102 protein-coding genes and 3 tRNA genes (2 of these 105 running past the window's edge) are annotated in these 115,343 nt (G+C 35.3%); 62 read left to right on the top strand and 43 right to left on the bottom strand.

Annotated elements, in window-relative coordinates; all coding sequences use genetic code 11:
• The 9 genes from H033_RS0118320 to H033_RS0118280 all read right to left on the bottom strand — a co-directional run.
• A protein-coding gene (locus H033_RS0118320; RefSeq protein WP_026839599.1) for an AI-2E family transporter crosses the window boundary here: on the bottom strand, window positions 1-66 show its beginning. 954 nt of this gene lie to the left of the window's left edge; only the first 66 of its 1,020 coding nucleotides appear in the window; its start codon is at window positions 64-66; its stop codon lies beyond the left edge, outside the window.
• Window positions 67-75: 9 nt separating this feature from the next.
• Window positions 76-501 carry a VOC family protein gene (locus tag H033_RS0118315; protein ID WP_026839598.1) on the bottom strand — a complete coding sequence of 142 codons (426 nt, stop codon included), beginning with the start codon at window positions 499-501 and terminating at the stop codon, window positions 76-78.
• Between the two features lie 3 nt (window positions 502-504).
• Window positions 505-750 (bottom strand): Rho termination factor N-terminal domain-containing protein, encoded by a 246-nt coding sequence (locus tag H033_RS0118310; protein ID WP_026839597.1) that lies wholly within the window; start codon window positions 748-750, stop codon window positions 505-507.
• 61 nt (window positions 751-811) lie between these two features.
• Window positions 812-1,663, bottom strand: coding sequence for a 23S rRNA pseudouridine(2604) synthase RluF (rluF, locus tag H033_RS20680; RefSeq protein ID WP_034886454.1), 852 nt, complete (start codon window positions 1,661-1,663; stop codon window positions 812-814).
• Between the two features lie 93 nt (window positions 1,664-1,756).
• Window positions 1,757-1,963, bottom strand: a complete 207-nt coding sequence (locus H033_RS0118300) for a hypothetical protein (protein ID WP_026839596.1) — start codon at window positions 1,961-1,963, stop codon at window positions 1,757-1,759.
• A gap of 144 nt (window positions 1,964-2,107) precedes the next feature.
• Entirely contained in the window at window positions 2,108-2,662 is a 555-nt protein-coding gene (locus tag H033_RS0118295) for a hypothetical protein (RefSeq protein WP_026839595.1), read from the bottom strand.
• 14 nt (window positions 2,663-2,676) lie between these two features.
• Complete coding sequence (locus H033_RS0118290) at window positions 2,677-4,203, bottom strand: helicase HerA-like domain-containing protein (protein WP_026839594.1); 1,527 nt, start codon at window positions 4,201-4,203, stop codon at window positions 2,677-2,679.
• Between the two features lie 63 nt (window positions 4,204-4,266).
• Complete coding sequence (locus H033_RS0118285; protein WP_026839593.1) at window positions 4,267-5,328, bottom strand: LD-carboxypeptidase; 1,062 nt, start codon at window positions 5,326-5,328, stop codon at window positions 4,267-4,269.
• A gap of 73 nt (window positions 5,329-5,401) precedes the next feature.
• Window positions 5,402-6,712, bottom strand: coding sequence for a D-alanyl-D-alanine carboxypeptidase/D-alanyl-D-alanine-endopeptidase (locus H033_RS0118280; protein ID WP_026839592.1), 1,311 nt, complete (start codon window positions 6,710-6,712; stop codon window positions 5,402-5,404).
• A gap of 332 nt (window positions 6,713-7,044) precedes the next feature.
• On the opposite strand from H033_RS0118280, the gene H033_RS0118275 reads away from it, so the two are divergent.
• Complete coding sequence (locus H033_RS0118275) at window positions 7,045-7,677, top strand: 7-carboxy-7-deazaguanine synthase QueE (RefSeq protein ID WP_026839591.1); 633 nt, start codon at window positions 7,045-7,047, stop codon at window positions 7,675-7,677.
• Window positions 7,678-7,884: 207 nt separating this feature from the next.
• Here H033_RS0118275 and H033_RS0118270 read toward each other — a convergent pair whose 3' ends face one another.
• The gene (locus tag H033_RS0118270) at window positions 7,885-8,448 is read right to left on the bottom strand and encodes a DUF2911 domain-containing protein (RefSeq protein WP_026839590.1); all 564 of its coding nucleotides are present in this window, start codon (window positions 8,446-8,448) and stop codon (window positions 7,885-7,887) included.
• Window positions 8,449-8,694: 246 nt separating this feature from the next.
• On the opposite strand from H033_RS0118270, the gene asnB reads away from it, so the two are divergent.
• From asnB to secDF, 5 genes are all read left to right on the top strand, one after another.
• Complete coding sequence (gene asnB, locus H033_RS0118265) at window positions 8,695-10,305, top strand: asparagine synthase B (RefSeq protein WP_026839589.1); 1,611 nt, start codon at window positions 8,695-8,697, stop codon at window positions 10,303-10,305.
• Between the two features lie 143 nt (window positions 10,306-10,448).
• Window positions 10,449-12,389, top strand: a complete 1,941-nt coding sequence (gene gyrB / locus H033_RS0118260; RefSeq protein ID WP_026839588.1) for a DNA topoisomerase (ATP-hydrolyzing) subunit B — start codon at window positions 10,449-10,451, stop codon at window positions 12,387-12,389.
• A 105-nt stretch (window positions 12,390-12,494) separates the two neighbouring features.
• Complete coding sequence (locus H033_RS0118255) at window positions 12,495-13,466, top strand: DUF6588 family protein (protein ID WP_026839587.1); 972 nt, start codon at window positions 12,495-12,497, stop codon at window positions 13,464-13,466.
• Between the two features lie 86 nt (window positions 13,467-13,552).
• Window positions 13,553-14,479: a malate dehydrogenase gene (gene mdh / locus H033_RS0118250; protein ID WP_026839586.1), complete on the top strand. Its 927-nt coding sequence runs from the start codon at window positions 13,553-13,555 to the stop codon at window positions 14,477-14,479.
• Window positions 14,480-14,649: 170 nt separating this feature from the next.
• Window positions 14,650-17,634 carry a protein translocase subunit SecDF gene (gene secDF, locus H033_RS0118245; RefSeq protein WP_026839585.1) on the top strand — a complete coding sequence of 995 codons (2,985 nt, stop codon included), beginning with the start codon at window positions 14,650-14,652 and terminating at the stop codon, window positions 17,632-17,634.
• Between the two features lie 513 nt (window positions 17,635-18,147).
• Here secDF and H033_RS0118235 read toward each other — a convergent pair.
• The 5 genes from H033_RS0118235 to folE all read right to left on the bottom strand — a co-directional run bounded on the left by H033_RS0118235 (window position 18,148) and on the right by folE (window position 21,970).
• Window positions 18,148-18,633 carry a DUF192 domain-containing protein gene (locus tag H033_RS0118235; RefSeq protein WP_026839583.1) on the bottom strand — a complete coding sequence of 162 codons (486 nt, stop codon included), beginning with the start codon at window positions 18,631-18,633 and terminating at the stop codon, window positions 18,148-18,150.
• On the bottom strand, window positions 18,630-19,451 hold the full coding sequence (gene lgt, locus H033_RS0118230; protein WP_026839582.1) for a prolipoprotein diacylglyceryl transferase: 822 nt from the start codon (window positions 19,449-19,451) through the stop codon (window positions 18,630-18,632). The genes H033_RS0118235 and lgt overlap by 4 nt, the downstream gene beginning before the upstream one ends.
• 80 nt (window positions 19,452-19,531) lie before the next feature.
• Window positions 19,532-19,756 (bottom strand): membrane protein insertion efficiency factor YidD, encoded by a 225-nt coding sequence (gene yidD, locus H033_RS0118225; protein ID WP_034886453.1) that lies wholly within the window; start codon window positions 19,754-19,756, stop codon window positions 19,532-19,534.
• 11 nt (window positions 19,757-19,767) lie between these two features.
• Complete coding sequence (cysS, locus tag H033_RS0118220) at window positions 19,768-21,255, bottom strand: cysteine--tRNA ligase (RefSeq protein ID WP_026839580.1); 1,488 nt, start codon at window positions 21,253-21,255, stop codon at window positions 19,768-19,770.
• A gap of 37 nt (window positions 21,256-21,292) precedes the next feature.
• Window positions 21,293-21,970, bottom strand: coding sequence for a GTP cyclohydrolase I FolE (gene folE, locus H033_RS0118215; protein ID WP_026839579.1), 678 nt, complete (start codon window positions 21,968-21,970; stop codon window positions 21,293-21,295).
• 146 nt (window positions 21,971-22,116) lie between these two features.
• Here folE and H033_RS0118210 point away from each other — a divergent pair, with 146 nt between their 5' ends.
• Window positions 22,117-23,973 (top strand): T9SS type B sorting domain-containing protein, encoded by a 1,857-nt coding sequence (locus H033_RS0118210; RefSeq protein ID WP_034886452.1) that lies wholly within the window; start codon window positions 22,117-22,119, stop codon window positions 23,971-23,973.
• Window positions 23,974-24,102: 129 nt separating this feature from the next.
• On the opposite strand, the gene H033_RS0118205 is transcribed toward H033_RS0118210, so the two are convergent.
• Together H033_RS0118205 and H033_RS20675 are read right to left on the bottom strand one after the other, a co-directional pair.
• The gene (locus H033_RS0118205) at window positions 24,103-25,614 is read right to left on the bottom strand and encodes an OmpP1/FadL family transporter (protein WP_026839577.1); all 1,512 of its coding nucleotides are present in this window, start codon (window positions 25,612-25,614) and stop codon (window positions 24,103-24,105) included.
• 14 nt (window positions 25,615-25,628) lie between these two features.
• Window positions 25,629-26,723 (bottom strand): hypothetical protein, encoded by a 1,095-nt coding sequence (locus H033_RS20675; RefSeq protein WP_155827873.1) that lies wholly within the window; start codon window positions 26,721-26,723, stop codon window positions 25,629-25,631.
• Window positions 26,724-26,843: 120 nt separating this feature from the next.
• On the opposite strand from H033_RS20675, the gene proS reads away from it, so the two are divergent.
• From proS to rpsT, 4 genes are all read left to right on the top strand, one after another.
• Window positions 26,844-28,322 (top strand): proline--tRNA ligase, encoded by a 1,479-nt coding sequence (proS, locus tag H033_RS0118195; RefSeq protein WP_026839576.1) that lies wholly within the window; start codon window positions 26,844-26,846, stop codon window positions 28,320-28,322.
• A 248-nt stretch (window positions 28,323-28,570) separates the two neighbouring features.
• Window positions 28,571-28,642, top strand: a tRNA-Glu gene (locus tag H033_RS0118190).
• Between the two features lie 79 nt (window positions 28,643-28,721).
• A tRNA-Glu gene (locus tag H033_RS0118185) sits at window positions 28,722-28,793 on the top strand.
• 27 nt (window positions 28,794-28,820) lie between these two features.
• Window positions 28,821-29,069 carry a 30S ribosomal protein S20 gene (gene rpsT / locus H033_RS0118180; protein WP_026839575.1) on the top strand — a complete coding sequence of 83 codons (249 nt, stop codon included), beginning with the start codon at window positions 28,821-28,823 and terminating at the stop codon, window positions 29,067-29,069.
• 939 nt (window positions 29,070-30,008) lie between these two features.
• Here the strand turns inward: rpsT and yihA are convergent.
• On the bottom strand, window positions 30,009-30,614 hold the full coding sequence (gene yihA / locus H033_RS0118170) for a ribosome biogenesis GTP-binding protein YihA/YsxC (RefSeq protein ID WP_026839574.1): 606 nt from the start codon (window positions 30,612-30,614) through the stop codon (window positions 30,009-30,011).
• Between the two features lie 10 nt (window positions 30,615-30,624).
• Complete coding sequence (locus H033_RS0118165; protein WP_026839573.1) at window positions 30,625-31,389, bottom strand: alpha/beta fold hydrolase; 765 nt, start codon at window positions 31,387-31,389, stop codon at window positions 30,625-30,627.
• Window positions 31,390-31,680: 291 nt separating this feature from the next.
• Between H033_RS0118165 and mraZ the strand changes: the two genes are divergently transcribed.
• The 17 genes from mraZ (at window position 31,681) to H033_RS0118075 (ending at window position 49,362) form a co-directional block, all read left to right on the top strand.
• The gene (mraZ, locus tag H033_RS0118160) at window positions 31,681-32,148 is read left to right on the top strand and encodes a division/cell wall cluster transcriptional repressor MraZ (protein ID WP_026839572.1); all 468 of its coding nucleotides are present in this window, start codon (window positions 31,681-31,683) and stop codon (window positions 32,146-32,148) included.
• Window positions 32,135-33,031 (top strand): 16S rRNA (cytosine(1402)-N(4))-methyltransferase RsmH, encoded by an 897-nt coding sequence (gene rsmH / locus H033_RS0118155; protein WP_026839571.1) that lies wholly within the window; start codon window positions 32,135-32,137, stop codon window positions 33,029-33,031. Before mraZ ends, rsmH begins: the two co-directional genes overlap by 14 nt.
• Window positions 33,032-33,070: 39 nt before the next feature.
• Window positions 33,071-33,388: an FtsL-like putative cell division protein gene (locus H033_RS0118150; protein WP_026839570.1), complete on the top strand. Its 318-nt coding sequence runs from the start codon at window positions 33,071-33,073 to the stop codon at window positions 33,386-33,388.
• 8 nt (window positions 33,389-33,396) lie between these two features.
• A complete protein-coding gene (locus H033_RS0118145; RefSeq protein ID WP_026839569.1) occupies window positions 33,397-35,403 on the top strand; it encodes a penicillin-binding protein in 2,007 nt (668 codons plus the stop codon).
• Window positions 35,400-36,863, top strand: coding sequence for a UDP-N-acetylmuramoyl-L-alanyl-D-glutamate--2,6-diaminopimelate ligase (locus H033_RS0118140; protein ID WP_026839568.1), 1,464 nt, complete (start codon window positions 35,400-35,402; stop codon window positions 36,861-36,863). The genes H033_RS0118145 and H033_RS0118140 overlap by 4 nt, the downstream gene beginning before the upstream one ends.
• Before the next feature lie 38 nt (window positions 36,864-36,901).
• A complete protein-coding gene (mraY, locus tag H033_RS0118135) occupies window positions 36,902-38,137 on the top strand; it encodes a phospho-N-acetylmuramoyl-pentapeptide-transferase (RefSeq protein ID WP_026839567.1) in 1,236 nt (411 codons plus the stop codon).
• Between the two features lie 18 nt (window positions 38,138-38,155).
• Window positions 38,156-39,499, top strand: a complete 1,344-nt coding sequence (gene murD / locus H033_RS0118130; RefSeq protein ID WP_026839566.1) for a UDP-N-acetylmuramoyl-L-alanine--D-glutamate ligase — start codon at window positions 38,156-38,158, stop codon at window positions 39,497-39,499.
• Window positions 39,500-39,522: 23 nt separating this feature from the next.
• The gene (locus tag H033_RS0118125) at window positions 39,523-40,734 is read left to right on the top strand and encodes an FtsW/RodA/SpoVE family cell cycle protein (protein ID WP_026839565.1); all 1,212 of its coding nucleotides are present in this window, start codon (window positions 39,523-39,525) and stop codon (window positions 40,732-40,734) included.
• Window positions 40,731-41,825, top strand: coding sequence for an undecaprenyldiphospho-muramoylpentapeptide beta-N-acetylglucosaminyltransferase (gene murG / locus H033_RS0118120; protein WP_026839564.1), 1,095 nt, complete (start codon window positions 40,731-40,733; stop codon window positions 41,823-41,825). Before H033_RS0118125 ends, murG begins: the two co-directional genes overlap by 4 nt.
• 13 nt (window positions 41,826-41,838) lie before the next feature.
• Complete coding sequence (gene murC, locus H033_RS0118115) at window positions 41,839-43,194, top strand: UDP-N-acetylmuramate--L-alanine ligase (protein ID WP_026839563.1); 1,356 nt, start codon at window positions 41,839-41,841, stop codon at window positions 43,192-43,194.
• A complete protein-coding gene (locus H033_RS0118110) occupies window positions 43,184-43,900 on the top strand; it encodes a cell division protein FtsQ/DivIB (RefSeq protein ID WP_026839562.1) in 717 nt (238 codons plus the stop codon). Before murC ends, H033_RS0118110 begins: the two co-directional genes overlap by 11 nt.
• A gap of 3 nt (window positions 43,901-43,903) precedes the next feature.
• Window positions 43,904-45,247 (top strand): cell division protein FtsA, encoded by a 1,344-nt coding sequence (gene ftsA, locus H033_RS0118105; RefSeq protein ID WP_026839561.1) that lies wholly within the window; start codon window positions 43,904-43,906, stop codon window positions 45,245-45,247.
• Between the two features lie 27 nt (window positions 45,248-45,274).
• Complete coding sequence (ftsZ, locus tag H033_RS0118100; protein WP_026839560.1) at window positions 45,275-47,245, top strand: cell division protein FtsZ; 1,971 nt, start codon at window positions 45,275-45,277, stop codon at window positions 47,243-47,245.
• Window positions 47,246-47,335: 90 nt separating this feature from the next.
• Window positions 47,336-47,785, top strand: a complete 450-nt coding sequence (locus H033_RS0118095; protein ID WP_026839559.1) for a GatB/YqeY domain-containing protein — start codon at window positions 47,336-47,338, stop codon at window positions 47,783-47,785.
• Window positions 47,786-47,914: 129 nt separating this feature from the next.
• Window positions 47,915-48,463 carry a GIY-YIG nuclease family protein gene (locus H033_RS22230; protein WP_231367659.1) on the top strand — a complete coding sequence of 183 codons (549 nt, stop codon included), beginning with the start codon at window positions 47,915-47,917 and terminating at the stop codon, window positions 48,461-48,463.
• Window positions 48,441-48,514 (top strand) — tRNA-Arg (locus H033_RS0118080). The genes H033_RS22230 and H033_RS0118080 overlap by 23 nt, the downstream gene beginning before the upstream one ends.
• Before the next feature lie 170 nt (window positions 48,515-48,684).
• Complete coding sequence (locus H033_RS0118075) at window positions 48,685-49,362, top strand: class I SAM-dependent methyltransferase (RefSeq protein WP_026839558.1); 678 nt, start codon at window positions 48,685-48,687, stop codon at window positions 49,360-49,362.
• Between the two features lie 73 nt (window positions 49,363-49,435).
• Here the strand turns inward: H033_RS0118075 and H033_RS0118070 are convergent, their stop codons facing one another.
• The 3 genes from H033_RS0118070 to H033_RS0118060 form a co-directional block, all read right to left on the bottom strand.
• A complete protein-coding gene (locus tag H033_RS0118070; RefSeq protein WP_026839557.1) occupies window positions 49,436-50,638 on the bottom strand; it encodes a sensor histidine kinase in 1,203 nt (400 codons plus the stop codon).
• 162 nt (window positions 50,639-50,800) lie between these two features.
• A complete protein-coding gene (gene uvrA, locus H033_RS0118065; protein ID WP_026839556.1) occupies window positions 50,801-53,338 on the bottom strand; it encodes an excinuclease ABC subunit UvrA in 2,538 nt (845 codons plus the stop codon).
• Between the two features lie 534 nt (window positions 53,339-53,872).
• Window positions 53,873-54,091, bottom strand: a complete 219-nt coding sequence (locus H033_RS0118060) for a hypothetical protein (protein ID WP_026839555.1) — start codon at window positions 54,089-54,091, stop codon at window positions 53,873-53,875.
• 962 nt (window positions 54,092-55,053) lie between these two features.
• Between H033_RS0118060 and H033_RS0118055 the strand changes: the two genes are divergently transcribed.
• Window positions 55,054-56,457: an alanine/glycine:cation symporter family protein gene (locus H033_RS0118055; protein WP_026839554.1), complete on the top strand. Its 1,404-nt coding sequence runs from the start codon at window positions 55,054-55,056 to the stop codon at window positions 56,455-56,457.
• A gap of 744 nt (window positions 56,458-57,201) precedes the next feature.
• Here the strand turns inward: H033_RS0118055 and H033_RS0118050 are convergent.
• A complete protein-coding gene (locus H033_RS0118050) occupies window positions 57,202-59,592 on the bottom strand; it encodes a S9 family peptidase (RefSeq protein ID WP_034886451.1) in 2,391 nt (796 codons plus the stop codon).
• Between the two features lie 181 nt (window positions 59,593-59,773).
• On the opposite strand from H033_RS0118050, the gene H033_RS0118045 reads away from it, so the two are divergent.
• On the top strand, window positions 59,774-60,286 hold the full coding sequence (locus H033_RS0118045; protein WP_026839552.1) for an adenine phosphoribosyltransferase: 513 nt from the start codon (window positions 59,774-59,776) through the stop codon (window positions 60,284-60,286).
• Between the two features lie 107 nt (window positions 60,287-60,393).
• Here H033_RS0118045 and H033_RS0118040 read toward each other — a convergent pair whose 3' ends face one another.
• From H033_RS0118040 to H033_RS0118025, 4 genes are all read right to left on the bottom strand, one after another.
• Entirely contained in the window at window positions 60,394-60,546 is a 153-nt protein-coding gene (locus tag H033_RS0118040) for a hypothetical protein (RefSeq protein WP_026839551.1), read from the bottom strand.
• A 164-nt stretch (window positions 60,547-60,710) separates the two neighbouring features.
• Complete coding sequence (locus H033_RS0118035; RefSeq protein WP_026839550.1) at window positions 60,711-61,256, bottom strand: YfiT family bacillithiol transferase; 546 nt, start codon at window positions 61,254-61,256, stop codon at window positions 60,711-60,713.
• A 42-nt stretch (window positions 61,257-61,298) separates the two neighbouring features.
• Window positions 61,299-63,284: a M56 family metallopeptidase gene (locus tag H033_RS21090; RefSeq protein ID WP_051228080.1), complete on the bottom strand. Its 1,986-nt coding sequence runs from the start codon at window positions 63,282-63,284 to the stop codon at window positions 61,299-61,301.
• Window positions 63,284-63,646, bottom strand: a complete 363-nt coding sequence (locus H033_RS0118025; RefSeq protein WP_026839549.1) for a BlaI/MecI/CopY family transcriptional regulator — start codon at window positions 63,644-63,646, stop codon at window positions 63,284-63,286. Before H033_RS0118025 ends, H033_RS21090 begins: the two co-directional genes overlap by 1 nt.
• A gap of 138 nt (window positions 63,647-63,784) precedes the next feature.
• Here H033_RS0118025 and H033_RS0118020 point away from each other — a divergent pair, with 138 nt between their 5' ends.
• The 3 genes from H033_RS0118020 to H033_RS0118010 all read left to right on the top strand — a co-directional run bounded on the left by H033_RS0118020 (window position 63,785) and on the right by H033_RS0118010 (window position 68,362).
• Window positions 63,785-64,729 carry a calcium/sodium antiporter gene (locus tag H033_RS0118020; protein WP_026839548.1) on the top strand — a complete coding sequence of 315 codons (945 nt, stop codon included), beginning with the start codon at window positions 63,785-63,787 and terminating at the stop codon, window positions 64,727-64,729.
• Window positions 64,730-64,841: 112 nt separating this feature from the next.
• Entirely contained in the window at window positions 64,842-67,028 is a 2,187-nt protein-coding gene (locus H033_RS0118015; RefSeq protein ID WP_026839547.1) for a glutamine synthetase III, read from the top strand.
• A gap of 155 nt (window positions 67,029-67,183) precedes the next feature.
• Window positions 67,184-68,362: an AIR synthase related protein gene (locus H033_RS0118010; RefSeq protein ID WP_026839546.1), complete on the top strand. Its 1,179-nt coding sequence runs from the start codon at window positions 67,184-67,186 to the stop codon at window positions 68,360-68,362.
• 129 nt (window positions 68,363-68,491) lie between these two features.
• Here the strand turns inward: H033_RS0118010 and H033_RS21705 are convergent, their stop codons facing one another.
• Window positions 68,492-68,680 (bottom strand): hypothetical protein, encoded by a 189-nt coding sequence (locus tag H033_RS21705; RefSeq protein WP_155827872.1) that lies wholly within the window; start codon window positions 68,678-68,680, stop codon window positions 68,492-68,494.
• Between the two features lie 229 nt (window positions 68,681-68,909).
• On the opposite strand from H033_RS21705, the gene H033_RS20665 reads away from it, so the two are divergent.
• Complete coding sequence (locus H033_RS20665; protein WP_051228077.1) at window positions 68,910-69,917, top strand: IS30 family transposase; 1,008 nt, start codon at window positions 68,910-68,912, stop codon at window positions 69,915-69,917.
• A 101-nt stretch (window positions 69,918-70,018) separates the two neighbouring features.
• Here the strand turns inward: H033_RS20665 and H033_RS0117995 are convergent, their stop codons facing one another.
• A complete protein-coding gene (locus tag H033_RS0117995; RefSeq protein ID WP_155827871.1) occupies window positions 70,019-70,225 on the bottom strand; it encodes a hypothetical protein in 207 nt (68 codons plus the stop codon).
• 207 nt (window positions 70,226-70,432) lie between these two features.
• Here H033_RS0117995 and H033_RS0117990 point away from each other — a divergent pair, with 207 nt between their 5' ends.
• The 4 genes from H033_RS0117990 to H033_RS0117975 all read left to right on the top strand — a co-directional run bounded on the left by H033_RS0117990 (window position 70,433) and on the right by H033_RS0117975 (window position 74,052).
• Window positions 70,433-71,137 (top strand): hypothetical protein, encoded by a 705-nt coding sequence (locus H033_RS0117990; RefSeq protein WP_026839543.1) that lies wholly within the window; start codon window positions 70,433-70,435, stop codon window positions 71,135-71,137.
• A gap of 94 nt (window positions 71,138-71,231) precedes the next feature.
• Entirely contained in the window at window positions 71,232-72,308 is a 1,077-nt protein-coding gene (gene prfA, locus H033_RS0117985) for a peptide chain release factor 1 (protein WP_026839542.1), read from the top strand.
• Window positions 72,309-72,418: 110 nt separating this feature from the next.
• The gene (gene pyrF / locus H033_RS0117980) at window positions 72,419-73,243 is read left to right on the top strand and encodes an orotidine-5'-phosphate decarboxylase (protein WP_026839541.1); all 825 of its coding nucleotides are present in this window, start codon (window positions 72,419-72,421) and stop codon (window positions 73,241-73,243) included.
• Window positions 73,244-73,254: 11 nt separating this feature from the next.
• The gene (locus H033_RS0117975) at window positions 73,255-74,052 is read left to right on the top strand and encodes an ABC transporter substrate-binding protein (RefSeq protein ID WP_026839540.1); all 798 of its coding nucleotides are present in this window, start codon (window positions 73,255-73,257) and stop codon (window positions 74,050-74,052) included.
• On the opposite strand, the gene H033_RS0117970 is transcribed toward H033_RS0117975, so the two are convergent.
• Both H033_RS0117970 and H033_RS0117965 read right to left on the bottom strand, forming a co-directional pair.
• Complete coding sequence (locus tag H033_RS0117970; RefSeq protein WP_231367658.1) at window positions 74,031-74,216, bottom strand: Lacal_2735 family protein; 186 nt, start codon at window positions 74,214-74,216, stop codon at window positions 74,031-74,033. The genes H033_RS0117975 and H033_RS0117970 overlap by 22 nt on opposite strands.
• Before the next feature lie 96 nt (window positions 74,217-74,312).
• A complete protein-coding gene (locus H033_RS0117965; RefSeq protein WP_026839538.1) occupies window positions 74,313-75,017 on the bottom strand; it encodes a DUF4197 domain-containing protein in 705 nt (234 codons plus the stop codon).
• 157 nt (window positions 75,018-75,174) lie between these two features.
• On the opposite strand from H033_RS0117965, the gene H033_RS0117960 reads away from it, so the two are divergent.
• On the top strand, window positions 75,175-78,627 hold the full coding sequence (locus H033_RS0117960) for a methylmalonyl-CoA mutase family protein (RefSeq protein WP_026839537.1): 3,453 nt from the start codon (window positions 75,175-75,177) through the stop codon (window positions 78,625-78,627).
• A 317-nt stretch (window positions 78,628-78,944) separates the two neighbouring features.
• Here the strand turns inward: H033_RS0117960 and H033_RS0117955 are convergent, their stop codons facing one another.
• Window positions 78,945-79,340: a hypothetical protein gene (locus tag H033_RS0117955; protein ID WP_026839536.1), complete on the bottom strand. Its 396-nt coding sequence runs from the start codon at window positions 79,338-79,340 to the stop codon at window positions 78,945-78,947.
• Window positions 79,341-79,466: 126 nt separating this feature from the next.
• On the opposite strand from H033_RS0117955, the gene H033_RS0117950 reads away from it, so the two are divergent.
• Window positions 79,467-79,910 (top strand): Lrp/AsnC family transcriptional regulator, encoded by a 444-nt coding sequence (locus H033_RS0117950; RefSeq protein ID WP_026839535.1) that lies wholly within the window; start codon window positions 79,467-79,469, stop codon window positions 79,908-79,910.
• 5 nt (window positions 79,911-79,915) lie between these two features.
• Here H033_RS0117950 and H033_RS0117945 read toward each other — a convergent pair whose 3' ends face one another.
• Both H033_RS0117945 and H033_RS0117940 read right to left on the bottom strand, forming a co-directional pair.
• Window positions 79,916-80,827: a class I SAM-dependent methyltransferase gene (locus tag H033_RS0117945; RefSeq protein ID WP_231367657.1), complete on the bottom strand. Its 912-nt coding sequence runs from the start codon at window positions 80,825-80,827 to the stop codon at window positions 79,916-79,918.
• Entirely contained in the window at window positions 80,805-82,067 is a 1,263-nt protein-coding gene (locus tag H033_RS0117940; RefSeq protein ID WP_026839533.1) for a DEAD/DEAH box helicase, read from the bottom strand. The genes H033_RS0117945 and H033_RS0117940 overlap by 23 nt, the downstream gene beginning before the upstream one ends.
• A gap of 266 nt (window positions 82,068-82,333) precedes the next feature.
• On the opposite strand from H033_RS0117940, the gene H033_RS0117935 reads away from it, so the two are divergent.
• Window positions 82,334-82,531, top strand: coding sequence for a DUF1328 domain-containing protein (locus H033_RS0117935; RefSeq protein ID WP_026839532.1), 198 nt, complete (start codon window positions 82,334-82,336; stop codon window positions 82,529-82,531).
• 85 nt (window positions 82,532-82,616) lie between these two features.
• The gene (locus tag H033_RS0117930) at window positions 82,617-84,050 is read left to right on the top strand and encodes a hypothetical protein (RefSeq protein ID WP_026839531.1); all 1,434 of its coding nucleotides are present in this window, start codon (window positions 82,617-82,619) and stop codon (window positions 84,048-84,050) included.
• Here the strand turns inward: H033_RS0117930 and H033_RS0117925 are convergent.
• From H033_RS0117925 to H033_RS0117915, 3 genes are all read right to left on the bottom strand, one after another.
• Window positions 84,047-85,264, bottom strand: coding sequence for an MFS transporter (locus H033_RS0117925; RefSeq protein WP_026839530.1), 1,218 nt, complete (start codon window positions 85,262-85,264; stop codon window positions 84,047-84,049). The two genes, H033_RS0117930 and H033_RS0117925, sit on opposite strands and share 4 nt — an antisense overlap.
• Window positions 85,265-85,466: 202 nt before the next feature.
• Complete coding sequence (crcB, locus tag H033_RS0117920; RefSeq protein ID WP_026839529.1) at window positions 85,467-85,838, bottom strand: fluoride efflux transporter CrcB; 372 nt, start codon at window positions 85,836-85,838, stop codon at window positions 85,467-85,469.
• Between the two features lie 17 nt (window positions 85,839-85,855).
• Window positions 85,856-86,911 carry an SRPBCC family protein gene (locus H033_RS0117915; RefSeq protein ID WP_026839528.1) on the bottom strand — a complete coding sequence of 352 codons (1,056 nt, stop codon included), beginning with the start codon at window positions 86,909-86,911 and terminating at the stop codon, window positions 85,856-85,858.
• Between the two features lie 93 nt (window positions 86,912-87,004).
• Here H033_RS0117915 and H033_RS0117910 point away from each other — a divergent pair, with 93 nt between their 5' ends.
• Both H033_RS0117910 and H033_RS0117900 read left to right on the top strand, forming a co-directional pair.
• Entirely contained in the window at window positions 87,005-89,065 is a 2,061-nt protein-coding gene (locus H033_RS0117910; RefSeq protein WP_026839527.1) for a dipeptidyl-peptidase 3 family protein, read from the top strand.
• Between the two features lie 310 nt (window positions 89,066-89,375).
• The gene (locus H033_RS0117900; protein WP_026839525.1) at window positions 89,376-89,762 is read left to right on the top strand and encodes a nucleoside triphosphate pyrophosphohydrolase family protein; all 387 of its coding nucleotides are present in this window, start codon (window positions 89,376-89,378) and stop codon (window positions 89,760-89,762) included.
• 314 nt (window positions 89,763-90,076) lie between these two features.
• On the opposite strand, the gene H033_RS0117895 is transcribed toward H033_RS0117900, so the two are convergent.
• Window positions 90,077-91,147, bottom strand: a complete 1,071-nt coding sequence (locus tag H033_RS0117895) for a branched-chain amino acid aminotransferase (protein ID WP_026839524.1) — start codon at window positions 91,145-91,147, stop codon at window positions 90,077-90,079.
• A 326-nt stretch (window positions 91,148-91,473) separates the two neighbouring features.
• On the opposite strand from H033_RS0117895, the gene mnmD reads away from it, so the two are divergent.
• Both mnmD and H033_RS0117885 read left to right on the top strand, forming a co-directional pair.
• Window positions 91,474-92,157 (top strand): tRNA (5-methylaminomethyl-2-thiouridine)(34)-methyltransferase MnmD, encoded by a 684-nt coding sequence (mnmD, locus tag H033_RS0117890; protein ID WP_026839523.1) that lies wholly within the window; start codon window positions 91,474-91,476, stop codon window positions 92,155-92,157.
• A gap of 64 nt (window positions 92,158-92,221) precedes the next feature.
• Complete coding sequence (locus H033_RS0117885) at window positions 92,222-93,124, top strand: TIGR01777 family oxidoreductase (protein ID WP_026839522.1); 903 nt, start codon at window positions 92,222-92,224, stop codon at window positions 93,122-93,124.
• Between the two features lie 51 nt (window positions 93,125-93,175).
• Here H033_RS0117885 and H033_RS0117880 read toward each other — a convergent pair whose 3' ends face one another.
• Window positions 93,176-93,844, bottom strand: a complete 669-nt coding sequence (locus H033_RS0117880) for a YceI family protein (RefSeq protein ID WP_026839521.1) — start codon at window positions 93,842-93,844, stop codon at window positions 93,176-93,178.
• Between the two features lie 152 nt (window positions 93,845-93,996).
• Here H033_RS0117880 and H033_RS0117875 point away from each other — a divergent pair, with 152 nt between their 5' ends.
• The 6 genes from H033_RS0117875 (at window position 93,997) to H033_RS0117845 (ending at window position 101,529) form a co-directional block, all read left to right on the top strand.
• Window positions 93,997-94,572, top strand: coding sequence for a nucleotide exchange factor GrpE (locus H033_RS0117875; RefSeq protein ID WP_026839520.1), 576 nt, complete (start codon window positions 93,997-93,999; stop codon window positions 94,570-94,572).
• Between the two features lie 40 nt (window positions 94,573-94,612).
• Window positions 94,613-95,746, top strand: a complete 1,134-nt coding sequence (dnaJ, locus tag H033_RS0117870; protein WP_026839519.1) for a molecular chaperone DnaJ — start codon at window positions 94,613-94,615, stop codon at window positions 95,744-95,746.
• Between the two features lie 349 nt (window positions 95,747-96,095).
• Window positions 96,096-97,025 carry an ABC transporter ATP-binding protein gene (locus H033_RS0117865; protein WP_026839518.1) on the top strand — a complete coding sequence of 310 codons (930 nt, stop codon included), beginning with the start codon at window positions 96,096-96,098 and terminating at the stop codon, window positions 97,023-97,025.
• Window positions 97,018-98,313, top strand: a complete 1,296-nt coding sequence (locus H033_RS0117860) for an ABC transporter permease (protein WP_026839517.1) — start codon at window positions 97,018-97,020, stop codon at window positions 98,311-98,313. Before H033_RS0117865 ends, H033_RS0117860 begins: the two co-directional genes overlap by 8 nt.
• A gap of 3 nt (window positions 98,314-98,316) precedes the next feature.
• Window positions 98,317-99,252 carry a mechanosensitive ion channel family protein gene (locus tag H033_RS0117855; protein WP_026839516.1) on the top strand — a complete coding sequence of 312 codons (936 nt, stop codon included), beginning with the start codon at window positions 98,317-98,319 and terminating at the stop codon, window positions 99,250-99,252.
• A 1,110-nt stretch (window positions 99,253-100,362) separates the two neighbouring features.
• Window positions 100,363-101,529 (top strand): sigma-54-dependent transcriptional regulator, encoded by a 1,167-nt coding sequence (locus H033_RS0117845; RefSeq protein WP_026839515.1) that lies wholly within the window; start codon window positions 100,363-100,365, stop codon window positions 101,527-101,529.
• A 24-nt stretch (window positions 101,530-101,553) separates the two neighbouring features.
• Here H033_RS0117845 and H033_RS0117840 read toward each other — a convergent pair whose 3' ends face one another.
• Entirely contained in the window at window positions 101,554-102,141 is a 588-nt protein-coding gene (locus H033_RS0117840) for a hypothetical protein (RefSeq protein ID WP_034886538.1), read from the bottom strand.
• Window positions 102,142-102,218: 77 nt separating this feature from the next.
• Here H033_RS0117840 and H033_RS0117835 point away from each other — a divergent pair, with 77 nt between their 5' ends.
• From H033_RS0117835 to H033_RS0117815, 5 genes are all read left to right on the top strand, one after another.
• Window positions 102,219-103,103: a PPK2 family polyphosphate kinase gene (locus H033_RS0117835; RefSeq protein ID WP_026839513.1), complete on the top strand. Its 885-nt coding sequence runs from the start codon at window positions 102,219-102,221 to the stop codon at window positions 103,101-103,103.
• Between the two features lie 32 nt (window positions 103,104-103,135).
• The gene (locus H033_RS0117830; RefSeq protein WP_026839512.1) at window positions 103,136-104,551 is read left to right on the top strand and encodes a M20/M25/M40 family metallo-hydrolase; all 1,416 of its coding nucleotides are present in this window, start codon (window positions 103,136-103,138) and stop codon (window positions 104,549-104,551) included.
• Between the two features lie 133 nt (window positions 104,552-104,684).
• Window positions 104,685-106,034, top strand: a complete 1,350-nt coding sequence (locus H033_RS0117825) for an MATE family efflux transporter (protein WP_026839511.1) — start codon at window positions 104,685-104,687, stop codon at window positions 106,032-106,034.
• Window positions 106,035-106,322: 288 nt separating this feature from the next.
• A complete protein-coding gene (locus H033_RS0117820) occupies window positions 106,323-106,550 on the top strand; it encodes a hypothetical protein (RefSeq protein ID WP_026839510.1) in 228 nt (75 codons plus the stop codon).
• A 176-nt stretch (window positions 106,551-106,726) separates the two neighbouring features.
• The gene (locus H033_RS0117815) at window positions 106,727-107,299 is read left to right on the top strand and encodes a phosphatase PAP2 family protein (RefSeq protein ID WP_026839509.1); all 573 of its coding nucleotides are present in this window, start codon (window positions 106,727-106,729) and stop codon (window positions 107,297-107,299) included.
• On the opposite strand, the gene H033_RS0117810 is transcribed toward H033_RS0117815, so the two are convergent.
• Window positions 107,289-108,929 (bottom strand): ArnT family glycosyltransferase, encoded by a 1,641-nt coding sequence (locus H033_RS0117810; RefSeq protein ID WP_026839508.1) that lies wholly within the window; start codon window positions 108,927-108,929, stop codon window positions 107,289-107,291. The genes H033_RS0117815 and H033_RS0117810 overlap by 11 nt on opposite strands.
• A gap of 350 nt (window positions 108,930-109,279) precedes the next feature.
• Window positions 109,280-110,362 carry a methylmalonyl Co-A mutase-associated GTPase MeaB gene (gene meaB / locus H033_RS0117805; protein WP_026839507.1) on the bottom strand — a complete coding sequence of 361 codons (1,083 nt, stop codon included), beginning with the start codon at window positions 110,360-110,362 and terminating at the stop codon, window positions 109,280-109,282.
• A gap of 94 nt (window positions 110,363-110,456) precedes the next feature.
• On the opposite strand from meaB, the gene H033_RS0117800 reads away from it, so the two are divergent.
• A complete protein-coding gene (locus tag H033_RS0117800) occupies window positions 110,457-110,882 on the top strand; it encodes an organic hydroperoxide resistance protein (RefSeq protein WP_026839506.1) in 426 nt (141 codons plus the stop codon).
• Window positions 110,883-110,959: 77 nt separating this feature from the next.
• On the opposite strand, the gene H033_RS0117795 is transcribed toward H033_RS0117800, so the two are convergent.
• The gene (locus H033_RS0117795; protein WP_026839505.1) at window positions 110,960-111,517 is read right to left on the bottom strand and encodes a DUF2911 domain-containing protein; all 558 of its coding nucleotides are present in this window, start codon (window positions 111,515-111,517) and stop codon (window positions 110,960-110,962) included.
• A gap of 913 nt (window positions 111,518-112,430) precedes the next feature.
• Between H033_RS0117795 and H033_RS0117790 the strand changes: the two genes are divergently transcribed.
• The 4 genes in view from H033_RS0117790 to H033_RS0117775 are tightly spaced (at most 23 nt apart) and all read left to right on the top strand, a layout consistent with a single transcriptional unit that may run on beyond the window.
• The gene (locus H033_RS0117790) at window positions 112,431-112,982 is read left to right on the top strand and encodes an RNA polymerase sigma factor (RefSeq protein WP_026839504.1); all 552 of its coding nucleotides are present in this window, start codon (window positions 112,431-112,433) and stop codon (window positions 112,980-112,982) included.
• Window positions 112,966-113,568, top strand: a complete 603-nt coding sequence (locus H033_RS0117785) for a hypothetical protein (RefSeq protein WP_026839503.1) — start codon at window positions 112,966-112,968, stop codon at window positions 113,566-113,568. The genes H033_RS0117790 and H033_RS0117785 overlap by 17 nt, the downstream gene beginning before the upstream one ends.
• Complete coding sequence (locus H033_RS0117780) at window positions 113,549-114,949, top strand: hypothetical protein (RefSeq protein ID WP_026839502.1); 1,401 nt, start codon at window positions 113,549-113,551, stop codon at window positions 114,947-114,949. The genes H033_RS0117785 and H033_RS0117780 overlap by 20 nt, the downstream gene beginning before the upstream one ends.
• A 23-nt stretch (window positions 114,950-114,972) precedes the next feature.
• Window positions 114,973-115,343: the 5' portion of a peptidoglycan DD-metalloendopeptidase family protein gene (locus tag H033_RS0117775; protein WP_026839501.1), read on the top strand. Its footprint extends 322 nt past the window's final position; 371 of the gene's 693 nt are visible here — the first part of the coding sequence; its start codon is at window positions 114,973-114,975; its stop codon lies off the right edge, out of view.

Genomic DNA, 115,343 nt, shown 5'->3' with positions numbered 1-115,343 from the left:
TCCCAGAAAAACAATAAGTAAAAGAACAAAAACTTGCCTTACAAGGGAGGGACTTAAGTTTTTCATAAATGGTTTTTATTTAGCAAAAAGCTGATCTATATTTTTAAAGGCTTTAAATTCCAATGCGTTTCCTGAAGGGTCTTTAAAGAACATCGTTGCTTGTTCTCCTGTTTTGCCTTCAAATCTAATATAAGGTTCAATAACAAATTTAATCTTATTTCTTTTTAGTTTTTCAGAAAAATCTTGGAAAACATCCCATTCTAGTACTACACCAAAATGTGGGATTGGCACCTCTTTTCCATCTACAGGATTACCTTTTCCTATCGGTTTAGGTTGCGGTTCTTGCACATGGATCACTAATTGATGTCCAAAAAAATTGAAATCGACCCAGTGGTCACTGCTTCTGCCTTCTTCACAACCTAAAACTTCTCTATAAAAAACTCTGTTTTCTTCTAGAGTAGTAACTGGAATTGCTAAATGAAAAGGTTGAATTTTCCCCATAGTTTAATTATTTCTTAATGCGTTAATTAATTTAGATTTGGACATTTTAGATCTTCCAGGAATACCAACTTTTTTGGCTTGGCTATACAATTCAGATTTGGTTCGGTCTTCATAGTCTTTCGCTTTACCACCTTTTTCTCCAGCATCAGGGGTATTGGCGATTCGTGCAGACTTCTCCTCACTATATCCTTTCTCTCTCAAGGCTTCGTATTGAGCCTCATTTTTGATTCGACTGTTTGAAGTTCCCATTTTTATCCTAAAAATAGAAAGTTCTATTTAAACGATCAGCTTTCTTTCAGCTAATTATGTGTTAAGATTTATTCCTGCGAGATTTTGATTTACCAGAAAATGTAGGAGTTTCTTTAGGTTTAGTGTCCTTAGAATGAAATTTCTCTGCCTTCTCTTCGTCGTATTTCGGATTCCTTTTCTTTGGTTCTGGCGCCTTGTAAGTCTTTATAGAATTAGTTACCATTTCATTAATGGTATTTAATTCATTTTCAGTAATATCTCTCCATTCACCAACAGGAATGTCAAGTAAAACATTCATGATCCTTACACGTTTAAGACTTGTAACTTCGTAATCCAATGCTTCACACATTCTTCTAATTTGCCTGTTCAAGCCTTGTGTGAGAACAATTCTAAAATCATAATTTCCTAATCGCTCTACTTCACATTTTTTAGTAACAGTATCTAAAATGGAAATTCCCATTCCCATTCTATCTATAAAAGTTGAGGAGATCGGTTTGTTAACCGTAACCACATATTCTTTTTCGTGATTATTACTGGCTCGTAATATTTTATTCACAATATCCCCGTCATTGGTCAGAAAAATAAGTCCTTCACTGCCCTTATCTAACCTGCCAATTGGAAAAATACGTTTAGGATAATTTATGAAGTCTATAATATTGTCCTTCTCTACACCAGAATCGGTGGTGCAAACAATGCCTACAGGTTTATTAAAAGCAATATAAACGGGTTTTTCATCTTGATTGATAATAGTTTTCCCGTTTACACGAACAATATCGCCCGGAGCTACCTTTGTCCCCATTTCTGGAACTTTACTATTAATAGTGACTCTACCTTGATCAATTAATTTATCTGCTTCTCTGCGGGAACAAAACCCGGCTTCACTTAAATATTTATTGATTCGGGTAAGTTGCATAGTATAAAAAGGATTAGGGTAGCAAAGATAAAGATTCAGCAATTATTAAGTTGCTCAATTCAATATTAATCTGTGCTACCCTAAAATTATTTATTATGCTTTCCTATTTTCTACCGCAACTTCATCGGTGTCCTTGCGATATTTAAGCATTGAGATACCTGCAATAAAAAATACAAATCCTAATATTGCCAGTGCCCAAGGATCCATAAGTGGTGCAATGCTTCCAAATATTCCCAAAACTCCCATTACTAGGGAAATTGCGCCTCCAATTAACATAATTACGGCTATAATCTTGATCATAATAATAGATATTGGTTAAGCGGTAAAGGTACTTAAAGAATTGAAAAATGATATATTATTAACATATCCTAAAGATTTAAAGCCTATAAAAGGATAATTTTTTTCAAAAAATCCGCCTATAATCTTAATATTTTGAGTTGCTTTTTACCAACTTACCATTAAATATTTTATTTTGGCATCGTCTGGAATTTGCGAGGCAGAAATTCTGGAATCTGTATCGTAGCGAAGGCTGGATGGAAGATCCTTTTTGTCTATAGTCAGATATAAATTTAGTTCATCTATAAAAACCACAGCAGAATTCAAGGTGTTTTCAATTCTTGAGATCTCATAATTTTTAACGACATCTCCAAAAGTGCTTGCATTGTTAAGTCCTTTTGCAGTTTGAAATCTGGAATCCATGATCTGGATATAGCCAACGGTACTTGTAGAGTCAAATTGCTGAATTGGCTCTAGGATTAGCAGTGGTTTTCCTTCTTTGTCAAATATTTCTATTTCGCTGGTAGAATTAAAAAATTCACTTCCAGAATTTTTTCTAACAATGGAATCTTCACTGAAAACAGAATCTAATTGATTGATCTTAATTTCTTTTGTTAGTGAGCCTACTCTAGTAGTATCTATTAGAAATGGGTCGGAATCAGTACCACATGATATTAAACTAATTGTAATGCATGCTAATAAACTTAAACTTAATCTTCTCATATTCTTCTTGACTTTTATTTAAATGCTTTGTTCAAAATACTCATAACCCCTCTAATAAAAGTAGCACTTGTTAAAACTTTGACCACTGCACTTTGAGTTTTACTGGAACTTCTTGATGTTCTTGAACTTGTTCGAGAAATTTTCTTCCTTTCTTCTTTTGCCTTCTCTTTTGCTTCCTCTTGATCTGCCCGAACTATTTTTTCATTCAATAATTCATAGGCACTTTCTCTGTCTATCTCTTTATTATATTTAGAAATCAACTTAGAAGAACTTATCAAATCTTTTAATTCTTCTGAAGTTAAAACATCCATCCTGCTCATTGGAGCTCTCATCATTGTAGCCGCTAAAGGAGAAGGTCTCCCTTTTTCGTCTAATGAAGAAATAAATGCTTCTCCAATACCTAACGAGGTTAAAACTTCTTTGGTATCATAATATTCAGAAATGGGATAATTTTCAGCAGTTAATTTGATCGCTTTTCTATCATTAGCAGTAAATGCACGTAAGGAATGCTGAATCTTTAAACCTAACTGACTCAATATTTCTTTTGGTACATCTGTTGGATTTTGGGTTACAAAATAAATCCCAACTCCTTTAGATCGTATCAGTTTAATAATACTCTCAATTTGATCCAATAATGCATCAGATGCTTCTTTGAAAATTAAATGTGCCTCATCTATAAAAAGAACCAATTCTGGTCTATCGCTATCTCCTTTTTCTGGCAATGTAGAATATATTTCGGCTAGCAAGCTCAGCATAAACGTAGAGAACAATTTAGGTTTATCCTGGATGTCATCCAGCCGGATGATATTTATCATCCCGCGACCGTCGATATTTGTTCTCATAAGATCCTCTACCTCAAAAGAAGGCTCCCCGAAAAAGAGATCAGCATCTTGCTGCTCTAAAGCAACGATCTTTCTTAAAATAGATCCAGTTGAAGATTTAGACATTCTACCATAATCCTTTTCAAATTCCTCTTTTCCATCATCTGTTGCATAGTGAATGATCTTTTTAAGATCCTTTAGATCCAGAAGAGGTAATTGATTGTCGTCACAATATTTAAAAACAACGGCTAAAATCCCAGTCTGAGTATCAGAAAGGTCCAAAATACGCGATAAAAGAATAGGGCCAAATTCACTTACGGTCGCTTTTAAACGTACTCCGGGTTGTTCAGAAAGACTTAAAATTTCCACAGGAGAAGCTTGAGGTTTAAACTCAAAATTTAAAAGCTGATGGCGATCATCAATTTTTTCATGACCGGGAGATGGTTTTGCAATTCCGCTAAGATCTCCTTTAATATCCATCATTAGGACAGGAACCCCTTTTTCTGAAAGATTTTCTGCTAAAATCTGTAGCGTTTTGGTTTTCCCGGTTCCTGTTGCTCCGGCAATAAGTCCATGCCGATTCATAGTTTTTAAGGGGATCTTAATTTGCGCTTCCGGAATAGTTTTTCCGTCCAACATGGCAGCACCCATATATATAAAATCTCCTTTTGGAGCATATCCTTGCTGAATGTGCTCTATAAACTTGTTGGGATCTTTCATACTTCTAAGTTATTATAAAATTAAACAGTTTCCTGTTTAATGAAATTCTGAAAAATTTAATTTCTACGACACGGCAGGCGATAACATGCTTATTGTCCCTTTATCTGCATCAATTGATGCATTTATTCCATTTGGGATCGTAGAATTGTTATCTACATGACCAAACATTGCCCCAGAATAGGCAGGAATGCCCAAAGGTTTAATATAATGATCTATTACTTCTTCTAAAGTTAAAGAACCGTATCCGCTTCCTCCAGGATCACAATCGGTGCATTTTCCAAATACAAACCCGGAAATCTTATCTAAAACTCCAGCTAATTTAAGTTGGGACATCATCCTGTCTATCGCATAAATCTTTTCTCCAACTTCTTCTAGATACAAGATCTTATTTTCCCAATTTGGCAGGTAAGAAGATCCCATAATCCCAGTTAATACTGATAGATTTCCTCCAAGTAAAATCCCTTCCGCTTTTCCTGAAGTAATGGTCCGAATTCGGTTATTTACTTGAACCAGATTATCTCCTGAATCTTTTGTGTTTTCAAAAGTGAAAGCGTTCTTATTAAAAAGGATCTCATTAAATATATTATAACTGAAGCTATTCCATGTAGAAATCGCCATTGGCCCATGAAAAGTGACTAGTCCGGTTTTGGTATATATTGCCATATGGATAGCGGTAATGTCACTATATCCAATAAATATTTTTGGATTTTTCTTTATAGCATCGTAATCTATTTTATCCAAGATCCTCGCAGCACCAGATCCTCCTCGCAAAGCGATAATAGCATCTACTTCTGGATCTTTAAACATGTTGTTTAAATCTGCTGCCCGCTCCTCATCGGTACCTGCAAGATGCCCGTAATGTGAGTCAACATGCTCACCGAGTTTCACTTTTAAGCCCATAGCTTGAAAAGTCTCAACTGCTATTTCATAGGGTTCCGATTCAAATATATTAGAAGCCGGACTTATAATCCCGATAGTATCTCCTTCAGAAAGATGATCTGGGATTAATTCTTTTAGTGTTGTTGTATTTAATTCCGAAGAAAATGCAACAGGGGCAATAAATGAAGATAATCCTACTGCTAGACTACCTGTTCCTATATTCCTTAAAAAATTTCTTCTCTCCATTCTGGTGTTGTGCTAGATATAATTTCGCTCTAAAATAAATAATTATCGGTAGGTTCCTCTAGAATTATGATGTTTAATAGGAATTTCTAATTTCCAAAAACATTTTTTCCATTGCTTTTTTAATTTCTGAAGAAGAAGCCACATAATTGTTGTTCATAAAACTGAAGATCATCAATTTGCCAGATTTGGTTTTTAAATAACCACTTAAAGAGTAATTATTTCGTAATGAACCCGATTTCGCAAAGATATAAGGTATGTCTGAAGCGTACCAGTTTTTTAGAGTTCCTTCTTTTCCACCTGCAGGAAGTAGTTTAAAAAGTCCCTCTCTTGGTAGTTCCTTTAAGATCTTATCAAGAATAGTTACCAAAGTTCTTGGGGTTATTAAGTTATAGCGGGATAATCCCGAACCATCCACCCATTTAATTTGGTCTTGTAGATTATTAAAGTAAATAGATTGTATATGATCTATAGCAATATTTGTGCTTAAGCTGTCACTTATCTTTTCAGAAATAAGCAAAAGCAACTGTTCTGCTATAAAATTATCACTTTCTTGAAGCATTTCTTTATATAGACTGTCTGCTGCAATAGAATATATGGTTTGTATATTTTTATTCTGAATTTTCCAAGGTTTAGAAATAAGCGTCACAGGTTTATTTAATGTGTCACTAAGTAATTTAGCAGTCAATTCTGATGAGGTTTTAAAAGGGATGTTGGTTTCTAGGGCTTCAATTTTTGAAAGATTATATCTAAAAATATTAGCGTCTACATCTCTTCTAATAGAATTGGAAAGCTCCTGATCTTTGATTAAAAAATCAGAAAAATAAGAAGGAGAACTTAATGGAAGCGGCTCGTTGGATTTCCATTTAAAACTCACCAGATTCCCATAAATAGGGAATTGAGAGCGTTCTGCAGAATAGGCATCATTATAATCGTCCCAAGCCCAGCCTGAACCAAGGGGAGGATTAGTGATTGCTGAGCTTGCGAAATATAGGTCTTTAGAAGAGTTCTTTAAAAAGTTGAATACTTTAGATCCCTGTAAATTCGGATTTAAAAAACTTGGGTCGCCAGTGCCCCAAAAGACCAGAGAATCTGGAGTGGTGTAATATCTCATTCCAGAGATAGAATCTCCTAATTCTTTTAGTGAGGCATAAAATGTAAGCAACTTAATATTAGAGGCTGGAGTAAAGTACTTATTGGAATTATGCTCTATAACAAATTTCTTTTTGTCCAGATCATAAAGAGCGAAGCCAGTAAAACTTTGGTCAAAAACTTCAGAAGTAAGCTGTCTAGAGAGTTCTTTATTTAATTTACGAGAGCTAGAGCAAGAAAAAAGTAGTGAAGTTATTAGAAGTATGGAAAAGGAATGTAGAATTTTTGATCTCACTAAAAGTGTTTTAGGTGGTGAAAAATAGTAACCTTAAAAGGGGCAACTCTTTTGGAGCCAAACTAGGTGACGTCCTTCCTCGTCAATCTGTCCCGAACCATCGGGAGTTTCTGTGTCTCATTAGGTCTTACTAGGATGACGAAAAACCTAAATATATATGATTAAAAATTATTACAGGCAGACAAACGGATAATCCGTTAAATTATAACTTTTCCTTCTAAAAGTGCTCTTAATGCTTGAGGAATTTATTGATAAAATCACCTAGAACAAGGATTAATTCAATTTAAAACTAAGCTATGTTAGGTCTTAAAGAATAGTTATCTTTGCAGGCTATGATTACAGAAGATACAAAAGTGCTGGTGGACAAGGGTATAATGCTTCCGTTAATGGAAGAATTTTATACCATACAGGGTGAAGGATTTTATAAAGGAACGGCTGCTTATTTCATTAGAATAGGTGGTTGCGATGTTGGCTGTCACTGGTGTGATGTTAAAGAAAGTTGGGATGCCTCTTTGCATCCTCCAACTCATGTTGGGAAGATTGTGGAAAATGCCGTTTCTCATAGTGATACTGTTGTGATTACCGGGGGAGAACCTTTAACTTGGGACATGACGATTCTTACAGAGACTTTAAAAGCTCAGGGATGTAAGATTCATATAGAAACTTCCGGGGCTTATAAACTAACAGGGGTCTGGGACTGGATATGTTTATCTCCTAAAAAAATAAAGCTACCTACAGAAGAGATCTATGAAGTTGCTAACGAATTGAAAGTGATTGTTTATAATCTTCATGATTTGAAGTTTGCAGAAGAGCAAGCTGCATTGGTTAATAAGGATTGTATTCTATATCTCCAGCCAGAATGGAGTAAACGTGATTCTGTAATTCCTGTAATTGTAGATTATGTAATGAAAAACCCTAAATGGAAAGTATCATTGCAAACGCATAAATATTTAAATATCCCGTAATCCCTCCCTCATTAAGGGTTTGATTATTTATACCTGTCTGAAACATTCAAATGGGCTGGATTTGGTTTTCAAACTTATTTTACTTTCGAAATATCGGAACATATCCCGTGGTCTTGTCCAGTGGATCTATAATAAAAAAACGGTTTCAATTCTTGAGAATTGAAACCGTTTTAATTTTCAGCTTTTTCTTTAATTTGATTTTAAAGCTTATTGTATTGCTTTAAAAGGAACCTCCACGTATTTGTTATCCCAACCCATTAAAAGATCGGCTCCATCAGTTTTGGTTACAAATGCCATAGAGAAAGATTCTATTGTTGAAGGTGCATTACGCACAGGAACTTTAATTCTTACTCTGTCTTCTTGGTCGCTGTATTCATAAGCTCCCCAAGTATTTGTTCTGTTGTTAAGTATCACAGTCCATTCTTTTTCTCCAGGAATTGTGTAAAGAGTATAAGTTCCTGCTTCCACAACTGCATCGGCTACTTTCATGTCTTTATATAAAGTAAGCTCTGTAGCTTCGTTTGCACCAGTTCTCCATACTTCATTATACGGCACTAACTTACCAAAGATTTCTCTATCTCTTTTTAGAGGTCTACTGTAGATAACTCTTGCCACAACTTCATCGGCTTCGTTTTTGTAAACTACCAAGTCCATCGGGCTCACATCCATTTTATTGAAACTTGGAGCTTCTTTGGTTTTTTCTTGAGCATTTGCTGAACTACTTTGAAGCGTAAAGATTGCTATTACTACTAATAAGAATATTTTTTTCATAATTTTTAAATTAATTTAATAAGATAAAGGTACTGTTTCAACAAAACGGGGGTTGTTAATGAAGTCTTATATTTTTTAATTCCCCAAAGTTTTGACTTGATAGTTTATGATATAAATTTAATCTCATATATTTTCATATAGATACTTATTAAATAATTTTAGTTATTGAATGTAATCAATTAGTGTTTAATGGTTTTTATTCGTAAATGAATACTGCAAATTTGTTTAGAATTAAAACTTAAAATTATGTGTGGTATTTTAGCTGTAATAGGAAAAAAGGAAGATCAAGGCTTAGTTTCTCAACTTTCTAAAAGAATGAGTCACCGTGGGCCAGATGAAAGTGATGTTCATGTAACTGAGTCTGGAGCGATATTATGTCATGAGAGATTGGCAATAATGGATGTTACAACCGGAAAACAACCAATTCAAGGAACTTCTTCAGCATGGATGATTCATAACGGCGAAATATATAACTACCAGGCGCTTAAAGAAAATGAATTAAAAGATCACGAGTTTCGCACTACAGGAGATTCAGAAGTGATCGTGCATTTATATGAAAAATACGGTTATGGTTTCTTAAACAAGTTAGATGGGGATTTTTCTTTTGTGGTAGTAGATGGAAAAGACTTCATTGCAGCTAGAGATCCAATAGGAGTAAAGCCACTTTATTATGGTGAAGATGGAGATGGCGCGCTTTGGTTTGCGAGCGAAATGAAAGTTTTGGCAGATCAATGTGTGGAGTTTCAAGCTTTTCCTCCTGGATATTATTACACACCAACAACTGGTTTTGTTCAATATTACAAACCAGATTGGTATTACTTAGAAGATTGTCAGGAAGAAGCAGACTTAAAAAGATTGAGAGACTCTTTGATTGCTGCAACCAAGAAACGTTTAATGTCTGATGTACCTTTAGGAGTGTTGTTAAGTGGTGGATTAGATTCTTCTTTGACTTCATCTATAGCGGCAAGAATACTTAAAGAAAAAGGGAAAAAATTACATTCGTTCTCTATTGGATTGAATGAAGATGCGCCAGATTTGATCGCTGCTCGAAAAGTGGCGGATTTTCTTGGAACCGACCATCATGAAATTCATTTTACGGTTGAAGAAGGAATTGGAATTATCAAAAAATTGATCTGGCATTTAGAGACTTATGATGTAACTTCTATAAGAGCCAGTACACCTATGTATTTCCTTTCAAAAGCAATTACTGAAAAAGGTATAAAAGTGGTGCTATCTGGGGAAGGCGCAGACGAAATTTTTGGTGGATACCTGTATTTTAAAAATGCACCTTCTCCTGAAGAATTTCAGAAAGAAACAATCAGTAGAGTTAAAAGATTGTCTACCGCAGATTGTTTGCGAGCAGATAAATCTACTATGGCTCATGGATTAGAAGCCAGAGTGCCATTTTTAGACAAGGCTTTTTTACAAACAGCGATTGAAATAGCACCTATTCATAAAATGCCGACAACACACGGAGGAGTGGAAAAGTATATCCTTAGAAAAGCTTTTGATACTCCAGAGCAAGCATTTCTTCCAGATGAAGTACTGTGGAGACAAAAAGAGCAGTTTAGCGATGGGGTTGGTTACAGTTGGATAGATAGCCTTATAGAATTCACGAAGTCTCAAGTGACCGATTTGGAATTGGAAATGGCTGCATCAAAATATCCAGTTAATACCCCTTCAACCAAAGAGGCATATTTTTATAGAGAGATCTTTAACAGTTATTTTCCACAGGAATCTGCAGCAAAATCTGTAAAGAAATGGATTCCAAAATGGCAAAAAGATTTAGACCCAAGCGGTAGAGCAAGTTCAACTCACGTTGCGCAAACCAGTTTCATAGAAGCAGCAAAAGTTTAAGTTCCTTATCAACTAAAAAGCAGGGTTTTTCACAAAAATTGTTAATAACTTAAGGGTATTGAGGTGCGCTCCAAGCTAATAGGAGTAGGGGTTTTGTTATATTTGTCTGTTACATAAAAAGACAAACTTTAACAGAATCATATATGAGCGAAGAAGTTAAGAAAGACAGTTATTCGGCAGATAGTATTCAGGCGCTTGAAGGAATGGAGCATGTGCGCATGCGTCCTTCCATGTATATAGGTGATACTGGAGTAAGGGGATTGCATCATTTGGTGTATGAGGTTGTGGATAACTCTATAGATGAAGCAATGGCTGGCCATTGTGATACCATAAAAGTAACTATTACAAAAGAAGGCTCTATCACTACCGAAGATAACGGGCGTGGTATTCCAATAGATTTACATAAAAAAGAAGGAGTTTCTGCCTTGGAGGTAGTAATGACCAAAATTGGCGCCGGAGGGAAATTTGATAAAGATTCCTATAAAGTGTCTGGTGGATTGCATGGAGTTGGTGTAAGTTGTGTGAATGCGCTATCTGATCATTTAACTGCTACGGTTTACAGAGAGGGCGTTATCTGGCGACAGGAATATGAAAAAGGTAAACCAATGTATCCTGTAAAATCTATTGGTGAAACAAATCTTAGGGGAACGGTGGTGACATTTACTCCAGATCCAACCATCTTTCAGCAAACTACAGAATATAATTACGATACGCTAGCAAGTAGAATGCGCGAGCTTTCTTTTTTAAATAAAGGTCTTAAAATCGTATTAACAGACGAGCGCCAGTTAAATGAAGATGGGACGTTTTTTTCTGAAACTTTTATTTCTGAGGAAGGCTTAAAAGAGTTTATAAAATTCCTTGATCAAAACAGAGATCCTATTATTTCTCATGTGATCGCCATGGAAGGTGAAAAGAATGATATTCCTGTTGAGGTTGCAATGATCTACAATACCTCATTTAATGAGAATTTGCACTCCTATGTAAATAACATTAATACTCATGAAGGGGGTACTCACTTAGCTGGTTTTAGAAGAGGTTTAACTACAACTCTTAAGAAGTATGCAGATGCTTCTGGGATGTTAGATAAACTGAAGTTTGAAATCGCAGGAGATGATTTCCGTGAAGGATTAACGGCTATTATTTCTGTAAAGGTAGGGGAGCCTCAATTCGAAGGTCAGACCAAAACTAAACTGGGAAACAGAGAAGTTACTTCTGCAGTTTCTCAAGCGGTTTCAGAAATGCTAGAGAATTACTTGGAAGAAAATCCAAGTGATGCTAAAATTATTGTAGAGAAGGTGATTCTTGCCGCTCAAGCTCGTCATGCTGCTAAAAAAGCGCGTGAAATGGTTCAGCGTAAAACAGTAATGAGCATAGGTGGATTACCTGGAAAATTATCTGATTGTTCTGAGCAAGATCCAGCGAAATGTGAGGTGTATCTTGTAGAGGGAGATTCGGCAGGTGGAACTGCAAAACAAGGAAGAGATAGAGCTTTTCAAGCTATTCTGCCACTTCGAGGTAAGATCTTGAATGTGGAAAAAGCGATGAGACATCGTGTTTTTGACAATGAAGAGATCAAGAATATATATACAGCTTTAGGAGTTACTATTGGAACTGAAGAGGATAGTAAAGCCTTAAATCTTTCAAAGTTGAGATACCATAAAGTAGTAATAATGTGTGATGCCGATGTAGATGGTAGCCATATTGAAACTTTAATTCTTACTTTCTTCTTTAGATATATGAAGGAACTAATAGAAAATGGACATATTTATATTGCTACGCCACCTTTATACTTAGTTAAAAAAGGGCAGAAGAAGCAATATGCTTGGAGTGATAAGGAACGAGATATTATTGCTGAAAGCTTTAATGGAAGTGTTCAAATTCAGAGATATAAAGGTTTGGGAGAGATGAATGCCGAACAATTATGGGATACCACAATGAATCCTGAGTTTAGAACGCTTCGTCAGGTTAATATAGATAACAGTAGTGAAGCCGATAGAATTTTCTCTATGTTAATGGGAGATGAGGTGCCGCCACGTAGAGAGTTTATTGAAAAGAATGCTGTCTATGCGAATGTAGATATATAAAGATTTTAAGCCCACTTTTTAAGTGGGTTTTTTTTTGTTACTAGCAAGTTAAAATTTACAATCTGAATTTTATTAATTTTATCCCCAATACAAAAACTTAACACTGTGAGAAACCTCCCAAAATCTATCTTGTTTTTATCACTACTCTTAGTGACTCAATTTTCAAAGGCTCAAGAAGATGTAAATCTTTTAATTAATGACATGCTTTTAATAGCTGAAAATTTTGCTGCACCAGGAGCAGAAGGAGCAACTTTGCAATCTAGTGCAGGTTGGTTTTCTTCAGCTTCAACTCTAGAAAAATGGCAAGTGGAAGTTTCGGTTCATGGAAATGCCTTATTTGTCCCAAGTTCTCAACAAGATAAAATAATTAATAATAATCAATTTAATAATTTATCGATAGTCGGGGAAAATAATGCACTGTTGCCAACGGTTTATGGTGGTGATACAGATGCTGCTTATGAAGGGTCAATTTTCGGACAGGATTTTGAATTTGATGCTATAGACGGTTTGGATAAAAGCGTGGTGTTGCATGCTTTTCCACAAGTTACTGTTGGATTGCCATATATGACAGAGATCGCGGTAAGATATTTACCTGAAATTTTTATAAATGATGTGGGAATAAGCACTTATGGAGTTGGGCTGAAACATAATTTCTCTCAGTATATATTTAAAAGACTTAGACCTGAAGATTTTCAATTTGCATTGGTAGCTAATTATAGCAATTTTAAAGCAGATTATAAATTTACCCCTATCGATATACAAATTGCAAATTTAGATAGAATAGATGTAGATGCAAATATGTATAATGTGCAACTAATAGGTTCTAAGCTTTATGATACTTTTGAAGTAATGGGTGGTTTTGGTTATACTAATTCTAAATTCGATTATGCATTTGGAGGTACGGGAGGGTCATTGCCTACTCTAAATAATCAATTAGGTGCTCTAGGAAATAGCGAAGGGAAATTTAAGGGGAATATAGGATTTAACTACTACGTTAATAAATTTAAATTTAGCACGGTGTTTTCTGCCAGCGGATTGTTCAATGCAAATGTTGGACTTCATTACCGCTTGAACTAAATACATTTAACCATTCCTTATTACTTAACTGTTACATAATTTGTATTTTCGTATAAAATCAATAATTAATATTTAAAATATATAAAATGAAAGTTACTATCGTTGGAGCAGGTGCTGTTGGAGCAAGTTGTGCAGAGTATATCGCCATAAAGAATTTTGCTTCAGAAATTGTTTTAGTAGATATTAAAGAGGGTGTTGCTGAAGGAAAAGCAATGGATCTAATGCAAACTGCAACTCTTAACGGATTCGATTCTAAGATCGTAGGTTCTACTAATGATTATTCTAAAACTGCTGGTAGTGATGTTGTAGTTATTACAAGTGGTATTCCTAGAAAACCGGGAATGACAAGGGAAGAATTAATTGGTATCAATGCTGGAATTGTAAAAGAAGTTTCAGGAAATCTAATTAAACATTCTCCAGATACTATCATTATTGTGGTGAGTAACCCAATGGATTCAATGACTTATTTAGTGCATAAAACCACAGGTCTTGCTAAAAATAGAATTATTGGAATGGGTGGTGCTTTAGATAGTGCACGTTTCAAATTTAGATTAAGTGAAGCCTTAGAATGTCCTCCATCTGATGTTGATGGAATGGTAATAGGTGGGCATAGTGATACTGGAATGGTGCCTTTAACAAGATTGGCAACAAGAAATAGTATTCCTGTAACTGCTTTTCTTTCTGAAGACAGATTGAATCAAGTTTCTGAAGATACTAAAGTAGGTGGAGCAACCTTAACTAAATTATTAGGAACCAGTGCATGGTATGCGCCAGGAGCTGCAGTTTCTGCAATGGTTCAAGCAATTGCTTGCGATCAGAAAAAAATGTTCCCATGTTCTGCGCTTTTAGATGGAGAATACGGACTAAATGATCTTTGTATTGGTGTACCTGCAATTTTAGGGAAAGGCGGATTAGAAAAGATCGTTGAAATAGAATTAACCGATGCTGAAAAAGCTAAGATTAAAGAAAGTGCTGAAGGTGTAAAGAAAACGAATGATTTGTTGACTTTTTAGCAGTATTTCTATCATATTTCAGTGAAAACTGAATCTCAAAAGAGACCACTTTTTAAGTGGTCTTTTTTATTGTAGAAAAGTTAAATTTTTCAAAAAAAAATAATTGGCATTTGAATAATGAAATCCTATATTTGTCCGTTTTAAAAATTGACATTAAATAATAAAGAATAATGCAGAATAAAGGACTGATCAAGATTTTTGCGGTTTTATTTGGTCTGGTATGTATTTACCAGCTATCATTTACATTTATTGCCAGCGGGGTAGAGAGTGATGCAGAGGCATTTGCTAAGCAAAAAATAGGTACTAACGTAGAGGGATATTCTGTACTGCGAGATGTTGAAGAAGCTAGTTATTTAGATTCTATTGGTAATAACGAGATTGTTGCTGGAATTACTTACAACACAGCAAAAGATAAGGAGCTTAATAAAGGGCTCGATCTTAAAGGAGGAATCAATGTGATTCTTCAAATTTCTGTAAAAGATATCTTAAAAGGATTGGCTAACAATAGTAGCGATCCTGCATTTAATAAGGCTTTAGCTGAAGCTGATGCTGCACAAAAAGATAGTCAGGAAAATTATTTAGACCTTTTCTATGAGGCATTTGAAAAAAATGAAGGAGCTAAATTAGCTTCTCCAGATATTTTCGCCAATAAGACTCTTAGCGATCAGGTGAATTTTGAAATGACCAATGATGTTGTTAAACCTATTATTAGAGAAAAGGTTAGCGAATCTATAACTTCTGCTTTCGAAGTATTGCGTAAGCGTATAGATAAGTTTGGGGTTGCACAACCAAACATTCAGCGTCTAGGGAATTCTGGTAGAATATTGGTAGAACTTCCTGGAGCAAAGGACATCAGTCGTGTTAAAAAATTACTTCAAAGTACTGCTCAGTTAGAATTCTGGTATGTACATAAGAATACAGATTTCGGGAATTTTTTGATCAATGCAAATAACACACTTGCAGAAATGGTTAAGAAAGAAGATAAATCTGCAGAGAAAAAAGATACGCTTTCAGCTTCTGAAGAAGATGAGGAGATTGAAGCATTACTTGCAAGCACAGAAGATTCTTCTGAAGTTCAAACTGCAAACAATCCTTTATTGGATCTAATGGTTTCTCCAGGTTTCCAAGGAAGTCCGGTTTTAGCCTCTTTTTCTTCAAAAGATACTGCACAAGTTAGAGAGTATTTAAATAAATCTCAGGTAAGATCTCTTTTACCTGCAGACCTGCGTTTTACAGAATTTGTATGGGGAGTATCAAAAGAAAATGTTTCAGATCTTTATGCTTTAAAAGGAGATCGTGAAATGCTTCCTGCATTAACAGGAGATGTTATTACAGATGCTACACAAACCTACGATCAAGTAGGTAGAGTGGCAGTATCTATGCAAATGGATGGTAAAGGTGCTAAGATCTGGGAAGAAATGACTGGAAGGGCATATACCGAGAAAAGTAATATTGCAATAGTTTTAGATAACGTGGTTTATTCTGCACCAACTGTTTCTACAGGACCAATTAGTGGTGGGAGAAGTGAAATTTCAGGAGAATTTAGTATTGCTGAAGGTCAAGATTTAGCAAACGTGCTTAGAGCTGGTAAATTACCTGCTTCTGCAGATATTATTCAGAGTGAGATCGTAGGTCCATCTCTTGGGCAAGAAGCTATAAGTAGCGGTCTGAATTCATTCCTTATTGCCTTAGCCATTGTTTTGTTGTGGATGATCTTCTATTACGGAAAAGCTGGTCTTTTTGCTGATGTTGCTCTTGTGGTGAACATCATCTTTATCTTCGGAATTTTAGCCGGTCTTGGAGCGGTGCTTACTTTACCTGGAATTGCGGGTATCGTTTTAACTATTGGTATGTCGGTAGATGCGAACGTACTTATCTTTGAACGTATTAAAGAGGAACTGGCAAAAGGAAAATCGCAAAAAGATGCTATTAAAGACGGATTTAACAATGCGCTTTCTTCTATTTTAGATGCTAACATTACTACTGGTCTTACCGGTTTAATTTTATTGATCTTAGGAACAGGACCAATTAAAGGTTTTGCCACTACTTTATTAATAGGTATTGCAACTTCCTTGTTTACTGCAATTTTTATTACAAGATTATTCATAGATGGATATGGTAAAAATGGAAAGTTTTTAGCGTTTAGTACTTCGATCACCAAGAACCTATTCGCAAATATGAATATCGATTTCTTAAGTAAGCGAAAAATAGCATATACTATATCCGGAATTTTTATTCTAGTAAGTATTGGATCTTTCTTTACGAATGGATTGAATGAAGGAGTAGATTTCATTGGGGGTAGAACCTATACTGTAAGATTTGCAGATGATGTAAATGCTTCGGAAGTTGAAAAAGATCTTATCGCTACATTTGAAAGTGCTGAAGCAAAAACCTATGGTCCAAATAATCAGTTAAAGATTACCACAAAATACAAAGTTGAAGATGATGGAGAAGCTGTAGATACAGAGATTCAGAGAATGATGTACGATGCTTTACAACCGCATTTACCAACAGATATCTCTTTCGATGACTTTACAGTAGGTTCCAACGAACGTGAAATTGGAATTATGAAATCTATGAAAGTAGGCCCAACAATTGCCGATGATATTAAAAATGATTCATTCTGGGCGGTATTAGGATCTTTAATCGTGGTATTCCTTTATATCTTATTGAGATTTAGAAAATGGCAATATAGTTTAGGTGCTGTAGCGGCAGTATTCCATGATGTATTAATAGTATTAGGTATCTTCTCTTTAGCATATAATATTATGCCATTTAGTATGGAGATAAACCAAGCATTTATTGCAGCAATTTTAACGGTAATAGGTTACTCCTTGAATGATACCGTGGTAGTGTTTGATAGAATTCGTGAATACGCGAATGAACATACTACGTGGCAAAGAAGTAAAATAATTAACAGTGCTTTAAATAGTACGCTTGGTAGAACAGTTAATACTTCTTTAACCACTATCTTAGTGTTGTTAGCTATCTTTATATTTGGAGGAGAAAGCCTTAGAGGATTTATGTTTGCAATGATTATCGGTATTATTGTAGGTACTTATTCATCCCTATTTATTGCTACGCCTGTTATGTTTGATAGTGCAAATAAAAAGGCAATTAGAGATAACAAAAAGAAAGAAGAAGTAGTTGCATAATTAATCCGCAAGTATTTCAATAATATAAAAAAGCTGTTCAGAAACGAACAGCTTTTTTGTGTTTTTGTTTTATGGGAAAGGTTTTGAACTGCATCAGAGGAATGACTAAGGAGTTAAAGGCTCTCCTTGCAGCTTGTTTTGGTAATATCTAAAGTTATTTTACCGATATTTCGACATCCCGATTCCTAGGGAAATATGACAAGAAAATGATCTTTTTCAGGTAGTTTGTATTGTATCTCATTTTTTCACATTTCTACAGTCCGATCCCTCGGGAAATGTGACATTAGATTGTCATCCTGTCCCGATAGCTCCAGAGATTGTTGAAGGATCCTTTGTAATTTTGTATTAATTGCTTCTTTGAGATTCTTCGCTATGCTCAGAAGGACATTTTCTTGATTGTGTATTGATAAGCCCATTTCAATAGTCCCGAGTAGGAATTGGTTCATCACGATTATATAATTGATAAATGAATCCTATAAAAATAATGCTGAAGAATAGTTCTTTTAAAACGATTTAATTTTTATTGAAGATCATTTTATCACCTACAGCAAGTTTCCATTCTTCCGCTTTTCCTGCATTTAGTTCGAGAATGAATTGTGCTGGCACTTTAGATGGTAGCGATGTTTCATCCAGTGGTTTTGCATTCTCTTGAAAACTAACTATACTGCTATCTTTTCCGAAGAAAATAAGGTCTAATGGGATATATGTGTTTTTCATATAGAAGCTATGCATAGATTCTTCAGAATACACAAAAAGCATGCCTTGGTTTGGCTCCATGGTTTTTCTGTACATCAAACCCGTTTGCTTTTCATAAGCGCTTTCAGCTAACTCTATATCCAGTTTCTGAAGGGTGTCTTCACCTTTTAGAAGAAAAAGCTCTCCTTCTTTGGTGAATTGAATTTCATCTGTCTCTATAGAAGTGTTCTTGGCTTCCTCTGCACAAGAAAACATAATTCCCAGGATAATTCCAACACTAATAAATCTCTTTACTTTTTTCATGCTGCCACTTTTTTTGAAGGTCTAAGCATAAAATATAAACCAGCTATAATAAATGGTATGCTAAGCCATTGTCCCGTGTTTATAAGCCATATTGCACGTTCTTCTACCTGAGGTTCTTTCAGGAATTCTACAAAGAATCTAACTGTCCAAAGTAAAACTAAGAATAAGCCAAACAAGAATCCGATCTTCTGTTTTTTATCTGTTTTCCAATAGACGAACCATAGAAGTAAAAAGATTAATAAATAACAAAAAGATTCATATAATTGAGCTGGATGTCTCGGGAAGCTTTCACCTAGATTTTGGAAAATCACTCCATAGTCGCTATTTGTTGGTTTGCCAATAATTTCAGAATTCATAAAATTACCAATTCTAATAAAAATAGCACCACTGGCAACTGGAATTACCACTCTGTCCAAGATCCATAAAATAGGCTTGTCCAAAACATTCTTTCTATAAAGATACATGGCAACAATAATCCCTATGGCTGCACCATGACTAGCTAGACCACGAAAACCTGTAAATTGAAATTCTGGTTCAAAACGAACTGGAAGGAAGATCTCTAATAAGTTGTGCTGGAAATATTCCCAATCATAAAAGAATACATGTCCTAATCTTGCTCCTATTAAAGTTGCTAATACAGTGTATATAAAAAGCGAATCTAATTTCTCTATAGAAACTCCTTCTTTAGCATAAATGCTTTTCATAATATACCACCCTAATCCAAAGGCTATAAGAAACATTAAACTGTAGTAGTGGAGAGTGAAAAAGCCTAAATCAAATCCTTCAGAAGGACTCCAGGTTATAGCATTAAAAAGCATCTAGTAATTTTTAAATTTGTTAGGTAAAGATACATATTTGGATGGTTTGGCAATAGTCCTCTAAGTAAATAGCAAATTGACTAAGGAACTGGATCATGGCCAGAACCTCCCCAAGGGTTGCAACTCACAATTCTCTTAAGGCTCATCCAGCCACCTTTAAAGAATCCATATTTCTTAAGTGCAACCAAAGTGTATTGAGAGCAGGTTGGAGTATATCTGCACGTAGCAGGAGTTAAAGGTGAGATTGCTCCCTGATAGAATTTTACCAGTAAAATGAATGGATATGCCAGCCATTTTTTTAGCATAAGGCTATTTCTTAATTTTCTAAAGTGAAAACAGTTCCTTCTTTACCGTCTTTTAGTTGAATACCTAAGACTAATAATTGATCTCTAATTTGATCGCTAGTAGCAAAATCTTTATTGTTTCGAGCTTCAGCTCTTAATTTAATAAGCAATTCTACCGTTCCAGAAAGTTTTTCAGAATTATCCTGATTAGTCACAGTGGAGTCTAATAATCCAAGCACGTCGAAAATAAAATCATGCATGCTTGTGTGTAAAAGCTCTTTATCTTCAGCAGTAATTTGCTCATTACCTTCCTTTACTCCTACAATGAATTTCACAGCTTCAAATAAGGTTGCAATCAGGATGGGGCTATTAAAGTCGTCGTTCATAGCATCATAGCAACGTTGTTTCCATTCTGAAACGGAAAAGGATGAAGTTGAAGAAACAGGTAATTGCGAACTATATCTATAAGCATCCATTAGTCTTTTAAATCCCTTTTCACTCGCTAATAATGCGGTGTTAGAAAAATCGAGAATACTTCTGTAATTAGCCTGAAGCATAAAAAAACGTGCAACAGACGGCTCGAAACCTTTGCTTAAATTATCATTTTCTCCAGAGAAAATTTCGTTTGGAAGAATATTATTACCAGTACTTTTTGCCATTTTTTGGCCATTAAGGGTTAGCATATTGGCATGCAACCAGTAATTTACAGGGTTTTTACCGGTAGAGGCTTCCCCTTGTGCGATCTCACATTCGTGATGTGGGAATTTTAGATCCATTCCGCCACCATGTATATCAAACTGTTCGCCTAGGTATTTAGTACTCATCACGGTGCATTCCAAATGCCAGCCAGGGAATCCATCACTCCAAGGAGATGGCCAACGCATAATATGTTGGGGTTCTGCCTTTTTCCATAATGCAAAATCCTGAGGATTTTTTTTATCACTTTGTGCTGCAAGCTCACGAGTATTTGCAATCATATCTTCAATAGACCGACCGCTAAGCTTTCCATAATCGTGATCCTTATTGAATTTTAAAACATCAAAGTAAACAGAACCATTGACTTCATAAGCAAAGCCTTTTTCAATGATAGTTTTAATCGTTTCAATTTGCTCCACAATATGACCAGTAGCAGTAGGCTCTATACTAGGTGGCAGATTATTGAATTTTTGTAAGGTGTTATGAAAATCTACGGTATATCGTTGAACCACTTCCATAGGTTCAATTTGCTCTAATCTGGCTTTTTTTGCAATTCTATCTTCACCACTATCTGCATCATTTTCCAAATGCCCGGCATCTGTAATATTTCGAACATAGCGAATCTTATACCCTAAATGTTTGAAATATCTAAAAATAAGATCGAAAGAAATAAAAGTTCGGCAGTTTCCTAGATGAACATTGCTATAAACGGTAGGTCCACAAACATACATGCCTATGTGACCTTCATTTATTGGTTTAAAAATCTCCTTTTCTCCTGTGATCGAGTTGTAAAGTTTTAAGCTTTGTTCTTTATAAAGAGCCATAAATAGTGCTTACTTAGAGTTTGATTTATGAATGTATTTAAAAGGAAGTGTCTAATTTTATGTAATCTAGAAATTCCCTTTTTACAGACGTTTCTTTAAAAGCACCACCAAATTCACTTGTTACCGTGCTGCTTTCTATATCGCGAATCCCTCTACTATTAACGCAAAGGTGTTTAGCATCTATTACACAGGCAACATCTTGAGTTCCTAGCGCATTTTGTAATTCCTGAACTATTTGCATAGTCATTCGCTCTTGGACTTGAGGTCTTTTAGCGAAGTAGTCTACAATTCTATTCATCTTGGAAAGACCTATCACGCTACCCTTGGAAATATATGCAACATGCGCCCTCCCAACAATAGGTAATAAGTGGTGTTCACAGGTAGAATAGATAGTGATATTTTTCTCTACTAGCATCTCCCCATACTTGTATTTATTTTCGAATGTTGAAGCCTTAGGCTTTCTTTTAGGATCTAAGCCGCCAAAAATTTCATTTACAAACATTTTTGCAACCCTTTGTGGGGTTCCTTTTATACTGTCGTCTGTAAGATCCATCCCTAAAGTTTGCAAAATACTTTTCACATCTTTATTGATTAAGACAATTTTCTCTTCATTGCTCAAATCAAAAGCATCTTCTCTTAGTGGATTATTTGCACTTGTAGAAACGTGAGCATCGCCCATTTCATCTATTTTATTTTCCATATGGTCTATCTTCATAGCACTTTATTCAATACTGGTGGTAATCTATATATTAGGCTAGCAAAGATACATTTTTTATGACTCTTTAAAGCAAAGATTCTAAAAAGCCAAGTGAGGTAATTCCTGTAAAATGTGTAATTTGCATTTCTTTGGTAATCTGATATATGAAGTCCATAGTACATCTTATACTGTTTGTCGTCATCTCTCTGGCGGGAGTATGCCAGATTTATGCTCAAGGAGATCGATGTTCTAGTATCCAGCCCTTTTGTGCTGGGACTACCCAGTTTGTTTTTCCCAATTCTAATGCTTTTAGTGGAGATTTAGCTGTAGCTGAAGGCGGTCCTGATTACAGATGCTTAGATTTTCAGCCATATCCAGCTTGGTTTTTTTTGAAGATTAAAGATCCTGGAGATCTAAATTTTAGAATTAGCCAAACTGTAAATTCTAATGGCTCAGGAGATGCTTTAGATGTAGACTTTATTGCATGGGGACCATTTAATGAGGGAGAAGAACTCTGTAGTGCAAGTGCCTTGTCTCCTTCTAGAATCGTCGGATGTAGTTATTCACCATCGGCAACGGAAAATTTTATAATCAATAATGCATCGACTGGCCAGATTTATGTGGTTTTAATAACAAATTATTCTGAAAAACCTGGGTTTATAACCCTTGAGCAGACTAATTTGAATCAAGCTAATTCTGGTGCCACAGATTGCTCTATAGTTAATATTCTTGGCGATGATCTTGCGCTATGTGATAGCGCTCCTGTAAAGCTAACAGCTAGAAATGTAAATGCTACTCGATATGAGTTTTATGTGTTCGATGATAACACTAATGATTTTTCATTGTTAGCAGATCAGGCTAGTCCTAATTTCACGGTTACATCAACCGGCAGATATAAGGTTATTGCAATAAATGATAATACCGGTTTAGGATTTGACGATGAAATTTTAGTTGAATATTTTGAAAAACCTGTCGCAATCGAACCAAATGATTTTTTGGGATGTAGTAATGAGCCCACAGCAATATTTGATCTTTCTCAAGTTTATGATGAAATAACCCAAGACTCTCAAAACGGGAATTCATTATTCAATTTAAATTTTTATAGCAATCAAACTAATTTTACTAATAGTATAGCAATAGAGAATCCTGATTCTTTTGAAGCAGTAAATCAGCAGGAAATTATAGCTACTATTACCAATCAGAAATCTGGATGTGTTTCTAATCCAGTCTCTTTCAAGTTGCAAATCTCTCCAATTCCATTTATTGAGTTTGCTGAGGAAACAGTCTTTTGCTTGGATGCAAATGGCGGTTTACAGAACACAGAAATTTTAGGTGAAGACCTAGGAAATGAGTACACATACAAATGGAATGTGCCAAATGATCCTGATGGAGATGGAGTTCAAAATTCTACACTAATATTTACAGAACGGCCTTCTGTTTCTGAAATTTCACTTAAAATTACCAATAAGCAAACGGGCTGTTCTAATACTTTTAATACCAAATTAAATTCTTATTCCCCTCTAAAAGATTTGAGCGTTGATGTTTCTGGGAACGATTTTGAGGATGGTTATGTTGTAAGTGTTCTAATTGACGGGGTTGTGGAAACAAAACCTATTTATGAATATCAACTGGATAATGGAGCCTGGCAAGATCAAGCAAATTTTACTAATGTAAAACCAGGATTACATACAGTTTCTGTCAGAGATATTTATGGATGTGGAATGGCTACTTCTGCTGCTTTTAGATTAATTGGGTATGCCAGATTTTTCACTCCAAATGGGGATGGCTTTAACGATACTTGGAATGTTATAAATGATCCTCAGGTTTCTATCTCTAAGGTATTAATCTACGATAGATACGGTAAACTCATAAAGCAATTAGATCCCCGCGGAAGAGGTTGGGATGGTACTTATAATGGGGAGATCATGCCTGCAGATGATTATTGGTTTGTTGTAGACGTAAAAGATCAGAACACGGGAACAGTATCAGAATTTACTGGGCATTTCACATTAAAATTATAATTATTTCTCAAACAAGAAATTGATGAATTCTAAATATTAGTTCAAATTCTTATAAGGATCAAAAAACAAAATCTCGAATCCTTTTAAAAGGATTCGAGATTTTGTTTACTAATATTTTATTCTGTTCTTTTAGATTCCAAAGCTTAAGGATAATACTACGCTTGAGAAATCTCTCTGAATATTTGCAGTATTTGTAAGTCCAACTTGGTATAGTTGAGGATTATCTGTTCTAGATGAATGGTCATAAGATAAATCTGCTTTTATAGATCCAAAATCATATCCAAATCCTGCCGAGTAACCATTTAAATCTCCTAAGGTGATTTCGTTCTCGTAAGGACTTTCTTCAAATCTGTAACCTCCTCTCAAACTCCAGTTTTCTATTCTATATTCTCCTCCAATTTTGTAAGTAGAAGCAGCTTTCAGATTATCTGAGATCAAATTATTTTGAAATACAAATTCTGGATCATTCGGTGGTCTTAATTCAGTATTTGAAAAATCCTTATAAGAATAATCAAAACTGATTAATCCATGATCGCCAAAAAGTACAGCTAAACTACCTGTAAGTTTTCCTGGCGTTTTTAGGCGGTAATCTGGATACACATTAACAACATTAGGATTTACAGTTACTCTATCACTAAATTCATCACTAAAAGTTTCTAAACGTTGAGTAGTTTGTTCCTCGATTAAAAACCAAGTAGGAGTATCATAAGTTAATCCAAGTCTTATATTCTCAGTTACATTAGCGATAGTTCCAAGTTGAAGAGAAAAGCCATTTCCGGTAGTACTTAAATTATTAGAAAAAATGATCTCGTTAGTTTCACTTCCGTTATTGGAATTTTGTTCAACTAAACGGGTAGCTCTATCATAATTTAAAAAATGCGCATTCAAATTAATTCCAAGATGAAGAAAATCCTGATATTTTGTAGAGAAGTTAAATGCAAACTTCCCGTTTAAACCAGTTCCGATATATGAATATTGCTGATCAAAATTACCAGATGCAATATTAGAAGTGTAAGAAGTATTATTTGGGTCACTGTCATCAGGATTTATAATAAAACCTTGAAAACCTAAAAATGCTTGTTGAGCTCCAAAACCTTCATTTTCTCCTAAGAATAAATAGAGATCTGTAACACTTTCGTTATCTATAGTTTCCAAAAGACCCAAAGGCACTCCGTTCGCATAATCCAGAAAGTAATTATCTATAGAATTTGAACTTGATCCCTGCGCCACGAAGCTATCGTCAAAGGAATTATTTTGAGAATAGTTGACTCCCAAAACAAACTTTTTCCAGGGAGTGTTTTCATTGGTGCTATTAAAAACTAAAACGGCTCCGGCTTGATCGAAATACACATCAGAATCATTATTAGATGTAACGCCATTAAAGTAACGCGTGTCATTTTGCCTGTTGTTATAGCTTAAAGTAACTGTTGCTGCGCTGCTTAAAAATATGGCTGAACCTGCAGGGTTAATTGATATTGCAGATAAATCTCCACCAAGTGCTCCAAATGCACCGCTCATTGCTCTGTATCTAGCAGTACCTGATAACTGATCTGATGAATATCTTACAGCATCTGTGATATCTTGCGCTTGAGAAAAAGTCATAGCCGCTAGTGCTATGACTGTAAAATATAGCTTTTTCATAAATTTTTAAATGTTTATCGGTTTCCTCTACCTCTATTGCTACTGCTAGAAGATGATCTCGATGTAGAACCAGAGCTGCTTCTTCCCGCGCTAGAACTTCTAGCGGTAGATGATGAATTTCTGCTGGAACTATTAGATCTAGAATAAGTACTATTGTTACTTCTTCTAGATGGAGAACTTACTGATGAGCTTCTTCTGCTTCTAGAATAAGAACCGTCAGAATTGGATCTTGTATTATAGGTTCTAGCTGAAGTGGTTCTTCTGGTAATACCATACTCATCGTTAGAATTTCTAATATTTCTTATAGATCTGGAATAACTAGAACTTCTACCTCTATTATCTAGGTTGGTTGCATTTCTTATTGCGTTCGATCTGTTGGAAGATGAATAGTTGCCACCTCTTCTACCAGAATTATAGGCAACATTCTGTCTAAAGTTTTGCTGTCTGGAATAAAAGTTTTGATAAGGATTATACCAGCCTCCACCGCCATAAATAAATGGGTGTGCAGAAAAACCTATCCCGTAACCATAGCCATGACCAAACCCAAATCCTTGACCAAACCCAAATCCTTGACCAAATCCGAATCCTCGGCCATATCCAAAACCATAGCCATAAGGAGAATAGAAACCTGCATAAGGGCCATAAAAATTTCCAGGTCCCCAAAATGGATCATAACCATAGAAACCATTTATCCCATAAGGGTGAAAGCCACCAAAAAATCCATCATTATAAATATTTATAGAATAGCTGTCTGGATCATTACCCCAAGGGGCATCTCCACCTTGGTAATTAGAATTTTCGTTGTCGTAATCGTAATTTCCTGTTGAAGAATAAGAATCTACATCAGTAAAAACAGCATTTTCAGCTAAAACCTCTCCGTAAAGAGCAGCTTCTTCTTCAAACATTCTCTTATAATAATCGCCATTTTCTTCTCTGGTTCCATATTCTACTTCAGTAGGAACTACTACTTGTACTTGCTCTGTGTCTCCATAAATTCCATCATTCGAAGTACCTGCATATTGGTATGAACCACAAGATGTCAACAAAAAAGTAGACATAGCGGCCATGAAGAAATATATGGATTTTGGTATATAATTATAAAGTTTCATTAGCTGTGGTTTTAATTGTTGAACATTACAAAATTAGTTAGTTTTGCGCTAACTAGTTGCAACTTGTGTAAAATAGCTACAACGCTTATAAAAGTGCAACATTTATGCCAAATAACAGGAATGGGTAAGAAATTAACTGCTAGGAAAGAAGATTATTCGAAATGGTATAACGAATTGGTAGTCAGTGCCGATTTAGCCGAAAACTCCGCTGTGAGAGGTTGCATGGTTATTAAACCTTATGGTTATGCTATTTGGGAAAAAATGCAAGCTGAATTAGATAGAATGTTCAAGGAAACAGGTCATCAGAATGCCTATTTTCCATTATTTGTACCAAAAAGCCTTTTTGAAGCGGAAGAAAAAAATGCTGAAGGTTTTGCTAAGGAATGTGCTGTAGTTACTCATTATAGATTAAAAACAGATCCGGAAAACAGTTCGAAATTAATAGTAGATCCAGATGCGAAGTTGGAAGAAGAGCTTATCGTAAGACCTACTTCTGAAGCTATTATATGGAATACTTATAAGGGTTGGATTCAATCTTATAGAGATCTTCCAATACTTATAAATCAATGGGCTAACGTTGTGCGATGGGAAATGCGGACTAGGTTATTCCTTAGAACTTCCGAGTTTTTATGGCAAGAAGGCCATACTGCGCATGCTACAAAGCAAGAGGCAATTACAGAAGCCGAGCAAATGAATGATGTATACGCAGAATTTGCAGAGAATTTCATGGCTATGCCTGTTATTCAGGGAACAAAAACAGCTAACGAGCGTTTTGCTGGAGCCTTAGAAACTTATTGTATAGAAGCTTTAATGCAAGATGGAAAAGCTTTGCAGGCGGGAACATCTCACTTCTTAGGGCAGAATTTTGCTAAAGCCTTCGATGTGAAATTTGCTTCTAAGGAAGGTGAATTGGAGCATGTATGGGCTACTTCTTGGGGGGTTTCAACTAGATTAATGGGAGCTTTGATCATGACGCATAGCGATGATCAAGGGCTTGTGCTTCCTCCAAAATTAGCGCCAATACAAGTTGTGATAGTTCCAATATATAAAGGAGAAGAGCAATTGGCTCAAATTTCTGAAGTTGCAGAACAGTTGGCGGCAGATCTTAGAAAAGCCGGAGTTGTTGTGAAATATGACAATAGCGACCATTATAAGCCGGGTTGGAAGTTTGCGCAATATGAATTGCAAGGAGTGCCAGTAAGGATTGCTATAGGGCCTAAAGACCTTGAGAAGGGGAGTGTAGAGCTTGCGAGAAGAGATACGTTAACTAAAGAGTTTGTCTCTCAAGAAAATGTAGTGGAGAAAGTGAAAGGTCTAATGATCGAAATTCAGGAAAACCTTCATAAACGAGCTAGAGATTATAGAGATTCTCATATTACAGAAGTAGATACTTTTGAAGAGTTTAAAGAAGTTTTGAAAACCAAAGGAGGATTTATTTCGGCTCATTGGGATGGAACTTCACATACAGAATTGAATATCAAAGATAAGACCAAGGCTACAATTAGATGTATCCCTATGAATCAAAAACAAGAAGAAGGGAAGTGTGTTTTCACAGGAAATCCTTCATCTCAGCGTGTGTTATTTGCTAAAGCGTACTAAGGCAATCTAATTTGTTGCTTTATTAAAAGTTTTTATTCCTTATTCTAGAATAAAATGGCATGTCTAGAAATAGGTGAAATTTGATATGGAAAGGCTAAATCACTAGGAATTAGAGAGGTTGTTGAAATTTTGAAAGATTGAATTTGTCAAGGAAAAATAAAGGACAGATTATTTTCAGAAAAAGATAGATCAACATTTGCGTCATTAAAAAATAGTTGTATTTTTGCATCCGCATTAAAGCAAAAACTGGTCCGTTCGTCTAGGGGTTAGGACGCATGGTTTTCATCCATGTAACAGGGGTTCGATTCCCCTACGGACTACAAAGCAATTATAGAATTGCAAGGCTTGTAGAAATATAAGTTGATCTGTTGGAAAGCAGGTGTTTTTTGAAACAATAATGGTCCGTTCGTCTAGGGGTTAGGACGCATGGTTTTCATCCATGTAACAGGGGTTCGATTCCCCTACGGACTACTTTAAAAATAATTAAATACATTAGTAATGGCAAATCATAAGTCAGCGTTAAAAAGAATTCGTAGCAATGAGACTAAACGTCTTAGAAATCGCTACCAACATAAAACTACAAGAAACGCTATCAAAAAATTGAAGGATGCAGACAAAAAGGATGCTGAAACATTATATCCTTCTGTAGCTTCAATGATAGACAAGTTAGCGAAGAACAACATCATACACGATAATAAAGCTTCTAACTTAAAGTCTAAGTTAGCTAAGCACGTCGCTGCACTATAATATATAGTTAGTGTTTAATATTTTTAGAAACTGTTGAAAATGAAAATTTTCAGCAGTTTTTTTGTTTTCTAAATTTTTGAAAATATTCCTTGAGAAGAACTGAAACATGTTTTCAAGGATTAATTTAAATTATTGGGGAGCTCGAAAATTATGCATATAATTTAGTGAGTCTATATCCAAAGAATTTTATTGTTAATAATAAACTGTCTTTATTGAATAAGCCCTGCGAGGGTTTGGAACCCTTGCAGGGCTGGTGTCAATCCAACTTAGTTGTAGTCATAGGAAATTTAAAATCAGAATTGGATAAGGAATTAAACAAGTGATAAAGAAGGCTTTTGAAAATGATCAATCTACCTTTGTAAATCATTGTCGTCCGACAAAAGATATAAGATCGCTGCGCTGCTAGATTCAAGACGTAAGACTTTATTCCAACTAATTGAAAAACAATATTTTAATATGTATAAATTTTTCAAAAAAGAAAAAATAATTCTGTGTTCCAATAGCAAGCTCCTAAACATTGAAAACATTCCTAATCCAGGTTAAATTTAGCCTCACCGAAATCCTGAATTTTTTTACCGGACAATACTAATCCTAAATAGGGAAAATCCACATTCCAAACTCCTTTAAACTGTGCTCTAAAAGTTTTGGAATTTTATTGTTAATAATCAACTGTCTTTATTTAATAAGCCCTGCAAGGGTTTGGAACCCTTGCAGGGTTGGTGTCAATTAAACTTATTTGGAGTCATAGGAAATTTTAAAATCAGAATTGGAAAATTAAACAAGTGAGAAAGAAGGCTTTTGAAAATGATCAATCTACCTTTGTGAATATTAAAACTCGAGAATTAGGCTAATAACAATAAACCGAGGTGCTACAAATCTCATTACAGCAAAAAAAACCAATCAGAAGATTGATCCTGAAGCTAAAAATACCTTTTCGACTTAATTGGAAATAAACTGAGTATTTAGGTCTTCAATATATTTCAGCACTTCTTCTCTTCCAAGATCACTAGTAGAGCTAGTGATAAAATGCACAGGCATCTCTTCCCAGATTTCCAACATCTTTTCCTTATAAGTTTCTACGTTTCTTGTTAAGGCATTTGGCTTAAGCTTGTCGGCTTTGGTGAAGATAATACAGAAAGGAATTCCGTGCTCTCCTAACCATTGCATAAATTCAAGATCTATAGGTTGAGGATTGTGCCTGCTATCAATAAGAACAAAAGCACAAAGCATTTGTTCTCTTTGCTCAAAATATTGAGTAATAAATTTCTGGAAGGTCTTTTTGATGGATTTAGAAACTCGTGCATATCCATAACCAGGTAGATCTACTAAATGCCAGTCTTTATTGATTAAAAAATGGTTGATTAGCTGAGTTTTTCCTGGTCTTCCAGATGTTTTTGCAAGACTTTTTCTGGCAGTAAGCATATTAATGAGCGAAGATTTCCCCACATTACTCCTGCCAATAAATGCATATTCCGGCAATTTACTGTTTGGACATTTTGCAACATCACTGTTGCTTACTACAAATTCAGAAGATTTTATTGTCATTATTTAAATCTTAGAAAGATCTCTTTTGAAGCCATTCAAATAATAGCTCATTAAAAGTGTCTGGATGTTCCATCATCGCTGCATGCCCACATTCATCTATCCAATAAAGGTCAGAATCTGGTAGTAACTTATTAAAGTCTATTGCAACATCTGGAGGAGTTACGTTGTCATTTCTACCCCAAATAATACAGGTTGGCGTGCGCATTTTTGGAAGATCCTTGGCCATATTATGGCGAATTGCGCTTTTAGCAATGGCTAATGTTTTTACCAGTTTGTTTCTGTCGCCAACAGTATAATAAACTTCGTCTACAATTTCTTTAGTGGCAACTTCAGGATCATAGAAAACGTTTTGCGCTTTCTTTTTGATAAATTCATAATCCCCACGTCTAGGATAACTTTCACCCATTGCATTTTCATAAAGACCAGAACTTCCAGTAATAACTAAACCTTTTACTAATTCAGGATACATCTTTGTGCAAAGAAGGGCGATATGACCGCCTAGAGAATTCCCAAGAAGGATTACTTCAGAATACCCCTTGAATTCAATAAAATCTTTGAGATATTTAGCAAAGGTTCCTACGCTTGTCTTTAATAGAGACATATTGTAAAGAGGCAATTCTGGAATTAGAATCTTATAGCCTCTTTCCGGGAAATAATTCACAACGCCACCAAAGTTACTAAGGCCACCCATGAGTCCGTGTAAAATTACTATTGGTGTTCCTTCCCCTTTTTCTAGGTAAGTAAACTTTCCTTCTTGCTGTAAATCGTGTTCCATGAATGCCATTTGCAATTAGCAATCGCAAATATAGCGATTTCAGTACAAGTATAATCATTTTTACTTAATACACAGCTTTATTGCGCAATGCATTTATGCTTTAAAAACACAAATATTTGCTATTAAAATTCGCCTAAAATCGCATGAAAAAACCAAGAGTCTGAGACATAATGAACTAGCTCTATTTAGAAGTGTTTCAGCACAATAGGTGGAAAAACTTATCAACAAAGTGGTAGAAAGTGGTAAAATGTGGTAATAATTTCAATATATTTGACTCTATAAAGTTATTGAGTGGTAAATCTAATTGGAACATATGAATGTAAAGTAGACGCTAAAGGGCGTCTTATGGTTCCGGCAGCTTTAAAAAAGCAGCTGACACCGGTTTTGCAGGAAGGTTTTGTTCTGAAAAGATCTGTTTTTCAGCCTTGTTTGGAATTATATCCGATGGAGGAATGGAATGAAATGATGAAAAAGATCAATAGTTTAAACCGATTCAAGAAAAAGAATAATGACTTTATACGAAGATTTACAGCTGGTGTTAAAACGGTGGAAGTAGATGCAAATGGACGTTTATTGATTCCTAAAGATCTTTTTGGCTTCGCCGAAATGGATAAGGAGATCGTTCTTTCTTCTGCAATTAACATTATTGAGATTTGGGATAAAGATAAATATGAAAATACCATAGGTGCTGATGCCGAAGATTTTGCAGATCTGGCTGAAGAAGTTATGGATAACGATGAATTTAATGGAATATCATAATCCTGTCTTACTAAAAGAATCTGTGGATGGTTTAAATATTAAGCCAGACGGAATATATGTAGATGTGACTTTTGGTGGTGGCGGACATTCCCGAGAGATATTGAGTAGACTTGGGGAAAAAGGAAAATTATTTGCTTTTGATCAAGATGAAGATGCTTTAGAAAATGCTATAGACGATCCTCGCTTTACGTTAATAAATGAGAATTTTAGATTTATAAAGCGCTTTTTGAGATTCCACGGAATTAAAAAAGTAGATGGAATTCTTGGAGATTTTGGTGTTTCTTCTCATCAGTTCAATGTTGCAGAGCGTGGTTTTTCAACCAGATTCGAGGCAAAGCTGGATATGAGGATGAGTCAGAAAAGCAGTTTGAGCGCTTTTGAAGTGATCAACGACTACGATCATGGACAGCTTAAAAAATTATTCTTTGAATATGCCGATCTAAGAAATGCTTCAAAAATAGCTGCAGAAATAATTAAGGCTAGAGAAGTTGCTCCAATTGAGAGTGGCGATCAATTAAAAGAAGTACTAAAGCCTTTCCTTTTTAAGGAAAAGGAACATAAAATATTAGCTCAGATCTATCAGGCAATTCGCATAGAGGTAAATCAAGAGATAGAAGTTCTTAAGGAATTTTTATTACAAACCGAGGAGTTGTTGGATAAAGGAGGGAGAGTAAGTCTTATTTCCTATCACTCTTTAGAAGATAGATTGGTAAAAAGATATATAAGAAGTGGGCTTTTTGAAGGGGAGCCTGAAAAAGATTTTTACGGGAATATATCTGTTCCGTTCAAAAAAGTAAAAGGCTTAATAGTTCCTTCTGCAGATGAGATCTATAAAAACAATAGGGCTCGTAGCGCAAAATTAAGAATAGCAGTAAAGTTATAATGCTGATTAATTTCAGAAGAAATTTATAGCAAGACAGGGATGAACAAGGGGATGTATAACATATTGAAAGCAAATTTCTTAATTAGCAATGATGCTGTTAAGAACTGGCGATTTATTGTGTTCTGTACAATTCTTGCAATTATCATGATCGCCAGTTCGCATAGTGCCGAACGCAAGGTTCATAATATAGCTAGGCTAAATACTGAAGTGCGGGAGATGCGTAGCGAATTTGTTGATATGCGTTCTGCCTTAATGAAACTTAAAATGGAATCTACCATTACCAATAAAATGGCTGCAAGAGGAGTAAAACCTTCGGAAACGCCACCCTATAAAATAAAAATTAACATAACAGACTAAGTAAACCTTTGGCAACTAACGAAAAGCACATATTAAACCGATTGTACTTTGTAGCGGGATGTATGTTCCTCTTTGCGGCGGCGGTAGCTGTGCAGTTGCTTAATATTCAGTTTGTAGAAGGAGATAAATATAAGCAGCTATCTGAAGAGAGAACTTTAAAGAATTTCACCATTCCAGCAAATCGTGGAAATTTATATGATGCTAATGGGAATTTATTGGCTACTTCCATACCTAACTACGATATACGATTTGATGCGGTTACGGTATCCGATAAAAATTTTGAAGAAAATATAGCGCCTCTTTCTAAAGAGCTCTATAAAATGTTTGGTAAAAGTGCTACCTATTGGTCGCTAACACTTCGAACCGCAAGAGTTAATAAGCAGCGTTATTTTTTGATCGCAAGAAACTTAGGCTATTCAGATTATATGAAAGTAAAGAGTTTCCCTCTTTTTAAGCTTGGCACTTATAAAGGTGGAATGATCGTAGAGCAAAGAACTGTGCGGGAGCACCCACTGGGAGAAATGGCTGCGAGAACGGTTGGTTACGAGCGAAAGGACAAGGATGGATATTATACAAGAGTAGGTTTAGAAGGGGCTTTTGGGCCATTTCTGGAAGGAACCGATGGGCATAGATTAAAACAAAAAATCGCGAAAGGGCAATGGAAACCAATAAGTGATAATAATGAAGTAGAGCCAAAAGACGGGTATGATGTAATTTCTACTATAGATGTAAATATTCAAGATATAGCGCATCACGCGTTATTGGCTCAGTTAGAGAAGTATGAAGCAGATCATGGAACTGTGGTGGTTATGGAAACCAAGACGGGTGAGATCAAAGCGATCTCGAATCTTGGAAGAACCTCTGCAGGCACCTATTTTGAAAAGTTAAATTATGCAGTTGGAGAAACACATGAGCCGGGTTCTACATTTAAATTAATGGCATTGGTTGTTGCTTTAGAAGATAAGGTGATAGATACCAGTACGATTGTAGACACCGAAAATGGGATTATGAGTGTGCGTGGTTATAAGGTAAGGGATTCTCATCGTGGAGGATATGGTAAAATATCTGCAGCTAAAGCTTTTGAGGTTTCTTCTAATGTTGGTGTGGTAAAACTTATTTATGATAATTATAAGGACAATCCACAAAAATTTATTGATGGCCTAAATAGAATGCACTTAAATGAAAAATTAGGGATTTCTATAAAAGGAGAAGGTGAGCCATATATTCCGAAACCAGGTGATAAAAAATGGTCTGGTCTTTCTTTGCCTTGGATGGCGTACGGATATGGGAGTATTCAAATAACACCTCTGCAAACCTTAGCTTTTTATAATGCGATCGCTAATAATGGTGTTTTGGTAAAACCTCGTTTTATAAAGGAAATACGAGAATGGGATAAGGTGATCGAGAAAAATGAATTAACAATAATAGATCCTTCGATCTGTTCTCAAGAAACGGTAAATAAGGTAAAAGCAATGATGGAGAATGTAGTGGTGCGAGGTACCGCTAAAAGTTTATACTCTCCTAATTTCTCTATGGCCGGTAAAACAGGAACTGCACAAACCGAATATTGGATGGAGGGTTGGAATTCCAATCCTAGATATATTTCTTCTTTTGTAGGTTATTTTCCTGCGGATAATCCAAAATACACAAGCATAGTTGTAATACACAAGCCTAATAGCAAAATTGGTATTTACGGGGCAGATGTTAGCGGACCTGTCTTTAAAAGAATTGCTCAAAAAATATATACTGATACTCCTATTGAAGATGAATTGGAATCATTGAATATCGAAAATGATAAGATCTCAAGAGACTTTGAAAAATATTATGCAGCAGCGCAAAGCACTAAAAAGTTAATGCCAAATGTTGTTGGAATGCCTGCAATGGATGCTCTTTCATTATTAGAAAACTTGGGTTTATCTGTTAGAATAGACGGGAAAGGAAAGGTTAAAAATCAATCTATTCCTGCAGGACAAAAAATTAAAAATAATCAACAAGTAGCACTTAGTTTAAGTTGAAGATATTAAAAGACATATTATATAAAGTTCCTATGGAAGCCGTAATTGGCAACACTGGGTTAACTGTTAGTTCCATTCATTTTGATTCTAGAAAAGTAGAATTTAATGATGTGTTTGTTGCTGTAAAGGGAACTGTTTCAGATGGGCATCAATTTATAACTACCGCAGTTAATCAAGGAGCATTAGCTGTGATATGTCAGGAAATGCCGAAGCAAATTGTAAATGGAGTTACTTATGTGCAGGTTGCAAATTCTCAAAGAGCCTTGGCTATTATGGCGGCTAATTATTACGATTCGCCTTCAGAAAATTTAAAATTAGTAGGAGTTACAGGTACTAACGGTAAAACAACAGTTGCTACCTTATTATATCATTTGTTCAGCAAAGCAGGCTTTAAAGTTGGATTGCTTTCTACTGTGAATATCATGGTGGGAGAAAAAACCTATGCTGCGTCTCATACAACTCCAGATTCATTGACCATTAATTCATATTTGAAATTAATGAATGACGAAGGGGTAGAATATTGCTTTATGGAAATGAGTTCTCACGGGATTGCGCAGGATAGAACTACCGGTCTGAAGTTTGCTGGCGGAATTTTCACAAATCTGTCACACGATCATTTAGATTATCATAAAACATTCGCAGAATATCGAGATGTAAAAAAACTGTTTTTCGATCAGTTACCTGCATCAGCTTTTGCTTTGATAAATGCAGATGATAAAAATGGAGCTGTAATGCTTCAGAACACAAAAGCTGAAAAGCAAACCTATGCATTAAAAACCTATGCAGATTTTAATGCAAAGATCTTGGAAAATCAATTCAGCGGATTGTTGCTGAAGATAAATGGAGATGAAGTTTGGACCAAGTTGATTGGGAATTTTAATGCCTACAACATTCTTGCAATCTATGCAGCTGGGAGTTTATTAGGATTAAAAAAACTGGAAAACTTAAGACTTATAAGTGAATTGAATTCTGTAAGTGGAAGATTTCAGTATGTAGTTTCCGATAAAAAGATTACCGCCATTGTGGATTATGCACATACTCCAGATGCATTAAAAAATGTATTGGAAACCATTAATGCTATTCGCACAAAGAACGAAGAGTTGATCACAGTAGTTGGCTGCGGAGGAGATCGTGACAAAACAAAAAGACCAAAAATGGGAAATATTGCTGCGTCACTAAGTACCAAAGTGATATTTACCAGTGATAATCCAAGAACTGAAAACCCTGAAGAAATATTGAAAGATGTAGAAGAAGGTGTAGACGCGTTGGATTTTAAGAAAACAATGACGGTGGTAAACAGAAATCAGGCGATTAAGACCGCTTGTCAATTAGCAAATCCAAATGATATTATTCTAATTGCAGGAAAGGGTCATGAAACTTATCAAGAAGTAAACGGCGTACGATCTGATTTTGATGATTATAAAATTGTAAACGAATATTTGAGTCAACTAGAAAAATAGTAATTCTCTGCTAGTAGCAAGGGGTTAGAAGAAAAGATATGTTATACTATTTGTTTGATTTTTTAGATAAGCAATACCAGATTCCTGGTGCAGGTCTGTTTGAATTTATTTCATTCCGTTCTGCAATGGCTATTATCTTGTCATTGGCGATATCTACCATATATGGAAAAAAGATCATCAATTATCTTTTGAAAAAACAGGTAGGAGAAAGTGTGCGGGATCTTGGTTTAAAAGGGCAGAGTGAAAAAGCGGGAACGCCTACTATGGGAGGATTAATTATAATTATCTCCACACTTATCCCGGTCTTGTTATTTGCTAAACTCAACAACATCTATGTTATTTTATTAATAGTGACTACTCTTTGGATGGGAACTATTGGTTTTATAGACGATTATATAAAAACATTTAAAAAAGACAAAGAAGGTTTAAAAGGGGTTTTCAAGGTGCTAGGGCAAGTTGGCCTTGGGCTTATTGTTGGAGGGACTATGTATCTGCACCCAGCAATTACAATTAAGGAAGATGTTAATGTCCCTGCCTTTAATATTGAAAAAGTTGAAACTAACGAGCAGGAAATTACCTCTGGAGTTGAAGAGAAATCTACTACTACAACTATTCCATTTGTAAAGAATAATGAATTCGATTATGCAAGTTTAATCAGTTGGATTAATCCATCATTAGTGAACTATGCTTGGTTAATTTTTATTCCGATTGTGATTTTCATAGTGACCGCCGTTTCCAATGGAGCCAATTTAACAGACGGAATAGATGGTCTTGCAGCGGGTTCTTCTGCAATTATAGTACTTACTCTGGGAATTTTTGCATGGGTATCTGGTAACATCATATTTTCAGATTATCTCAATATCATGTATATCCCACGATCTGGGGAGATGACCATATTTATAACCGCTTTTGCAGGATCCTTAGTTGGTTTCTTATGGTACAACACTTATCCGGCTCAGGTTTTTATGGGAGATACAGGAAGTTTAACAATTGGAGGAATTATCGCTGTAATTGCCATTGCAACGAGAAAAGAGTTATTGATCCCGATTTTATGCGGAATATTTCTTTTAGAAAACCTTTCCGTAGTTATGCAGGTTGGCTGGTTTAAGATCACCAAAAGAAAATATGGAGAAGGAAGAAGGATATTTCTAATGTCCCCATTGCATCATCATTATCAGAAAAAAGGCTTACATGAAAGTAAGATCGTAGTTCGATTTTGGATCGTTGGGATTTTCCTTGCGATCGTAACCATTATTACATTAAAAGTTAGATAAATTGATATTAAATACAATATGAGCAAAAACAAAAAAATAGCAATTCTTGGAGGTGGAGAAAGCGGTGTAGGTACTGCGATTCTTGCGCTTAAGCAGGGCTATGATGTTTTTGTTTCAGACTTTGGAAAAATAAAAGATAAGTATAAAGCTGAACTTGAAAAACTAGGAGTTTCTTGGGAAGAAGCCGGGCATACCGAAGCTAAGATCATGGATGCTTCAGTAGTTATGAAAAGTCCCGGAATACCAGATAATGCAGCTTTGGTTATAAAGATTAAAGAGCATGGAATACCTGTGATTTCTGAAATTGAATTTGCTGCTGAATATACTTCAGCAAAAATAATAGGCATTACTGGTAGTAACGGAAAAACCACCATTACCAAATGGATCTATCATATTCTGAAGAATGCGGGATTGAACGTATCTATGGCTGGAAATGTAGGTGATAGTTTTGCAAAACAAGTCGCGGGTAATCCTGTAGATTATTTCGTATTGGAGCTGAGTAGTTTTCAGTTGGACGGAATAGTAGATTTTAGACCAGATATCGCAGTTCTTGCTAATATCACTCCAGATCATTTGGATAGATATAATTACAATTTAGATGAATATGTAGCATCAAAATTTCGAATCTCCAAAAATCAGACTGAAGATGATTTCTTTATTTATGATGCTGATGACGAAATAATTTCAAAATGGCTTAAAGCCAATTCAGTAAAAGCTCAAATGATTCCTTTTTCACTTCAGAAGAAATTAGAAATGGGAGCATATTTAGAATATAACAACATTAAAATAAACCTCAACAACACCCAATTTATTATGCCAAATTCCGCATTAGCACTAGAAGGTAAACACAATATTAAGAATGCCATGGCTGCCTCCACGGTTTCTCAATTATTAAGAATTAGAAAAGAGACCATTCGCGCAAGTATGGAGAATTTTCAAGGAGTAGAACACCGCTTGGAAAAAGTACTTAAGATCAATAATGTATTGTATGTGAACGATTCTAAGGCAACAAATACCAATGCTACTTACTATGCTTTGGAAAGCATGGAAAGTGAAACGGTTTGGATCGTTGGAGGAGTAGACAAGGGAAATGTGTATTCAGAATTGTTGCCTTTGGTAAATGAAAAGGTAAAAGCAATTATTTGTTTAGGAGTAGATAATTCTAAGATATTTGAAGCATTTGGAAATTGTGTAGACACCATTGTAGAAACACATTCTATGAAAGAAGCTGTTGGAATGGCGTATAAATTTGCTGAAAGAGGAAATACGGTTTTGCTTTCTCCTGCCTGTGCAAGTTTCGATCTATTCGAAAACTATGAGGATAGAGGGAGACAGTTTAAGGATTCTGTAAGAAATTTATAATAAATAATAAGAGATAGATCTGAATGAACAACTTGTTTTCAAATATAAAGGGTGATAAAGTTATTTGGGCTACCACGGCTTTGCTGGCGATATTTTCGTTTTTGCCAGTGTATAGCGCGAGTAGTAACCTAGCCTATTTATATGGAGATGGAAGTACAAGTAGCTATTTAGTAGTTCATTTTTTTCATCTTGTTTTAGGATTTTGTGTGTTGTTTGCAATCCATAAAATACCTTATCATTATTTCAAAGGTCTTTCAATACTAATGTTACCAGTTGTGGTGGTATTATTAGTATACACAATTTTTCAGGGAACAACAATAGATGGGGCATATGCCAGTAGATGGATTCAGATTCCGGTGGTGGGAGTTACTTTTCAATCCTCTACACTAGCGGCGGTGGTTCTAATGATCTATGTTGCAAGATATCTTTCTAGAATCACTGAAAAGGACGTGACTTTTAAGGAGACTATTCTTCCGTTATGGATGCCGGTGTTTGTGGTTCTAGCTCTTATTTTACCAGCTAACTTTTCTACCACAGCGATCATTTTTACAATGGTGATCATGTTGGTTTACCTTGGTGGTTATCCCTTAAAATATTTAGGAATCATAGTAGGAGCAGGTTTATTATTGCTTACTATGTTCATATTAACAGCAAAAGCATTTCCAGGATTATTACCAAACAGGGTAGATACCTGGGCAAGTAGGATAGAGAATTTTACTAATGATGAGGATACAGAGGCAGATTATCAAATAGAGAGAGCAAAGATTGCAATTGCCACAGGGGGCATTGCAGGTGAGGGAATTGGGAAAAGTATCCAAAGGAACTTTTTACCTCAGTCCTCTTCAGATTTTATCTATGCCATTATAGTTGAAGAAATGGGATTAATTGGCGGCTTTGGAGTGATGGCGGCTTATTTATTGCTGTTGTTCAGAATAGTGATTGTGGCAACAAAGGCCAATACAATTTTCGGGATGCTATTGGTTATTGGGGTTGGATTGCCTATTGTCTTCCAAGCCATGGTAAACATGGCGGTTGCGGTAGAATTATTCCCGGTAACAGGACAAACATTGCCTCTTGTAAGTAGTGGAGGGACATCAATTTGGATGACTTGCCTTGCATTGGGGATTGTGTTGAGCGTAAGTGCTAAAAGGGAAGAAGAGATAAAATTATCTGAAGAATCTGATAGAGAAAGAGAAGAAGAAAATCCTTTGGACATTTTAAGCGAAGCGATATGAAGAAGCAATTAAAAGTAATAATATCTGGAGGAGGAACAGGAGGACATATTTATCCTGCGATCTCTATTGCAAATGAAATTAAAAGACGTTATCCATCTGCTGAGATTCTTTTCGTGGGAGCAAAAGATAGAATGGAAATGGATAAAGTACCGCAAGCTGGTTATAAAATTGAAGGACTTTGGATTTCTGGAATCGATAGAAGTTTAACCAAAAGGAATTTAAGCTTTCCGTTTAAGGTAATTAGTAGTCTTTGGGAGTCTAGAAAGATCCTCAAAAAATTTAAACCAGATGTGGTTATTGGAACCGGTGGTTTTGCAAGTGGGCCTTTGCTGAAAGTTGCAAATTTTATGAATATTCCCACTTTAATTCAGGAGCAAAATTCCTATCCAGGAATAACAAATAGGCTTCTGGGTAAGAATGCAGATGCTATTTGTACTGCGTATGATAATCTGGAAAGTTATTTTCCATTAGAAAAAACAATTAAAACAGGGAATCCTGTAAGACAGGATATTCTGAATATTAAAGATAAAAGAGAAGAAGCGCAGTTGTTCTTTAATTTGAAAAATGACCGAAAAACGTTATTGGTTTTAGGTGGCAGTTTGGGAGCAAGAAGAATAAACCAGTTAATGGAAGCCTTTGCAGCTATTTTTGAAAAAAAGAAGATCCAACTGATCTGGCAAACTGGTTCTTTGTATTACGAGGAGTATAAGAAATACGATAGCGAGTATGTGCAAACCCATGCTTATTTAAGTAGAATGGATCTCGCTTATGCTGCTGCCGATGTAATTGTTTCTCGTGCAGGGGCAATTAGCGTTTCAGAATTATGTATCGTTGGAAAACCGGTATTATTTATCCCGTCTCCCAATGTTGCTGAAAACCATCAGGCGAAAAATGCTTTGACGGTGGCAAATGAAGGAGCATCCTATGTGTTGGATGAAAAAGATTTGGCGAAGGATTTTTCTGAAACTATTATGTTGATCTTAGAATCTGAAAAAGTGCAAAAAAATCTTTCAGAAAATATTAAAAAATTGGCTTTACCGGGAGCAACAGTTGCGATAGTAGATGTCATGGAAAAAATAATAAAGACTTAGGAAGTATAAATTAATGGATCATTTTAAAAACATAGAAAATCTTTATTTTATCGGCATCGGCGGAATAGGAATGAGCGCGTTAGCGAGATATTTCAATTCTCTTGGCAAGCAAGTTGCCGGCTACGATAAAACTTCTACTGTTCTAACAAGAGCATTAGAAGAAGAAGGGATTCAGGTTTTTTATAAAGATGAAATTGAGGTGATTCCAGATAACTTCAGAAATACTGAAAATACCTTAATTGTTTATACTCCCGCAATTCCTAAGGATAGCAAGCAACATAATTATTTTATTCAGAAAGAATTTCAGCTCAAAAAGCGAGCAGTAGTTTTGGGTATGATCACTCAAGGAGTATTCACCTTGGCAGTGGCAGGAACACATGGTAAAACTACTACAACTGCTATTTTAGGACATTTATTAAAGGAAACTGGCGCTAAAGTCACTGCTTTTCTTGGCGGGATAAGTGAAGATATTCAGAGTAACCTTATTCTTAAGGGGAATGAAGTGATGGTTGTGGAGGCAGATGAATTTGACAGATCATTTTTGAATTTATCTCCAAATATTGCCGCGATCACTTCCATGGATGCCGATCACTTAGATATTTACGGATCTCCAGAAAAATTAATTGAATCTTTTAATGATTTCGCAGCTTTAATACCGGAGAACGGTACTCTTTTTGTAAAGAATGGACTGCCACTTAAAGGTGGCACTATTGGAATTGAAGATAACGCAGATTATTCTGCTAAAAATATTACAGTAAAGAACGGAACTTATCATTTCGATCTGATTACCCCGACACAAGTTATAGAAGGTTTGAGGTTTAGCCTCCCGGGCAAACACAATTTATTAAATGCTATAACTGCTCTGGCGATTGCCATTCATTATGGATCCCCAACCAATGAACTCGCCAGAGCATTATATAGTTTTAAAGGTGTGAACCGTCGATTTACGTATAGATTGAAAACTGCAGATCGTGTTTTAATAGACGATTATGCACATCATCCGGCAGAAATTGCCGCCGTGCACCAAGCTGTTAGAGAAATGCATCCCGGTAAAAAGGTGATAGCAGTATTTCAGCCGCACTTATTTAGTCGAACTAAAGATTTCGCCGATGATTTTGCGGAAAGCTTAAGTAAGTTCGATGAGGTAAGATTATTAGATATTTATCCTGCGAGGGAACTTCCAATGGAAGGGGTTACTTCTGAATGGTTATTGAATAAAATTAAGAATCAGAATAAAAAATTAATAGGGAAAGATCAAATTATAAACGAGTTAAATATTTCGGAAAGTCATGTAATTGTTATGATGGGCGCAGGAGATATTGGAGAAGAGATCATTAAAGTTGAAAAATATTTTAAGAATGAAAATTAACTTCAATTACATAAAAGGCATTTTATTATTGGTCTTGATCGTCTTCTTTTATGGTTTTGCCGAAAAGAGAAATAATAATAGGAAATTGGAAAAAATTGAAGTACAATTCACCCAATCTGAAAACCTATATGTGTCCGAAGAATCGGTTAATAAATTGTTAATACAAAATAACATAGAGGTCTCAAGTATAGGTAAAGAAACTTTAGATTTGAATAGGGTAGAAGTTCTTTTGAACAAACACGAGATGATAGAAAATGCAGAAGTGTTTCTAAGCTTAGATGGAATTTTAAAAACCAAAATAAGTCAACGCCGCCCTATCGGTAGAGTTTTGGGGAATAATGGGTTTTATTTAGATAGATTAGGCAAAAAGATGCCGCTTTCTGAAAGTTATTCTGCCAGAGTTCCGGTTCTTGTTAATATGAAGGAAAAGGATATTGTAGATGCCTTTCCGATAGTAGATTATATTAACAATGACCAATTTTTGACTGAACATATTACGTCTGTCACTCTTTTGAATGGTGGATATTATCAAATAGAATTAAGACAAACAAATTTCAATATTTTCTTCGGAAAAGTGGACCGAATAGAAGAGAAATTCAACAATTTTAAAGCCTTTTATAAAAAAGGACTTAAAGACGATTTATTAAATACTTACAAAATGGTGGATCTACAATTTGGAAATCAGGTTGTTTGCACTAAAAAATAAGGGATGGAACACAACGAAATTGCAGTAGGGCTGGATATTGGAACCACGAAGATCGTGGCCATGATTGGGCGGAAGAATGAGTACGGAAAAATGGAGATCATCGGGATTGGAAAATCTAAGAGTTTAGGTGTCCACCGTGGGGTTGTGAATAATATAACCCAAACTATTCAATCAATTCAACAAGCGATACAAGAAGCAGAAGCAGATTCAGGATTAAAAATAGAAGAAGTAGTAGTTGGGATTGCAGGACAGCATATTAGAAGCTTACAACACAGCGATTATATCACCCGTCCAAATCCAGATGAGGTAATAGATAGCGACGATATTTATACACTTTGCAACCAGGTTCATAAACTGGTAATGTTACCGGGAGAAGAGATTATCCATGTCTTGCCACAGGAATTTAAAGTAGACGGGCAGGCAGAGATCAAGGAGCCAATAGGAATGTATGGAGGAAGGTTGGAAGCTAATTTTCATGTAGTTGTTGGTCAGGTTTCTTCTATTAGAAATATTGGGCGTTGCGTGAAAAGTGCCGGTTTGGAACTTTCAGCAGTAACCTTAGAGCCCTTAGCATCTGCAAATGCAGTGTTGAGTCAGGAAGAAAAAGAAGCTGGAGTAGCACTTATCGATATAGGAGGTGGAACAACAGATCTTGCCATTTTTAAAGATGGAATTATTCGTCATACAGCGGTGATCCCATTTGGTGGAAATGTAATTACAGAGGATATTAAAGAAGGCTGTTCTATAATAGAAAAGCAGGCAGAATTATTAAAGATCAAGTTTGGATCGGCTTGGCCTGGAGAAAATAAGGATAACGAGATTGTTTCTATTCCGGGGTTACGCGGAAGAGAGCCAAAAGAGATCACCCTTAAAAACCTTTCTAAGATCATCCATGCACGTGTAGTAGAAATTATAGAGCAAGTATATCTTGAAATTAAGAACTACGGACACGAGGAGCAGAAGAAAAAACTAATAGCCGGAATGGTAATTACCGGTGGTGGTGCACAGTTGAAGCATTTAAAGCAACTGGCAGAATATATTACCGGAATGGATACCAGAATTGGATATCCTAATGAGCATTTGGCAGGAGATAGTGATACAGAAACTACGAGTCCGCTTTATGCAACTGCAGTAGGTTTGGTATTGAATAGCTTAGAGCAAAAGAATGCTAAGTTTCAAAACCAGGCGGGTACGGTAGAACAAGAAGTAATTGTAGAAGAAGGAACACATTCCTTTAATACAGATGAAGAGGATGAACCTACTTCAGCAAATTCAAAAACGACTAAAAAGAGTGTTTTTGATAAATGGGCTGAAAAGTTCAAAGATTTTTTAGACAACGCAGAATAAGAATATAGAACCAGTAAAAAAGGATTTATGAGCAGTACAGAATTCGGAAATATTTCATTCGATTTACCCAAAAATCAATCCAACGTGATCAAGGTTATTGGAGTAGGAGGGGGTGGTAGCAATGCCATCAATCACATGTTTCAACAAGGAATCAAGGGAGTTGATTTTATTATTTGTAATACAGATTCCCAGGCCTTGGAAAATAGCACGGTTCCCAATAAAATTCAGTTAGGTGTTCACTTAACAGAAGGTTTAGGAGCTGGCGCAGACCCAAAAGTGGGTGAAAACGCCGCTATAGAAAGTAGTGAGGAAATCAAACGCATGCTTGGTACCAATACAAAAATGGTATTTATTACCGCCGGTATGGGTGGAGGAACTGGAACAGGAGCTGCGCCTGTGATTGCCAAACAAGCCAAAGAAATGGATATTCTTACAGTGGGGATCGTAACTATTCCTTTTCAGTTTGAGGGGAAGATGCGAAATGAACAGGCTCAACTGGGAGTAGAAAACCTACGAAGACATGTAGATTCTCTAATTGTTATAAATAATAATAAACTCAGAGAGGTTTATGGGAACCTTGGCTTTAAAGCTGGATTCTCTAAAGCCGATGAAGTTTTAGCAACTGCTTCCAGAGGAATTGCAGAAGTTATTACTCATCACTATACACAAAACATCGATTTACGTGATGCTAAAACGGTTCTTAGTAATAGTGGTACTGCTATTATGGGGTCGGCATTTGCATCTGGAGCAAGTAGAGCAAACGATGCGATCATCAAAGCTTTAGATTCTCCGTTGTTAAATGACAACAAGATTAAAGGTGCTCAAAATGTGTTGTTATTGATCGTTTCTGGTTCTGAAGAGATCACTATTGATGAAATAGGAGAGATCAACGATCACATTCAAAATGAAGCTGGACATAGTGCCAATATCATTATGGGAGTTGGTGAAGATGAAAGTTTAGAAGATGCAATCGCAGTAACAATTATTGCCACGGGTTTTAATGTAGAGCAGCAAAATGAAATTGTTAATACCGAAACAAAGAGAATCATCCACACTTTAGAGGATGAGCAAAAAGCTGTTCACAATTTTGATCAGAATAAATTTCAAAGACCTGCTTTTACTGAAGAAGAACCAGTAGAAGAAAAAGAGCAAAAGATCGTTCATACGTTAGGAGAAGAAGATATCTCTAAGACTCAAGAAGTAAAAGAAGATCTTCGCACCCCTCCAAGTGCCAGAAATATGGATGTGGATTACGAGGAAGTGTCTTATAAGGAAGATGATTTTATAATAACAGACACCTCAGCGAAAATAAATAAACTGGAGAAGCAGGAAAAAGAAAAGTTAGAAGATGATGCTGAAGATCAGTTCATGTTCACTTTTGACTTCCCTATTAATCCAAATCAAGGGCAGGAAAAAGAGGAACCTGAGACTAGAGAAAAGCCTCAGGGAACTTTTGAAGCAGAAAAGCCAAAAAACCAACGAATTATCCATGATCTTAATGATGAGACCAAGGATATGGAAGTGAACGAGCCAATTGAGATCATTCCTGTAACCGAAAATTCTTCAACTGGAGAAAAGCGTTATAGTCTGGATGATTATATGGAAGTGGAGCAAATGCTGAAAAAGTCGAAACATGTTCAGAAAAAAGTAGAAGAGGAAGAGCATGTAGTTTTTGAGAAGAAGACTGTGGCTCCCGAACCTGAAAAGAAGAAAATATCAGACCATGATAACGATCCTTTTGACAATCCTATTTCTGAAGGCTTAATAGAAAGAGCTGCAGAAAGAAGGGCAAAAATGAAGGAATTTAACTATAAGTTTAGAAGTAACGCCGCTCAAATAGATGAAATTGAAAAGCAACCAGCATATAAGCGTGCAGGCATAGATCTTGAAAATTCCCGAAAGGAAGAAGAGAAGCTTTCCAGAACAACTTTGGGAGGTGATAATGACGATCTTAAGTTTAGAAGTAACAATTCGTTTCTACACGATAACGTAGACTAAGCTTAAATTTACCCCAACAATTAACCTGAAATTCCTCCACGAATTTCAGGTTTTATTTTTATATTCGCAGTCTTAATTAATACACTTTATATGAGTTTACAAGAACAGGTAATGACCGAATTGAAAGCTGCAATGCGTGCTAAAGACGCGGTTAAATTAGAAGCTCTTCGTGCCATAAAAAGTGGAATATTATTGGCGCGAACCGAGAATGGTTCTAAAGAAGAAATTTCTGAAGAGGAGGAGTTGAAGTTGCTTCAGAAATTAGTAAAACAACGCAAGGAAAGCGCGGCTATTTATAAGGAACAAAATAGAGAAGATCTGGCACAACCAGAATTGGATCAAGCTGCAGTGATCGAGCAATTTTTGCCAGCTCAGTTAAGCGAAGCAGAAATAGAGCAGAAAATAAAAGACATCATAGCTAAATCTGGTGCTTCAGGAATGAAGGATATGGGAAAAGTAATGGGAATGGCTTCTGGTGAATTAGCAGGAAAAGCTGATGGGAAGACTATTTCGATGATTGTTAAGAGAGAATTACAGTAAGCAATTAACAATAAGCAATTAACAATAAACAATAAACAATGATCATTGCTTATTGTTTATTGTTAATTGAATTGGCCGCGTGCCCGCCCGAACGTGCCTTATCGTAAGGGCGGGGCGCAGAATAAGACGATGTTTTTAGTTTATATTATATATAGTTCAAAATTTGATCGTTATTATATTGGGATGACTGAGAATGTTAATCGACGTTTACTAGAACATAATAACGGGAAAAACATATCTACTAAGGCATTTGTACCTTGGGATATTGTTAATATTGAGACATTTGATTCTAGATTTGCAGCTAGAGTAAGAGAGAAATACTTGAAATCTGCCGCTGGGAGAAGATGGAGAAAATTAAATATTAGGCCGCGTGCCCGCCCGAACGTGCCTTATCGTACGGGCGGGGCGCAGAATAAGACGATGTTTTTAGTTTATATTATATATAGTTCAAAATTTGATCGTTATTATGTTGGGATGACTGAGAATGTTAATCGACGTTTATTGGAACATAATAGCGGGAAAAACATATCTACTAAGGCATTTGTACCTTGGGATATTGTTAATATTGAGACATTTGATTCTAGATTTGCAGCTAGAGTAAGAGAGAAATACTTGAAATCGACCGCTGGGAGAAGATGGAGAAAGTTAAATATTAGGCCGCGTGGCGCAACTGAATAGCGCATCAGATTTCGGCTCTGAGGGTTGGGGGTTTGAATCCCTTCGCGGTCACAAAAAAAGCTCACCATTTGGTGAGCTTTTTTGTTTAAATGAGATTTAAGCCAGCTAAAAGATCGAATATTTTTTCAGTTTCACTATATAAGATATAACAAATAACTTGTGCGTTTATATTAATACATATAATTATGCTTTTATAGTTTGTATTGACCAATAGCGTGTTTATGAAGAAAAAAGAAAATGGTTCTAAAATAATAAAAAAGCCTTGGCCCACGAAAGATGCTATGGAGCAGGTTTACGAAATGAAACTTTGGGGTGACAACAAATCTGATTTTTATTCAGGTTTAGGGTCTCATGATCCCAAGATAATAGATCCATATATAGATGTTTTGATGAAATTTTTAACATCTTTTAAAAATCCTCTAAAGGTATGTGATCTAGGTTGTGGGGATTTTAATGTAGGAAAAGAATTGGTTAAGCATACTAAGAAGTATGTTGCGGTGGATATAGTGACAAACCTTATAGAATATGATAAAGAAAAATTTAAAGCAGAAAATTTAGAATTTCATTGTTTGGATATCGCAGTAGATGATCTGCCTGCTGGGGATTGTGTGATTTTAAGACAAGTACTGCAACATTTATCAAATGCTGAAATACAAAGCCTAGTTAGTAAGTTGACTGATTATAAATATGTTATTTTAACTGAACATTTACCGGAAGGAGACTTTGTACCCAATAAGGATATAATTTCAGGACAAGGAATTAGACTAAAAAAACGAAGTGGTATAAACTTATTAGCTGCACCATTTAATTTAAAGGTAAAAGAAGAAAAACAGTTATTGTCTGTTGTTTTAAATGATTGTAAAGGGGTTATTGTAACTACGATTTATAAGATTTTTTAAACTACAATTTGATGTCTAAAATATAACTTTTTGTAATATGCCCGCTATTTAAAATATCCGATATTGACACTCGCTATTTTTCAAATGTAAATATGAACCTGGCTCCTTTTGTTGGTTCTGACTCTACTTTTATGGAGCCACCACTATTTTCTATTACTTTTTTTACTGTTGCTAAACCTATTCCGTTACCTTTTATACCAAACCTATCTTCGTTACCAATAACTTTAAAAATTTCAAAAATCTTTTCCTGATTTTCTAAAGCTATTCCTAATCCATTATCTTGAACATAAAACTCGTAATGAGTGGCTGATTCTGACACCCCAATTTCAATTTCTACATTTTTCTTATCGTTATATTTGATCGAATTAGTAATAAGATTTATCAAAACTTGCTCCAGAGCAGCTCTATTCATTTCGATATTAGTAATTGAAGACTCTAATTTAAGTGTCAAATTGTGCTCATAAACAAAAAGACCAGTAAGCTCATCTAACAAACTGTTGAGATTTATCTGTGATTTATTTTCTTTTAATACATTCTCGTATCTACTGTAATCTAGTAATCCGTCAATAAGTTTTTTTAAGTTTTCACTTGATTTTGCGATTAAACTGAGCATTTCCTTTCCCTCATTATCAACCTGAGAATTATAATTTTCAGAAAGTAGTTGTGACAACCCGATAATGCCATTTAGTGGAGATTTAAGGTCATGCGCAGCGACAAATGCAAACCGCTCTAACTCTAAATTTTTTTCTTCTAAATCTGCAGAAGCTTTTTCTAAAGTTAATTTAGTTTTTCTTAGATTTAAAATGTTCATCACCTGACGTCCTAAGGCTCTCAAAGATTGGAGTTGACTTTGACTCAACAATCTTGGTTTGTGGTCAATCACGCACAAAGTCCCAAGAGGAAGGCCATTGTCGCTGATTAAAGGAACACCTGCATAAAATACTAACGATGGATCGCTGGTTACCAAAGGATTATCATGAAATCGTTCATCTATTCTGGCATCTTGAACAGTGAATATATTTTTTGGATCATTTATAGCATGAGCACAAAAGGCATATTCTTTTGGTGTTTCTGTTACGTCTAAGCCATGATGAGATTTAAACCATTGACGCTTGTTGTCAATTAAGCTAATTAAAGAAATTTCAGTTCCACATATACCTGCTGCAATAGCAGTTATATCATCATAATCAGTTTCTGAAAGGGTGTCAAGTATAGAATATGATACTAAATCCTTTAATCTCTCTCTTTCTTTCTCGTGTTCTTCTGGTTTTAACATTTCTTCATATTTAACGATTGTCAAGGGGCTTAGTAAAATCAAGTAGCTAAACTAGGAACTGTTTTTTAGTTTCTAGATGTAACTTTTGAGTTCATAATTTTTATCTTGTTTTATCTTCGTTGAATAGAAATACATTTTAATATCATAAACCGATTTTACTAATTAAGGGTGACCATTTAATGTTCTCATTAAATAAATTGCTGTTTTACTTTGTTTATTTTTTGCGACCTTTTCCGGCGTTCCTGCTGCTACTACTTTTCCGCCTTCTTCTCCAGCTCCGGGACCTATATCAATAATCCAATCACTTCCAGCCACAACCTGCATATCATGTTCTACCACAATTACAGTGTTGCCGGCATCAACTAATCTTGCTAACTGAAGTTGTAATTTTTCTACATCAGCTGGATGCAAGCCCGTAGTTGGTTCGTCTAAAATATAAAGTGTATTCCCTCGGCTCAGACGTTGGAGTTCTTTTGCAAGCTTTATACGCTGCGCTTCTCCACCGGACAGTTCAGTTGCCGGCTGGCCTAAACGTAAATAGCCCAAACCTACTTCCTGCAATACTTTAAGGGGGCGACTTACTCGGTCTTCTTTCTCAAAAAATTCCGTTGCTTCATTTACGGTCATGTCAAGAACCTGGGCAATATTTTTTTCATGATAAGTTACTTCCAAAGTTTCGTCATTATATCGAGTACCGCCACAAACAGAACAGGGAGCATAGACACTTGGTAGAAATAAGAGTTCAACCATTACAAAGCCTTCGCCTTCGCAATTAGGACAACGACCCTTTCCAACATTAAATGAAAATCGACCGGCATTATAATGACGCGATTTAGCTAATTTTGTTGAGGCAAATAATTTTCGCACCACATCAAACAAACCCGTGTAGGTAGCAAGGTTGGAACGTGGTGTTCTTCCAATTGGTTTCTGATTGACCACGACCATACGCTTTATGTCTTCTGAACCTGCGGTAATTTTACCACCTAGCGTAGCTACAACGTCTTGTTGCAAGGCATCTTCCGATTCTTCTTCTGGAGAATCTCCGTTTCCTAATTGGGTGGACATTAATTCTACTAATACCTGGCTGATCAAACTGCTTTTACCCGAACCAGACACACCTGTAACACTGGTTAGCACACCCAAAGGTAAGGATACCTCAAGATTAATTAAATTGTTTCTGGTAACTCCGCTCAATTTCAGCCATCCAGTGGGCGTCCGGGGTGGTGACTTTTTAAAAGGCAGATCATTAAAAAGATATTCTCTGGTTTTAGATCGTGGAATATTTTTTAAATCTTTCGGTGGACCACTGTACAAAATTTCTCCGCCACCTTCGCCAGCATCCGGACCTACATCTACTATCCAGTCGGCATGGCGAATCACATCCAACTCATGCTCAACTACAAAAAGTGAATTACCGGTAGCTTTTAATCTATCCAAAGTTTTGAGTAAAGCTTCTGTATCAGCGGGATGCAATCCTGCGGAAGGCTCGTCCAATACATATACCACCCCAAATAAATTACTCCGTACCTGAGTGGCAAGTCTTAAACGCTGATGTTCGCCAGGAGAAAGAGTAGGTGTGCTGCGCTCCAAGGATAAGTAGCCAAGCCCTAATTCCAATAAAACACTTACTCTCGCAACAAGATCTTCGGCAATCCTTTGTGCCACCATTGCTTTCTCCTGCTGTTGTTTGAATTTAGCCAAACCCGGCGCCGAACCATCGCTATAAGGAGAGAAAATAGTAAGCAACTTCTTAATAGGCAGCCTCGAAATGTCGGCAATATCATAACCAGCAAAAGTCACCGAAAGAGATTCGCGACCCAAGCGTTTACCATTGCAGGTAGGACATTCGCTGCTTAGCATGTATTGCGACACGCGTTTTTTCATCAAAGCACTTTGCGTATTTGCAAAGGTGCGCAGTACATTTCTTTTTGCACCCGTAAAAGTGCCCATGTAGCTTGGTTCATTCTTACTTTTAATGGCAACCTGTACCGCGTCCCTTTCTAAGCCTGGGTATACTGGCACCTGTGGTTGTTCGTTTGTAAATAAGATCCAGTCGCGTTCTTTTTTAGGGAGATCTTTCCACGGAACATCAATATCGTAACCTAATGTGATTAAAATGTTACGAAGATTTTGTCCCTGCCAACCAGTGGGCCAGGCAGCTATGGCTTTTTCCCGAATGCTAAGGCTATCATCGGGTACCATACTTTTTTCTGTTACCTGATATACTCTACCAAGTCCATGGCACTGAGGGCAGGCTCCTTCTGGTGTGTTTGTTGAAAATGAATCAGCATATAAAAGAGGTTGTCCCTCTGGATAATCGCCCGCGCGGGAATACAACATGCGCAACAAGTTAGACAATGTGGTCACTGAGCCGACCGAGGATCGGGTAGTTCCTGAACCTCGTTGCTGCTGTAAAGCAACCGCCGGAGGCAGACCTTCGATCTCGTCTACTTCAGGTATTGGCATTTGATGAAAAAGTCGCCTTGCATAGGGCGACACAGATTCGAGATATCTTCGCTGAGCTTCGGCATACAAGGTGCCAAAAGCAAGTGATGATTTGCCCGACCCAGAAACCCCAGTAAATACTACCAAAGCATCGCGAGGAATTTCCAGAGATACATTTTTAAGATTATTTTGCCGGGCTCCACGTACAGCAACGAAGCCTTCTTTTTGCTTCTTAATTTCATTTGGTTGTTCCATAACTAGGAATAAACCAAAAAATATACCAAGAACCTATTGAAATAGCTTTAAAACTGAGACTTTTGGTTAAGTTTAACGCTCAATTATATCCAAACAGTTCAAAATCTAGTTGAGACTTTCTTTATATATGCTATGTCTTATAATAAATGTCCGATTGGGTTTCAGCTAAGGGTCTTGGTCAAAGAAAATAGCATGGACTGGTAGGATCAGATAGTAATATTTATAAGAAATTTCGGCTTAGTTATTTTTTATTTAGCCTTTAAAATATCACTTTTAACCAGAATGCTGGCTATTGGCGATAACAGATTTTAAGCTAAGTTTTTTATGTAATTCTCTAACTTTGTAATGTTTTCCAAATTTTGACCAAAATCTATTATAGTCAATGGGAAAATTGGTTTGCTTATAATCTCATATTTGAATCCGTTCTTATCTTTTTGAGATATAATAACTAGCTTATGTCCTCAAGACTTTCCGTTAAATTGAATATTGATATTAATAAATTTAACTTTTTTATTATAGTCAACCTTTGAATAATTATTGTTTTTCAACTGAATTAAAAATACTTTCTGGATCTAAGTCAGAATAAAGTTCTCTTTTATATTGTACCTCATAATCTGGGTTTTCAATTCCGTGCTTTTTTGTAACATTCTTAACTCGATATATATGAAAAGTAACTATAACTATTGTCACACCAATTCCAAAAACCAATATTCTAATTACTAGATTATTTATAGTCATCTCTCTAGATGACAACAAGCCAGAGTTATCATTAGTGTCAAATAGATTAAAGCTACTACTATAAAATATTTGAAATAAATTTTAAGTAGTTTCATTATAAAGATTTTGCCAACGGTCTTGTTTAACCCAAGTAGTATGGAATAAGGACGAGTCCCGGCCCCTGTCCGGATTGACGACTGAGTTGTTTGTTATTTGGTGTCTAAAATATTACTTTTCGCTAGAATGCCCACTATTTGCTAGTTAACCTATTTTGTGTGTAGTCTTTTTTAGATAGAATAGTAATTAATCACAAATTAGTTCTTCATGACTTTTAATAAGCTTTATTTTATCTGATTCAAGTTTCTTTAAAGTCGGCAGTAATCCGCTATTTATTTTCAACACTTTAGTTCAATCATTTTAATATGATTTTTCGATTTAATTTTTTTTTGTTGCACGATAAAATCAAAAATTAGTCCGTCAAAAAAGAAATCTGAGAAAGTATAAAATCCCTCAATATTTAATGTGTTTTTAATATTAATAGCCTTGTGCCATTTTCACATTATTTTATAAATTATTAATATTACTATTATTATCAGATTTACTGATATTTAAAGATCTCATAGACTAAAATTTCAACTTTACTAGCAAATGTTTTATCGGAATGGAGAAAAACCATTCTTAACGTTTGTTAAATTTTATTTCATTAAGAAATGATTAAACACATCCAATGATCATCATTTTAGATTTTACCTGATTAAAAAATCTTAAAAGCAATAATTTCTCTTTTTTAATCCACTATTTCTAATTGTTCGATTGCCAAATGTTCAACGCATCTCTATTCCACTAAGTGGGAGGTATTCCTATGTTTGTCTTTAATTATTTTATTGAACGAATTTTAAAAAATGATCTGGTAAAATGGATTATCTTTTTACCTTCATCGAAAATATATTATTTTCAATTTTCAAAACTGCTTTACCAATCTGTAGCCCTATTTATTTATGACTCAAATAGATCAATTCATTGCCGATTTCGCCTCTTTTATATGGGGACTTCCTCTTCTAATTTTGCTTATTGGTGGTGGTTTCTATCTCCTTATTATTTCAAAATTTCTCCCTTTTAGATATTTGGGTCATGCGCTGCAAGTATTGCGAGGGAAATATGATAATCCAGATGATCCTGGAGAAATAAGTCACTTTCAGGCATTATCTACTGCCTTATCTGCTACCGTGGGAATGGGTAATATCGCCGGAGTTGCGGTGGCTATAGCAATTGGTGGACCTGGCGCTATTTTCTGGATGTGGGTTAGTGCTATTATTGGGATGGCTACAAAATTCTTTACTAATAGTTTAGCGGTCATGTATCGTGGGAAAGATTCTGATGGCAATATCCAAGGAGGTCCTATGTATTTTATTATGGAAGGATTAGGTAAGAAATGGAAAGCTTTGGCTGTGATGTTTAGTGTTGCTGGATTGGTAGGAGCGCTTCCCGTTTTTAATGTGAATCAGTTAACTCAGGCTATCAATTTTATTCTGCTGGAACCAAATGGAGTAGAAGTAGGGCTTGGTTCTAATTTAATAATTGGTTTAATTTTAGTAACAATAACTTCTGTAGTGATCTTTGGTGGTCTTTCCAGGATAAGTAAAACGGTTTCCAAATTAGTGCCTCTGATGGTGGTGATGTATTTTATTTCGGTACTTATTATTTTATACGTGAATTTAGATCAGGTGCCTTATTATTTTGGTTTGATATTTACCGATGCTTTTGCTGCAAATAACTTCACAGGAGATTCGTTTTTAGGCGGAGTTTTAGGCGGACTGATAATTTTAGGGATTCGAAGAGGAGCATTTTCCAATGAAGCCGGTATCGGAACCGCACCTATGGCTCATGGAGCTGCTAAGACGAACGAGCCAATTAGAGAAGGTTTGGTTGCTATGTTAGGTCCGGCCATAGATACTTTGGTGGTTTGTACGTTGACAGCCTTGGCTATTTTAGTAACCGGAGTTTGGCAAACTTCAGATCAGAATGGAGTAAGCTTAACCGCTGCTGCTTTTAACGATGCCATGCCCTTTTACGGAAATTATATATTGTTGATCTGTATTGCATTTTTTAGTATTTCCTCTTTGTTCTCTTATTCTTACTACGGAACAAAATGTCTTTCATTTTTAATGGGAGCAGATAAGAAGCATTACTACAATTACTTTTATATTTTAAGTATTCTGATGGGTGCAACAACTACTTTAAGTATGATGATCAATTTAATTGATGGTTTCTTTGCTTTGATGGCAATTCCAACAATGATCTCAACATTGATCCTTGCTCCAAAAGTTTTAAAAGCAGCTAAAGATTATTTCCGAAGAATGGATCTTAAGAAGAAAGAAGCTTTGGAAACTGTGAATGACTAAGGTTTTTAATTTGTCATTCCGAAGAATTGAGGAATCTCTAGTTTAAGATAATTTTTATTTCATTGAAATCCTTCGCTATACTACCATTGACGTATTTTCAAAGTTACTCCCAATAAGAGACCCTGAAACAAGTTCAGGGTGACGATACTGTTTTAACTGCCGTCATGCTGAACTCGTTTCAGCATCTTTCATACGTCAATTTCCTACGCTAGATAAATTTTTTTATCACAGGTCTCAGGATGACAAGGTGTTTTAGATTGTCATTCCGAAGAATTGAGGAATCTCGAGTTAATATATTCATTGGTTCATTGAGATCCTTCGCTACGCTCAGGATGACAAGGTGTTTTAGATTGTCATTCCGAAGAATTGAGGAATCTCGAGTTTAAGATATTGGTTATTCATTGAGATCCTTCACTCTGCTATCATTGACGTATTTTCAAAGTTACTCCCAATAAGAGACCCTGAAACTAGTTCAGGGTGACGATACTGTTTTAACTGCCGTCATGCTGAACTCGTTTCAGCATCTTTCATACGTCAATTTCCTACGCTAGATAAATTTTTTTATCACAGGTCTCAGAATGACAAGGTGTTTTAGTTTGTCATTCCGAAGAATTGAGGAATCTCGAGTTAAGATAATTTTTATTTCATTGAGATCCTTCGCTACGCTCGGGATGACAATCGTGGTTTTTTGTGTCACCTTGTCCAGATGGTTATCGGGAGGAGTCGAGAGTTAATGTACCTCAATTATTCCTCTATCAATGTTTCATTAAACAGCTTTAAAATTCTCTTATATTCATCGGTCCAACTGCTAGGTTCTACAAAACCGTGACTTTCCACAGGATATAAAGCCATTTCCCAATTTTCTTTTTTCAACTCTATTAATCGCTGAGCCAATCTTACCACATCTTGAAAATGAACATTGGTATCTACCATTCCATGAGCGATCAAGAGATTGCCTTTAAAGCCTTCAGCAAAATAAATAGGGGAAGAACGTCTATATGCAATAGGATCTTCCATGGGAGTATTTAAAATATTAGAAGTATAGCCGTCATTATAATGTGCCCAATCTGTTACCGACCTCAATGCCGCTCCAGATTCAAAAGTGTCACTTTCATTGAACATTGCCATCAACGTGATGAATCCACCGTAACTCCCACCGTAGATTCCTATATTCTCCCTATCAATTCCATGCTCTTCAACTAAAAACTTAGCCCCATCTACTTGATCAGATAAGTCTTTTCCTCCCATATGTCTATAAATAGCGGTTCTCCAATCTCTTCCGTAGCCAGCACTTCCGCGATAATCCATGTCCAATACGGTGTATCCAAGATCTGTCAATAGATTATGAAACATATATTCTCTAAAATATGAAGACCACCAATTATGGGCATTCTGTAGATATCCTGCTCCATGAACAAAGATCACTGCAGCCCCATTTTTTACATCATCTTTTGGTTTATACAATCTGGCCGGAACCATTGCCCCATCTGTAGCTTTAAATTTTATTCTATTTGGTGCTCTCCAATTGTAAGCACTAAAAGCTTCAGATTGACCTTTAGTTAATTGAATAGCTTCAGCATTAGTACCCGTTTTTTTTAGATATAGTTCCCAAGGCTGATTGCTGGAAGAGTATAAGATTGCCATCTGCTTTTCATCCGGGGAAAGAGTTACCTGATTATTTCCAGGCATTGTGGTTAATTGAGTCATTATACCACCCATTACTGGCATTTTATAAAAATGACGTTCTCCGGCATCAATTTCAGAAGTAGTTAAGAACCAGCTTTTTCCATCTTTAGATAACTGCGGATCGAAGACTTCATATTCTCCGGAAGTCAATGCTGTTTTCTTTCCGTTTTCTGTGTTTAATAAATATAAATGGGAATAGCCCGTCTCTTCAGATTGAAAATAGATATGTTTATTATCTGGTAACCAACCAAGCGTCCCACCGCCATAAGAATATCCAATTCCAGGGCCATTTATCCAGGCCTCATCACGTTGTCTATCCAGACTTTTTAAAGTTCCGTTTTCTAGATCTAAAAGTGTGATCCATCGATCTTTATTATCGTGAGAGCGTACATTAACTAAGACTTTTTCACCATTATCAGAAAAATTGGCTCCCCATGCAATTACATCCCTAGGTTCTTTTTTCCATTCCTTATCTGGATAATCACTCACATAGTCTGGTAGATCTGAGATTCCCGGGAGATCATTAGATTTCACCAAATAAACAGTGTCCTTGACAAAATTATAAATAGCCAATTCCACCTTTGTTATATCATCTCCTACCTTAGATCTTGCATTAAGGTCTACGGTATAACCCGAGGCATCCACATAATTGGGTACTATAGTGTTCTTATTATCTGCTCTGGTTATTAAATTGAAAGTGGCATATTTGGCATTTGGTGATAGTTGTAAATTAGAAACAGATCTTTCCCCGGTGTAAAAATTAAAATCCTCTTTTTTGATTTTGCTTTGATAAGCCTTACTGGAATCTTCTTTTTGTTTTCTTTCTAAAACTACGCCCATTAGGCTTAAATTATCCTCCTCTAGCCATTCTTCTTTTTTGGATAAATCTTTATCGTCTTTCGTTTTATCATCTCCATTTTTAATTGAAGTGAGTTTTTTCAGGCTTCCTTTTTTCAGATCGTAGAGGTATAAATTATCTTCTAATTCAAAAGAAATCAAATCTTCATTCTGTTGGAAATTCGGATTCGAAATAGATTCTCCTAAGGCTAATAATGTTTTTGTAGTCTTTTCTTTAGCTGAAAAGAGCATGAGATTTCCATCTTTAACAAAGATCTTTTGAGAGTGATCTTTGTTATAATCTCCGCGGGAAGAGATTTTATTTAATTGTTCCTCCAGAGAAACTTTTGCTATTGTTGCTTGTTGAGATAATTGAATCTTATAAATTGAATCTGAAGGATCCTTTTGAAGATTATAATCGAAATAGATCGTTTTGCTATCCTCGCTCCAATTAATATTAGAGGGGAAGGTTCCCATCCATGATGGATCTTGCATTATTTTTTCTACTGAAAGCTCGCTGTTCTGAGCAATTCCTTGAAAAGATAGTAGAGAAACAAAGAAGAAGAAAAAGAGAAAATTGATCTTAATGCTATTAAAATGAAGGATTTTCATATAGTAAAGGCTAAAAGTTACTTGCTGAAAGAGCGAATAATGATTAAAAAAATTAGTTAGCAATATAATTAAAATTTTAGAGAGCCTTTGCCTTTATAATCTTGAGCTATTTGAGTTTGTTCTAGAGGAATTAGTTAAATTATAATGAGTATTTTTATCTGTAAATAATAGCTGCCTGATGATAGATTTAAATAAATATATTCGCGAGATTCCAAATTTTCCTAAAGAAGGGATAAAATACAAGGATATTACTCCGCTCCTGCGAAGTCCAGAAGCAATAAAGGAATCTGTTGCTCAGTTTTTGGAACTTATAGGTGATGAGAAAATAGATAAAGTAGTAGGTATAGAGTCTCGCGGCTTTTTATTTGGAATGCTTTTGGCTGAAAAACTCAATGCAGGTTTTGTACCTATTAGAAAACCAGGAAAGTTGCCTGCCGAAACCTATTCTGAAGTATATGAATTAGAATACGGAAAAGACACCTTAGAAATTCATTGTGATGCTATTCAAAAAGGAGAGCGCATCATTCTGCATGATGATGTTTTAGCTACAGGAGGTACCGCAAGAGCTGCATGTGATTTGGTTAAAAAAATGGGTGCAGAGATCGTACAGTGTAATTTTCTGGTTGAACTGACCTTTCTAAATGGTAGAAAAAAACTAAATTCTTATCCTGTAAAATCTTTGCTTAAATATTAATTCCTCATTGAAAGGCTACTTGCACGTGGCTTTGCTATGAATTTTTTAAAAAATTTTCACCGAACCATCGTGACTCAACTCTGCTGGCTTGCCTCGAACTTCGTGATTTAATCCAGTGCCTTTTTAGTTACCCAAAGCTTCCACCCAAATACTGCCAATTGTATTTTACTGGCTTTCTGGAGATCTAAGCGTTTTTTGGTATAACTAGGCAATACCTTTTGATTGATTTTAGACAGTGTTTTAAAAAAGTGATTTTTCATAGAAGGTCGGTTGGTTTTCTCCAAAGATATTTAAAATCAGATAATTGAGGGTTGATGAAGCTATAAACTCTTAAAAATTTCAATCTTTAGTGAAAACGAAACATATTGCTTTCAATACCTTCAAAAGAGACCTCGACATCGATTTAAAAAATTAGGGAATTAACCTAATCTTCTTTATTATTTTCCAAGGCTTGCTTAATATGTGCTAAATGATGGTTGCAATGCCAAGCATATAATGCAATACTGTCTGAAAGGGATAAAGGCTGCGCTTTATCGGGATGAATATATTGTTTGCTAAGATCTGATGCATCCAAAGATTTTAATAGCACAGTCCATCTTGCATGTAAACCTTCAATAAGCTTTAAAGAAGTGGATATATCTGCCTCAGTAGCATCTGGTAATTCCGCCCATTTACTGTCATTAAAAGGTTTAATGGTTGGAAGTTCTTCAGTAAGGCATAATTTAAATCTTATAAAACTATTCATGTGGCTATCTGCACAATGATGTACCACTTGCTTTATGGTCCAGCCATCAGGCCTGTATCTATAATTTAACTCACTTGCAGAAAGGTAAGGCACCAATTTATTCAATCTATTCGGAAATTGTTCAATATCTGTGACACAGGTTTTTATATCTCCTTCGGAAATAGTTTCGGGTTTAACGAATTTTCCGATTGGATATTTTAGATCTTTTAAATTTTGAGATTGCATAGCGTATTATTTATTGATCTAAAGATAGTTAGAAGTTAAATCTTATTTCTTCTCTTTAAGCGTTATTTCTATTACTCCATTTTTCCCTTTTTCCCCATATTTTTTAACCGCCGATTCGCCTTTTAAAACAATTACAGACTTAATTTGATCTTGGCTTATAGAACTTATGTCGAAATCACTTTTTTTTATTTTCCCATTAAGTACTACGAGGATATCTTTATTGTTTGGCGCAATTCTCAATTTACCAGAGCCTTTAGTGTCATCTTCAAAAATTATAACCTCTTCCTGAAGTGGATGTTCTGAGTCTACCTTGGTACTAATTTCAATAACACCTTCCTTGGCTTTGGAACCATATTTTGAAGTTGCATTTTTTCCTTTTAGCACATTCATATGCTTAATATCCTCTGGATCTACCTTATTCATATCATAATCTTTAGGCATTACTTTTCCATCTAATACTAACAGATATTTAATTTCATGAACAGCAGATTGTTTATTGTTTTCATTTTTGTAAACATGCATCGTATCGGAAATTTTATAGCTTTGTTTGGAAGGAAGGCTGTCTTTTTCTACCCAGTTCATGCGGTTGCCATTTTTAGATTTCACATTCATGACCCGTCCTTTTCCGCTAACAGAATCTCCAGCGGTTGCATTATATTGAACCTTATTTCCAACTGAAAATGAATAATCTGGATTAAGTTGGCTTGGCTTCTTGATAAATATTCGCTCTATAGTTACATCGCTAAGGCTGTGTTTGTAAGCTTTAACTTCATGAGTTTTTCCGGAGTCCAAAACAACATTACTAGAATCACTTATAATTACAAACTCGTTTTTCTCATTCATAGTTGTAGCAGATCGAAATTCTATTTTGAAATCTTCAGATAAACCGATTTCAATATCATCGATCGGAATATCTCCATTTTTATTGAAATCACCAGAATCTCCAATCTTGGCAATTTCGTATTTGATATTGATCCGGGTTAGCAACCCTTCTTTTGAAAATTTCAGCTTTTTGAATTGAAGCTCTACTCCTTGCTCTTTAAATTTGCTGCTGAAATCCTCCAATTCAGCTTTGGTAGAATTTTTAGTGATAACAACTGAAGCCAGTTCGTCTGGATAAAACTGAACATCATTCAATACAACCTTTGTTTTCTGAGTTACCTGAGCTTCGGTCTTCACATTAAAAGTCAGCATAAAAGCGAATAGCAATGGGAAAATTAAGCTCATCTTAGAAATATTGCCGCGGCTTGAAGATTTTTTGTTTAACATAAGTATTCGTTTTTTGATGAATGATTGATAAAAATGATTGACCAATACGTTTTGATATTGATTTGTACTAACTTTTACTAAGACATGTTGGTATTCTTGGATACATCCGGATGCTTCCGCTGTTTCATGATCGGCAATGAATTCCAGATTTTGTTCTACAGATTTCTTATAAAACCAACTTATTGGATTAAACCATAAAACCGCAGTAATAAGATTAGATAAAAGCATATCTACAGAATGAAATTGCCTGGCATGAATCTTTTCATGAGTTAACATCAGTTGTAATTCATCCTCTTTTATATCCTTCGGATTTATAAAAATATAATTGAAAAATGAAAAAGGGCCAGAAGTATCTTGAGTTTTGACAATCTTGAACTTTCCTTCTTTCTGAATTCTGCTGAAATGGATCATTTTTAAGATCTGGAATATTCTGAAGCAAAATCGAAGCAGGAAGAAGCCACTTATTATTAAATATATGGCTCCAGCGATCATCCACCAATCCAATCCTTGGGTTGTGGTTTCTGGGATCACAACTAAATTTGAATTTGGGGAAGAATTGTAAAATATCTCTGGAGCAGCAACCAGTACTTTTTTAGTAAAATAGACGGCTGGTAAAACTAAAGAAGTAAAAATACCTCCTAGTAAAAATCTTCTGTTTGCTGAAAAAGAAGTGTCATTTTTGAGCAGCAGTATATAAAGAATATAAAAGAGACTTATTAAGCCGGCGCTTTTTAAAATATAGATAAGTAAACTTTCCATTAGTTCTCCTTTTTTTCAATAATAGCCAAGATCTCACGCAATTCTTCCGCAGAAATTTTTTCTTCCTTCGCGAAAAAGGAAACCATACTTTTATAAGAATTGTCGAAGAATTTTTTAGTAGCCGTATTCATAAATTGCTTCCGGTAGATTTCTTTGGAAACTGCCGGATAATATTGATGTGTCTTTCCGAACGCCTTGTGTGCAACATATCCTTTCTCTTCCAGATTCCTAATAATGGTAGAAACAGTATTATAATGTAAATTCTCCTCCGTCAACTCCGCCTGAACCTCTTTTACAAAAGCTTTTTCAAGTTTCCATAAGATATGCATGATTGATTCTTCTTTATTGGTTAATTTCTCCATAGCCTTACTTTTTAAAAATGAAATTCAAGTCAGAATCAAATATAACGATAAAAATAGTTATAAACCTATTTTTGTAGTTTGATAAATGAATTGCACTGCACACATAACTTTCTTTATCTTCGCATTAAAATGAAATAGATGAGTATACTTTACATTTTAATTGGATTTGTTCTATTGGTTGTAGGAGGGGAGTTCTTAGTGAGATCTTCAGTGGCTATATCTTTTAAATTCAATATATCTAAAATGATAATTGGGCTTACCGTGGTTTCTTTTGCCACTTCGTTACCAGAACTATTAGTGAGTTTGCAAGCAGCATTAAGTGGCTTTTCAGATATTGCTTTAGGAAATGTTATAGGCTCTAATATTGCTAATATTGGCTTGGTGCTGGGAATTACAGCGATTATATCACCTTTAGTGATAGACAAGGATTTCTATAAGTTTAATTGGCCAATAATGATGTTTTTCTCATTAGCTCTCTATTTTTTCCTGTACACAGGAGGAAATATTTCTAGAATAGAAGGAGCTGCATTATTTATCGGGATTATTATTTATGTGCTGTTTTTAATTCAGCGTGCTAGAAAAAATAGAATAATGGTAGAGGGTGTAGATGACTCCTTACAGGTTGCCTCTGGGGTTAAGATCATAATTTGGTTGTTAATTGGTGGAGTTGCACTTTATGCAGGATCAGAATTTTTGGTGAGCGGTGCGGTAGATCTTGCTGAAATGATTGGAGTAAGTGAGCGAGTGATCTCTGTAAGTATTATTGCAGTGGGAACCAGTGTTCCAGAATTGGCTGCTTCAGTTATTGCGGCATTAAAGCAAGAAAAAGCGATCTCCCTCGGAAATTTAATAGGGTCTAATATTTTTAATATTGCTTCGGTTTTGGGAATCACTGCACTTATTCAACCTATTTATATGAAATCTGAAGCACTACTTACCAATGATATCTTTTGGATGCTAGGATTTTCTTTTGTGCTAATTCCTTTAGCTTTTCTTCCAGAAACATTAAGGATCTCCAGATATAAAGGTATCATTCTTTTTGTTTCCTATATTATTTTTATAGTATTGGCTTTTCTTAAATAAATCAGGGGTCAAATATTAAAAAAAGTTAAATTTATGTTTTTGACCCTAAATTATAGGGGGTGTATTCTGAAATAATGTATTTTTGCCGATGTATTTAAAAAAATAACTCAATATGGCGATTTTAAGATTTCAGGCTTTAAAAGAAACTTTAAACAGAAAACCAGTTAAGATAGACGAGACCGATCGTAGATCTGAACTTTTTGGAAGAAATGTGTTTAACGAAACAGTGATGAGACAATTCCTTACAAAGGAAGCTTATCAGAGCGTTAAAGATGCCACACTTAAAGGAACCAAAATTAATAGAGGTGTTGCCGATCATATTTCTACTGGTATGAAAGAGTGGGCGATCTCCAAAGGAGTTACTCATTATACACACTGGTTTCAACCATTAACAGGTGCTACTGCAGAAAAGCATGATGCCTTTTTTGAAACTATAGGAGATGGTTTAGCAATTGAAAAATTTGGAGGAACCCAATTAGTTCAACAGGAACCTGATGCCTCTAGTTTTCCTCACGGTGGAATTAGAAATACTTTTGAAGCCAGAGGTTATACTGCTTGGGATCCAACCTCTCCAGCATTTATATATGGAACTACCTTATGTATTCCTACAGTATATGTTTCTTATACAGGAGAAGCATTAGATTATAAAACACCTCTTTTAAGAGCTTTACAAGCGGTAGATTCAGCTTCAACCGCAGTTTGTAAATATTTTGATAAGAATGTAACTAAAGTTATTGCTACCCTTGGATGGGAGCAAGAGTATTTCTTAATAGATTCAGCTTTATACGCATCTAGACCAGATCTACAACTTTCTGGAAGAACTTTGTTAGGACATTCTCCAGCAAAAGGACAGCAATTGGATGATCATTATTTTGGATCTATTCCTAGCAGAGCCTTGTCTTATATGAGGGATCTGGAAATAGAATGTATGTTATTGGGTATCCCGGTAAAAACAAGACATAACGAAGTTGCTCCTAATCAGTTTGAATTAGCTCCTATCTTTGAAGAAGCTAACCTTGCTGTAGACCATAATTCATTGCTTATGGATGTTATGGATAGAGTTGGAGAAAGACATAATTTTAAAGTACTTTTCCATGAAAAACCATTCGCAGGAATCAACGGAAGTGGAAAACATAATAACTGGTCTTTAAGCACAGACACTGGAATTAACTTGTTGAGCCCAGGTAGTACTCCTATGAAAAACCTTCAGTTTTTAGCATTTTTTGTAAATACCATAAAAGCGGTTCATGATCATGAAGAATTGTTAAGAGCTACTATTGCGAGTGCTTCTAACGATCACAGATTAGGAGCTAATGAAGCGCCACCAGCAATTATTTCAGCATTTATTGGAACTCAATTAACAGAAGTTTTAAATGAGCTAGAGAAAGTTACCGATGGGAAATTATCTCCACAGGAAAAAACTGACCTTAAATTAAACGTTGTAGGTAAGATTCCAGAAATTTTACTTGATAATACAGACAGAAATAGAACATCTCCTTTCGCTTTTACAGGGAATAAGTTTGAATTTAGAGCTGTTGGATCTACAGCCAACTGTGCAAACGCTATGACGGTTTTAAACACGATAGTTGCTAAACAACTAAAAGAGTTTAAAAAGAGTGTAGATGCTTTAGTGAAAGACAAGAGTATGAAGAAGGATGATGCTATCTTCAATGTCTTAAGAGATTACATTAAAAAGTCTAAGAAAATCAGATTTGAAGGAGATGGGTATGCAGATGCTTGGCAGGATGAAGCTAAAAAACGTGGATTAAGTAATAATAAAACCACCCCACAAGCTTTAAAAGCGAAAGTTTCTAAGCAAACTATAGATTTGTATAAGGAGATGAAAGTGATGAACAAAAGGGAAGTGGAAGCCCGTCACGAAATTGAATTGGAAGATTACTCTATGAGAATTCAAATTGAAGGAAGGGTTTTGGGCGATATCGCAAGAAATCATATAATCCCAACAAGTATTCGTTACCAGAATGTTTTAATAGAAAACGTTCGTGGTTTGAAGGAGATTTTCGAGAAAGATTTTAAAAAGCATTCTAAAGAACAAATTGGGATCATAGAAGCAATATCAGGGCATATAGAGCATATAAATGGCGATGTAAGCAAAATGATAGAAGCTCGTAAGGAGGCAAATAAGATAGAAGATGCGGAGAAAAGAGCATTTGCATATTGCGATAATGTAAAACCATTTTTCGAAGAGATAAGATATCACTGTGATAAATTAGAGTTATTGGTAGACGATGAGATCTGGCCATTAACTAAGTATAGAGAATTGTTGTTTACCCGATAGGTATAAAACAATCGAAAGTAAAAACCACCTCTTTAAGAACGTAATTAATTCTTAAAGAGGTGGTTTTATGTTTAAAGCAATATTTAAAACATACAATCTTCCTCATAAAAAATGAAAAGAATGTATCTTTGCAATCTCATAAAAAAAGGAGCTTCATGAGTCAGGAAATAAGTAAAAGATATGCCGGGAGAGGTGTTTCTGCAGGAAAAGAAGATGTGCATAATGCTATTAAGAATGTGGATAAGGGATTATTTCCGCAGGCATTCTGTAAGATTGTTCCAGATCACTTAACTGGAGATGAAGATTATTGCCTTATTATGCATGCAGATGGTGCGGGTACAAAGTCTTCTTTGGCTTATATGTACTGGAAAGAAACCGGAGACCTTTCTGTTTGGAAAGGGATAGCCCAAGATGCACTTATCATGAATATAGATGATCTTCTTTGCGTAGGTGCGGTAGATAACATTATGCTTTCCTCTACGATTGGAAGAAATAAAAACCTAATTCCCGGAGAAGTTATTTCAGCAATAATCAATGGAACCGAAGAATTGCTTCAAGATCTCAAAAGTTTTGGGGTTGAAATTCATTCCACTGGTGGTGAAACTGCAGATGTGGGTGACTTGGTGAGAACTATAATTGTAGATTCTACAGTTACGGCAAGGATGAAGAAAAAAGATGTAATTAACAATGCGAATATAAAACCCGGAGATGTGATCGTCGGTCTGGCTTCTTTTGGACAAGCATCTTACGAAAAAGAATATAATGGAGGTATGGGTAGTAATGGACTTACTTCTGCAAGACATGATGTGTTCTCTAAGATTTTAGCTGAAAAATATCCAGAAAGTTTTGATAGCAGTATCCCGGAAGAGCTTGTTTATTCGGGAACAAAATCGTTAACCGATGCCATTGAGAATTCTCCAATAGATGCAGGTAAGTTGGTTTTATCCCCAACAAGAACCTATGCGCCAATTATTAAAAAAATTCTATCACAATATACAAACTCCGATATTCACGGGATGGTACATTGTAGTGGTGGAGCACAAACGAAAATCCTTCATTTTATAAAAGATCTGCATATTATAAAAGATAATTTGTTTGAAGCACCTCCTTTGTTTAAGTTAATTCAGAAGGAAAGTAAAACCGATTGGAAAGAAATGTACCAGGTGTTTAATATGGGACATAGAATGGAACTTTATGTTAACGAAGAGATAGCAGATGAGATCATTTCCATTTCAAAATCTTTCAATGTAGACGCGAAAATTATTGGAAGAGTTGAAGCTTCTAATGATAAATCGCTTACTATAAGAAGTGAATACGGTGAATTCAACTATTAATTTTTAACCTGTTTTGTAACAGGGTCAATCTGTTTTTTATTTAAATTGAGCGAAATGAACTTCTTTAAGTGCAGCTAAAATGTTTACTTAGAATTTTTTCTAAGCTATATGAAACCCTACAAGTATTTTCTACCTGTTTTCACTCTCATTCTTATTGTAATTAACCTGGGTTGTGAGCAATTTAGATGAAATGCTTGGTCGTTGGGTAAGATTTGCATCTATGCTTTCTTTTTTCTTGCTTTTTATATCGCCATGGTATTTTAATAAACGAGGACTTCTTGTTTTTACACTCCTCTTAATTTCTGATGGTTTACTCATAAATTATGAGGATCCAGTGTTTAACGCCCTTCTTTTTATAGTTCGGACTGCAACCTTCCTAGCCTTATTAGGATTAGTTTTTGGTCGTTTAAGACATTTACAAACCAATTTATTTCAAAAGATAGTTTTTATAATTGTCTAAGTTCAAGTAATAAGTGCGAAACTAATATTTAAAACTCTTGGGGGCTAGCCCCAAGAGTTTTAGGATCAATTGATATATTAGTCTTGCATGAAAAAATACAAACAATTGAACCCGAGTCAAAGGTATCAAATCGAAGCCTTATTAGAAACAAGAATCACTAAAAGTGAGATTGCTGATATTATAGGGGTCCACCCCGCAACTATTTATAGGGAACTGGGCAGGAACACTGCCAAGCGGGGAAGGACATCTGGTAAATACATGGCAACAAACGCACAGAGGCGGACAGGTTCCCGTCACAAATGCAAGCCCAAGCAAGTATTGTTGACAGAACCAATGAAAGAGCGCATTGCCGAATTGCTTCGTTTTGAGAAGTGGAGTCCCGAACTTATCAGCAAACGTTTAGAACTTGACGGCGAAGCCTGTGTGAGCCATGAAACAATATACCAGTGGATCTGGAGTGTCAAGAAAAGCAAGAAGAGAAAAGATGCCAAGTATTCCAAGCTCTACAAGAACCTCAAGCACGGCAGTAGAAGGCAGAAAAGGGGGAACACAAAGGACAAAAGAGGGTGTATCAAAGGTCGCGTGGGTATCGATCAACGTCCCAGTATTGTAGAAGAACGGAAACGCATTGGGGATATAGAGGTCGATCTAATGATGGGGAGCGAACACAAATCGGCACTTTTAGTAATGACCGATAGAGCTACCCTTATTACAATGTTGGAGAAACTAAGCGGCAAGGAAGCTAGCGAAGTGTATGAAAAAATGGAGCAAAGACTTACTAATTTTAGCTCTTCCTGGATAAAGACATTAACTTTTGATAACGGTAAGGAGTTTGCTCAGCATCAAAAAATAGGACAACTCTTAAATGCTAAAACGTATTTCACAAGACCTTATACCTCACAGGACAAAGGAACAGTGGAAAATAGAATAGGCGTGATAAGGAGATTCTTCCCGAAGAAAACAGACTTAAGAAAAGTCCCAGACAAACGAATAAAAGAAGTTGAAAGATTACTAAATTACAGACCTATTAGAAAGTTTAATTATCATAACCCAATTGAAACCCTAAAGAATAAATGTTTCGCACTTATGGGTTGAACTCAGCTTGCAATAGGATTGAATATATTCTTATTATATAATCTAGTAGAAATGGTCCCTCCCGGCCAGTCTTATACTTTTTATGATATACTATTTTATCTTTATGGAGTTTCAGTGATTGTTTGTGTAACGGGGGCCGTTTCCTTTAGTAACAGGTATGCCAATAGAGCATCTATTTTCTTCTTAGGTTCCGTTTTATGTCTTGCTTTTTCAGATCTCACGTGTTTTATTGCATTCACTTTGGGGTTTTCAGAATTCTCTTTAGTAGTTATTATCTTCAATATTTTGGGAATTACTTTTTTACTCAAATTCATGTTTTTAGAGAGATTGGAAAATAAGGATGAAAGCTATCTTCATGATCGGCAAGGCTAAAAATAAATAGGTTACATAATATTCCATGTGTTAATAATCATGTAATTTTAAGCTTGCCTATAAAAGACCATATTAAATCTTGGATTTATCTATTAGATAATATTAGTTTTGCTACAAACCTGCCACTTTTGCATTTCAAATAAATGAAAAATCTCAAAATTTTACTTGTTGTAATAGGAGCCATTCTATTAATTTCCAACTTTTATGTAATCCATGAGTTTGGATTGTTAGAAAGTAGGTGGCTACGCATTCTTGGGACCTCAATTTTATTCTCGATTTTTTTGATTGGGGCTAAACGCAAAGAACCATTTTTAATAATTGGATTCATCCTGCTTTTAGTTTCAGACTTTTTACTACTCAAATATGAAATACCTTGGGTTAAAAAGTTGACGTTTACCTTAGTTATCTTAGCTTATTTATCTTTGATTAAACACATTAGACCTTACGTAAGGAGTCTAGAGGCCAATTTATTACAGAAAGGATTATTTGTAGGAGTTTTAGGGATAAATATTGTGATGCTCTATTTATTAATAGATATGGTTGGCTCTAAGTGGGATGATTCATGGCATACATTTTTGTTCTATCTCTATGGAATGTCAATGATCGTAATGGTTATTCTTGGTTTTTCATACTCAAATAGATATAGTGATAAATCTTCGTTCTATTTTTTATGGGCAGTTCTAGGCTTTGTGATTTCCGACATCTCTAGCTTTATGGCCTATTATTTAAACGTTGAAGAATTTTACTATCCAGACAGGATATTTTATATTATAGGCTTATTGTGTTTGGTGAAATTTTCCCAGATGGGTAAAAATAAAGAAATGGTAAAATCCTATGGATTTCTTTAAAGAAGTATAAAACCAATAGAAGACTTACTAAATCACCTCTATATAATTGGTGAAATTAGTGTAAATTTGCATCGAAAAATCATTAGAAAAGTTTATGATTGAGAAGTTGAATATCGTGAAGCAACGCTTTGATGAAGTGAATGATCTTATCATTCAGCCTGATATCATATCAAATCAGAAGCGTTATGTTGAGCTCAACAAGGAATACAAGGATTTGAAGGCACTTATGGATGTGCGTGAAACTTATATTGAGTTAACTGAAAACCTTAAGGAATCTGAAGAGATTATTGCCGATGGCAGTGATCCTGAAATGACTGAGATGGCAAAACTCCAAATGGAGGAGGCTAAATCTGAATTACCTAAGCTAGACGAGAAAATAAGAATGATGTTGGTTCCAAAAGATCCAGAAGACACAAAGAATGTGGTGATGGAAATTCGGGCTGGAGCAGGTGGAGATGAAGCCAGTATTTTTGCGGGAGATCTTTATAAGATGTATAATAAATATGCAGACAGCCGTGGCTGGAAATGTAATATTGTAGATTATAATGAAGGTACTAACGGAGGTTTTAAAGAGATGATCTTTGAAATTTCCGGGGATGATGTTTACGGAACTTTAAAATTTGAAGCTGGAGTTCACCGGGTTCAACGTGTCCCTCAAACAGAAACACAGGGGCGAGTGCATACCTCGGCTGCAACGGTAATGGTATTGCCAGAAGCAGAGGAATTTGATGTAGAGATAAACCCGAAGGAGGTAAGAGTGGATTTCTTCTGTTCTTCAGGACCAGGTGGTCAGTCTGTAAACACTACCTATTCCGCGGTACGTTTAACGCACCTTCCAACAGGATTGGTTGCCCAGTGTCAAGATCAGAAATCTCAACATAAGAACAAAGAAAAAGCATTTAGAGTATTGCGTTCTAGATTATATGATATGGAACTGGCTAAGAAATTAGAGGCAGATTCTGCTAAGCGTAATTCTATGGTTTCTAGTGGAGATAGAAGTGCTAAGATTAGAACTTATAACTATTCGCAAAGTAGAGTTACAGATCACAGGATCAATTTAACTTTATATGATCTTTCAAATATTATAAATGGGGATATCCAAAAGATAATAGATGAACTGCAATTAGTAGAAAACACTGAAAAGCTGAAGGAGAACAGCGATGCATTTTAGATATTAAAAATCAATAACCTCGGGACAAGTCCATTGAGGGATTTAATTTCCCGCTATACGCGGGATTTTTTATAGAGTTATTTTTGCAATTAATACAATACTATTTTTTTATGACCATTCAGGACCTTATAGCTCAAATACATGAAAAGAAATCTTTCCTCTGTGTAGGATTGGATACCGATCTAGATAAGATCCCAACCTATTTGCTTACTGAGGAGGATCCTATTTTTGCCTTTAATAAAGCGATTATAGATGCCACTCATAAGTATACCGTTGCCTATAAGCCGAATGTCGCCTTTTATGAAGCTCACGGTAGAAAGGGGTGGAAAGCTTTGGATAAGACCATAGAATATATCAAGACTAATTACCCTGAAATTTTTACAATAGCCGATGCTAAGCGTGGAGATATCGGGAATACTTCCAGGATGTATGCCAAGGCATTCTTTCACGAAATGGCTTTCGATTCGGTTACTGTTGCTCCTTATATGGGGAGAGATTCTGTAGAACCATTTTTAGAATTTAGGGAAAAGCATGCTATTCTTCTTGCGCTCACCTCTAATCAAGGAGCATTCGATTTCCAAACATTGGAATGCGATGGGCAAGAATTATATAAAAAAGTGTTGGAAACGTCTAAAACTTATAAAAATTCAGAAAGGCTTATGTATGTAGTGGGCGCTACAAAAGCAGAATTCCTTTTAGAGATCAGGAAAATTGTTCCAGATAGTTTTCTTTTAGTTCCAGGTGTTGGAACGCAAGGAGGCAGTTTGGAAGAAGTATGTAAATATGGAATGAACAAAAATGTAGGTCTCTTGGTGAATTCTTCTAGAGCGATCATTTATGCTTCTCAATCATCAAACTTTGCTGAAATTGCTGAAGCAAAAGCGGAGGTAATGCAGCGAGAAATGGCAGCCCAAATGGCTGCGCTCTTATCTTAAATTCTTAAGTGATGCTTGTTAAAGATCAGCTAAATCGTGACATTGATATTTCAAGGCCATTTAATAGGATTATTTCTTTGGTTCCAAGTTTAACCGAGTTGGTAATTTACTTAGGTTTAGAGGAAAAACTTGTAGGCATTACTAAATTTTGTATTCATCCTGAGGGTCTAAAGAAGACAAAAACAATTGTCGGTGGAACTAAACAGGTTCATTTAGATAAAATCCGTGATTTAAAACCAGATCTTATTCTTTGCAATAAAGAAGAAAACACCCTTGAAATGGTACAGGATCTGGAGAAGATATGTCAGGTGCATATCTCTAATATTATTACTTTTTCTGATTCCTTAGAGCTTATTAAAAAGTATGGTTTATTGTTTGAGAAAGAAAAAAAGGCAAATGAACTGGTTTCAGAATTATCAAAAAAAAACAGCTCTTTTCAAGCTAACTTGTCTTCAAAAAAAATAAAAGTAGCTTATTTTATTTGGAGAAGACCGTGGATGGTCGTTGGGGGCGATACGTTTATAAATTCTATGTTAGAGTTGAATGGCTGGGAGAATATATATAAAGGATCAGAAGGGAGATATCCAGAAATAGATTTAGAATTATTGAAAGATCAAAATCCAGATCTTATCCTTTTATCTTCAGAGCCTTTTCCTTTTCAGCAAAAACATATAGATGAAATTAGAGTGTTTTCTAATGCTCGAATAGAAATTGTGAATGGGGAATTTTTTAGTTGGTATGGCTCACGCCAGTTAAAGGCTTTTGACTATTTTAAAGAGCTACAGCTTTATTTATCTATGCCCTTATAATTTTTTCTTTTAAGCTGCTCTAAAATCTTTTTGGCTCGGGCATTAATTTTGTCGCTTTTTTCCTTATCAAACAAAGCAGTTTTAAATGCTTTTTCCATAAGCGCAGTATACTTTTGGCATAAGCGCTCTTCCTCTGTCTTAAATAACATTATATCAATCATCATATAGGGTTCTACTGCAAAAGTAAACCCATAGACTCCTAATATGTATTAAGTTGAGGTTAAAGTAATTGTAAATTTTATAACTAAATATTATAAAATCTAATCTTGCAGACTAAAAACTTTTCTCAGCAAATCGGTGGTTCTTGCTGAGAAGTTGGTTCTAATATCCTTTTCTTCAATTGCGATCATTGTGAAAACACCGTTTAAGGCTTCATTGGTCACATAATCTGGCAGATCTGGATTTACTTTACTGGTAAGAGGCAGCGAATTATACTTGTTTATTATATTAGACCATACTTCAGTTGCTCCAACCTTATTAAGAGAAGTGGTGATTACTGGATTGAATTTGGCGTATAATTGAGCTTCTGTTTTCTGGTTTAAATAGGTAGTTGCAGAGGTGTTATTTCCTAGTAAGATATTTCGGGCATCAGTAAAAGTGATCTCTTTTACGGCCGTCACGAAAATTGGAGTGGCCTCTTTAACCGCATCTTCTGCAGCTCTATTCAATACTTTAAGACCTTCATCTGCTAAGGAGCTTAATCCAACATCTCTTAAAGTTTTATCTACTTTTTGAAGTTCTGGCGGTAGTGAAATGCGAACTAATTCATTTTTAAAAAAACCATCCTCTTTTGTAAGCTTAGTAACTTGTTTATCTATTCCAAAATCCAATGCTTGTCTTAATCCAGAAGCAATTTCAGTATTAGTTACTCCGTATTCACCTCCGGGTAATTGAGTGGCTATACTTTGTAATTCTGCGCATCCATAGAAGAAAGGGATAAGTATAAGAATGTATAATTTTTTCATGATTTTTTTTCTAAATATAAACAATAAATATTCCAAAAAAAGCAGCTGCAAACTTTGTAACACTTTTTCCGTTTTTCTGAATTCCTTAAAATTAGATGAAACAGGGGTATTTAGCTACGAATTTAGTAAATTGCAACTCCAAAAATTCAAAATAAAAATGCAAGATCAAACGCCATATATCCCTAAGAATAAAGTAAGAATAGTAACAGCAGCCTCCCTTTTTGATGGTCATGATGCAGCAATAAATATTATGCGTCGTATCATTCAGTCTACAGGAGTAGAGGTAATTCACTTAGGTCATGATCGTAGTGTAGAAGAAGTGGTGAATTGCGCTATTCAGGAAGATGCAAACGCCATCGCTATGACTTCTTATCAAGGAGGACATAACGAGTATTTTAAATATATGTATGATCTGCTTAAGGAAAAAGGCGCAGAGCATATCAAGATCTTTGGTGGTGGTGGTGGGGTGATCCTTCCTTCAGAAATTAAAGAACTTATGGATTATGGAATCACACGAATCTATGCCCCAGATGATGGACGAGAAATGGGATTGCAAGGAATGATAAATGATCTCGTAAAAACTGCAGATACTCCGACTCCTCCGTTAGAAAATGCTGATAAAACACAAAGCCTACTAGAGGATAAAAATAGTAATACAATCGCCAGATTGATTTCTTTAGCTGAAAACAGGCATGAGGATTTTGAAAAGGCATTCAATAAAATAGAACTCAACGGAAAGAGAACTCCTGTTCTGGGAATTACTGGAACTGGTGGGTCTGGAAAATCCTCCTTGGTTGATGAATTGGTTAGAAGATTCTTAATAGACTTTCCAGAGAAGACCATTGGAATTATTTCTGTAGATCCTTCAAAACGTAAAACAGGTGGCGCATTGTTAGGAGATAGAATCCGAATGAATGCAATTAATGACTCTCGAGTTTATATGCGTTCCTTAGCAACCAGACAATCTAACTTAGCTTTGTCTAAATATGTATCTGAAGCAGTTGAAGTTTTAAAAGCAGCAAATTTTGATCTTATAATTTTAGAAACTTCAGGAATTGGACAATCTGATACTGAGATATTAGAACATTCTGATGCTTCATTATATGTAATGACTCCTGAATTTGGAGCAGCTACGCAGTTGGAGAAGATAGATATGTTGGATTATGCAGATCTGGTAGCGATTAATAAATTCGATAAAAGAGGCGCTTTAGACGCCCTTCGTGATGTTAAAAAACAATATCAGCGTAATCATGGTTTATGGCATGACGATCCTGACACACTTCCTGTATATGGTACTATTGCTTCCCAATTCAACGATCCGGGAATGAATACACTTTACAGAAAGTTGATGAATAAGGTAGATGAAAAAACGGAAGCTGCTTTATCTTCCACTTTTCATATTAATGAAGACAAAAGCGAAAAGATCTATGTGATTCCTCCAAGTAGGGTGAGATACCTTTCTGAAATTTCTGAGAATAACAGGAAATATGATAAGACAGCAGGCAGTCAACAGGAAGTTGCACAAAAACTTTACGGAATTTATAAAACAATAGGATCTGTTAATAATGTTACCTCAAACGAAGATGAGAAGTCTTATTTAGATAAGAATGGCTTGAACAGTGAAAAAATTCTAAAACAAATACAGAAGGAAGTAGACAAAGATTTCATTAAACTTTTAATTGCTGAATTTGATCGCGTTAAATTAAATCTAGATCCATACAATTGGGAGATCATTACTGGTTGGGAAGAAAAAGTAAATAAATATAAAGAGCCGATATATTCCTTTAAAGTAAGAGATAAGGAACTTAGGATAGAAACGCATACCGAATCTTTATCTCATTCTCAAATTCCGAAGATCGCTTTACCAAAGTATCAAGCTTGGGGAGACATCTTAAAATGGTGTTTGCAAGAAAATGTTCCTGGAGAGTTTCCTTACACTGCGGGATTATATCCTTTTAAAAGAGCCGGAGAAGATCCTTCCAGAATGTTTGCTGGCGAAGGCGGACCAGAAAGAACAAATAGACGCTTTCATTATGTAAGTGCGGGATTACCGGCAAAGAGACTTTCTACAGCCTTCGATTCTGTGACACTTTACGGGAATGATCCAGATTTAAGACCAGATATCTACGGAAAAATAGGAAACGCAGGTGTATCCATTTGTTGCTTGGACGATGCTAAGAAGTTATATTCCGGATTCGATTTGGCCGATGCCATGACCTCTGTGAGTATGACCATTAATGGTCCTGCTCCAATGTTATTAGGATTCTTCATGAATGCTGCTATAGATCAGCAATGTGAAAAACATATCGTAGAAAACGATCTTCAGGATGAGGTAGAAGAGAAGATCAAGAAGATATATAAGGATAAAAAAATAGATCGCCCTGCATATCAAGGTCCGCTTCCAGAAGGAAACAACGGCCTGGGATTGATGTTGTTAGGAGTCACGGGAGACCTTGTGCTTCCGGCAGATATTTATGCTAAGATCAAAAAAGATACGTTGAATGTTGTTCGTGGAACAGTTCAAGCAGATATTTTAAAGGAAGATCAAGCTCAAAATACGTGTATCTTCTCTACGGAATATGCATTGAGACTGATGGGAGATGTACAAGAATATTTTATTGAAGAGCAGGTAAGAAACTTTTATTCGGTTTCCATTTCTGGATATCATATTGCTGAGGCAGGAGCAAATCCTGTAACTCAATTGGCATTAACCTTGGCTAACGGATTTACTTATGTAGAGTATTACCTGAGTCGTGGGATGGATATCAATAAATTTGGACCAAACCTTTCGTTCTTTTTCTCTAACGGAGTAGATCCAGAATATGCCGTAATCGGAAGAGTTGCCCGAAAGATCTGGGCAAAAGCGATGAAGTATAAGTACGGAGCAAATCCAAGAGCTCAAATGTTGAAATATCACATTCAGACCTCAGGACGTTCTTTACATGCACAGGAAATAGATTTCAATGACATTAGAACCACGCTTCAGGCGCTCTATGCTATATATGACAACTGTAACTCCTTGCATACAAATGCGTACGATGAAGCTATTACAACACCTACAGAGGCTTCAGTAAGAAGAGCGATGGCTATTCAGCTTATTATCAATAAAGAATTAGGTCTTACCAAGAACGAGAATCCGATTCAGGGAGCTTTTATCATAGAAGAGTTAACAGATCTTGTGGAAGAAGCTGTTCTTTTAGAATTCGATAGAATTACCGAAAGGGGTGGCGTATTAGGTGCTATGGAAACTATGTACCAAAGAAGTAAGATCCAGGAGGAAAGCTTGTATTATGAAACTTTGAAGCATAACGGTGAATTTCCAATTATTGGAGTGAATACCTTTTTAAGTTCTACAGGTTCTCCAACAGTAACTCCTGGAGAGGTTATTAGAGCTACGGAAGAAGAAAAACAATACCAGATAAGCACTTTGAAGAACTTGCATAAAGCCTTTGGAGACGAATCTGCAAAAGCCTTGGAATTGATTCAGGAAGCAGCTATAAAGAATGAGAATTTATTCGAAGTTTTAATGGATGCAACCAAAGTTTGTTCTTTAGGTCAAATCACTTCAGCAATGTTTGAAGTTGGTGGGCAGTATAGAAGAAACATGTAAGCAGAGAGCCACATTTCAATTTTATTGAAATGTGTGCGAATCGCTTATCCCGATGAGCGCAGCGAGATCGGGATCTCTTCTTTCTGGGAACTTTTTTTAGGTAAAAGCGTGCGAATCGCTTATCCCGATGAGCAGAGCGATATCGGGATCCCTTTTAGTAGAACTATGATAATAAAGAGTGAATGAAATGTTTATCCCGATAAGCAGAGCGATATCAAGATAATTAAAATGCACAACTAAAAAATCCCAATTCATAAGAATTGGGATTTTTTTGAAAGTCAAATTTATAAAGAAACAAAAAGTAGGGTAATTGAATCTTACAAAGTTAACTTCCAGATTCGTTGGAGTTTTCTGAATTTTTTTAGCTCATACCTAAGAACTCTAAGAAATTCTCTTCCGTTACTGTTAGAGAGTTCTAAACGCTCGCAATTTTTGTATAGCAAATTGGTAAGACGGGTAACAGAAGCAGCATATTTATGTTTTTCTTCAGCAAATGGTTCACTTTCTGCCCTTAAAATATTTGGCACTAAAGCAATAGACTGCTGAACAATATCTCCTGAAAAGTAAATATCTTGATCTTCCTTTCCATTTTGTTTAAGAACAGCTAAATCCTGAACCAGATAATTAGAAATACGTCTGGAAATATTAAGGATCTCTATCGCTTGGCGATATAAAGGAGAGTAATTAAAATCTGATCCGGTAATGGATTTCATAGCTAGACAACTTTTCTTTGACTTCCATAAAATTACTGACATATCAGAGAACTTTCCTTTTCAATTTAAAGTGATTGTGTACATTTACTTTAAATAAAATGATTTAAATAGTTAAAAAGATTAATTATGCCCATCGACCCTCTTAACTGGCAAATACTGGAATCACTTCAAAAAAACGCTAGACAATCTTTTGCTGAAATAGGAAGGAAGGTTGGCCTTACCTCTCCGGCTGTTGCTGAAAGGGTAAAGAAAATGGAGGATAGTGGCGTAATAAAAGGATATAAGGCCCAGGTTTCTTATCATAAAACGGGACATCAATTAAAAGCGGTGATTACCTTACGTGCATTTATGGGTAGATTGAAGCCCTTTTTGGAGAAAGTGAAGGAATTCAAGGAAGTAATAAATTGTTACCGAATTACCGGAAATGAAAATATTATCATGGAAGTTGTTCTATACGATCAATCTCATTTGGAAGAATTCATAGATAAACTCATTACTTATGGAGAAACAAAAACCCATATTATCCTCTCTAATGTAGTAGATCAAGGTCCTATTAAAAGAAGAGGATAACAAATTTATTTAGTGCCGCTAACCAGATACATTAATGAACCTCCCGCAGCGTGATATTGCTCCCGTTGCAAAGCACCCATCAAATGGTCGTCCCTTCGGGCATATTTTTCCTGATATTCAAAATAAAAGGGCATAAATTCTTCTCCAGCAGAGCTAAAGAAATCGATATCCTTTTGCGTTTTGGATTTCCAGGAACTACCAGTCATCCATTGTTTTAAAGTTGCTACTTGCTCCTTTGTACTATAAGGTGGATACATCGCGATCGCTTTATCCGATAATCGCACTTCAATATTATGCATTTCGGCCAAAGCGAACATTCCGGGTAAAAGATCTCCTAAGGAATTATCACCCTGCCCCATATTTTTCTTGCCTTTTTCTATAATCAATCTATATTTAATATGGTCTAAAGTCTCATCTACAGAATCGTTCTTGGAAAGCGATGTTTTGGTAAGACTTTGGATTATATTATTTGGTTCTACACATAACAAGGTTCCGCCTGGTTTTAGCACGCGTTTCATTTCTTCTAATGCCTGTTGAGGTTTAGGAACATGAATTAGAACCGTTTGGCAGGTTACCAGATCAAATTGATCATCCTCAAAAGGTAATTGTTGCGCATTTCCTTTTGTTAATACAAATGGATTTTTCGACTTTTCAAAAAGCCCTTCTAATGCTTCGTTTTTGGAATACCATCTTTCATCACTATCTACAGCTGTAATTTCGGCCTTAGGTGAAAGAAATGGAGCCAAGATTCGAGTCCAATGCCCTTGACCACAGCCAACGTCCAGCATAGAATTATATTTGCTTAATTCTAATCTTTTAGCCGTAAGCTCAATAAACGCAGAATTCCACCAGAAGTCTCTATAGTCCCCAAAATAACTCTCGGAGTGTCCCTTATTATCTTCTTGATCTTCCAACATTATTCCTTTTAGATGAATTTCCTCCGGATGTGTTTTTTTTGCTAGAATTACCATTTCTGGAAGGCCTACGCTGTTGTGGTTTCTTCTCTGGAATTTCAAAGAATGCCATAGGATAATCGTGATCTTCTATTACTGGAATTTTTTGGTCTATTAAATTCTGAATATCCTTTAAATATGCTTTTTCTTCAAAATCACAAAAGGAGATTGCTTTTCCGCTAGCACCTGCTCTCCCTGTTCGTCCAATTCTATGCACATAGGTTTCGGCGATATTTGGAATTTCGAAATTTATAACCAAAGCTAGATCGTCTATATCGATTCCTCTAGCAGCAATATCTGTAGCTACTAAAACTCGAGTGGTCTTATCTTTAAAATTCTTCAATGCTTTTTGACGTGCATTTTGAGTTTTGTTACCGTGTATAGCTTCAGCTTTAATTCCTACTTTAATAAGGTCTTTTACTACCTTATTTGCACCGTGTTTTGTTCGTGTAAAAACAAGAACTCTATCTGCTTCAGAAGATTTTAAAATATCTATTAATAAGTTCTTTTTATTGGTTTTATCTATGAAGTAAACTTCCTGTCCAATTCTTTCAGCAGTAGAGGAAACTGGAGTTACGGAAACTTTCAAAGGATCATTCAAAATACTATTTGCAAGATCTATAATAGAATTTGGCATAGTAGCAGAAAAGAATAATGTTTGCCTTTGAGCAGGAATTTTCTTGATCACTTTTTTCACATCGTGAACAAATCCCATATCCAGCATTCTATCTGCTTCATCTAAGGTGAAGATCTCGATATTGGAAAGGGAAATAAATCCTTGGTCCATAAGGTCTAGTAATCTTCCAGGGGTTGCAACCAAGATATCCACGCCATTTCTAAGCGCTCGTACTTGAGAGTTCTGATTAACACCACCAAAGATAACCAGATGTTTAAGATCGCTAAATTGACCATACTCGGTTATACTTTCTCCAATTTGGATTGCAAGTTCTCGGGTTGGAGTTAAAATAAGACTCTTTATAGTTGTCTTGCGACCTCCATTATTAAGGTTGCTGTTTAGTAGTTGAATGGTTGGAATAGAAAAAGCTGCTGTTTTTCCGGTTCCGGTTTGAGCGCAACCTAAAATATCTCTTCCTTTTAAAATGGCTGGGATAGATTGTGCTTGTATTGGGGTTGGTGTAGTATATCCTACTTTTTGAACTGCCTTATATAAGGGCTCAGTTAATTGTAAATCGTTAAATGTCATGTATGAATTATAAATGCCGTCCTGTATTAATGATAGGACAGGCTATGTGTAAAATGTTGCTTACTGGAGAAGATTGCAACCGGATGCAAAGGTACTATTTTATTTTAATATGTGATTATCTTTTCTTATTTGAAGATCTAACCACTTGAAAGACAGGTTATCTTTAGAAAGTTATAGTCTGTTTTAGTTAAATATATCTCAATTGTAATATAGTTAGTAATTGTACGACTACTAAGCAATTATCTTTGATAAAAAATTAGAACACCATGAAAAATTATACTTTACATTTCCTGATAATGACCATAGTTACTGGATTACTTGGCTTTGCAGGATTAACATTCTATGGAATTGAAGTGGTCAGAGTATTGTTTTTGATTTTTGCAGATTTATTAATAGTAGCATTAATTTCTAAAACATTTTTTTCAGACACCAAAGAGATTAAATTACAGAGAGTTAAGAAATAATCTCCAACAAAACATCCCTACAAATTACATTAGACCACAGAAATGTGGTCTTTTTTATTTCCTTAAATTCTGCTACTTTAGAAGTATGAAAATCACCTCTCCCATATATAGTAAACTTTTATTTCTTTTATTTCTCTCACAATCGCTTTTTGCTCAAGAGCTATCTCTTATTAAAGGCGCTGTTGTAGATAGTTTGCCCATAAACGACAGTATTTCAGAAAGTTTTGCGATGTATTTACCTAGAAATTATTCAGCAGATAAAAACTGGCCTATTGTTTTTGTTTTTGATAACGAGGGTCGAGGTATAAATGTTGCCAGATTGTTTAGTATTGCAGCTGAAGATCAGGGATATCTTTTAGTAGCTTCTAATAATGTCTCTAAGGAAGATTCCTTGATAACCAATTTAGAAATTGCTTCAAGACTTGTAGAAAAGATTTCGCTAAACTTTCCAATTGATGCAAATAGAGTGTATACCGCAGGCTTAAAGGAAGGTGCCCTTGTGGCAAGTGCTTTACCAGTGGTTTATCCTAAAATTAAAGGAGTCTTGGTTGTGGAGTATGTCTGGTTAAATAAAGATTTTCTGAATAAGGCTAATAAAAAACGGACTATAGTTGGCTTTGCAGGTTATAAAAGTGATTCTTATAATAATTTCAACGAAAGTTTTAATTTATATAAAATTCTCGATTATGATCCATTAATCTATAATTATGAAGATGAGCACAAGTGGCCTTCAGTAAGATTAATTTCACATGGTTTGGGAAGCTTTACATTACAGGCAATGCTTGATGGTAATCAACCTAAGGATGCCGAAATGATCAATAGCCTATTCGAATCTGAATTAGAAACAGCTCAAAGTTGGAGGCGGCAGTTAAATTTTTACAAGGCTTACGAATTGCTGGAACTTATGCGAGATAAATATAAATATTTCGATAAGAAAAGTGAAATTCGAGACCTCCAAAGGGAAATTAGAAGGGAATCGATTTATAAAGAACAACGCTCTCAATATAATTCAGCAAAAATAAAAGAGCAGAATTTGCGCTATCAATATCCTTTACTTTTGGAAGAAGATCTAGCGGCTAATAATTTTGAAAATATTGGTTGGTGGGTGCAACAAGTAAAAGAAATAGATTCACTCAAAAACTCTAAAATAGTAGCCGAAGCTGAAGTAGGCTATAGGTTAGAAGATTATTTGCAGACCTATATAAAAGAGAGGTTTAAGGATTTAAAAATGACTAAGGCGGGAATAGATAGTTTAATCCTTATATCGATACTGCGAACGGTATTCGACAAAGAAAATCCCGCGGGCTATTTCTCAATAATTTCTTTAAGTGCTCAGGATGGAGATTATTATACAGCAATGTTATATTTAGAAGATCTTCTCAAAACAGGATATAAGAATTTAGAGCAATTGTATGATATCCCTGGAACTTTGGATCTCAAATTAAGTCCTGAATTTAATGAGTTGTTGAAAAAATATTTAGGAGAATCTAAGTACTATAATATTCCTATTGAAAATTAGATGTTGGTAGAGGTTTCCTTTTTTAACAAATAGGCCAAATAAACCAATAGTCCGCAAGCCACAGCAGCTAGCGCTATCATTACATTCCATGTAAATACATACCCAAATTTGCTAATTAATTGCATTCCTGAATTATGACCAAAAATATGGCTAATTGAAAATGCAATACTATACAATGCCATATATGAACCTTGCTTACCTTTATCGGCTCTGGTTAGTGCAAAAGTATTTGAAAATGGAAATGCAATCATTTCTCCAACTGTCATTAAGATCATGCCTATCACTAATACTCCTATCCAGCCAGTAAGGTTTATAGCTACAAAGCTTAATCCAACCAATATCGTCCCTATAATTACATGAAAAATTGCAGTTACTTTTTTATTTTCAAGATATTTTATCAAGGGCATTTCAAAAAGGAAAATCAAAAAACCATTCAATCCTAATAAAATCCCTATTTCTAATTCTGTGAGTCCGTGTTCTTGTGCATAAAATAAAGGCATGGTGGAGAAGTATTGCAGAAATATAAAACCAAATAAAACCATAGCGCCTATAAATATGAGATATGGAAAATCTTTTATTACTCTTTGCGGATCCAAATTCACCTCCCTTATATTTTCGACTGCTTTCTTAGGGTGCAATAGTTTAAGTAATAATATCCCTGCAAGTAAGCAGGTAATTCCATCTACCCAGAACAAGCCGCTATATCCTGCACTGGCAATTATTAGGCCTCCTATAGCAGGGCCTGCAGAAAATCCTAGATTAATGGCCAATCTAATTAAAGTTACAGATCTCGTTCTATTTTGGGGTTTACTGTATGCGCTAATTGCCACAAAAACGGCAGGTCTAAAAATATCTGCAGCTGTCATAACCAAAAAGATCCCAGCGCAAATTCCCCAAAAGGAGCTTGGGAATTGTAAGAGCACGAAAAGCACTGAAGATATAAGTAAGCTTCCCGCCATAGTTTTATAATGGCCAATACTATCTACTAATTTACCACCCAGCCAGGATCCAGTAACTGAACCAAGTCCGAAAAAAGTAAGAATCCATCCAACTTCTTCCAGAGAAAAGCCTCGGTTTTTATTCAGATATAAAGAAAGAAAAGGGATTACCATGGTACCAGCCCTGTTAATAAATGTTATTAACGCCAATAGCCAAACCTCACGCCTTAAATCACTAAAGGAGTCTACATAGGAACGAAAGATCTTTTGAAACATTGAGATTGGTTTGGGACCAAAATTAGTTAATTTTTTCAATGATTTTTTTTAAATAAAACCTTCATTATACAGGGAGTTTGATCCTTAAAAGATAATTATCTAAATCCGGTTTTGTGATACTAGTTGTTTCGTTATCCTGTTCAGATAGCTACCGGGATTGCAGAAGTTTGGGGCAAATATAGGATAACGTATAAAAAATAGCTTATACCAATTTAGATAGATATAAGCCTAAGAATACGGCTGCAAAGCCTGCTATTATGCTGCCAAATGTGTATAATGCGAAATTGGTATAATCTCCGGCTCTAAGAAAAGCTTGGTTTTCGAATGCAAAGGTTGAGAAGGTGGTAAAGCCGCCACAAAATCCAGTTGCTAGAAATAAGATTGTGTTGTTAGAAAGTGCGCCAGATTTTAGAGAAATTCCAAGAATTAATCCTAATAAAAGACTCCCAATAATATTTACTGTAAAAGTGCCAAATGGAATTTCTAGTGCAGATTTGTTTAAACCCCTAGAGATCACGAAGCGTAACGCACTTCCTAAACCCCCACCAAGAAAAACCATTAATATCGCTTTCATTTAAAGGATTATAAATATTATAAGATAGGTTGTTCTTCAACTTTTAAAAGTGGAATATAGATCTCTGTTACCCAAGTCGCTGGATTTGGAGATTTATCTGAACCAATAGAATACACTTCGAAAGCTGGACTATCTGGATTTACTGGTAAACTATTTTCTTGGGCATATTTATAAGCATCCTCCCAAGCTTCTTTTAAGTTTTTATAATCTCCTTTTAAAGTAGTCTTTATTACTTTTTGCACAGGCATCATTCCGTTTAAGACCGTGCTTTCTGCTGGAGTTATAATTAAACTTGGTGTGAAAAATCCGGTTGAATAGATTGCAGAATTATTCTGTTCATCAAATTTATTATAAAGCACAATAGGATTTCCCATTTTAGAGATGTTATTTTCCTCCATATATAAAGAAACATCCGCAAACATCGTTTGCATCTTAGTTTGTATCTGGGAAATTTTTGTAGCCGTAGTAGTATACATATAAAATCCTCCTCCATGAGTGGTAACGCCATCTACATTGATAGAATAGGAACTCATTTTCTCAAGTACCACAGCATTTAATTTTTCTAAACCTTCCTTGTACATAGGACGGATCATTTCAGAAAAACTCTCGTTCATAAAAGTGAATGTAAGTTTTTCCATAAAACTTTGCTTTCCTTGAATTCCCCAAGTTACCTGAGTGCCTTCTTCTACTTCAACAAAATTCCAATAGACATCGCTTTTAGATTCGCCATATGATGATTTAAACATTAAGATCTGTTCTATGTCGGAATTTGGAATTACTTTAGTATTACTGATGGAACCATCTCCTAATTCTTCACTTTTCCATGAATAGCTAGCACCTTGGCCAATAGTTTTTTCGGGATAATTGATAATCATATCCTCTGAATCGTCCATCCAAGGACCCCACTGCTCCCAATTCTTAAAATTATTTACTTCATTAAACACCACAGGAACCGGCGCATTTATAATTGCAGTCTCCTCTACTTGATAATTTCCATCTTTTGTGGCTACATAAATAGCTCCTGCAATAAATACAATAAGTAGTAAAAAAAATAAATATTTTAAAATTTTCATTTAAAATCAGGTGTTAATGAGGTTCAGAATGCTAATATAGTTAAATATCTAGATGCTAATTACTACATTTGTAGGAAAATAAACAGAAAAAATATGAAAGTTAAATTCATTTTATCATTAATATTTATGTCTACCCTACTGTTCTCCTGTAAGGATGATAACAAGGGAAAAGAAGTTGCTGAAGCAGAGACTTCTGCCGAATCAAATTTCGATTATAATGTTGAAGAATTTGCAGATATAAAGGTTCTAAGATACCAAATTCCAGGATTTGAAGACTTGACCTTGAAAGAACAAAAATTGGTTTATTACTTAACTCAAGCAGGATTAAGTGGTCGTGATATTATGTGGGACCAGAATTATAGACATAATCTAGAAATTAGAGATGCTCTAGAGAATATCTACGCTAACTATAGTGGAGATAAAGAAGCTTCAGATTGGAAAGATTTCGAAACTTATATGAAGAGAGTTTGGTTCTCTAATGGGATCCATCATCACTATTCTAACGATAAAATAAAACCAGAATTCAGCAAAGAATATTTAGATACGCTTTTAGCTGAAACTAAAACAGAACTCACCGGTGAGCCTTATGAGGTGATCTTTAATGATAAAGATGCTAAAAAAGTCAACCTAGATCCTAACAAAGGTTTATTGGAAGGATCTGCGATAAATTTTTATGGTCCAGACGTAACTGCTGCTGAAGTTGAAGCTTTTTACAAAAAGAAATCTTCACCTAATAAAGATAAGCCACTTTCTTACGGATTGAATTCAACCTTAGTTAAAGAAAATGGTAAACTAGTAGAAAAAGTTTGGAAAAGTGGTGGATTGTATGGAGATGCAATAGACCAGATTGTGGTATGGTTAGAAAAAGCGAAAGCTGTTGCTGAAAATGAGGCGCAAGGAAATGCTTTAGGATTGCTTATAAAATATTATCAAACTGGAGATCTTCAGACTTGGGACGATTATAATGTTGCCTGGGTTGAAGCTACAGAAGGAAATATAGATTATATCAATAGTTTTATTGAAGTTTACAACGATCCATTAGGTTATAGAGGATCTTATGAAAATATTGTACAAATCAAGGATTTTGAAATGTCTAAAAAAATGAAGGTTTTGGAAGACAATGTACAATGGTTTGAAGATAATTCTCCTTTGATGCCGGAGCACAAAAAGAAATCTGTAGTTGGAGTAACTTACAAAACTGTAATGGTTGCTGGAGAGGCTGGAGATGCTTCACCTAGTACGCCAATTGGAGTTAATTTACCAAATGCCAACTGGATTAGAGCTGCTCATGGTAGTAAATCTGTTTCTTTAGGAAATATTATTGAAGCTTATAATAATGCAGGAAGTACTGGTATCTTACAAGAATTTGCTAATGACGAAGAAGAAATTGCTTTGGAGGAAGAATACGGGCAGAATGCAGATAAACTGCACACCGCACTTCATGAAGTTGTAGGTCACGCTTCTGGACAATTGAATCCTGGGGTTGGAGAAACTAAAGAAACTTTAAAGAACTATGCTTCTACAATGGAAGAAGGTAGAGCAGACCTTGTAGGTCTTTATTATTTAATGGATCCAAAGATCCAGGAACTTGGATTAACAGATGACTGGAAAAAGACAGGGAAGGCTGCTTATGATGGGTATATTAGAAATGGATTAATGACCCAGTTAAGAAGATTGAACATAGGAGATGATGTAGAAGAGTCTCACATGCGTAATAGACAATGGGTAAGCGCATGGGTTTATGAAAAAGGGAAAGAAGAAGGAGTTATCGAGAAAGTAACCAGAGATGGTAAAACGTATTTCGATATCAAAAACTATGAGCGTTTACGTGAGTTATTTGGAGAGCTATTAAAAGAAACCCAAAGAATTAAATCTGAAGGTGATTTTAATGCTGCAAAGAATTTGGTAGAGAACTACGGGGTTAAAGTAGATCAAGCTATTCATAAAGAAGTTCTGGATAGAAATGCACAGTTCAATTCTCCTCCTTACAGCGGATTTGTAAATCCTGTGCTGGTTCCAGAGATGGATGACAACAACGAGATCAAATCTATTAAGGTTACACAACCTAAAGATTTTGCATCACAAATGATGGATTATACTAAGAACTTTCACTTCTTGAAAAAGGAAGAAAAAGTAGCTGAGACTGTAGAATAAACAGCTGGAAACTTAATTCAAAAAGCCTCGATAAATTGTATTTATCGAGGCTTTTTTTTTGTTTTATTATTAAGGATTAATGTTTGAGATAAGACTTAATTACAAACAGTAATCCAATAAAAATAAGGAAACCAAGGAGCACATATAAACTTCCTTTATGATATTTTTTGTGGATGGCAATATCTTTTCTATAACTGAAGATTATTACTACTACAAACGAAAGAAAAAATATTGCAGCAAAAATCCATTGTCCGGTACTAAACATTTTTGTTATTTTAGGGCAAAGTTAACTTTTAAAACGCAATTTATAATGAAAAGAAGAATTGAAGCCGTACAAGAATTTCATACCGCATTTGGATTGGGAATGAATGATAAGCCTATTGCAGATCTTGGTGAGGCAAAAAACATGCTTCGCTTTAATTTGATGAAGGAGGAAAATGAGGAATACCTGGAAGCTGCCAATAATAATGATCTTACAGAAGTGGCTGATGCCTTGGGAGATATGTTATATATTTTATGCGGAACCATTATAGAACATGGGATGCAACATAAAATAGAAGAGGTCTTTGAAGAGATACAACGCAGTAATATGAGCAAGCTTGGTGATAATGGAAAACCAATTTACAGGGAAGATGGAAAGGTGTTGAAAGGGCCAAATTATTTTAAGCCTGAGATCCAGAAGATTTTAGAAAAGTAAATAATGTTAATTTCTATAATATGTTTCATTCTGCGCAGATAAAGAAGTCTGTCATCCCGACGCTAGGAGGGATCTCTAGTTATATTGATCCTGTTTTATTGGGATTTTTCAGTCCACTACGTTTCCTTCAAAATGACAACTCTGTTTTATTGTCATCCCGACGCTAGGATTAATGCTTAATTAGATCTTCAAATAAATCAGGTGACTTTTTGAGGTTTGCTAAATAGTCGTAAAATAATTCATGAAGAATAAGAATAAAAAAAAGCCTTGAAATTAATTTCGAGGCTTTTTTTTATTTATAAGTGGTAGATAGATTATTTCACTAAATATCTCCAACCATGCTTGTCTTCAGCTAAATTATATTGAATTTTCATCAATTTATCTTTAAAGAATGTTGCATAAGAATCTGTTAATTTAGGTAACTCATGTTTATCGCCCTTATAGCCAAATCCAGAGATCGGGTTAACAGTAGCGGCCGTACCAGTTCCAAAGATCTCTTTTAAAATTCCTTCCTTCGCAGCATCTAAAATTTCTTGAACAGGAACTTTTCTTATTTCAACATTAATATTATTCTCTTCAGCTAGAGCGATCAAACTTTTTCGAGTAATTCCGTCTAAAATTCGGTCGTTAGTAGGAGTTGTTATCAATGTGTCATTAATTCTGAAGAAAATATTCATAGTTCCAGCTTCTTCAAGGAAACTATGGGTATTAGCATCTGTCCAGATAATTTGTTGGTATCCTTCTTCCTTAGCCAAATTGGTAGGGTAGAATTGTGCTCCATAATTTCCTGCAGCTTTTGCAAATCCAACACCACCATCTGCAGCACGGCTATAGTTTTCAGAAAATTTCACTCTCACTTCTCCATTATAATAAGATTTTGCAGGAGAGCAAATAATCATAAATTTATAATTAGTTCCTGGGGAGGCTGAAACTCCAGGCTCAGTTGCAATTACAAAAGGTCTTATATAAAGAGAATTTCCAAATCCTTTTTTGATCCAGTCTTTATCCATTTTTAAAAGTGCATCTAGTGCGGTAAAAAAGTAGTCTTCCGGAAATTCGGGAATAGCCATTCTTTTAGCCGATATATTGATGCGGTTAAAATTATCTTTTGGTCTAAACATCCAGATCTGGTCTTGATCGTCCTTAAAGGCTTTCATTCCCTCAAATACTGCTTGCCCGTAATGAAAAACCTTTGCAGAAGGTTCCATGGAAATAGGTCCGTAAGGCATTATTTTAGGTGTCTGCCAAGATCCATTTTCATAATCACAAGTCATCATATGGTCTGTAAAAATGTACCCAAATTTTAAATTTTCAAAATCTATTGAATCTATTTTAGAGGTAGGGGCTCTTTTTATATCAATATCGATGGTTGGATCGTTCTTCATTATATCTGTTTTAGATTTGCAAATTTACCGAAATTAAAACAAAATCAAAGTTACATCGATTGAAATTATTAACAACCGCTATAATATTTTCAAAAATTTTATACAATTATTATTGATTTCTATAATAATCGTTAATTTTAGTGCTGTTTCAATATAAAATAGTCAAAATACTGAAAATCAGTCACCTTTATATTTATTCTTTATTGATGAAAGAGCTATTTGTTCCCACCTTTTTCTAAGTCTTTGGTTTTAAGACGTGAGTTTATCATAGATTTTTAAGATCAAGCATTTTAATTGCTTTAATTTTACCATTCAATATTCGAGATTTGAAAAGAGAGATAATTATTACTGGAGACGGTTCTTCTACCATCCATATTCCAGAATGGAATGAGCAATATCATTCTAAACATGGAGCTTTACAGGAAGCCAAACATGTTTTTATTAATACAGGATTGATCCCTTACATAAATGACACCAATAAAACCGAGATCAGCATCTTGGAAATTGGTTTTGGTACTGGGTTAAATGCCTTGGTTACATGGGAGGAAGCGTCTGCTCAAAATATCTCCATTAAATATACCGGAGTAGAGGCATATCCTGTGGCAAAGGAGGAAGTTGAAAAATTGAATTTTATTGAAGTGCTTAAAGATCCTAAGGCTGAATTTTTTTTTAAAGATATTCATTCTTCACAATGGGAAGTAGAAATGGAAATTACAGCAGGGTTTAAACTTACAAAACAGAAGAAATTCTTTCAAGACATTGAAGATCAGAAAATGTATGATCTAATTTATTTTGATGCATTTGGAGCAAGAGTCCAGCCGGAACTTTGGTCTGTGCAGATTTTTAGCAAAATGTATAATGCACTAAAGACAAATGGAGTTTTGGTTACCTATGCGGCAAAAGGTAGTGTTCGTCGTGCAATGTTAGAAGTCGGGTTTGTTGTAGAACGCCTACCTGGACCTCCCGGAAAACGAGAAATGTTAAGAGCAACAAAAAAATTAGAGATATAGTTGTTAAACCTAGTGAAAATGTTAGCTTTCATTTAAGTTCTCGTTTAACTTCAAACAAAAAAATATGCGAGTTTTAATTACAGGTGCTACAGGATTAGTGGGTTCAAACCTCGCTGATAAATGTATTGAAAAAGGAATTGAGGTTAATTACCTTACTACGAGTAAAGAAAAGATTGAAAACAAACCAAACTATAAAGGATTTTATTGGGATCCTACCACAAAGGATATTGATGATAACTGTCTAAATGATGTAGATGTAATTATACATTTAGCTGGAGCCAATATCGCTAAGCGATGGACTTCTAGTTATAAAGAAGAGATAATAGATAGCAGAGTGGAAACTGCCAAAATATTATTTAACTCCTTAAAGTCTTCAAAGAAGAACATATCACAATTTATTTCTGCAAGTGCTATAGGTATTTATCCAAGCTCTTTGCAAAAACTTTACACGGAAGATGAATCTAATACAGATGAATCTTTTTTAGGTGAAGTTGTAGAGAAATGGGAGGCAGCAGCAGATATTTTCAAAGATTTAAATATCAAAGTTACCAAAGTGCGTACTGGTTTAGTACTGGCAAAAAATGGTGGGGCTTTACAGAAAATGAAGGAGCCGGCAGATTTCAATTTAGGCGCAGCATTTGGAAGCGGTAAACAATGGCAATCATGGATTCATATAGAAGATCTAGCTAACTTATATTTGCACATTTTGGAGAATAATCTTGAAGGTGTGTATAATGGGGTAGCTCCTAATCCTGTGACAAATACCGAATTAATGGATGGGATCGCTAAGCAATTAGATAAAAATGTGTGGTTACCAAATGTTCCTGCAATTGCTCTTAAGGTAGCATTGGGAGATATGTCTACCGTAGTTTTATCTAGTCAATTAGTAAGTTCAGATAAAATAGAAAATACAGGCTTTATGTTTAAGTATAAGAACTTAACTAAAGCTTTAGAGGATTTATTGTAAAAAAAAAGAGGCTGCAATTTGCAGCCTCTTTTTATATCTTTCTTATGGAAATTAAGCTTTCTTAGCTTTAACTTCAATCATCAATTCGATCTCGTCATTAATGAATTTATCTCCTAATCCATCAAAAACAGATTTAGAACCATAATTCACATTCCATTTTGTTCTATCAATATTGAATTTTTCACTAGTTAATTCCATAGTGTCCTCATTTATGTTGATAGTCACAGGAAATTCAATATTTTTAGTAACATCTTTTAAAGTAAGATTCCCTTGTAACATTGTTTTCCCATCCTTTTCAGAAACGCCAGTAACTTCAAAAGTACCAGTAGGATATTTAGTTACATTAAAGAAATCTCCTTCTTTACCTTCTACAGTTCCTTTAAGGTGATTTTCAAGACTCAATTTATCGTCTCCCTCAAGATCTGTATCCTTAATAGAGTTCATGTCAATTACAAAAGTTCCACTTTCAATAACGCTATCATTAGCTTTAAAAGTTCCTTTTTGTAACTTGATAGTTCCAGTGTGTGTCCCTGTTGGTTTCTCACCTTGCCAGTTAATAACAGATGCGGTTGTGTCTACTTCAAAAACAGTAGCTTCCATTGTTGCGTTTGCAACTTCTTGAGCTTCTGTAGTTTCAGTTTCTTTATTTTCGTTTTTACATCCCACAACTGCCAATCCTATTGCAGCAATTGTAAACATATTCAATACTGTTTTTTTCATTTTAAACATAATTTTTAATGAAGTGCAAAATTAACAAGCTAAATAACACCCCTTTCATAAATATATATTAAAGTTTTTCAGATGACATTTTGACATTTTAATAGGATTGGCAACAAATTTGTCCTTTGCATGAAAACAAATTTTGCGCAACAATGAACAAACATAAGGATACCAATAATAGTGAAGATAATAATAAGGATTCTGTGAAAGATCAAATAGAAGAACTTTTGGACGATGCTATTGAGGAAGTAGAGGCAGGAGCAGATGAAGAGCAGCTATCCGAGAATGATCAATTAAAAGCAGATCTTGATAAGGAAAAAGACAAATTTTTAAGGCTTTTTGCTGAATTCGAAAATTTTAAGAGACGTACTTCTAAAGAGCGAATTGAGTTATTCAAGACCGCTAATCAAGAAGTTATGTCAGCTATGTTACCCGTTTTAGACGATTTTGACAGAGCGATGAATGAAATTAAAAAAGCTAAGGACAAAAACTTACTTAAAGGTGTAGAGCTTATTTACAATAAGTTTAATGAGACTTTGCTTAACAAAGGTCTAGAGCCAATGAACGTGAAGCAAGGTGATGTTTTTGATGCAGATATGCATGAGGCAATCACTCAAATTCCAGCTCCTTCAGATAAACTGAAAGGCAAGATAGTAGATGTGGTAGAGCGCGGGTATAAGCTTGGAGAAAAGATTATTCGCTATCCAAAAGTGGTGACAGGAAAATAATTCACATCTAAGTCGCTACTAAAAATTACAAAATCACAAAATGAAAGAGGATTATTACGAAATATTAGGATTAAGCAAAAGTGCAACGAAGGCTGAAATAAAAAAGGCTTACAGAAAGAAAGCGATAGAGTTTCACCCCGATAAAAACCCGGGCGATTCCAATGCAGAGGAAACCTTTAAGAAGGCTGCGGAAGCATATGAAATTCTTAGCAATGACGATAAGCGTGCTAAATACGATCGTTTTGGACACCAAGCATTTGACGGTGGTTTTGGCGGCGGCGGCGGTGGAGCCGGTATGAATATGGATGACATATTCAGCCAATTTGGCGACATTTTCGGAAGTGGTTTTGGCGGCGGTGGCGGCGGATTCTCTGGTTTTGGAGGCTTCAGCGGAGGTGGCCAAAGGCGTGTTAAAGGAAGTAACTTACGTATTAGAGTGAGTTTAACCCTGGAAGAGATTGCTAACGGTGCCGAGAAAAAAATAAAAGTAAAGCGTAAAGTTCAAGCAGAAGGAACTACTTATAAAACCTGTTCTACTTGCAGTGGAACAGGGCAAGTAACCCGAATTACAAACACTATTCTTGGTAGAATGCAAACCGCTTCTCCATGTACAGTTTGTGGTGGTGCAGGCCAAACTATAGATAAGAAACCTGCAGATGCAGATGCTCACGGACTTAAGGTAACGGAAGAAACTGTAACGATTAAAATCCCTGCAGGAGTAGAGGATGGAATGCAATTAAAAGTTTCAAACAAAGGAAATGAGGCCCCAGGAAATGGTGTTCCAGGAGATCTTTTGGTTGCTATTGAAGAAAAATCTCACCCAACTTTACAACGTGAAGGAGATAATTTGCATTACGATCTTTATATAAGCTATTCTGAAGCTGTTTTAGGAGCAAGTAAAGAAATAGATACTGTTTCAGGAAAAGTGCGAATTAAAATAGATGAAGGAGTTCAGTCTGGAAAAATATTGAGACTTCGTGGTAAAGGTATCTCGAACATTAATGGTTATGGAAAGGGAGATCTTTTAGTGCATGTTAATGTTTGGACCCCAAGGGTACTCAACAAAGAGCAAAAAGACTTTTTTGAGAAGATGGCAACAGATGAAAATTTTCAACCTAATCCAGAAAAAAGCGATAAATCGTTTTTTGAGAAGGTGAAAGATATGTTTTCTTAATTAAGAAAACTTTAAGATAATTTTTATATATTTGAGTATCACTAATTTAATTAGTGATACTTTTTCTTTTTCATAGCAATTTTTTTCCCATCCTTAATGTTTTTTAAGGGTGGGTTTTTGTTTTAATCCCTCATTGAGGGTTTAACCCGCCTGACCGGCTGGGCAGGTTCCCCGAGGCCTGCCCGAAAAGAATTTCATTCAGGCGGGCTTGCCTCGAATTTTTAAAAGTATTTTCCAAGTCATCCCCCGTGGGCTTGCCCCGAGGTTCTTTATTGAATGAAAATAAAATCTTAGCTATATAAAAGCATTTCTGCGCTATTTCAATATATTTACGAGATAATAGACTTTTATGGATAATCTTCTGGTTGCAGAAAATATTTGCAAACAATTTGGCAATTTTACTGCACTAAATAATGTCTCCATCAACATCCCTAGAGAAAGTATTTTCGGACTGCTAGGGCCAAATGGTGCGGGAAAGACCACTTTTCTTAGAATAATCAATCAAATAACCATGCCCGATAGTGGAGTGGTATATCTAGATGGGAAAGCATTGCATCCAAATGATGTGGGGCATATTGGATATTTGCCAGAGGAACGCGGACTCTACAAATCTATGAGGGTTGGAGAACAAGCGCTTTATCTTGCTAGACTTAAAGGCTTAACCAAGGCCGAAGCTAAAGAGCAATTGGATTATTGGTTTACCAAATTAGACATTAAACATTGGTGGGATAAAAAGATTCAAGAGCTTTCCAAAGGGATGGCCCAGAAAGTACAATTTGTTATCACCGTACTTCACCGTCCAAAATTATTGATCTTCGATGAACCTTTTAGTGGTTTTGATCCTGTAAATGCAGATCTTATTAAAAATGAGATCTTACAACTCCGTAAGGAAGGTGCTACGATCTTGTTTTCCACCCACAGGATGGAAAGTGTAGAAGAATTATGTGATTATATGGCATTGATCCATGAGTCTAATAAATTACTGGACGGAAGAGTAGACGATATTAAAAGAGCGCATAAGACCAATACTTTTGAGGTGGGAATGAATCCTTTTAACGAAAACGAATTGTTAGCAGAATTAAATGGCAATTTTAAGGTTGGGAAAGCACAGTTTAAATCACTAGCAGACGACTTAAAATTGAGTATTCAAATAAAGCCAAATGAGTCGCCAAACGATCTTTTACAATATTTAATCACAAAATCCAGAGTTAATCATTTTGTAGAGGTGGTGCCCTCAGTAAATGATATCTTTATTAAAACCGTTACTAGAAATGAATAACCTTAACTTAATTATTCAGAGAGAGTATCTGGCAAGGGTAAGAAATAAGACCTTTATTGTGATGACCTTTTTGAGTCCGCTAATTTTAGTAGGAATGTTCTCCTTGATCGCCTACTTGAGTATGCTGAATAATAGTGAAACCCATACTATTGCAGTTAAAGATGATAGTGACTTATTTAAAGGAGAATTCGAAAATAAGGAGGAAATAAATTTTGTAGATGTATCTTCTATCTCTCTGGAGGAGGCAAAACTATTAGTAAAAGAAAAAGAGTATTATGGGGTGTTATATATTCCAAACACTCAAGATAATGCAGAGCTGGCTAAATCTATCAGGTTTTTTGGGAAAGAAGCTCCTTCTATAGGTATCCTAAGGCAAATTGAGCGTACCATTTCAGAAAACCTAACTACGAGAGAGCTTATTTCTCGTGGACTGGATATTTCACAAATTAAAGCGGCAGAGGCTCAAGTAGATATTCGGATAGAGAATTTTGAAGGGAAACGAACTTCAAAAATGTCCAATTATATAAAGATGATATTTGGAGGTGCGGCAGGATATCTGCTTATGATGTTCATTATTATCTACGGAAACATGGTAATGCGAAGCGTCATTGAGGAAAAGACCAATAGAATAATCGAAATTATAATTTCTTCAGTAAAACCTATTCAACTGATGCTAGGGAAAATTATTGGAACTTCTTTAGCAGGAATTACCCAATTCACTATTTGGGTTGTTTTAGGAACTGTTCTTTTATTTATAACCTCGTCTCTTACCGGCATGAATTTGATGGAAGCGCAGCCGCAAATTCAAGAAATGGATCAGGTTTCTAATGGAGAAATACAACAGCTAATAGTAGATATTACCAACTTGCCTATTCTAACTTTGATAATCTTTTTTCTAATATATTTTATAGGAGGTTACTTTCTTTATAGTGCTATTTACGCTGCTATTGGGGCAGCAGTAGATTCTGAAACCGATACGCAACAATTTATGTTCCCTATAATTTTACCATTAATGTTGGGGATCTATGTTGGTTTTTTCTCTGTGATTGAAAATCCTCATGGTACAGTTTCTACTATATTTTCTATGATCCCGTTAACCTCACCAATTGTTATGCTTATGCGAATTCCATTTGGAGTTCCGTGGTATGAGCTAGCGATTTCTGTAATTATCTTATTTGTATCTAATGCTGGTGTAGTGTGGTTGGCTGCTAAAATTTACAGAGTAGGAATTTTAATGTACGGTAAGAAACCTACCTATAAAGAATTGTATAAATGGATTAAATATTAATTAATGCAAGGCAAAGTAGAGAAAGTTAAAGAAGTGATAGAACAAGATATCTGGGGCTTAATCCAGGATTTCCTGAATATTACCCTTTATCCTTTTACGGGGGAAGATACTAAAGGAGTGCATATAACCGTAGGGGTAGTTCTTTTAGTGATTTTTACTTTTGTTATTACCACTATAGCCCTTAGGTTAACACGCGTTTTCTTGACTAGGAAACTTGAAGAAAACGATAAGCTAAAATTTATAAGTGTATTTAAATTCATAAAATACTTAGTATATCTAATTGTTATTATTGTAACCTTAAGTTCAGCTGGAATCAATATTACAGTACTTCTAACTGCATCTGCAGCATTATTTGTTGGTCTTGGTTTAGCCTTGCAAGAACTCTTTCAGGATGTAATTGGAGGTTTGTTTATTATCGTAGATAAGTCACTTCTGGTAGGAGATATTATAGAGATGGATGGAAGAGTAGGAAGAGTGATAAACATAAAACTAAGAACTACTCGGGTACTTACTCGAGATGATAAAGTGATGATTATCCCTAACCACAAATTTATAAGTGAGATTTTATTCAATTACACTCAAAATCATAAATCTACCCGTGAATTTGTTAAGGTTGGAGTGGCCTATGGAAGCGATACAGAAAGGGTTGAAGCAATATTATTGGAATGTGCAAGGGAGCAAACAGGAATTGTTAAAAAGCCTGAACCTTTCGTGCTTTTCGAAGATTTTGGAGATTCGGCATTGGTATTTTCCTTACATTTCTTCGTTACAGATAGCTTTGTAGATCCTAAAATTAAAAGTCAGTTGAGGTTTAAAATAGATCATAAGTTTAGAATAAATGGTATTACCATTCCTTTCCCTCAACGAGATGTACATATGTTTTATCCGGCTAAGACAAGTACTCCGACAATTCAGCCCGCAAATGAAGAAAATACTTAACACAATTTTATTCTTTTGTTTTATTGGGATAACTACAAAAACGAATGCTCAGTCGGCCGATTTAGCGAGGATAGAATACACTAATTTCCCTTCAATCCAATTCAGATAATTCATTTAGTCGTTTCAGATCTTCACTTAAATTTCCTGTTAAACTGAATGATAGTGGTGCTTATTTAATACCCGGAATTCAATATGAAAATATCAATTTCCAATCATTGTCGTCCGACAAAAGATTTAAGATCGCTGCGCTGCTAGATTCAAGACTTTATTCCAACTAATTGAAAATCAATATTTTATTCTATATAAATTTTTCAAAAAGGAAAAAATAATTCTGTGTTCCAATAGCAAGCTCCTAAACATTGAAAACAGTCTTAATCCGCGTTACTTCGAGCCTCACCGAAATCCTGTTTTTTTTTATCGGACAATACTAATTTCCAATATAAAGATGCCGCTCCTTTTCCTACAGAAAACTTTGAACATTTACAATCCTACACCTTTAGTTTAGGTTACACTTTTAAAATGAGTGAAGAATGGCGGTTTGGGATACAAGGTGAGGTAAATGCTACTTCTAATTTTGAAACAGAAACTTTACAAAGTAAAAATGTTGAGTATACGGGATCAATATTTTTTTAAAATCTAAAAAAGACTCACGATTTATTCAACCTTGGAGATTAATTCTAGGGTTGCGTTATTCTACTTCTACAAGTGTAAATTTTCCCTTGCCTATTATTAATTATTACAAAAGGGTACATCCTAAATGGTCTTATATCTTGGGAGTACCAAAAACTAATCATAGATACTACCTGGGTGAAAAAAGTGCTTTGCATTTGTAACTGTAGATGGGTTTTATGCAAATATTCAAGAGATATTTAATCCAAATGCAGTTACCTCATCAGATAAGAAACTAGCTCAAAATATATCTATTACAACGGTTTTATCTGGAATTGGTTATGAATTGAAGTTCTCGAAGTATTTTTCTTTTTATATTTACGGTGGGCATAGCCTTATTAATAACATTCGTTTAAGAGATGAAAATCAGGATAGGGTATATACCATAAACGATACAAATTCTTTATATGGCCGTACAGGTCTTAAATTCAGTATATTATAATGGCAAAGATTTTAGTAATAGAAGATGAAGCATCAATACGCAGGGTTTTAGTTAAAATTCTTTCTGAAGAAAATAAAGCCTATCAATTAGAAGAAGCTGAAGATGGATTGATCGGGATAGAGAAAATAAAAGATGAAGAATACGATCTTGTCTTATGCGATATCAAGATGCCAAAAATGGATGGGATCGAAGTGCTTGAAGCCATAAAAAAGATAAAACCAGAAGTTCCAGTAGTCATGATCTCTGGGCACGGAGATCTAGATACAGCCGTAAACACAATGAAAATGGGTGCTTTCGACTATATTTCTAAACCCCCAGATCTCAATAGATTATTGAACACCGTTCGCAATGCGTTAGACAGGAAAGAACTGGTTGTAGAAAACACACTGCTTAAGAAAAAAGTAGGCAAAAAATACCAGATGATCGGGGAATCTCCTGCGATCACTTCCATTAAAGAAATTATAGAAAAAGTTGCACAAACCGATGCCAGAGTACTAATTACTGGGCCTAATGGTACAGGTAAAGAATTGGTGGCGCATTGGATACATGAAAAAAGTGATCGCTCTAGCGGTCCTATGATAGAGGTGAATTGTGCTGCTATCCCTTCAGAATTAATTGAAAGTGAACTTTTCGGGCATGTAAAAGGAGCATTTACTTCAGCAAATAAGGATAGAGCAGGGAAATTTGAAGCTGCAAATGGCGGGACCATCTTCTTAGATGAAATTGGTGATATGAGCCTTTCTGCTCAAGCCAAGGTCTTACGTGCGTTGCAAGAAAATAAGATCTCTCGGGTTGGGAGCGATAAGGATATTAAAGTAGATGTTAGAATAGTTGCGGCTACCAATAAAGATCTTAAAAAGGAAATCGAGGACAAAAAATTCAGAGAAGATCTATATCATAGATTAGCGGTGATCCTTGTTAAGGTACCACCCTTAAATGAGCGTAGAGATGATATTCCGCTACTGATAAATTTCTTTTCAGAAAAAATCGCAGAAGAGCATGGGAGTAATGTGAAGGTGTTTACGGAAAAAGCAGTGAAGCAGCTACAGGATTATGACTGGACAGGAAACATTCGTGAATTACGGAATGTTGTAGAACGTCTTATTATTCTTGGAGGTTCTGAGGTTACTGAAGAAGATGTAAAACTCTTTGCAAGCAAATCCTAAAGAGCTAAATAAAATTCAATTAAATTATTTCTTAGAGGAGTTTGGTAAGTATCTTAAGAAATACATAGTGTCTCCACTTGGATGTTCCCAGGTATTAAAAAGTTCGAACCCAAATCGTTGATATACCAACGAATTTTGGCGCATTCTGGTTTCAGCATACAACGGGATATTATAAAGATTTGCCTGACGGTAAAATTCGTCTTTCATTTCTTTTCCTACTTGTTTGTCTGCCCCGCGAGAATCTTCTAAAATCCCCCAAAACCAGCAGTATAAATACTCACCCTCCTGTGGGCGTTGGCTCTTGATGTATTTTTGTGTCTTTAAGATTTTTAAAGCCTTCTTAATCCCTGTAACATTCCAAACAAGACCTAATTGCTCAGGCAATTCTTGCCAAAAGTTATCATCATTTTTGCTTGTTTTAAAAAGTATAGCAAAACCTTTTTGATTTTCAGATATAATAAGGGCATCCTTCTTAAGAGCCTTATCAACCATATGAGTTGCCAAATATAGGAATCGTTTATCCCTTTTAGAATCATCTTTTACCAACTCCATAGAACTAGGGATTTCCTTGAGTAATGTGGCAAAATTCTGTATAAGTTCTTCTCTCTCCAAGCTGTTCAATTTAATGGCGAATATAAAAAAAATATGTTTCTTAAAGATTGTATATTTAGCATTCAATGATTTAGAGTATGGATAAATTAGAACTTAGTCACTTCCGAATAGATTCTGAGATTGAATTAAAGAATAAAGCGACTTCCTATCCTATGGAAATCAGTGAGAAAAAAGTTAAAAAACTGCTTAAAGATACCAGAGTGAAACTTGGTAAATGGCAGGATAAGTTATACGCCCATGGTAAATATGCTGTGCTTATTTGTATTCAAGGAATGGATACTGCGGGTAAGGATAGTATGATAAGGGAAGTCTTTAAAGATTTTAATTCCAGAGGAGTAGTAGTGCACAGTTTTAAAGTGCCAACACCTTTGGAGCTCAAGCATGATTTTTTATGGAGACATTATATTGCACTACCTGCTCGGGGTAAGTTTGGAATATTCAATAGGACTCATTACGAAAATGTACTTGTTACCCGAGTGCATCCAGAATATATTCTAGAGTCAAATTTACCAGAGGTTAATTGTCTGGAGGATATAAATGAAGAATTTTGGGAAAAGCGTTTTAATTCCATCAGGGATTTTGAAAAACATATAGCCGAAAATGGCACTTTGATCTTTAAATTTTTTCTTCACCTTTCAAAAGAAGAGCAACGTCAACGCTTATTACGCAGATTGAATAAATCTGAAAAGAACTGGAAATTTTATCCTGGCGATCTTAAAGAACGTAAATTATGGGACGAATATCAGCATGCCTATGAAAGTGCTATTAATTTGACATCCAAACCTCACGCTCCTTGGTATGTTATCCCATCAGATGATAAGGACACGGCACGTTATTTGGTTGCTAAAATATTGCACGATGTGCTTACAGAATATAAGGATGTTCAGGAGCCAGAGTTATCTCAAGAGATTAAAAATAATCTTGAAGAATACAAGGAGATCTTAAAAAAAGAAACCTTATAATTGGCTTTTTAAAATTCAAAAAAACAGTATCAATGAGAAAAATATTTATAGTAGGACTTTCCATTTTATGTAGTCAGCTATCATTTTCACAAATCAATAACAAGCAAGAAGATTCTTTAAATCTTCGAAAATTATATGATATGTCTTTGCTTAATGGCAAATCCTATCAATGGTTAGAACATTTATCCAACGATATTGGAGGAAGGCTTTCTGGATCTTTGGATGCCCAAATGGCGGTAGAGTACACAAAAAAGGAATTAGAGACTTTAGGTTTAGATAAAGTCTGGTTACAACCCGTTATGGTTCCAAAATGGATACGTGGAGCAAAGGAATTTGCTTACATAGAAACGGCTCCTGGTAGCACCAGAAATATTAATATCACTGCATTAGGAGGTTCTGTATCTACACCTTTAGGCGGTGCAAAAGCTCAGGTGATAGAAGTGCAAGGAATAGAAGATCTTGCAAGATATGGCGAGGAGCAAATAAAAGGGAAGATCGTTTTTTATAATAGACCAATGCGGGCAGATCTTATAAATACTTTTGAAGCCTATGGAGGTTGTGTAGATCAGCGATATTCTGGAGCGGCAGAAGCTGCAAAATATGGAGCAATTGGAGTATTAGTAAGATCTATGAATTTAAGGCTGGACGATTTTCCTCATACTGGAACTATGAGTTATGGCGAATTAAGACCTTCTCAAAGAATTCCGGCAGCAGCTATAAGCACGAATGATGCTGAATATTTAAGCAGTCTTTTGAAAATCGAAAAGAAAGCCGAAGTTTATTTTAAGCTGAATAGTGAACAACTACCAGATGTACAAAGTTATAATGTGATTGGTGAGATCACCGGTAGTCAATTTCCTGATGAGTATATAGTAGTAGGCGGACATTTAGATTCTTGGGATGTAGGAGATGGTTCTCATGATGACGGAGCTGGAGTGGTTCAGTCTATGGAAGTATTGCGATTATTAAAAGAATCTGGAATTAAGCCAAAGCGAAGTATTCGTGTAGTCTTATTCATGAATGAAGAGAATGGATTACGTGGTGGTAATAAATATGCTGAGGTAGCTGTAGAAAAGAATGAAAATCATATTTTTGCCTTAGAAAGTGATTCTGGAGGATTCACTCCCAGAGGATTTTCTTTTGAAGCAAAACAAGATCAATTTGATCAAATAGCCGCATGGGAATCCTTGTTTAAACCTTATTTAATTCACTACTTCGAGTTAGGTCATGGTGGAGCAGATATAGGTCCTTTGAAAAATGGTGAAATTGTACTTGCCGGATTAGTGCCAGATTCTCAACGTTATTTCGATCATCATCATTCAGAAAATGACACTTTCGAGCATATTAATAAAAGGGAGTTGGAATTAGGTGCTGCAACGATGGCATCTTTGATTTACTTAGTAGATAAGTACGGAATTTCAACTAATTCCGGCGTTTCAAAACTTTAAATAATATTATCAATTCTTAAGAATTCCATTTTAATTTTCAACAAAAAGATCAGCCATGATTTTTAGAAAATTAAAATGGTATTCAATTTTTGCGCAAACAAATCCTGTTATCTTTGCCACTTAATTTTTGAAATTGCAGCTAACAGCCTACACCAAAGAGTTCAAATACAATTTAACTATAGCCTTTCCCATTATGATGGGACAATTGGGCCATGTTCTGGTTGGGCTAGCCGATAATTTGATGATCGGCCAGCTAGGTGCCGCAGAATTAGCTGCAGTTTCCTTAGGAAATAGTTTGGTTTTTATCGCCTTGTCTTTAGGGATTGGTTTCTCTTTTGCCATAACCCCATTAATTGCTGAGGCAGATGGAGCGGGGAATATAGAAAAGGGGAGAAGTTACTTTCATCATGGCGTGATGTTGTGCACTGTGAACGGGGTAGCGCTATTCTTACTGCTATTATTAGCTAAGCCTATTTTGTATCATTTAGATCAGCCACCAGAAGTGGTTGCATTAGCTATTCCTTACCTAGAAATAGTTGCATTCTCAATGATCCCTTTAATGATCTTCCAAGCTTATAAGCAGTTTGCCGATGGATTATCGCAAACAAAATATGCTATGTATGCCACTTTATTGGCAAATGTGGTGAATGTGATATTCAATTTTTTATTGATCTACGGAGTTTGGATCTTCCCAAGACTGGAATTGGAAGGAGCAGCCATAGGAACCTTGATCTCAAGATTCTTTATGTTATGGTTCTTATGGGAAGTATTGAGAAAGAAGAAGAAATTCAAGCAATATTTTGTATGGTCTAAAAATGAATTTTTTAAGCTTGCAATCTTCAAAAGAATATTTGCACTAGGATTTCCTACAGCTTTACAGATGTTCTTTGAAGTAGCAATATTTACAGGAACGATCTTCTTGGCAGGAATGTTGGGTACAAATTCACAAGCAGCAAATCAAATAGCACTTAATCTTGCTTCTATGACCTTTATGATTGCCGTTGGCCTGGGAGTTACTGCTACAATTAGAGTTGGAAATCAAAAAGGCTTGCATAATTATAAAGAACTTCGGAGAATTGCCTTTTCCACGTTCCTACTGGTATTTTTAATTGAAGCTGTTTTTGCCATTCTCTTCATTTTAATGAAAGATTGGTTGCCAACATTCTACATAGACAATGTAGATGTAATTGTTTTAGCGTCCCAATTATTAGTGGTTGCTGCTTTATTCCAATTAAGTGATGGCTTGCAGGTGGTGATCTTGGGAGCGCTTAGAGGACTACAAGATGTAAAGATCCCAACTCTTATTTGTTTTGTCGCATATTGGATAATCGGATTTCCGGTTTCTATATATTATGGAAAGGCAGAAAATTTAGGTAGTATGGGTATTTGGCTTGGGTTGTTAGCAGGTCTAACAGCATCGGCTATAATGTTGTATTTTAGGTTCAATTATTTAAGTAAAAAATTAATTCTGAAGGCTGATTAATTCTATGCTGAAGAGATTTCATTAAGAATTAGAAGTTTTAAAAATAAAATAGAATCTGAGATGATTCCGTTAACTATCGGAAAAGTTTGTCACATTTCCCGAAGGATCGGGATGTCGAAATGTATTTTACAGCGAGAAACTTCGACATCCCGATAGCTAATTTGACAAATTACATTGCAGATTCTAAATAATCATGTTCCTGAAATAATTCCGCTAGTAATCGGAACAGGAGGAAGAAGAGCTCAATTAGTAAATTGCTTTTCTGAAAAATTATAAAAAGTAAAAAATATGGAATTCCCAAAATTTCTTTTAGGTGATAACACCGATTTTCCGGATGCAATCTTTGTGATCCACACAGAGTATCCAAGATTTATAATCAATTTGGAAAACGACGATGTAGAGTGGTTGGAAGATTTTGATAAAAGTGATGAAAAGGAACTTGCTACTGAAGCCGAGATCTTGATCACACAAGCAAGTGAATTTTATGACAGGGAAGTTTCTAGATATGACGATTAATTTTTTTGATTGTTCGCTAAATATCATAAACTGATAAAAGACGTCATTCTGTACCAAGGCTTCGGGAGTTTCAGAATCTCACTATACTCTAAATGAACACAATAAATTGAGACCATGAAATAAATTCAGGGTGGCGATATACTATTATTAAAAAACGGATATACAATTAATTTTCAATGATAGACCAACTAATTGCATACGACAGAGAATTATTTCTTTATTTAAACAATCTTGGTAGCCTACCCTGGGATCCGTTTTGGCTCTTGATCACAGATAAATGGACTGCCATTCCTTTGTATGCGGTATTGTTATTTCTAATCTATAAAAAACTTGGTGTTAAAGGTACTTTGATCACTATGGTATTGGTCGCTTTAATGATCACCTGCACCGATCAATTAGCGAATCTTTTTAAACATGGTTTTGAAAGGCCTAGACCTTGCGGACAAGAAGGTGTGATGGAATATACAAGGTTTATTGCAGTACGTTGTGGTAGGTTTGGCTATTTTTCTGCACATGCATCTAGCTCTACAGCCTTAGCGATTTTTGTTGGATTAATTCTGAAAAAGTTTTTTCCAAAACTGATTTATTTTCTACTTATTTGGGCGGTAATAGTTACTTACAGTAGAATCTATGTTGGGGTTCATTATCCTCTGGATGTAATTACCGGGATGTTCCTTGGGACTTTACTAGGATTATTATTTGCTTATTTGCATAAATTCGTACTCGATAAATTCAAAATTACTTTTTAGTTAAAACATAGAATTCTCGAATCAACCGACTATTCTCTCCTTTAGCCATTGTTGGATTTAGATCTAAGGTGTCAATCAGTTGGAAATTATAGCTTTGGAAATTTTCTTTCCACTCAGGATCTTCCTCTTGATGCACTAAGATTCCAATTTTTTTAGTCTTGGCTTCAGCAGGCAGATCTCCTTCAGAATTTAACTCTGGCATAGGTTTCCCATATTCAAATATAAGTTCAGGAATTATTCCGGATACTTCATAGATTTGAATTTTTTCAGCTTCTTCATATTTAATAAGCGATGCAATATTAGGGTCATTTCTATGTGGAGAGATCAATTCTAATAAGGGAAAGCCAAAATTTAAAATTGCTAGGATCATTAAGAATTGCAATCCAAATAGAAGTTTGGCTCTCTTTTTAAGTAATCCAAATACAAAGCCTATCCCAACTAAAATCAGAGTGCTACTTACTAAAAGAAAATAGAAAGATTTCTCCCAGATTGCTGTACCAAAGAAATAATAAAGTACAAATGGAGCAGCAATTGCTATAATTGCTAATACTATAAAATTTAGATAAACCGGAAAGCGCTCTATTTTCGATAATCTTCGTCCGAAATTCTTAATAATATACTCTACATAAAAGCCAGTGGTCATTGCTAAGGGAATTAATACAGGCAATAAGTATCTGCTTTTCTTTTCAGGAATTATAGACAATAAAATAACTGAAAACAGGGTCCATAAAATATAGAATTTATAGGCTTTTAGGTTGGAAACTCTTGGTTTTAAATACCAATAAAATAAGCTTAAAAATGCCGGAATAGTCCAAATTCCGCTTTGTGTAAAGAAACTCCAATAATACCAGAAAGGACGAACGTTATAATTGAGCCATCTACTACTTTCAAGTTCGGCCACTGCAGCGAAGGCTTCAGCATCGTAATGATGCACATAGAGGGTCCAGCTAATTCCTGTGCTTATACCAATAATTAGAAAGAGAAGCATAGGTTTCCAGTTCACTTTTCGATTTGGGAACTTATAAGTGAGCGAGTAACTAATCAAAAAAGGTATAAATAGCGCATATAATGAAACCGGGCCTTTGCTTAATAAGGAAGCACCAAAAAATAATCCTGCAATTATAGCATACCTGTATTTTTTAACATCAGAATTGAGCGTGAGGATGATAAAATAAATAGCACCCATCATAAAAGCATGAGTGAAAATGTCCCATTGGCCGTCTCTTCCTGAAAACACAATATAAAAGGAGGTCATTAAAATGAGACTAGATATAAAGGCAACATTCTTTTTGATAACCAATAAGAGCTGAAGCTTGTAAAATATTATAAGAAGTAGAATTGAAGTTAACGCTGCGGGTAAACGATAGGCAAACAGGCTTTCCATACCAAAGAGATAGACAGAGATCGCTGTTAGCCAAGTTGGAAAAGGAGGTTTTTCATAACGTGCTGCCTCATTCATCGTGGTGAAGATCCAGTTATTATGAGTGAGCATTTCCCTGGCGCTAATAAAATTACGAGCTTCCATTATATTCACCATCAGTACATCCAGATTGGTGATAAAAATTAAAACTCCTAATAGAAGGAGTAATAGTACTGGGTAATTATGATATAATTTTTTTAGAATATTCATGGGGCGAAGGTAAAAGATATTATTTTTATTGTGTATTCGTTTTAATCCCTCATTGAGGGTTTAATTCCCCGAGGCCTGCCCGAAAAGAATTTCATTCAGGCGGGCTTGCCTCGAATTTTTAAAAGTATTTTCCAATTCATATCTCGTGGGCTTACCCCGAGGTTCTTGATTAGTATATCGTCACCCTGAATTGTCACGTCACCCCGTTCCGATAGTTATCGGAATCGTTTCAGGGTCTCAATTTATTGTTTTCATTTAGAGTGAAATATGATTCTGAAACTTCCAAAGGATCGGGCCAGAATGACGTCTTTTATCAGTTTATGACACTTAACGGAAAATTAAATTAATTTTTAAAGGCTTTGTAGTTTCAGCAAAAATTTTGCAGCTGCAAAGGGAGTGGTTTCATTATTTTCTATAGCCGTTAATTGTTCATCTAAAGCTTTTTTGATCTCAGGATCTTGATAGAATCTACTTTTTAAATGCTCGTTAATGGTTTGTAACAACCAGAATTTATTTTGGTTATGGCGATTGATTTCAAAATAATCGTTTTTATCTACTAAAGATTTATATTCTAAGATCATTTCCCAAACAGCAGTTATACCTGTTTCTTCTAATGCACTGCATAAAGACACTTTTGGCTCCCATTCACTAGCTTTGGGTGGATATAGATGTAAAGCTCTTTTAAACTCCAGTCTGGCAGCTTGTGCAGCTTTCAGGTTGTCTCCATCAGCCTTGTTGATTACTATAGAATCTGCCATTTCTATAATTCCGCGTTTAATTCCTTGTAATTCATCTCCCGCGCCGGCTAATTTTAGTAGTAAGAAAAAATCTGTCATACTATGGACAGTGGTTTCACTTTGCCCCACGCCAACCGTTTCTATTAGTAATATATCAAAGCCGGCAGCTTCACAAAGTATAATAGATTCTCGTGTTTTTCGTGCAACACCTCCAAGGGAATCCCCAGAAGGAGAAGGCCTAATAAAAGCATTTTCTTCTGTCACCAGATTTTCCATTCGGGTTTTGTCACCCATAATGCTTCCGTGAGAAACCGAGCTACTTGGATCTACCGCTAGCACCGCAACTTTTTTCCCCTGATTGATCAAGTAACTACCAAAGGCTTCAATAAATGTGCTTTTTCCAACCCCAGGAACGCCTGTGATCCCTATTCTAAGAGATCTATGTGCATGCGGAAGGCATTCCTCTATAAGTTTTTCAGCAATTGCCTGATGCTCTTTCTGGTTGCTTTCAACTAAAGTGATCCCTCTGCTTAAGGCGGTTTTGTCTCCTGCTAATAGTTTTGCTGCTAAAGCTGAATCTTCCAATAGCTTCTTCCTAGAGACCTTGATCTTATCTCTTGATTCCGGATTAATATTTGGGGTAGCAGGTACGCTTGCTGATTGTTGTAAAGCAGATTTTTTAGCAGATTTAGACAATGTGAGAATTGAGATTTATGACAAATTTATGAGCACTTCTTTTGAAGTAAATAGCTAATGTTGGTATCTTCAAATTTAATTAAAAATATACAAGATGAAAACATTGTACAAAGCTAAAGTTACAACTTCTGGAGGACGAGAAGGACATGTGAAAAGTGACGATGGTATATTAGATATGAAAGTGAGTATGCCCAAAGGTATGGGCGGGAAAGGAGAAGATTTTACTAACCCGGAGCAATTGTTCGCGGCTGGATATTCTGCCTGTTTTGGAAGTGCTTTACAGGTAATTGCAAAAAAGCATAAAGTAGATCTTGGTGATTTTAGCGTTACTGCTACTGTGAAATTGGGAAGTTTAGAAGATGGTAATTTACAATTGGCCGCTATTTTAGACTGCTATATTCCTGGAGTAGAAGTAGAAAAAGGGGAGCAGTTGGTAAATGAAGCCCATGAAATTTGTCCTTATTCTAGAGCTACAAGAGATAATATAGATGTTACTTTAAATTTAATGTTGGATGAATAATTGAGGAAGATCTCAATTTATTATCCTAATTAGTTGGAGAAAGAGCTGTTCAGAAATTATTTTTTTGGACAGCTTTTTTATTTTTTAATTGGAACACTTATCTTAATATCTTCCCAGGCCAAGTTAAAAAGAACTAGATCGTTTGACTTTTCAAAATAAATACTGAATTGCTCCAAGGTGTCCTGAACCTTTGTTATTGGTACTTCTAACACCAAAATGTCAAAATTGGGATCGCGAGATGCTTTTTTTTCCATATTAATGCCCCAAGGATACATTTTAGAATTAAAGATCACTTTCCAGGAATTTTGCATAGGTATGGTCCATAAAGTATAGGTTCCACTTTTAAGCGGTGAGCCATCAACTAAAACATCTTTATTGGTTGAAAACGTAGTGGCTTCGTTAGCTCCTGTCCTCCAAACTTCTCCAGAAGGTACCAATCCCCCGAATACCTCTCTCCCTTTTTTATAGGGTCTATTATAAACAACCTCCATTTTTAAAGAATCTTCAGAAAAAACGCTTGTGTCTTCCGGGCTATGAGCTTTGGTAGAATAACGCCACAATAAGACCCCTCCAATAACTACTGCTATTACGGCAATAATAATTTTAATAATAGTATAGCGTTGCGAATTTTTCATGAGTGCTTAATATTTATTTTCATATTTTATATCCGTAAAGTATCATAAAATCATAAATAACGTCATTCTGAACTTGTTTCAGAATCTCATAACACTAAGAATCAATACAGTAAATTGAGACCCTGAAATAAATTACCATTGACGTAATTCTAAGAATACGGAAAACACTCCTTTTAGTCGATAAAGATTTGTTTAATTTTTAAAATTGTTCATTTTTTTGTCATGCTTTCCTCTCGCTTCACTCGTCGGAAGCAACCAAAACGAACCAAAAAAAGGACACTTTTTTGTAGGTGTTTCCGATTACGCTACCGCATAATTGGAACCGTACTTCCCCAGCTAAATTTACTCCAAGGCTTCGAAAATTTTACGCTGGGGAAGTACTACACTGCAAAAAAGAAGGTCTTAAAACGTTAAATCTGCTAAGAACCATCATACCTCAATATCCTACGCTAGATAAATTTTTTTTCACGGGTCTCAGGGTGACGAAACAACTATAAGACAAAAAACGGATATACAATTTTCATATTTAGATATTAAATTAATAAGCTTGCCTTCAGATTACTGATTTAAAAATAGTTTTCTAAAACTATACCAATTCTCTTAAATTATAGGAAATTGTCAATCAAAAATACGATATCCAGTTTAAGGCTGGAAATCACTTTTAACCAGACATATTCAGGTTTTTCGTCATGTTATTCTGATGGCTATCGGAATTGTTTAAGTATCCGAGTAAGTCTGGAGGTTAGCCTGAAACTCCCGATGTTTGGGAACAAGATATATGTGGGTGAAAAACGCTATATATTAAGGTTATGCAAAACCTTTCAGAAATATTTTTTCAGAAAAAAACTGCAGAATTTTGCAACAGGAGAATTTTTAGATCGTCTTTTAAATACTAACTAAGCATTAATAAATTTTGTTAAAGCATCAACTCATAGAAGATTGTCGTGCCAACAACAGAAAAGCACAATTAAAACTTTATAACAGTTATTGTGATGGAATGTTCATTGTGGCCAGCAGATTCCTTCGGGATACAGCAGAAGCCGAAGATGCCATGCAAGAAGCATTTGTAAAAGCCTTTGCTAAACTTCATCAATATTCCGGAGAAGTCACTTTTGGAGCATGGTTAAAACGAATCGTGATCAATAAATGCCTAGATCAGTTAAAAGCAAAGAAGTTGGAATATGTTGCGCTTAACGAACAACTGATAGAGAAAGTAGCAGATGATGAGTCTCAAGATTGGCAGGTGGATGATGGAATTGGAGTAGAAGAAGTGAAAGCTGAAATTCAGGAGCTTCCAGAAAAGTATAAATACCCACTTATGCTCTACTTAATTGAAGGTTATGATCATGAGGAGATCTCAGAAATATTGAAGATCTCTCAAGTAGCTTCCAGAACACTGGTACATAGAGGAAAGAAAAAATTACAGGAAAAATTAAAAGCATTTAGAAATGGCACAGGATATTAGAAAAATGTTCAAGGATGATGAGCCCTGGACCAAAGAAAAGTTGAGTAAAGGTCATCAAAAACGTTTTGAGGCAAAGTTGGGAGCAGCTTTGCCAATACAAAAGAACAGCAATAAATTTAGTTTCTTAAAAATTGCGGCAATATTTATTGTAGCATTTGGAATTGGAGCATTCTTTTTGAATAAAGATAAAATAATTACAACAGAGAATCCAATTGTTGTTGCTCCAGAAATTAAAGATGATGGAAATGAGCTTCCGGTTAAAGAGTTTCAATTAAGTGAAGTTTCTCCAGATTTTAAAAAGATTGAAAACTATTATTTGGCCGGAATCAATATGGAACTGGCTAAACTAGAAGTAAATCCTTCAAACAAGGCCTTGATAGATTCCTTTATGGGAAAGATGTCAGAATTAAATACAGAATATAAACGCTTGAATGCTGAGTTTAATGAGATGGGCCCTAATGAGCAAACTATTGAAGCTATGGTCGAAAATCTTCAATTTCGTTTGGACTTATTGTACAAACTCAAGAATAAATTAAATGAAATTAAACAAACTAAAAACACCAATAATGAAAACCATAAAGCCTAATTATACCCTACTATTTTGCTTATTATTTTCTGCGGGGATATTTGCTCAAACAAAAAAACTTGAGAAGACTTATAAAACAAAACAGGATGTTTCTGTAATGATAGATGCAAAATATACCAATATAATTATTGAGAATTGGGATAAGAACGAAGTAGCTATAGAAGCCTATCTAGAACCAGGAAATTTAAAAAGCGAAGATGCTAAAAAAGCTTTGGAAAGCTGGAAACTGGAAACTTCAGGGAGTTCAGAAAAAATTGAGATCAGCTCTGGTGGAGGGACTGCAATGAATTTAAATATAGATATGGATCTTTCTTCTTTAACCGAATCCATGGGAGAACTGCAAGATATCTTGGGCCCAATGATGACCGATATGATAGCGCCTATGTTGGAGAACATCAGTAAAAATCCGTTACCAGCAGAATTTCATGAGAAGATAGGGAATATGGACTTTGATTATGATGCCTACAAAAAAGATGGGGACAAGTATATGGAGAAGTGGGAGAAAAAAATGGAGAAGAATTTCGGAAAGGACTTCGAAAAATCTATGGAAGCCTGGGGGAAACAATTCGAGAAGAACTCTGAGGGATGGGAGAAAAATTTTGAAAAGAAAATGGAAGCTTGGGGAGAAGAATTCGAGAAGAATTTTGGAAAGGATATGGAAAAATGGGGTGAAGATTTTGGAAGAAAAATGGAAAACTGGGGAGAGAATTTTGGTAAAGAAATGGAAGGAAAACAAAATTTTAAAGGAGGTGAAAAGGAAACAACCAAAGCTTCTTCTCAAGGCAAGCGTATCATTAAAATTAAAATCCCCAGAAATGCTAAATTAAATCTTGATGTGAGATATGGCGAATTGAAATTGGGAGAAAAAACTACCAATTTAAAAGCGAATTTATCACACAGTAAACTATCTGCCAATATCATTGAAGGCGAGAAAACGGAAGTTAAAGTATCATACAGTCCAATAAATGTGAATATTTGGAATTATGGAGTGCTTAAAACCAATTATGTGGAAAACTGCGAAATAGGGAAAGTAAAAAGCATAAAACTTATCTCCAATTCCAGCGATGTAAGCATAAAGGAAATAACTGAAACCGGAATACTTTCGGGAACCTTTGGCGAACTTGCTGTAGGGAAATTGGGATCGGGATTTAAAAATCTAGATATCACTTTAGAAAATAGTGACTTAAGACTTTCTTTACCTAGCGCTGCTTTAAATTTCAATTACAACGGCACTCAAAGCAATATTGAATATCCAAAAACACCTTCTATAAAAGCGACCAAATCTTATGATAATGAGATCCTTAATGGATACTATAAAGCTAAGGACGGAAATGGAAGTGTTAACATAAATGCAAGTTTTAGCGACGTGTATATAAAATAAGTTATTTTTGAAAAAAATAGCTCATGTTCAAATCAAATTTCGCTGAATTTCTAAAAGATTGCACGAATGAATTTACTCCTGTCTTAGATAAAACCTTTGCAAAGAAGGATTTTGTTCACATAGATCTTTCTGAAACAAATAAAGATATTAGGGAGATGCCTATTCCATCTGCAATTGCAGTGAAGACTTTTATAGATGGATATGTTGCTTCCAAGAAAGCAAAAGTGGCTTATGGAGGTTATAATGAGAAACGTACGCTATATCAGCGGAGTGTGATCTTTAAAGGCGAAACAAGCCCTTCTTCAAGAAATATACATATAGGTTTGGATTTTTGGTGTGATGCTGGGACTGCAGTTCTAGCAGCTTTAGAAGGCACGGTACATAGCTTTCAGGA

Source organism: Gillisia sp. JM1, assembly GCF_000424645.1.
In the GTDB taxonomy this organism is placed as follows: domain Bacteria; phylum Bacteroidota; class Bacteroidia; order Flavobacteriales; family Flavobacteriaceae; genus Gillisia.
The sequence above is the reverse complement of the archived record's forward strand: the minus strand, read 5'-3'. Positions and strand labels throughout refer to the sequence as shown.

What these genes read in the sequence shown, in the direction of transcription:
- H033_RS0118315 (WP_026839598.1), bottom strand. Translation starts at nt 501, where the DNA reads ATGGGGAAAATTCAACCTTTTCATTTAGCAATTCCAGTTACTACTCTA.
- H033_RS0118310 (WP_026839597.1), bottom strand. Translation starts at nt 750, where the DNA reads ATGGGAACTTCAAACAGTCGAATCAAAAATGAGGCTCAATACGAAGCC.
- rluF (WP_034886454.1), bottom strand. Translation starts at nt 1,663, where the DNA reads ATGCAACTTACCCGAATCAATAAATATTTAAGTGAAGCCGGGTTTTGT.
- H033_RS0118300 (WP_026839596.1), bottom strand. Translation starts at nt 1,963, where the DNA reads ATGATCAAGATTATAGCCGTAATTATGTTAATTGGAGGCGCAATTTCC.
- H033_RS0118295 (WP_026839595.1), bottom strand. Translation starts at nt 2,662, where the DNA reads ATGAGAAGATTAAGTTTAAGTTTATTAGCATGCATTACAATTAGTTTA.
- H033_RS0118290 (WP_026839594.1), bottom strand. Translation starts at nt 4,203, where the DNA reads ATGAAAGATCCCAACAAGTTTATAGAGCACATTCAGCAAGGATATGCT.
- H033_RS0118285 (WP_026839593.1), bottom strand. Translation starts at nt 5,328, where the DNA reads ATGGAGAGAAGAAATTTTTTAAGGAATATAGGAACAGGTAGTCTAGCA.
- H033_RS0118275 (WP_026839591.1), top strand. Translation starts at nt 7,045, where the DNA reads ATGATTACAGAAGATACAAAAGTGCTGGTGGACAAGGGTATAATGCTT.
- H033_RS0118270 (WP_026839590.1), bottom strand. Translation starts at nt 8,448, where the DNA reads ATGAAAAAAATATTCTTATTAGTAGTAATAGCAATCTTTACGCTTCAA.
- asnB (WP_026839589.1), top strand. Translation starts at nt 8,695, where the DNA reads ATGTGTGGTATTTTAGCTGTAATAGGAAAAAAGGAAGATCAAGGCTTA.
- gyrB (WP_026839588.1), top strand. Translation starts at nt 10,449, where the DNA reads ATGAGCGAAGAAGTTAAGAAAGACAGTTATTCGGCAGATAGTATTCAG.
- mdh (WP_026839586.1), top strand. Translation starts at nt 13,553, where the DNA reads ATGAAAGTTACTATCGTTGGAGCAGGTGCTGTTGGAGCAAGTTGTGCA.
- secDF (WP_026839585.1), top strand. Translation starts at nt 14,650, where the DNA reads ATGCAGAATAAAGGACTGATCAAGATTTTTGCGGTTTTATTTGGTCTG.
- H033_RS0118235 (WP_026839583.1), bottom strand. Translation starts at nt 18,633, where the DNA reads ATGAAAAAAGTAAAGAGATTTATTAGTGTTGGAATTATCCTGGGAATT.
- lgt (WP_026839582.1), bottom strand. Translation starts at nt 19,451, where the DNA reads ATGCTTTTTAATGCTATAACCTGGAGTCCTTCTGAAGGATTTGATTTA.
- yidD (WP_034886453.1), bottom strand. Translation starts at nt 19,756, where the DNA reads ATGCTAAAAAAATGGCTGGCATATCCATTCATTTTACTGGTAAAATTC.
- cysS (WP_026839580.1), bottom strand. Translation starts at nt 21,255, where the DNA reads ATGGCTCTTTATAAAGAACAAAGCTTAAAACTTTACAACTCGATCACA.
- folE (WP_026839579.1), bottom strand. Translation starts at nt 21,970, where the DNA reads ATGAAGATAGACCATATGGAAAATAAAATAGATGAAATGGGCGATGCT.
- H033_RS0118210 (WP_034886452.1), top strand. Translation starts at nt 22,117, where the DNA reads ATGAAGTCCATAGTACATCTTATACTGTTTGTCGTCATCTCTCTGGCG.
- H033_RS0118205 (WP_026839577.1), bottom strand. Translation starts at nt 25,614, where the DNA reads ATGAAAAAGCTATATTTTACAGTCATAGCACTAGCGGCTATGACTTTT.
- H033_RS20675 (WP_155827873.1), bottom strand. Translation starts at nt 26,723, where the DNA reads ATGAAACTTTATAATTATATACCAAAATCCATATATTTCTTCATGGCC.
- proS (WP_026839576.1), top strand. Translation starts at nt 26,844, where the DNA reads ATGGGTAAGAAATTAACTGCTAGGAAAGAAGATTATTCGAAATGGTAT.
- rpsT (WP_026839575.1), top strand. Translation starts at nt 28,821, where the DNA reads ATGGCAAATCATAAGTCAGCGTTAAAAAGAATTCGTAGCAATGAGACT.
- yihA (WP_026839574.1), bottom strand. Translation starts at nt 30,614, where the DNA reads ATGACAATAAAATCTTCTGAATTTGTAGTAAGCAACAGTGATGTTGCA.
- H033_RS0118165 (WP_026839573.1), bottom strand. Translation starts at nt 31,389, where the DNA reads ATGGAACACGATTTACAGCAAGAAGGAAAGTTTACTTACCTAGAAAAA.
- rsmH (WP_026839571.1), top strand. Translation starts at nt 32,135, where the DNA reads ATGGAATATCATAATCCTGTCTTACTAAAAGAATCTGTGGATGGTTTA.
- H033_RS0118150 (WP_026839570.1), top strand. Translation starts at nt 33,071, where the DNA reads ATGAACAAGGGGATGTATAACATATTGAAAGCAAATTTCTTAATTAGC.
- mraY (WP_026839567.1), top strand. Translation starts at nt 36,902, where the DNA reads ATGTTATACTATTTGTTTGATTTTTTAGATAAGCAATACCAGATTCCT.
- murD (WP_026839566.1), top strand. Translation starts at nt 38,156, where the DNA reads ATGAGCAAAAACAAAAAAATAGCAATTCTTGGAGGTGGAGAAAGCGGT.
- H033_RS0118125 (WP_026839565.1), top strand. Translation starts at nt 39,523, where the DNA reads ATGAACAACTTGTTTTCAAATATAAAGGGTGATAAAGTTATTTGGGCT.
- murG (WP_026839564.1), top strand. Translation starts at nt 40,731, where the DNA reads ATGAAGAAGCAATTAAAAGTAATAATATCTGGAGGAGGAACAGGAGGA.
- murC (WP_026839563.1), top strand. Translation starts at nt 41,839, where the DNA reads ATGGATCATTTTAAAAACATAGAAAATCTTTATTTTATCGGCATCGGC.
- H033_RS0118110 (WP_026839562.1), top strand. Translation starts at nt 43,184, where the DNA reads ATGAAAATTAACTTCAATTACATAAAAGGCATTTTATTATTGGTCTTG.
- ftsA (WP_026839561.1), top strand. Translation starts at nt 43,904, where the DNA reads ATGGAACACAACGAAATTGCAGTAGGGCTGGATATTGGAACCACGAAG.
- ftsZ (WP_026839560.1), top strand. Translation starts at nt 45,275, where the DNA reads ATGAGCAGTACAGAATTCGGAAATATTTCATTCGATTTACCCAAAAAT.
- H033_RS0118095 (WP_026839559.1), top strand. Translation starts at nt 47,336, where the DNA reads ATGAGTTTACAAGAACAGGTAATGACCGAATTGAAAGCTGCAATGCGT.
- H033_RS22230 (WP_231367659.1), top strand. Translation starts at nt 47,915, where the DNA reads ATGTTTTTAGTTTATATTATATATAGTTCAAAATTTGATCGTTATTAT.
- H033_RS0118075 (WP_026839558.1), top strand. Translation starts at nt 48,685, where the DNA reads ATGAAGAAAAAAGAAAATGGTTCTAAAATAATAAAAAAGCCTTGGCCC.
- H033_RS0118070 (WP_026839557.1), bottom strand. Translation starts at nt 50,638, where the DNA reads ATGTTAAAACCAGAAGAACACGAGAAAGAAAGAGAGAGATTAAAGGAT.
- uvrA (WP_026839556.1), bottom strand. Translation starts at nt 53,338, where the DNA reads ATGGAACAACCAAATGAAATTAAGAAGCAAAAAGAAGGCTTCGTTGCT.
- H033_RS0118055 (WP_026839554.1), top strand. Translation starts at nt 55,054, where the DNA reads ATGACTCAAATAGATCAATTCATTGCCGATTTCGCCTCTTTTATATGG.
- H033_RS0118050 (WP_034886451.1), bottom strand. Translation starts at nt 59,592, where the DNA reads ATGAAAATCCTTCATTTTAATAGCATTAAGATCAATTTTCTCTTTTTC.
- H033_RS0118040 (WP_026839551.1), bottom strand. Translation starts at nt 60,546, where the DNA reads ATGAAAAATCACTTTTTTAAAACACTGTCTAAAATCAATCAAAAGGTA.
- H033_RS0118035 (WP_026839550.1), bottom strand. Translation starts at nt 61,256, where the DNA reads ATGCAATCTCAAAATTTAAAAGATCTAAAATATCCAATCGGAAAATTC.
- H033_RS21090 (WP_051228080.1), bottom strand. Translation starts at nt 63,284, where the DNA reads ATGGAAAGTTTACTTATCTATATTTTAAAAAGCGCCGGCTTAATAAGT.
- H033_RS0118025 (WP_026839549.1), bottom strand. Translation starts at nt 63,646, where the DNA reads ATGGAGAAATTAACCAATAAAGAAGAATCAATCATGCATATCTTATGG.
- H033_RS0118020 (WP_026839548.1), top strand. Translation starts at nt 63,785, where the DNA reads ATGAGTATACTTTACATTTTAATTGGATTTGTTCTATTGGTTGTAGGA.
- H033_RS0118015 (WP_026839547.1), top strand. Translation starts at nt 64,842, where the DNA reads ATGGCGATTTTAAGATTTCAGGCTTTAAAAGAAACTTTAAACAGAAAA.
- H033_RS0118010 (WP_026839546.1), top strand. Translation starts at nt 67,184, where the DNA reads ATGAGTCAGGAAATAAGTAAAAGATATGCCGGGAGAGGTGTTTCTGCA.
- H033_RS21705 (WP_155827872.1), bottom strand. Translation starts at nt 68,680, where the DNA reads ATGAGTAAACCATCAGAAATTAAGAGGAGTGTAAAAACAAGAAGTCCT.
- H033_RS20665 (WP_051228077.1), top strand. Translation starts at nt 68,910, where the DNA reads ATGAAAAAATACAAACAATTGAACCCGAGTCAAAGGTATCAAATCGAA.
- H033_RS0117990 (WP_026839543.1), top strand. Translation starts at nt 70,433, where the DNA reads ATGAAAAATCTCAAAATTTTACTTGTTGTAATAGGAGCCATTCTATTA.
- prfA (WP_026839542.1), top strand. Translation starts at nt 71,232, where the DNA reads ATGATTGAGAAGTTGAATATCGTGAAGCAACGCTTTGATGAAGTGAAT.
- pyrF (WP_026839541.1), top strand. Translation starts at nt 72,419, where the DNA reads ATGACCATTCAGGACCTTATAGCTCAAATACATGAAAAGAAATCTTTC.
- H033_RS0117975 (WP_026839540.1), top strand. Translation starts at nt 73,255, where the DNA reads ATGCTTGTTAAAGATCAGCTAAATCGTGACATTGATATTTCAAGGCCA.
- H033_RS0117970 (WP_231367658.1), bottom strand. Translation starts at nt 74,216, where the DNA reads ATGATGATTGATATAATGTTATTTAAGACAGAGGAAGAGCGCTTATGC.
- H033_RS0117965 (WP_026839538.1), bottom strand. Translation starts at nt 75,017, where the DNA reads ATGAAAAAATTATACATTCTTATACTTATCCCTTTCTTCTATGGATGC.
- H033_RS0117960 (WP_026839537.1), top strand. Translation starts at nt 75,175, where the DNA reads ATGCAAGATCAAACGCCATATATCCCTAAGAATAAAGTAAGAATAGTA.
- H033_RS0117955 (WP_026839536.1), bottom strand. Translation starts at nt 79,340, where the DNA reads ATGAAATCCATTACCGGATCAGATTTTAATTACTCTCCTTTATATCGC.
- H033_RS0117950 (WP_026839535.1), top strand. Translation starts at nt 79,467, where the DNA reads ATGCCCATCGACCCTCTTAACTGGCAAATACTGGAATCACTTCAAAAA.
- H033_RS0117945 (WP_231367657.1), bottom strand. Translation starts at nt 80,827, where the DNA reads ATGTTGGAAGATCAAGAAGATAATAAGGGACACTCCGAGAGTTATTTT.
- H033_RS0117940 (WP_026839533.1), bottom strand. Translation starts at nt 82,067, where the DNA reads ATGACATTTAACGATTTACAATTAACTGAGCCCTTATATAAGGCAGTT.
- H033_RS0117935 (WP_026839532.1), top strand. Translation starts at nt 82,334, where the DNA reads ATGAAAAATTATACTTTACATTTCCTGATAATGACCATAGTTACTGGA.
- H033_RS0117930 (WP_026839531.1), top strand. Translation starts at nt 82,617, where the DNA reads ATGAAAATCACCTCTCCCATATATAGTAAACTTTTATTTCTTTTATTT.
- H033_RS0117925 (WP_026839530.1), bottom strand. Translation starts at nt 85,264, where the DNA reads ATGTTTCAAAAGATCTTTCGTTCCTATGTAGACTCCTTTAGTGATTTA.
- crcB (WP_026839529.1), bottom strand. Translation starts at nt 85,838, where the DNA reads ATGAAAGCGATATTAATGGTTTTTCTTGGTGGGGGTTTAGGAAGTGCG.
- H033_RS0117915 (WP_026839528.1), bottom strand. Translation starts at nt 86,911, where the DNA reads ATGAAAATTTTAAAATATTTATTTTTTTTACTACTTATTGTATTTATT.
- H033_RS0117910 (WP_026839527.1), top strand. Translation starts at nt 87,005, where the DNA reads ATGAAAGTTAAATTCATTTTATCATTAATATTTATGTCTACCCTACTG.
- H033_RS0117900 (WP_026839525.1), top strand. Translation starts at nt 89,376, where the DNA reads ATGAAAAGAAGAATTGAAGCCGTACAAGAATTTCATACCGCATTTGGA.
- H033_RS0117895 (WP_026839524.1), bottom strand. Translation starts at nt 91,147, where the DNA reads ATGAAGAACGATCCAACCATCGATATTGATATAAAAAGAGCCCCTACC.
- H033_RS0117885 (WP_026839522.1), top strand. Translation starts at nt 92,222, where the DNA reads ATGCGAGTTTTAATTACAGGTGCTACAGGATTAGTGGGTTCAAACCTC.
- H033_RS0117880 (WP_026839521.1), bottom strand. Translation starts at nt 93,844, where the DNA reads ATGAAAAAAACAGTATTGAATATGTTTACAATTGCTGCAATAGGATTG.
- H033_RS0117875 (WP_026839520.1), top strand. Translation starts at nt 93,997, where the DNA reads ATGAACAAACATAAGGATACCAATAATAGTGAAGATAATAATAAGGAT.
- dnaJ (WP_026839519.1), top strand. Translation starts at nt 94,613, where the DNA reads ATGAAAGAGGATTATTACGAAATATTAGGATTAAGCAAAAGTGCAACG.
- H033_RS0117865 (WP_026839518.1), top strand. Translation starts at nt 96,096, where the DNA reads ATGGATAATCTTCTGGTTGCAGAAAATATTTGCAAACAATTTGGCAAT.
- H033_RS0117860 (WP_026839517.1), top strand. Translation starts at nt 97,018, where the DNA reads ATGAATAACCTTAACTTAATTATTCAGAGAGAGTATCTGGCAAGGGTA.
- H033_RS0117855 (WP_026839516.1), top strand. Translation starts at nt 98,317, where the DNA reads ATGCAAGGCAAAGTAGAGAAAGTTAAAGAAGTGATAGAACAAGATATC.
- H033_RS0117845 (WP_026839515.1), top strand. Translation starts at nt 100,363, where the DNA reads ATGGCAAAGATTTTAGTAATAGAAGATGAAGCATCAATACGCAGGGTT.
- H033_RS0117835 (WP_026839513.1), top strand. Translation starts at nt 102,219, where the DNA reads ATGGATAAATTAGAACTTAGTCACTTCCGAATAGATTCTGAGATTGAA.
- H033_RS0117830 (WP_026839512.1), top strand. Translation starts at nt 103,136, where the DNA reads ATGAGAAAAATATTTATAGTAGGACTTTCCATTTTATGTAGTCAGCTA.
- H033_RS0117820 (WP_026839510.1), top strand. Translation starts at nt 106,323, where the DNA reads ATGGAATTCCCAAAATTTCTTTTAGGTGATAACACCGATTTTCCGGAT.
- H033_RS0117815 (WP_026839509.1), top strand. Translation starts at nt 106,727, where the DNA reads ATGATAGACCAACTAATTGCATACGACAGAGAATTATTTCTTTATTTA.
- H033_RS0117810 (WP_026839508.1), bottom strand. Translation starts at nt 108,929, where the DNA reads ATGAATATTCTAAAAAAATTATATCATAATTACCCAGTACTATTACTC.
- H033_RS0117800 (WP_026839506.1), top strand. Translation starts at nt 110,457, where the DNA reads ATGAAAACATTGTACAAAGCTAAAGTTACAACTTCTGGAGGACGAGAA.
- H033_RS0117795 (WP_026839505.1), bottom strand. Translation starts at nt 111,517, where the DNA reads ATGAAAAATTCGCAACGCTATACTATTATTAAAATTATTATTGCCGTA.
- H033_RS0117785 (WP_026839503.1), top strand. Translation starts at nt 112,966, where the DNA reads ATGGCACAGGATATTAGAAAAATGTTCAAGGATGATGAGCCCTGGACC.
- H033_RS0117780 (WP_026839502.1), top strand. Translation starts at nt 113,549, where the DNA reads ATGAAAACCATAAAGCCTAATTATACCCTACTATTTTGCTTATTATTT.